This window comes from Maricaulis parjimensis, assembly GCF_016817355.1.
Taxonomy (GTDB): domain Bacteria; phylum Pseudomonadota; class Alphaproteobacteria; order Caulobacterales; family Maricaulaceae; genus Maricaulis; species Maricaulis parjimensis.
This window is the reverse complement of sequence record NZ_JADOTT010000009.1, coordinates 1-115,001: the sequence shown is the minus strand read 5'-3', so window position 1 is coordinate 115,001 and position 115,001 is coordinate 1. Positions and strand designations below refer to the sequence as shown.

At 63.3% G+C, this 115,001-nt stretch carries 94 protein-coding genes and 3 tRNA genes; 70 read left to right on the top strand and 27 right to left on the bottom strand.

Features of this window, described 5'->3' with window-relative positions:
* Window positions 1–91 precede the first annotated feature (91 nt).
* The 8 genes from I0K07_RS14045 to I0K07_RS14010 all read right to left on the bottom strand — a co-directional run bounded on the left by I0K07_RS14045 (window position 92) and on the right by I0K07_RS14010 (window position 13,649).
* Window positions 92–1,363, bottom strand: coding sequence for an amidohydrolase family protein (locus I0K07_RS14045; RefSeq protein ID WP_203294496.1), 1,272 nt, complete (start codon window positions 1,361–1,363; stop codon window positions 92–94).
* The gene (locus tag I0K07_RS14040) at window positions 1,363–2,796 is read right to left on the bottom strand and encodes an amidohydrolase (RefSeq protein ID WP_203294493.1); all 1,434 of its coding nucleotides are present in this window, start codon (window positions 2,794–2,796) and stop codon (window positions 1,363–1,365) included. Before I0K07_RS14040 ends, I0K07_RS14045 begins: the two co-directional genes overlap by 1 nt.
* 110 nt (window positions 2,797–2,906) lie before the next feature.
* Complete coding sequence (locus I0K07_RS14035) at window positions 2,907–5,507, bottom strand: M14 family zinc carboxypeptidase (protein WP_203294491.1); 2,601 nt, start codon at window positions 5,505–5,507, stop codon at window positions 2,907–2,909.
* A gap of 89 nt (window positions 5,508–5,596) precedes the next feature.
* A complete protein-coding gene (gene parE / locus I0K07_RS14030) occupies window positions 5,597–7,615 on the bottom strand; it encodes a DNA topoisomerase IV subunit B (RefSeq protein WP_203294489.1) in 2,019 nt (672 codons plus the stop codon).
* Between the two features lie 39 nt (window positions 7,616–7,654).
* On the bottom strand, window positions 7,655–8,257 hold the full coding sequence (locus I0K07_RS14025) for a transglycosylase SLT domain-containing protein (protein ID WP_203294487.1): 603 nt from the start codon (window positions 8,255–8,257) through the stop codon (window positions 7,655–7,657).
* 60 nt (window positions 8,258–8,317) lie between these two features.
* On the bottom strand, window positions 8,318–11,692 hold the full coding sequence (locus I0K07_RS14020; protein ID WP_203294485.1) for an autotransporter family protein: 3,375 nt from the start codon (window positions 11,690–11,692) through the stop codon (window positions 8,318–8,320).
* A gap of 180 nt (window positions 11,693–11,872) precedes the next feature.
* Entirely contained in the window at window positions 11,873–13,276 is a 1,404-nt protein-coding gene (glnA, locus tag I0K07_RS14015) for a type I glutamate--ammonia ligase (RefSeq protein ID WP_203294483.1), read from the bottom strand.
* A 34-nt stretch (window positions 13,277–13,310) separates the two neighbouring features.
* Window positions 13,311–13,649: a P-II family nitrogen regulator gene (locus I0K07_RS14010; protein WP_203294481.1), complete on the bottom strand. Its 339-nt coding sequence runs from the start codon at window positions 13,647–13,649 to the stop codon at window positions 13,311–13,313.
* 130 nt (window positions 13,650–13,779) lie between these two features.
* Here I0K07_RS14010 and I0K07_RS14005 point away from each other — a divergent pair, with 130 nt between their 5' ends.
* From I0K07_RS14005 to I0K07_RS13990, 4 genes are all read left to right on the top strand, one after another.
* On the top strand, window positions 13,780–15,294 hold the full coding sequence (locus I0K07_RS14005) for an NAD(P)H-hydrate dehydratase (RefSeq protein ID WP_203294479.1): 1,515 nt from the start codon (window positions 13,780–13,782) through the stop codon (window positions 15,292–15,294).
* Between the two features lie 68 nt (window positions 15,295–15,362).
* Window positions 15,363–17,642 carry an NADP-dependent malic enzyme gene (locus I0K07_RS14000; RefSeq protein WP_203294477.1) on the top strand — a complete coding sequence of 760 codons (2,280 nt, stop codon included), beginning with the start codon at window positions 15,363–15,365 and terminating at the stop codon, window positions 17,640–17,642.
* Window positions 17,643–17,703: 61 nt separating this feature from the next.
* Entirely contained in the window at window positions 17,704–18,195 is a 492-nt protein-coding gene (locus I0K07_RS13995; RefSeq protein WP_203294475.1) for a hypothetical protein, read from the top strand.
* A gap of 98 nt (window positions 18,196–18,293) precedes the next feature.
* The gene (locus I0K07_RS13990; protein ID WP_203294473.1) at window positions 18,294–19,727 is read left to right on the top strand and encodes an MATE family efflux transporter; all 1,434 of its coding nucleotides are present in this window, start codon (window positions 18,294–18,296) and stop codon (window positions 19,725–19,727) included.
* A 9-nt stretch (window positions 19,728–19,736) separates the two neighbouring features.
* Here the strand turns inward: I0K07_RS13990 and I0K07_RS13985 are convergent, their stop codons facing one another.
* Both I0K07_RS13985 and I0K07_RS13980 read right to left on the bottom strand, forming a co-directional pair.
* Window positions 19,737–20,363 carry a methyltransferase domain-containing protein gene (locus I0K07_RS13985; RefSeq protein WP_203294471.1) on the bottom strand — a complete coding sequence of 209 codons (627 nt, stop codon included), beginning with the start codon at window positions 20,361–20,363 and terminating at the stop codon, window positions 19,737–19,739.
* 31 nt (window positions 20,364–20,394) lie between these two features.
* Entirely contained in the window at window positions 20,395–21,615 is a 1,221-nt protein-coding gene (locus I0K07_RS13980; protein WP_203294469.1) for a hypothetical protein, read from the bottom strand.
* Window positions 21,616–21,767: 152 nt separating this feature from the next.
* Between I0K07_RS13980 and I0K07_RS13975 the strand changes: the two genes are divergently transcribed.
* The 10 genes from I0K07_RS13975 (at window position 21,768) to I0K07_RS16065 (ending at window position 33,381) form a co-directional block, all read left to right on the top strand.
* Window positions 21,768–21,852: transfer RNA gene (locus I0K07_RS13975), tRNA-Leu, on the top strand.
* A gap of 125 nt (window positions 21,853–21,977) precedes the next feature.
* Complete coding sequence (gene tig / locus I0K07_RS13970; protein WP_203294467.1) at window positions 21,978–23,531, top strand: trigger factor; 1,554 nt, start codon at window positions 21,978–21,980, stop codon at window positions 23,529–23,531.
* 206 nt (window positions 23,532–23,737) lie between these two features.
* Entirely contained in the window at window positions 23,738–24,367 is a 630-nt protein-coding gene (locus I0K07_RS13965) for an ATP-dependent Clp protease proteolytic subunit (protein ID WP_203294465.1), read from the top strand.
* Between the two features lie 169 nt (window positions 24,368–24,536).
* On the top strand, window positions 24,537–25,808 hold the full coding sequence (clpX, locus tag I0K07_RS13960) for an ATP-dependent Clp protease ATP-binding subunit ClpX (RefSeq protein ID WP_203294463.1): 1,272 nt from the start codon (window positions 24,537–24,539) through the stop codon (window positions 25,806–25,808).
* 156 nt (window positions 25,809–25,964) lie between these two features.
* Window positions 25,965–28,370, top strand: coding sequence for an endopeptidase La (gene lon, locus I0K07_RS13955; RefSeq protein WP_203294461.1), 2,406 nt, complete (start codon window positions 25,965–25,967; stop codon window positions 28,368–28,370).
* 300 nt (window positions 28,371–28,670) lie between these two features.
* A complete protein-coding gene (pheA, locus tag I0K07_RS13950) occupies window positions 28,671–29,825 on the top strand; it encodes a prephenate dehydratase (protein WP_203294459.1) in 1,155 nt (384 codons plus the stop codon).
* Window positions 29,826–29,946: 121 nt separating this feature from the next.
* Entirely contained in the window at window positions 29,947–30,543 is a 597-nt protein-coding gene (locus I0K07_RS13945) for a TetR/AcrR family transcriptional regulator (RefSeq protein WP_203294457.1), read from the top strand.
* A 69-nt stretch (window positions 30,544–30,612) separates the two neighbouring features.
* Window positions 30,613–30,688, top strand: a tRNA-Val gene (locus I0K07_RS13940).
* Between the two features lie 137 nt (window positions 30,689–30,825).
* Window positions 30,826–32,388 (top strand): L,D-transpeptidase scaffold domain-containing protein, encoded by a 1,563-nt coding sequence (locus I0K07_RS13935; protein ID WP_203294455.1) that lies wholly within the window; start codon window positions 30,826–30,828, stop codon window positions 32,386–32,388.
* Window positions 32,389–32,391: 3 nt separating this feature from the next.
* Window positions 32,392–33,381 (top strand): D-Ala-D-Ala carboxypeptidase family metallohydrolase, encoded by a 990-nt coding sequence (locus I0K07_RS16065; protein ID WP_203294453.1) that lies wholly within the window; start codon window positions 32,392–32,394, stop codon window positions 33,379–33,381.
* On the opposite strand, the gene bioD is transcribed toward I0K07_RS16065, so the two are convergent.
* The gene (bioD, locus tag I0K07_RS13925; RefSeq protein WP_203294451.1) at window positions 33,378–34,034 is read right to left on the bottom strand and encodes a dethiobiotin synthase; all 657 of its coding nucleotides are present in this window, start codon (window positions 34,032–34,034) and stop codon (window positions 33,378–33,380) included. The two genes, I0K07_RS16065 and bioD, sit on opposite strands and share 4 nt — an antisense overlap.
* Window positions 34,031–35,206 (bottom strand): 8-amino-7-oxononanoate synthase, encoded by a 1,176-nt coding sequence (gene bioF, locus I0K07_RS13920; protein ID WP_203294449.1) that lies wholly within the window; start codon window positions 35,204–35,206, stop codon window positions 34,031–34,033. Before bioF ends, bioD begins: the two co-directional genes overlap by 4 nt.
* Before the next feature lie 77 nt (window positions 35,207–35,283).
* On the opposite strand from bioF, the gene I0K07_RS13915 reads away from it, so the two are divergent.
* Both I0K07_RS13915 and I0K07_RS13910 read left to right on the top strand, forming a co-directional pair.
* Window positions 35,284–36,549 carry an adenosylmethionine--8-amino-7-oxononanoate transaminase gene (locus tag I0K07_RS13915; RefSeq protein ID WP_238934894.1) on the top strand — a complete coding sequence of 422 codons (1,266 nt, stop codon included), beginning with the start codon at window positions 35,284–35,286 and terminating at the stop codon, window positions 36,547–36,549.
* A 98-nt stretch (window positions 36,550–36,647) separates the two neighbouring features.
* A tRNA-Asp gene (locus tag I0K07_RS13910) sits at window positions 36,648–36,724 on the top strand.
* 96 nt (window positions 36,725–36,820) lie between these two features.
* On the opposite strand, the gene I0K07_RS13905 is transcribed toward I0K07_RS13910, so the two are convergent.
* Window positions 36,821–37,675: a metal-dependent hydrolase gene (locus I0K07_RS13905; protein ID WP_203294445.1), complete on the bottom strand. Its 855-nt coding sequence runs from the start codon at window positions 37,673–37,675 to the stop codon at window positions 36,821–36,823.
* Window positions 37,676–37,926: 251 nt separating this feature from the next.
* Between I0K07_RS13905 and I0K07_RS13900 the strand changes: the two genes are divergently transcribed.
* The 4 genes from I0K07_RS13900 to I0K07_RS13885 all read left to right on the top strand — a co-directional run bounded on the left by I0K07_RS13900 (window position 37,927) and on the right by I0K07_RS13885 (window position 45,567).
* Window positions 37,927–38,511 (top strand): hypothetical protein, encoded by a 585-nt coding sequence (locus tag I0K07_RS13900; RefSeq protein ID WP_203294443.1) that lies wholly within the window; start codon window positions 37,927–37,929, stop codon window positions 38,509–38,511.
* Window positions 38,493–42,755 (top strand): VWA domain-containing protein, encoded by a 4,263-nt coding sequence (locus tag I0K07_RS16060; protein ID WP_203294442.1) that lies wholly within the window; start codon window positions 38,493–38,495, stop codon window positions 42,753–42,755. Before I0K07_RS13900 ends, I0K07_RS16060 begins: the two co-directional genes overlap by 19 nt.
* Window positions 42,755–43,765, top strand: a complete 1,011-nt coding sequence (locus tag I0K07_RS13890; RefSeq protein ID WP_203294440.1) for a hypothetical protein — start codon at window positions 42,755–42,757, stop codon at window positions 43,763–43,765. Before I0K07_RS16060 ends, I0K07_RS13890 begins: the two co-directional genes overlap by 1 nt.
* 257 nt (window positions 43,766–44,022) lie before the next feature.
* On the top strand, window positions 44,023–45,567 hold the full coding sequence (locus tag I0K07_RS13885; RefSeq protein ID WP_203294438.1) for a DEAD/DEAH box helicase: 1,545 nt from the start codon (window positions 44,023–44,025) through the stop codon (window positions 45,565–45,567).
* Here the strand turns inward: I0K07_RS13885 and I0K07_RS13880 are convergent.
* The 3 genes from I0K07_RS13880 to I0K07_RS13870 all read right to left on the bottom strand — a co-directional run bounded on the left by I0K07_RS13880 (window position 45,564) and on the right by I0K07_RS13870 (window position 48,807).
* A complete protein-coding gene (locus tag I0K07_RS13880; RefSeq protein WP_203294436.1) occupies window positions 45,564–46,397 on the bottom strand; it encodes an EAL domain-containing protein in 834 nt (277 codons plus the stop codon). The two genes, I0K07_RS13885 and I0K07_RS13880, sit on opposite strands and share 4 nt — an antisense overlap.
* Before the next feature lie 58 nt (window positions 46,398–46,455).
* On the bottom strand, window positions 46,456–48,015 hold the full coding sequence (locus tag I0K07_RS13875) for an AbgT family transporter (RefSeq protein WP_203294433.1): 1,560 nt from the start codon (window positions 48,013–48,015) through the stop codon (window positions 46,456–46,458).
* Between the two features lie 63 nt (window positions 48,016–48,078).
* Window positions 48,079–48,807: a DUF599 domain-containing protein gene (locus tag I0K07_RS13870; protein WP_203294431.1), complete on the bottom strand. Its 729-nt coding sequence runs from the start codon at window positions 48,805–48,807 to the stop codon at window positions 48,079–48,081.
* Between the two features lie 167 nt (window positions 48,808–48,974).
* On the opposite strand from I0K07_RS13870, the gene I0K07_RS13865 reads away from it, so the two are divergent.
* The 22 genes from I0K07_RS13865 (at window position 48,975) to mce (ending at window position 69,331) form a co-directional block, all read left to right on the top strand.
* Window positions 48,975–49,421, top strand: coding sequence for a hypothetical protein (locus I0K07_RS13865; RefSeq protein ID WP_203294429.1), 447 nt, complete (start codon window positions 48,975–48,977; stop codon window positions 49,419–49,421).
* A 258-nt stretch (window positions 49,422–49,679) separates the two neighbouring features.
* Window positions 49,680–50,048, top strand: a complete 369-nt coding sequence (locus I0K07_RS13860) for an NADH-quinone oxidoreductase subunit A (RefSeq protein ID WP_238934893.1) — start codon at window positions 49,680–49,682, stop codon at window positions 50,046–50,048.
* A 6-nt stretch (window positions 50,049–50,054) separates the two neighbouring features.
* Window positions 50,055–50,618 carry a NuoB/complex I 20 kDa subunit family protein gene (locus I0K07_RS13855; RefSeq protein WP_138510067.1) on the top strand — a complete coding sequence of 188 codons (564 nt, stop codon included), beginning with the start codon at window positions 50,055–50,057 and terminating at the stop codon, window positions 50,616–50,618.
* 9 nt (window positions 50,619–50,627) lie between these two features.
* Entirely contained in the window at window positions 50,628–51,230 is a 603-nt protein-coding gene (locus tag I0K07_RS13850) for an NADH-quinone oxidoreductase subunit C (protein ID WP_203294427.1), read from the top strand.
* A gap of 3 nt (window positions 51,231–51,233) precedes the next feature.
* Complete coding sequence (locus I0K07_RS13845; protein ID WP_203294425.1) at window positions 51,234–52,439, top strand: NADH-quinone oxidoreductase subunit D; 1,206 nt, start codon at window positions 51,234–51,236, stop codon at window positions 52,437–52,439.
* Window positions 52,439–52,909: a hypothetical protein gene (locus tag I0K07_RS13840; protein ID WP_203294423.1), complete on the top strand. Its 471-nt coding sequence runs from the start codon at window positions 52,439–52,441 to the stop codon at window positions 52,907–52,909. Before I0K07_RS13845 ends, I0K07_RS13840 begins: the two co-directional genes overlap by 1 nt.
* The gene (nuoE, locus tag I0K07_RS13835; protein WP_203294421.1) at window positions 52,906–53,571 is read left to right on the top strand and encodes an NADH-quinone oxidoreductase subunit NuoE; all 666 of its coding nucleotides are present in this window, start codon (window positions 52,906–52,908) and stop codon (window positions 53,569–53,571) included. The genes I0K07_RS13840 and nuoE overlap by 4 nt, the downstream gene beginning before the upstream one ends.
* Before the next feature lie 3 nt (window positions 53,572–53,574).
* Window positions 53,575–54,888, top strand: a complete 1,314-nt coding sequence (nuoF, locus tag I0K07_RS13830; RefSeq protein WP_203294419.1) for an NADH-quinone oxidoreductase subunit NuoF — start codon at window positions 53,575–53,577, stop codon at window positions 54,886–54,888.
* Between the two features lie 8 nt (window positions 54,889–54,896).
* Window positions 54,897–55,397, top strand: a complete 501-nt coding sequence (locus tag I0K07_RS13825) for a hypothetical protein (RefSeq protein ID WP_203294417.1) — start codon at window positions 54,897–54,899, stop codon at window positions 55,395–55,397.
* Window positions 55,394–57,487: an NADH-quinone oxidoreductase subunit NuoG gene (gene nuoG / locus I0K07_RS13820; protein WP_203294415.1), complete on the top strand. Its 2,094-nt coding sequence runs from the start codon at window positions 55,394–55,396 to the stop codon at window positions 57,485–57,487. Before I0K07_RS13825 ends, nuoG begins: the two co-directional genes overlap by 4 nt.
* A gap of 3 nt (window positions 57,488–57,490) precedes the next feature.
* Window positions 57,491–58,564, top strand: a complete 1,074-nt coding sequence (gene nuoH, locus I0K07_RS13815) for an NADH-quinone oxidoreductase subunit NuoH (protein WP_203294413.1) — start codon at window positions 57,491–57,493, stop codon at window positions 58,562–58,564.
* A 5-nt stretch (window positions 58,565–58,569) separates the two neighbouring features.
* Window positions 58,570–59,058 carry an NADH-quinone oxidoreductase subunit NuoI gene (gene nuoI, locus I0K07_RS13810; protein WP_203294411.1) on the top strand — a complete coding sequence of 163 codons (489 nt, stop codon included), beginning with the start codon at window positions 58,570–58,572 and terminating at the stop codon, window positions 59,056–59,058.
* Between the two features lie 35 nt (window positions 59,059–59,093).
* Window positions 59,094–59,708 (top strand): NADH-quinone oxidoreductase subunit J, encoded by a 615-nt coding sequence (locus I0K07_RS13805; protein WP_420828491.1) that lies wholly within the window; start codon window positions 59,094–59,096, stop codon window positions 59,706–59,708.
* Entirely contained in the window at window positions 59,708–60,016 is a 309-nt protein-coding gene (gene nuoK, locus I0K07_RS13800; RefSeq protein WP_203294543.1) for an NADH-quinone oxidoreductase subunit NuoK, read from the top strand. Before I0K07_RS13805 ends, nuoK begins: the two co-directional genes overlap by 1 nt.
* A gap of 6 nt (window positions 60,017–60,022) precedes the next feature.
* A complete protein-coding gene (nuoL, locus tag I0K07_RS13795; protein WP_203294407.1) occupies window positions 60,023–62,224 on the top strand; it encodes an NADH-quinone oxidoreductase subunit L in 2,202 nt (733 codons plus the stop codon).
* A complete protein-coding gene (locus tag I0K07_RS13790) occupies window positions 62,225–63,739 on the top strand; it encodes an NADH-quinone oxidoreductase subunit M (protein WP_203294405.1) in 1,515 nt (504 codons plus the stop codon).
* Window positions 63,740–63,751: 12 nt separating this feature from the next.
* Window positions 63,752–65,194 (top strand): NADH-quinone oxidoreductase subunit NuoN, encoded by a 1,443-nt coding sequence (gene nuoN, locus I0K07_RS13785; protein WP_203294404.1) that lies wholly within the window; start codon window positions 63,752–63,754, stop codon window positions 65,192–65,194.
* 7 nt (window positions 65,195–65,201) lie between these two features.
* Complete coding sequence (locus tag I0K07_RS13780; RefSeq protein WP_203294402.1) at window positions 65,202–65,954, top strand: biotin--[acetyl-CoA-carboxylase] ligase; 753 nt, start codon at window positions 65,202–65,204, stop codon at window positions 65,952–65,954.
* Window positions 65,955–65,971: 17 nt separating this feature from the next.
* Complete coding sequence (locus I0K07_RS13775; protein ID WP_203294400.1) at window positions 65,972–66,754, top strand: type III pantothenate kinase; 783 nt, start codon at window positions 65,972–65,974, stop codon at window positions 66,752–66,754.
* Entirely contained in the window at window positions 66,751–68,433 is a 1,683-nt protein-coding gene (locus I0K07_RS13770) for a ribonuclease J (RefSeq protein ID WP_338041069.1), read from the top strand. The genes I0K07_RS13775 and I0K07_RS13770 overlap by 4 nt, the downstream gene beginning before the upstream one ends.
* An 8-nt stretch (window positions 68,434–68,441) precedes the next feature.
* A complete protein-coding gene (locus tag I0K07_RS13765; protein WP_203294398.1) occupies window positions 68,442–68,819 on the top strand; it encodes a hypothetical protein in 378 nt (125 codons plus the stop codon).
* A gap of 98 nt (window positions 68,820–68,917) precedes the next feature.
* Window positions 68,918–69,331 (top strand): methylmalonyl-CoA epimerase, encoded by a 414-nt coding sequence (gene mce, locus I0K07_RS13760; protein WP_203294397.1) that lies wholly within the window; start codon window positions 68,918–68,920, stop codon window positions 69,329–69,331.
* Here mce and I0K07_RS13755 read toward each other — a convergent pair.
* Window positions 69,328–69,945, bottom strand: coding sequence for a hypothetical protein (locus I0K07_RS13755; protein WP_203294395.1), 618 nt, complete (start codon window positions 69,943–69,945; stop codon window positions 69,328–69,330). The two genes, mce and I0K07_RS13755, sit on opposite strands and share 4 nt — an antisense overlap.
* A gap of 101 nt (window positions 69,946–70,046) precedes the next feature.
* On the opposite strand from I0K07_RS13755, the gene I0K07_RS13750 reads away from it, so the two are divergent.
* Complete coding sequence (locus I0K07_RS13750) at window positions 70,047–70,388, top strand: DUF1467 family protein (protein WP_203294393.1); 342 nt, start codon at window positions 70,047–70,049, stop codon at window positions 70,386–70,388.
* 44 nt (window positions 70,389–70,432) lie between these two features.
* Window positions 70,433–72,031 (top strand): AbgT family transporter, encoded by a 1,599-nt coding sequence (locus tag I0K07_RS13745; protein WP_203294391.1) that lies wholly within the window; start codon window positions 70,433–70,435, stop codon window positions 72,029–72,031.
* A 4-nt stretch (window positions 72,032–72,035) separates the two neighbouring features.
* On the opposite strand, the gene I0K07_RS13740 is transcribed toward I0K07_RS13745, so the two are convergent.
* Window positions 72,036–72,503: a DUF1203 domain-containing protein gene (locus I0K07_RS13740; RefSeq protein WP_203294389.1), complete on the bottom strand. Its 468-nt coding sequence runs from the start codon at window positions 72,501–72,503 to the stop codon at window positions 72,036–72,038.
* Window positions 72,504–72,698: 195 nt separating this feature from the next.
* Here I0K07_RS13740 and proS point away from each other — a divergent pair, with 195 nt between their 5' ends.
* Genes proS through I0K07_RS13725 form a run of 3 tightly spaced genes read left to right on the top strand, consistent with a single transcriptional unit; the run spans window position 72,699 to window position 76,045 of the window.
* Complete coding sequence (proS, locus tag I0K07_RS13735) at window positions 72,699–74,033, top strand: proline--tRNA ligase (protein ID WP_203294387.1); 1,335 nt, start codon at window positions 72,699–72,701, stop codon at window positions 74,031–74,033.
* A complete protein-coding gene (locus tag I0K07_RS13730) occupies window positions 74,026–75,363 on the top strand; it encodes a lipoprotein-releasing ABC transporter permease subunit (protein WP_203294386.1) in 1,338 nt (445 codons plus the stop codon). The genes proS and I0K07_RS13730 overlap by 8 nt, the downstream gene beginning before the upstream one ends.
* On the top strand, window positions 75,356–76,045 hold the full coding sequence (locus I0K07_RS13725; protein WP_203294385.1) for an ABC transporter ATP-binding protein: 690 nt from the start codon (window positions 75,356–75,358) through the stop codon (window positions 76,043–76,045). The genes I0K07_RS13730 and I0K07_RS13725 overlap by 8 nt, the downstream gene beginning before the upstream one ends.
* Window positions 76,046–76,253: 208 nt before the next feature.
* Here I0K07_RS13725 and I0K07_RS13720 read toward each other — a convergent pair whose 3' ends face one another.
* The gene (locus I0K07_RS13720; RefSeq protein ID WP_203294384.1) at window positions 76,254–77,648 is read right to left on the bottom strand and encodes a serine hydrolase domain-containing protein; all 1,395 of its coding nucleotides are present in this window, start codon (window positions 77,646–77,648) and stop codon (window positions 76,254–76,256) included.
* A 252-nt stretch (window positions 77,649–77,900) separates the two neighbouring features.
* Here I0K07_RS13720 and I0K07_RS13715 point away from each other — a divergent pair, with 252 nt between their 5' ends.
* From I0K07_RS13715 to lpxB, 17 genes are all read left to right on the top strand, one after another.
* On the top strand, window positions 77,901–78,308 hold the full coding sequence (locus I0K07_RS13715; RefSeq protein ID WP_203294383.1) for a hypothetical protein: 408 nt from the start codon (window positions 77,901–77,903) through the stop codon (window positions 78,306–78,308).
* A gap of 538 nt (window positions 78,309–78,846) precedes the next feature.
* A complete protein-coding gene (dnaE, locus tag I0K07_RS13710) occupies window positions 78,847–82,290 on the top strand; it encodes a DNA polymerase III subunit alpha (protein ID WP_203294381.1) in 3,444 nt (1,147 codons plus the stop codon).
* Window positions 82,291–83,021: 731 nt separating this feature from the next.
* Window positions 83,022–83,855: a 30S ribosomal protein S2 gene (rpsB, locus tag I0K07_RS13705; protein ID WP_203294379.1), complete on the top strand. Its 834-nt coding sequence runs from the start codon at window positions 83,022–83,024 to the stop codon at window positions 83,853–83,855.
* 36 nt (window positions 83,856–83,891) lie between these two features.
* Entirely contained in the window at window positions 83,892–84,827 is a 936-nt protein-coding gene (tsf, locus tag I0K07_RS13700; RefSeq protein ID WP_203294377.1) for a translation elongation factor Ts, read from the top strand.
* A gap of 57 nt (window positions 84,828–84,884) precedes the next feature.
* Window positions 84,885–85,667, top strand: a complete 783-nt coding sequence (pyrH, locus tag I0K07_RS13695) for a UMP kinase (RefSeq protein ID WP_203294375.1) — start codon at window positions 84,885–84,887, stop codon at window positions 85,665–85,667.
* Window positions 85,668–85,683: 16 nt separating this feature from the next.
* Complete coding sequence (frr, locus tag I0K07_RS13690) at window positions 85,684–86,250, top strand: ribosome recycling factor (RefSeq protein WP_203294373.1); 567 nt, start codon at window positions 85,684–85,686, stop codon at window positions 86,248–86,250.
* Between the two features lie 23 nt (window positions 86,251–86,273).
* Window positions 86,274–87,011, top strand: coding sequence for an isoprenyl transferase (locus I0K07_RS13685; RefSeq protein WP_203294371.1), 738 nt, complete (start codon window positions 86,274–86,276; stop codon window positions 87,009–87,011).
* Window positions 86,995–87,801, top strand: a complete 807-nt coding sequence (locus I0K07_RS13680) for a phosphatidate cytidylyltransferase (RefSeq protein WP_203294369.1) — start codon at window positions 86,995–86,997, stop codon at window positions 87,799–87,801. Before I0K07_RS13685 ends, I0K07_RS13680 begins: the two co-directional genes overlap by 17 nt.
* Window positions 87,798–89,009, top strand: coding sequence for a 1-deoxy-D-xylulose-5-phosphate reductoisomerase (gene dxr, locus I0K07_RS13675; RefSeq protein WP_203294367.1), 1,212 nt, complete (start codon window positions 87,798–87,800; stop codon window positions 89,007–89,009). The genes I0K07_RS13680 and dxr overlap by 4 nt, the downstream gene beginning before the upstream one ends.
* Window positions 89,006–90,184, top strand: coding sequence for a M50 family metallopeptidase (locus I0K07_RS13670; protein ID WP_203294365.1), 1,179 nt, complete (start codon window positions 89,006–89,008; stop codon window positions 90,182–90,184). Before dxr ends, I0K07_RS13670 begins: the two co-directional genes overlap by 4 nt.
* A gap of 26 nt (window positions 90,185–90,210) precedes the next feature.
* Window positions 90,211–92,589, top strand: coding sequence for an outer membrane protein assembly factor BamA (gene bamA / locus I0K07_RS13665; RefSeq protein WP_203294363.1), 2,379 nt, complete (start codon window positions 90,211–90,213; stop codon window positions 92,587–92,589).
* 4 nt (window positions 92,590–92,593) lie between these two features.
* Window positions 92,594–93,193 carry an OmpH/Skp family outer membrane protein gene (locus tag I0K07_RS13660; RefSeq protein ID WP_203294361.1) on the top strand — a complete coding sequence of 200 codons (600 nt, stop codon included), beginning with the start codon at window positions 92,594–92,596 and terminating at the stop codon, window positions 93,191–93,193.
* 9 nt (window positions 93,194–93,202) lie between these two features.
* Window positions 93,203–94,234 carry a UDP-3-O-(3-hydroxymyristoyl)glucosamine N-acyltransferase gene (gene lpxD / locus I0K07_RS13655; RefSeq protein ID WP_203294359.1) on the top strand — a complete coding sequence of 344 codons (1,032 nt, stop codon included), beginning with the start codon at window positions 93,203–93,205 and terminating at the stop codon, window positions 94,232–94,234.
* 5 nt (window positions 94,235–94,239) lie between these two features.
* The gene (gene fabZ / locus I0K07_RS13650; RefSeq protein ID WP_203294357.1) at window positions 94,240–94,686 is read left to right on the top strand and encodes a 3-hydroxyacyl-ACP dehydratase FabZ; all 447 of its coding nucleotides are present in this window, start codon (window positions 94,240–94,242) and stop codon (window positions 94,684–94,686) included.
* On the top strand, window positions 94,683–95,477 hold the full coding sequence (lpxA, locus tag I0K07_RS13645) for an acyl-ACP--UDP-N-acetylglucosamine O-acyltransferase (RefSeq protein ID WP_203294355.1): 795 nt from the start codon (window positions 94,683–94,685) through the stop codon (window positions 95,475–95,477). The genes fabZ and lpxA overlap by 4 nt, the downstream gene beginning before the upstream one ends.
* Window positions 95,470–96,333, top strand: coding sequence for an LpxI family protein (locus I0K07_RS13640; RefSeq protein ID WP_203294353.1), 864 nt, complete (start codon window positions 95,470–95,472; stop codon window positions 96,331–96,333). Before lpxA ends, I0K07_RS13640 begins: the two co-directional genes overlap by 8 nt.
* Window positions 96,326–97,471 (top strand): lipid-A-disaccharide synthase, encoded by a 1,146-nt coding sequence (gene lpxB / locus I0K07_RS13635; protein ID WP_203294351.1) that lies wholly within the window; start codon window positions 96,326–96,328, stop codon window positions 97,469–97,471. Before I0K07_RS13640 ends, lpxB begins: the two co-directional genes overlap by 8 nt.
* Before the next feature lie 69 nt (window positions 97,472–97,540).
* Here lpxB and gltA read toward each other — a convergent pair whose 3' ends face one another.
* Both gltA and gltX read right to left on the bottom strand, forming a co-directional pair.
* Complete coding sequence (gene gltA, locus I0K07_RS13630; RefSeq protein WP_203294349.1) at window positions 97,541–98,845, bottom strand: citrate synthase; 1,305 nt, start codon at window positions 98,843–98,845, stop codon at window positions 97,541–97,543.
* 30 nt (window positions 98,846–98,875) lie between these two features.
* Window positions 98,876–100,306, bottom strand: a complete 1,431-nt coding sequence (gltX, locus tag I0K07_RS13625) for a glutamate--tRNA ligase (RefSeq protein ID WP_203294347.1) — start codon at window positions 100,304–100,306, stop codon at window positions 98,876–98,878.
* 70 nt (window positions 100,307–100,376) lie between these two features.
* On the opposite strand from gltX, the gene I0K07_RS13620 reads away from it, so the two are divergent.
* The gene (locus I0K07_RS13620) at window positions 100,377–102,536 is read left to right on the top strand and encodes a ComEC/Rec2 family competence protein (RefSeq protein WP_203294345.1); all 2,160 of its coding nucleotides are present in this window, start codon (window positions 100,377–100,379) and stop codon (window positions 102,534–102,536) included.
* 70 nt (window positions 102,537–102,606) lie between these two features.
* Here the strand turns inward: I0K07_RS13620 and lexA are convergent, their stop codons facing one another.
* From lexA to I0K07_RS13600, 4 genes are all read right to left on the bottom strand, one after another.
* Window positions 102,607–103,302 carry a transcriptional repressor LexA gene (gene lexA / locus I0K07_RS13615; protein WP_203294343.1) on the bottom strand — a complete coding sequence of 232 codons (696 nt, stop codon included), beginning with the start codon at window positions 103,300–103,302 and terminating at the stop codon, window positions 102,607–102,609.
* A gap of 116 nt (window positions 103,303–103,418) precedes the next feature.
* A complete protein-coding gene (gene trpC, locus I0K07_RS13610; protein WP_203294341.1) occupies window positions 103,419–104,231 on the bottom strand; it encodes an indole-3-glycerol phosphate synthase TrpC in 813 nt (270 codons plus the stop codon).
* A gap of 4 nt (window positions 104,232–104,235) precedes the next feature.
* The gene (trpD, locus tag I0K07_RS13605; protein WP_203294339.1) at window positions 104,236–105,252 is read right to left on the bottom strand and encodes an anthranilate phosphoribosyltransferase; all 1,017 of its coding nucleotides are present in this window, start codon (window positions 105,250–105,252) and stop codon (window positions 104,236–104,238) included.
* 40 nt (window positions 105,253–105,292) lie between these two features.
* Complete coding sequence (locus I0K07_RS13600) at window positions 105,293–105,883, bottom strand: anthranilate synthase component II (RefSeq protein ID WP_203294337.1); 591 nt, start codon at window positions 105,881–105,883, stop codon at window positions 105,293–105,295.
* 198 nt (window positions 105,884–106,081) lie between these two features.
* Here I0K07_RS13600 and I0K07_RS13595 point away from each other — a divergent pair, with 198 nt between their 5' ends.
* A complete protein-coding gene (locus I0K07_RS13595; RefSeq protein WP_203294335.1) occupies window positions 106,082–107,005 on the top strand; it encodes a divergent polysaccharide deacetylase family protein in 924 nt (307 codons plus the stop codon).
* Between the two features lie 3 nt (window positions 107,006–107,008).
* Here the strand turns inward: I0K07_RS13595 and trpE are convergent, their stop codons facing one another.
* Window positions 107,009–108,508: an anthranilate synthase component I gene (gene trpE, locus I0K07_RS13590; protein ID WP_203294333.1), complete on the bottom strand. Its 1,500-nt coding sequence runs from the start codon at window positions 108,506–108,508 to the stop codon at window positions 107,009–107,011.
* Entirely contained in the window at window positions 108,505–110,445 is a 1,941-nt protein-coding gene (locus I0K07_RS13585) for a peptidylprolyl isomerase (RefSeq protein WP_203294331.1), read from the bottom strand. Before I0K07_RS13585 ends, trpE begins: the two co-directional genes overlap by 4 nt.
* A gap of 174 nt (window positions 110,446–110,619) precedes the next feature.
* Here I0K07_RS13585 and tpiA point away from each other — a divergent pair, with 174 nt between their 5' ends.
* The 4 genes from tpiA to I0K07_RS13565 all read left to right on the top strand — a co-directional run bounded on the left by tpiA (window position 110,620) and on the right by I0K07_RS13565 (window position 114,600).
* Window positions 110,620–111,351: a triose-phosphate isomerase gene (gene tpiA / locus I0K07_RS13580; protein ID WP_203294329.1), complete on the top strand. Its 732-nt coding sequence runs from the start codon at window positions 110,620–110,622 to the stop codon at window positions 111,349–111,351.
* An 89-nt stretch (window positions 111,352–111,440) separates the two neighbouring features.
* Window positions 111,441–112,496 (top strand): response regulator, encoded by a 1,056-nt coding sequence (locus I0K07_RS13575; protein ID WP_203294327.1) that lies wholly within the window; start codon window positions 111,441–111,443, stop codon window positions 112,494–112,496.
* 76 nt (window positions 112,497–112,572) lie between these two features.
* Window positions 112,573–112,896 carry a preprotein translocase subunit SecG gene (gene secG / locus I0K07_RS13570; RefSeq protein ID WP_203294325.1) on the top strand — a complete coding sequence of 108 codons (324 nt, stop codon included), beginning with the start codon at window positions 112,573–112,575 and terminating at the stop codon, window positions 112,894–112,896.
* A 75-nt stretch (window positions 112,897–112,971) separates the two neighbouring features.
* Window positions 112,972–114,600: a CTP synthase gene (locus I0K07_RS13565; RefSeq protein WP_203294323.1), complete on the top strand. Its 1,629-nt coding sequence runs from the start codon at window positions 112,972–112,974 to the stop codon at window positions 114,598–114,600.
* Window positions 114,601–115,001 lie beyond the last annotated feature (401 nt).

Genomic DNA, 115,001 nt, shown 5'->3' with positions numbered 1-115,001 from the left:
AGCCCGCTGCGAACACTTTGGAGAACGGCTCCTTGGCATTGCGCGAAAATACGGTCCCGGTGCGTTGTGTCAACGCAACAGGGCTGAAACGCTAGTCTCTATAGGCGAATGGCGTGTCATCCGTGATATTGATGTAACGGTCACGCAGCCGGGTCTGGCGCGATTCCATCGCAGTCGGCTCGCCGTCGATGAGCACCGCCGTCGGCGCGCTCATCACTTCCAGCGGGTCGCCATCCCACACCACGACATCACCGGCATAGCCCGGCGCCAGGGCACCGTAGCGGTCACCCACGCCATAGATTTCGGCCGGGGTAAGGGTGATGGCCCGGAAGGCTGCATCCCACGGAACGCCATTGGCCACGGCATTGCCGGCATTCTGCGGCAGCAGGCGCGGGTTGAAATACCCGTCCTGGGACAGGGTGGCATAGGCCACCGTGACACCCGCCGCGTCGAGATGCGCCGCATTTTGCAGGGAGGCGCCGATCGCATCGAAGTTGAAGGGCAGGTCCTGAAGCGGGTCGATGATCACCGGGATACCGGAGGCGGCCAGTTCATCCGCCACCATCCAGGCTTCAGCGGCACCGACCAGGATCAGGCGGACCGGTGCGTTGTCCTCCTGGAAGCGGATTGCCCGGCGGATATCGGCCGCACGATTGATAGACATCACCAGCGGCACCCGTCCGCGGGCCACGGGCAGCAGGGCTGCCGCGTCATACCGGTTCAGGGCATCGCCTTCATGGTCGCCGGCAAACCGTCCCGGATAGCCTCGGGCATCCGCCAGGGCTGCCGCCAGGAAGGCCCAGGCCGCCGGCCGTGAGCCACCGGCTTCATCCGCGCCGGACTGGGACAGGTCGGCGAAGACGAAACTACCGCTTTCAAACACGGAATCGGCCTCACCCGAGGTCGATGCCAGACCGCCCTGGCCACCAAAGATATTGTGGCCGGTGGACGGGAAGATCGCGGCCCGGGTCAGGCCCTCAATGCGCTGCGACGGGATGTGCGTGCCGTTCGGGTTGAACCCGTCCGTCACATCCAGCGCCACGGAGAAGGGCGATTCGCCGGCAGCTTGGTCATTCGTCGAGTCTTCCAGACCCACCTCGATCAGACCAAGCTGGGAATAGGGGGCGAAGACGCCGGGGGTGATCCAGCCGCCTTCGGCGTCAATCACCGTGGCTTCGCCCGGCACTTCGACACCGGCGCCCACCGCGACAATGTCGCCGTCGCGCACCAGAACGGTGCCGTTCTCGACAATCCCGCTGTCCGTATTGGTGACAATACGGCCATTGGTGATGGCATAGGTCTGCGCTAGGGCCGGAGCCGCCAGGGTCAGCGAGACCGCAAAAGCTGAAATGAGCTGTTTCATTACTGCTCTCCTTCGCCCGGTTGGCCGAGCATGAAGTCGCGGACCGGCTGCATGCCGGCATCGGAACGGTCATAGCTCAGCGCGCCATCGATCCAGACCTGGTCGGCGCGGGTATAGGTGGAATAGGGATTGCCGGACCACAGGACGACATCGGCGCGATAGCCTTCCTGCAGGGAACCGGTCTCGTCACCAATGCCCAGCGCATTCGCCGGGTTGGAGGAGAGCCAGGCCCAGGCTTCCGCCTCGGAAATGTCCAGACCAGCGCGGCGGCCATCGGCCAGCGCCTTGGCGACTTCCTGGTTGAGACGCTGGATGCCGTTATCATCATCGGAGTGGATCATGGCGCAGGCGCCATTGGCGTGCGTCATGGCCAGGTTCTCGCGGATGCTGTCATAAGCTTCCATCTTGAACCCGCCCCAGTCAGCCCAGACAGCGGCGCAGATGTCGTTTTCGGCGAGCAGATCCGGGATCTTGTAGGCCTCGACACCATGGTGGAAAGTCGTCACCTGATAGCCGAACTCGTGCGACATATCGATGATCTGGGCCATCTGGTCGGCGCGGTAGCAGTGCATCTGCACCAGGATTTCGCCTTCCAGAACACCCATCAGCGTGTCCAGTTCCAGGTCCTGGGTCGGCGGGGAGGCGTCTTCGCCAGCCTCGGCGGATTCCCAGTATTCATGCCAGTCATCGCGGTAGTTGGAGGCGCGGATCCAGGCTTCGCGATAGCCGGCCACATTGCCCATATCCGTTGCCGGGGAGCGGCCGCGGCCGCCATAGACGCGCGACGGGTTTTCACCGCAGGCCATTTTCAGCGTGTAGGGCGCATCGGGGAATTTCATGTCCTGGACCGTGCGGCCGGACACATTGCGCAGGGTCACACCGCGGCCGCCGAACAGGTTCGCCGAGCCGGGCAGGACGTGCAGCGTGGTGACGCCACCGGCCAGCGCATGTTCGAAACCGGGATCCTGCGGCCAGACGGAATGCTCCGCCCAGACTTCAGCCGTCACCGGCTGGGTGGCTTCATTGCCGTCGCTGTGGGCGCGAACGCCCGGCGAGGGATAGACGCCCAGATGGGAGTGGATGTCGATGACGCCCGGCGTGACATAGCGGCCCGCCGCATCGATCACCGTGGCCCCTTCCGGCGCCTCCAGACCGGTACCGATGGCAGCAATGCGGCCATTCTCGATCAGCACGTCACCATTCTCGATCTGGCCACCAATACCGTCCAGCACCGTGCCGCCACGGATCAGCGTGGTACCGCTGGGCTGGGGTTCATAGGTGGACGGATACGGGTCCAGATTGATGCGGACGATGTCACCATCGCCGCTATTCGCGCTGCCCGAACCGGACGGCGTCTCGCCGCCCGAGCAGGCAGCCAGCGCGAACGCGGCCGACAGCGCCACGGTCGCAGGCAGGCTTGCAGTCAATTTCATCGCATTTATCCCCATTTGGGCCTGCCCATTCTCCCGGCAGGCGAGGTGGCCCGATTGAACGCGCTTCGGGCACGAGCGTCAAATGAAGCCCGTGCCCTTTGAGCGTAAAATCAGTCCCGGTAGTCGCCGCGGGCGCGGTTGACGAGGTTTCCGAAGAAGATCGCATTCATGAACATCTTCTCCGTACCCCGGAAGGTGGCCCGGAAATTCGGATTGTCCGCAAACAATACGACCGTGCCGGAGCCCAGGCGTTGTGCGATCACGGCCGGGGTCCCGGCAATCTCGTCCTGGCGGCGCTGCGAGGCATAGCCGGACAGGAGCGGATCATCCGTATACTCGACCACCACCGCGAACGGATCGCTCTCCGGCCGCGCCAGGCGCAGCGTCGTGTTGCGGTGAAGCGTGATGGAACGATCGTTATAGCCAAAGGCGATCGGGTGGGACGGGTCCATATCCCCCTCGAACAGGGCGCCGCCGATCACATGTTCGGCTTCGGAGACCGGCATGTCGGAATAATTGCGGCGGGCGAGGGGCTCGTCGCTCTCCTCATCTTCCGGCAGTTCGGCGCCCAGGAAGGCCTGCTGGGCCATGGCGGCGGCCTGGCGCGTCGCGATGATCACGCCGCCATCCTCACGCACCCATTGGGCCACGCGGGCCTGGGCGCCTTCGGACAGGCCGGTATTGCCGCCTCCGACAATGATCATGTGGGTGTAGCGCGACCAGTCCAGGCCGAAGAGATCATCCTTGCGGCGCAGGGTGACCGGGATGTGCATGCGATGGTCCAGCTGGTGCCAGACCTCGCCGGCGTCATAGCGGGCCAGCCCGTCATCGAACAGGACCAGGACTTCCGGCCGGCGCACGGCGCGGAAACTGCCATCCCCGATATCCGGTGATCCGTCCGCCGTGGAGCCCGAGGTCACCGACCAGACCGCGACACCGTCCTCGGTGGCGGCCTGCGAGACGAGTTCATGGATGGTGGCCCGATCGGCATCCTGGCCGACCAGCGGCACGAAGACGGCACCGGGGCCGAACTCCACCATGCCGTCCGAGGTGGACATGCTCACCGGCTCGGTCGCGACGCGGACACGCAGGTCGGCATCCAGCAGGCGATAGAGCGCGCGCGGCGCATAATAGTCCGACCAGCGCAACACATAGCCATAGCCGGACACGTCCGGCGCGGGCAGGCCAATGGGTTGCGGTGTCACCACATCGCCCAGAAGGCCGCCGGTATAGCGATTGCCCAGGGCGGCATAGTCCAGGTCATAGGCCAGCGGCAGGGTCCAGCCGGACACATCGTAGAAGATGTTCTCCTCAAACTCGGTCACCCGGTCGAAGAGCGATCGGATCATCGTGTATTGCGGCTGGTTGAGTGCGACGACATAGGCCTCGCCCGGCCGGTAGGTCACGCCATCCACACTGATCTGGCGGGCCAGCGCATTCACCGTGATGTCGTGGCGGTCCAGCAAGTCGATGAAGAATTGCGTACGCACCGGGTCACCGGTCGCCGTGAAGACGAAGGCGCGGTCGGCATCGGCGCGGGCGGCCTGCAGGGAATCGGCAAAGAAGCCGCGCTGATAGGCCATGATCTCATCGCGCTGGGCGAGGGCGCCGGAAACGGTCGTCAGCGAGGTGCGGAAATGCGTCCGCACATTGTCGCCATGGCTGACCAGACCCCGTTCCGCCTCGATCAGGCCGCCGCGGGCGGCGCCGATCTCGAACAGGATGCCCAGTGAGCCATTGACCTGCGGATAGGTGGAACCCTTGCCGACATAGAAATTGTCGAAGCCTTCCTCGGACGTGTAGAGGCGTGCCTCGCTGTCCAGGAAGCCGATATGGTGCTGGGCAATGCCCAGGGTCAGCTCGCGGGCTTCTTCCGGGATGCGCGGATTGCGGCGCAGCGGTTCGCCCGGGTGGAAATAGAACGTGCTTTCCGTGCCCATTTCGTGGAAATCGGCTGAGACCATGGGCTTCCAGCGGTGCCATTGCGTCAGCCAGGCCTGGCTCTCCGGCTGCGTCTGCAGCAGCCATTGCCGGTTCAGGTCGAACCAGTAGTGATTGGTCCGCGCCTCGACCCAGAGATTATGCTGTTCATGGTCCGGATCCGTGGTCGGCACGGTCGAGGAGAAGGTCTCGACATGATTGATCCGGCGTGAGTGACCGTCCGGATTGAAGATCGCCGTGATCAGGATCACCGCTTCGCGCAGATCGGCCTCCACCTCCAGGCCCTCGGCGGCCGCATAATGGTAGAGGGTCGGGATGGCGGCATCCATGCCGGCCGATTCAGCGCCATGCACACCATAATTCAGCCAGATCACGGCCGGCCCGTCACTGGCCGGGGCGCCCGGCTGCAGCGAGGCGAGGTGTTCTTCGCGGATGTCTTCGATCCGCGCCTGGTTCTCCGGCGACGTCACGACGAAGAAAAGGATCGGGCGGCCCTCATGGGAATAGCCAATGGTTTCCACGCTGATCCGGTCGGAATTTTCCGCCAGCTCGCGCAGATAGGCGACCATCAGGTCATGGCGGACCGGGCGATCCCCGACCCCAAAACCGAAGAATTCCTCGGGCGTGGGGACGCTTTCATCATAGGGAACGGCATCGAGCTGGAAGAATTCAATCGGTTCGGCCAGCGCCGCCGGTGTCAGTGTTGCCGGCGTCAACGCCGTCACTGCCAGCGCGGCCGCGGCCCCCGCCTTCGCCAAGAATCGTACCATGACATCCCTCCCTCAATGCGTCGCAAGGGAAGCTAGCCCTCTGCGGCAAGAAGGCCAATGGCGATGACAGATGTTGTGCGGAAAGACCGTTAGAGATCCAGCTCGTCGGCGACAAAGCTGGCATTCTCCTGGATGAACTGGAAGCGCGCTTCCGGCTTCTTGCCCATCAGGGTTTCCACCAGTTTCTCCAGCGTCGGCAGCTCATTCTCGTCGATCACCACGCGAGCGAGGGTCCGCTTGTCCGGATCCATCGTGGTTTCCTTGAGCTGGCCCGGGGTCATTTCACCCAGGCCCTTGAACCGGCCGATCTCCACCTTCGCATTCGCCTTGAACTCGTCCGCCAGGATCTGGTCCCGATGGGCGTCGTCGCGGGCATAGAGCGTGCGCCCACCCTGGGTCAGGCGGTAGAGCGGCGGCTGGGCCAGGAAAAGCCGTCCCGAATGGATCAGCTCCGGCATGGACCGGTAGAAAAAGGTGATCAGCAGCGCGGCAATATGGGCGCCGTCGACATCGGCGTCGGTCATGATGACGATGCGCTCATAGCGCAGATCATCCAGCTTGAACCGTGTCCCCGTCTGACAACCCAGCGCCTGCAGGAGATCGGAGATCTCCTGGTTGGCCGCGATCTTGTCGGCCGTTGCGGAGGCGACGTTCAGGATTTTCCCGCGCAGCGGCAGGATGGCCTGGGTTTGGCGTGAGCGGGCCTGTTTGGCAGAACCACCGGCCGAGTCACCCTCCACGATGAAGAGTTCCGTTCCGTCGGCGTCCGAGCGCGAACAATCGGCCAGCTTGCCGGGCAGGCGCAGGCGGCGCGACGCCGTCTGGCGTTTGACATTCTTTTCTTTGCGCCGGCGCATCCGGTCATCGGCGCGCTCGATCGCAAATTCGACCAGCTTGGCGGCTTCCTTGGGGGAGCCGGCCAGCCAGTGGTCGAACCGGTCGCGCACGGCCGTCTCGACCAGTTTGGCCGCTTCCGGCGTCGCTAGGCGTTCCTTGGTCTGGCCCTGGAATTCCGGATCCCCGATGAAGACAGAAACCAGGCAACCGGCACCCCCCATCACATCATCCGGTGTGATATTGGCCGCCTTCTTGGCGTGGGTGTGCTCGGCATGGGCGCGCAGCCCCTTGGTCAGTGCGGCACGCAGGCCCTGTTCATGCGTCCCGCCCTGCGGCGTCGGCACGGTGTTACAGAAGGACTGGCAGAAGCCGTCGGCCTCGCTGCCAAACCCGTTGCCGGACCAGGTCACGGCCCATTCCACACCGCCCGCACCATCTTCGCGCTCGACGCGGCCGGCAAAGGTTTCCGCCGTGATCAGGGCGGACTTCTTGGTCAGCTCGGCCATGCGGTCGGCCAGGCCGCCCGGGAAGCAGAGGATGTCCTCATGCGGGATGTCCAGACCTTCCACCAGGCTTTCCGGGCAGCGCCACTGGATCTTCACGCCCGGGCGCAGATAGGCCTTGTCCTTGGCCATGGCGTAGATGCGCTGCGGTTTCACGCGCATCTTGTCGCCGAAGATTTCCGCATCCGGCTTGAAACGGATCCGCGTGCCGCGGCGATTGGGGGCCGGGCCCACCTTTTCCAGCTTGCCCAGCGGCAGGCCGCGCGAGAAAGACTGCTTCCACAGCGTCTTTTCCCGGGCCACTTCCACTTCCAGCAATTCGGACAGGGCGTTCACGACCGAGACGCCGACCCCGTGCAGGCCGCCGGACGTCTTGTAGGCGCTGTCGGAGAATTTGCCGCCGGCATGGAGCACGGTCAGCACGACTTCCAGCGCCGACTTGTCGGGATATTTCGGGTGCGGGTCGACCGGAATGCCGCGGCCATTATCCGTCACCGTGATGAAGCCGTCCTCGTCGACCGCGACCTCGATCCGGTCCGCCCAGCCGGCCACGGCCTCGTCCATCGAGTTGTCGAGAATCTCGGCAAACAAATGGTGGAAAGCACGCTCATCCGTACCGCCGATATACATGCCGGGGCGGCGGCGCACGGCCTCCAGGCCCTCAAGCACTTCGATATGCGCGGCCGAATAGCCCGGCGCCGGAGCTTTCTCCGGTGTCGGTGCGGGCGCGCCGCCAAACAGGTCGGTTTCGGAATTCTGCGAAGACATGCGCCTAACATGCACGAGTCGGGCGCGCGGGGGTATTTTTCAGAGCAGCCAGAAGCGCCGGTTCAGACGGCGTTCGCACCGGTCGATCTGGGCCTGGTAGCGGCTGGCATCTCTGGCCACGGTATCGGCCGCATTGATCAGCCAGGAACGGCCGCGATAGCTGCCGCGATTATAGCCGCCATGACCCTCGTGATAGGTCAGGTAAAGCTCGCGGGCCTGATGCGGCTGCACGCCGGACAATTGCCGGCTCTTGCTGGAATACCAGCCGACAAAATCCACGGCATCGCTGAAATCATCACGGTCGGCACCGCGGCGGCCCGTATCCTCGCGATACCAGTCCCAGGTCTGGTCGAGTGCCTGGGCATAGCCATAGGCGCTGGACGGGCGCGAAGTGGGGATGATGCCCAGCAGACGGTTGCGGGCCGGGCGGGCATGGGCGTTGAAGGAGGATTCCCGGCGCAGGATGGCCAATTGCACACCCGGCGGAATGCCCCAACGCTCTTCAGTGCGCTGCAGGGCGCGCCACCAGGAGCGATTGTCTTCCAGGATCAGACAGGCATCCGTGACCTGGTCCGGCGGCCGGTGGCCGCAGGCGGTCAGCCCGAGGAGGGCACAAAAGAGAACGAGGCCTGCACGTGTCATGCGTGCAAGCCTCGCTGATCAGGGTTAACCGGCGGTTGCCGGTCGCCGGATTTTCGCGTCCTAGAAGACCAGGCGCATCACCAGGCGGGCCGTGTGGCGGACGAGTTCGTCGCGGACATCGGCATCATAGTCGAAGGAGAAGGTCGAATAACCAGAACCCGCCGACAGGCCGAAGCCGAACAGGAAGCCGGAACCCGGCACCTGCTGCGAGCGCAGGGTGAAGACGTCATTATAGTCGACGAAGCTGACATCGGTTTCGACTTCATCGCCCGCGAACTCGCCGCGATAGCCGACGCGGACATGCGGCGACCACCAGGAGTCATTGCCTTCATAAACGGCACCGAAGGTCAGCAGGCCGGAACCGGTGAAGCTGGTCGATTCACGCTCGGAAACGGACAGGTCGATACCGATACCGCCACCGCTTTCGACATAGCTCTCCTCGAACAGGGCGAGATAGTCGACCGAAACGGCCGGGCGCACGTAATAGCGGCCGCCGAATTCGAAATCGCGGGACAGGCGGGCAGAACCGGAAACGTGATAGCCGGTCCATTCGGCCGTCGGCAGGGCATCGAATTCGCCGATCAGGACGCGGCGATTATGTTCGAAACTGTCGAAACCGCCGGCACCATACAGGTCTAGATTGAGGCCACCGATTTCCGTACCGGCATACACGCCCAGCTGGGCGGTGAGGGCGGACATCGGGTCGTCCACGCCTTCAACCTCTTCGACTTCGCTGGCTGCCGCAACAAAGTTCAGGCCGACGGCGGAGAACATGCCCAGCGGACGGTCAAAGCCGACGGCGACGCCGATACCCTGGCCGCGATAGCCCGGACCGAAGGCATTGCCGGCCCGGTCTGCGAAATAGGCGAATTCCTGCAGCCACAGGCCACCGGTCTCGTCCGGGCTGCGGCGGACCGCTTCCAGACGGTTGGCCAGGGCGCCGGTGGCGCTGTCATTGGCCGCAAGGGCAAACTGGATGGCACCGGCCGTATATTCCGGCAGCAGCTGGTCATAGGCCGCACGGAACGTGTCCTGACTGGTCAGGGAGGCGAGGGCGGCGCCCAGGGCCTCATTGTCCGACCAGGTGGCAAAGGCGGCGTCATAGGCGGCAGCCTGGTTCACATCGAAGCCCAGGGCTTCGGCGGATTTGCGTTGCAGGGTCAGCAGGATGACGTTCGGATCGTTCGGGTCGATTTCCAGCGCCGCTTCGTAAAGGAAGGGGGCGGGGCTGTCATTCAGCGTGGCGAGGTCTTCCTCGATCACCAGATTGCCGGCGCGGATGAGCTCGAACTCACCGCCATTGCCGATCAGGTTCGACAGGGAGACGGACAGGCGTGATCCGGTCTCGAAGACGAGATCGCCCGAGGCCACGATATTGCGCAGCGAATTCGCTTCGGCATCGACTTCCATCAGCAGCACGGCACCGTCGCCGAAACGTGCATCGGAAATGTTCAGCGCACCACTGCCGACAAGTTCCAGCGTCGCCAGGTCCACGGCAATCGACAGATTGCCATCGCTGTCCGTTACAGCGCTGACGACATAGGGCAGTTCGGCGTAGAGCGCGTCTTCGTCCAACTCGTCCAGTTCGCCGGCGGCGATCAGGCGCTGGATTTCATTATAAACCGTCGTCCCGTCGATCACGAGCGCGTCCTGGCCATCGCCGAAGGAGATGGCGCCATTGATCACGCCGGCTTCGACGAGGAAGGAATCATCGCCGCTGCCGAAGCGGACATCGCCGATCATGTAGATCTGCTGGTCGACAATGGTCAGTTCGACCGTGTCGTCATTGCCGTCATCCGGGATCGGTTCCCAGTACTGGCGGAAGGTGATGCCGGTCGAATTGGCGCTGCCATCAAAGGCGACGAGCTCGAAATCGGTCCGGTCATCCGGCGTGATGACATTATTGTCGGCGTCCAGATAGGAGCCCAGCGGCGAGCGGGTCACCTGGATGATGCCGGTATTGGTCACATTGGTCAGCGTGCCGGACTCGTCGATCACGCCATAGGCGTCGCCGCCGAAATTGGACTGGGCGACGATGGAACCATTATTGACCAGTTCCTCGAACACGGCGCCGTCTTCGATCAGCAGGGCGTAGGACGTCCCGGTGACGGCATTCTCGCGGCCGACACTGTTGTGCGTGGCGGTGATGTCACCGTCATTCACGAAGATCGGCAGGAAGGCGCCCTGGTCGAGATGGATCGCAATGGCCGGCGCGTCGAACTCGCGCGTATAGGCGATCGCGGAAATCCCGCCGGTCAGCAGCCAGCCATGGGTCAGGCTGGCCGTGTAGAAACCACCCATCCCGTCATCCGCACCGCCGATATAAAGGCCGGTGGAGGAGGCGTCATTGAGCGCGGAATTGGTCGAGATCGTGCCGCGCATGACGAAGGAATAGGACAGCGGGGTTTCCGGCAGGCTTTCATCGACATCCGTCGTGTCGGCATTGTCCTCGACAGCCGGCTGGATCGCTTCACCGATCGTGATGTCGCCGCTGGAGGCCAGGATCTGCATGGCCGGGGCCGAGCCGCGGAAGGCAATGCCCGAGGTCCGGGTCACCCGGTTATCATCGGTGGGCGCGTCGAACAGGATACCGTTCGCAATACTGCCCTCGACAGAAATGGCAGAATTGGCCTGCCACATGTCATCCTCATCCAGCGTGGCGAGAAACTCGTCATTGTTGGAATAGGAGGAGAAGCGATAGGCCGTGCCGGAAATCGTGCCGCCCAGATAGAAGCTGCCGCCGACATCGCCCTGGACGCGGACGCCATAACTGTCTTCGCCGCGGAAAGAGATGCCGGCGAGAAGGTCGAGATCACCGGAAAGGTCGCCTTGCAGGTCCAGCGCCGTCGACCGGTCACCGATGACCGATAGCGCGCCTTGCAGGCTGATATTGCCGTCAATCCCGGTGAGGACCTGGAGACCGGCGGAATCATTGCCGATGACGGAAATGGAGCCGCTCGAATCCATGATGACATCGCCGACGAAATTGCCGGCACCGTCGACCAGGACACCGATCCGGTTGCCGCCGATCGCCGTCGGCCCATCCGCATTCGGGAAGTCGGCATCGGCCTCGTCATCATCATCGACCGGGCGGCTCTCCGCCTCCACGGCGATGTTGCCACCGATATTCAGATCGCCCGTATTGCCGCCCACGACATGAATGCCGATCCCGCCATCATCATCGCTGATGATCTCGATCTCGCCATCCATCGTCACGGAATTGTCGCTGTCCAGCGTTACCGCCGTACCCGGGGTCGCCAGGACGACGCGGCCCGTCGAGGTGATCACGATATTGTCCGGACCACCGCTCGTACCGGCTGTCGAGGTCGCGACGGATGTGGTGATCTCGTCGGTGATTTCCCGGTCTGCAAAGGCGGACGGGGCCGCGACGGTCAGCGTGACAAGGGCGCTGGCGAACATGTAACGGCGACGCATACGAACTCCTGAAAGGACTTCCCGAAAACGGGATTGCCGGACGGTTGATGATTTGTAGCGAATGCTTTGCGCCGCGTCGACCGTAACGGCTGTCTCCGAGCAGCCGCTTTAATGATCCCGCCATGCAAAACGGCCGGGCGCAGGGCCCGGCCGTCTCGGATTGTCGCTGCAGGGCAGAGCCTAGCAGGAATAGTACATGTCGAACTCGACCGGGTGCGGATGCATTTCGAAGCGCAGCACCTCTTCCATCTTCAGCTCGATATAGGCGTCGATCTGGTCGTCATCCATCACGCCGCCCTTCTTGAGGAAGTCGCGGTCGGCGTCGAGCGATTCGAGGGCCTCACGCAGCGAACGGCAGACCGTCGGGATGCCCGTGAGCTCTTCCGGCGGCAGGTCGTAGAGGTCCTTGTCCATCGCTTCGCCCGGATCAATCTTGTTCTCGATGCCGTCGAGGCCCGCCATCAGCAGGGCGGTATAGGTCAGGTACGGGTTGCCGGCCGGATCCGGGAAGCGCGTTTCGATACGCTTGGCATTCGGCGAGGACACCCACGGAATACGGATCGATGCGGAACGGTTGCGGGCCGAATAGGCCAGCAGGACCGGCGCTTCAAAGCCCGGCACCAGGCGCTTGTAGGAGTTGGTCGACGCATTGGCGAAGGCGTTGATCGCGCGGGCGTGCTTGATGATGCCGCCGATATAGTGGAGGCAGGTTTCCGACAGGTCGGCATAGCGGTCGCCGGCGAATTGCGGCTTGCCGTCTTTCCAGATCGACTGGTGGACGTGCATGCCGGTACCATTGTCGTTCCACACCGGCTTCGGCATGAAGGTCGCGGTCTTGCCATAGGCGGCGGCGACGTTCTGGACCGTGTATTTGTAAAGCTGCATCCGGTCGGCCATCACCGTGAGCGTGGAGAATTTCATGCCCAGTTCGTGCTGCGACGGGGCCACTTCGTGGTGGTGTTTCTCCGGCTGGCAGCCCAGCTCCTCGAGGACTTCGAGCATCTCGGTCCGCATGTCCTGGGCGCTGTCGATCGGGTTGACCGGGAAATAGCCGCCCTTGGGACCCGGACGGTGACCCATATTGCCACCGGCGAATTCGGCACCGGTATTGTACGGGCCTTCTTCACTGTCGAAGCTGTAGCCGGTGTTTTCCTGCTTCGTGGACCATTTCACATCGTCGAACACGAAGAATTCGGCTTCCGGACCGAAATAGGCGGTGTCGCCGATGCCGGAGGATTTCAGGAAGGCTTCGGCCTTCTTCGCCGTGGTGCGCGGATCGCGGTTATAGGCTTCGCCCGTACCCGGCTCGAGAATGTCGCACAGCATGACCAGGGTCGGCTGCTGGTAGAACGGGTCAACCACGGCGAGGGCCGGGTCCGGCTTCAGCACCATGTCGGACTCGTTGATCGCCTTCCAGCCGGCGATGGACGAACCGTCGAACATGATACCGTCTTCGAAAAAGTCCTTGTTCACTTCCGACCGGTCGAAGGTGACGTGCTGCAGTTTGCCGCGCGGGTCGGTAAAGCGAAGATCGACATACTTGATGTCTTCGTCTTTGAGTTTCTTCAGAATTGCGTCTGACATGGCCGGGCTCCGGAGTTTCGATCAGCGAATTGGGTTAAAGCGCATCACGGCCGGTCTCGCCGGTCCGGATGCGAATGACGCTCTCGATCGGGCTGACGAAGATCTTGCCGTCGCCGATCCGGCCGGTCTGGGCCGCATTCTGGATTGCCTCGACCGCCGCGTCGACACGGTCGGCCGGCAGAACGAGTTCGATTTTGATTTTGGGAAGGAAATCGACGACGTATTCAGCGCCGCGATAGAGTTCCGTATGTCCCTTTTGCCGACCGAACCCCTTGGCTTCGATAACAGTCAGCCCTTGCACGCCGATCTCCTGCAAGGCTTCCTTCACGTCATCAAGTTTGAAGGGTTTGATGATGGCTTCGATTTTCTTCATCACGGACTCCATGATCTCGCCGCGACGCTAGAGCCGGGCCGATACGAGACAAGACGGAAACGGTACTCACAAACAGAGGTCACGCGAAATGCCTGATTTCGAGGCAAGCGTGCCACACAATAGGGCGACCATGCACGAAGCCGTACTCAAGACCAAGGACTGCGTGCGCTGCGATCTATACGCGGTTGAAAACGGTGTGTCTTCGCAAAGCCTTATGACGAAGGCCGGGACGGCCATTGCCGACGCGATTCGAGCGCGTTGGGCGCCGCGTGATATCCGGGTCCTGTGCGGGCCGGGCAATAATGGCGGAGACGGATTTTTCCTTGCCGAAAACCTGAGGAAAACCGGCTGGCCGGTCCGGGTCGCCCTGCTTGGCGAGCGCTCCCGTCTGCAGGGCGACGCAGCCTGGGCCGCGGGCCTGTGGTCCGGCAAGATCGAATCGGCGGAGCCCGGCTTCCTCGAGGGTGCGGACCTGATCGTCGATGCCCTGTTCGGGGCCGGCCTGTCGCGTCCGTTGGACGGCGCGGCGGCGGACCTGGTCCAGGCCATGGCGGCAGCAGCCTGTCCCAGGATCGCCGTGGATTTGCCGTCCGGCATGTCCGGCGATGCCATGGGCGAGGGCGGTTTCGCGCCTGCTGACCTGACCGTGACCTTCCACCAGTGGAAACCCGCGCACCTGCTCGAACCGTTTGCCACAGGCTGCGGCGAACCTGTTCTCGCCGATATCGGCATTCCCGCGGGCTGGGCGGACAGTGTCGTGCCCATGGCCCGTCTCAATCATCCCGATCTGTGGTGGTCCGCGCTTCCCGTAGCGGGACCCGGGGACCACAAACACGCCAAGGGCCGCCTGGTCGTGTTTTCCGGCGGGGCGAGTGCCACAGGCGCGTCGCGCCTTGCGGCCCGGACCGGCCTGCGGGCCGGCGCCGGGCTTGTCACCCTGGCCACGCCGCCCGCCGCCCTGCTTGTGCAGGCTGCCACGAATGACGCCGTCATGGTGAAGCGCTGGAATGAAGCCGGGGACGCGGGGGACTTGCTCGACGCCTTGCGGGCGAATGCCGCTGTCATCGGGCCCGCCCTCGGTCTGGACGGGCACGCTGTCGCCACCGTGCTCTCCAGCACCACAGCCGGGTGTGCCCGCGTGCTCGACGCCGATGCGCTGACCGATTTCCAGGATGCGCCGGACAGGCTGTTCAAGGCGCTCACCCCCGCCGATGTGCTGACCCCGCATGAAGGGGAGTTCCGCCGGCTCTTTCCGGATCTGGGTCCGGAAACCGGCAACAAGATCGAGCGCGTGGCGGCTGCGGCAGACAGGGCAGGGTGCACCATCCTGCTCAAGGGGGCCGACACGGTGATCGCCGCGCCCGGCCATTTGCCCGTGATCAACCGCCATGCCGACCCGGCGCTGGCCACGGCGGGCAGTGGTGATGTCCTGGCAGGCCTGATCGGTGGCCTGCTCGCCCAGGGCGTTGATCCCTTCCACGCTGCCTGTGCGGCAGCCTGGCTGCATGGCGATGCCGGCAAACGTCTCGGAACGGGTCTGATCGCGGAGGACCTGCCGGATGCCTTGCCGCGTGTCTTGCAAGCCCTGCAACGAGATCAGCGCCGCCGCGCGGCCCGCAGTCATCTCCTGGCGCATAGGAGCTAAGCGCTGCAGGGGCTTGGCTCTTTGTGCGGCTCAGTTCATCTTCGCCGGCTCATTTGACGGATATCCCGATGGCTTCTGAATCGACCCTTCCCCGTTCCCAGCAACTCGATGCCGATGCGCTGATCTTCCACATGAAACCCGTTCCCGGGAAGCTGGGTGTGGCGCCGACCAAGCCGATGGCGACACAGCGGGATCTGGCCCTGGCGTACTCGCCGGGCGTGGCCGCGCCGGTGCGGGCGATCGCCGAGGATCCGGAGACGGTCTACGACTACACCTCCAAGGGAAACATGGTCGCCGTCGTGTCCAACGGCACGGCCATTCTGGGCCTGGGAAATCTGGGCGCCGCAGCCTCCAAACCGGTGATGGAAGGCAAGGCGGTCCTGTTCAAGCGCTTCGCCGATATCGACGCGGTCGACATCGAGGTCGACTACACCGATCCGGACAAATTCATCGATTGCGTGCGTGGCTTCGGCAATACGTTCGGAGGCATCAATCTGGAAGACATCAAGGCACCGGAATGCTTCGAGATCGAACGCCGGCTGCGCGAAGAGCTCGATATCCCGGTCTTCCATGATGACCAGCACGGCACGGCGATCATCGCGGCGGCCGGACTGATCAATGCCTGCGACCTGACTGGCAAGCGCCTGCAGGATCTCAAAGTCGTGCTGTGTGGCGCTGGCGCCGCCGGTCTGTCCGTTCTGGAACTCATCGAATCCATGGGCGTGAAGTCTGAAAACACGACGGTCGTGGACATTGAGGGTGTCGTCTATACCGGCCGCCCGGGCGGGCATGAGCGCCTGATGAAACACGCCATCGACACCGACAAGCGCACCCTGGCCGAAGCGGCGGAAGGGGCGGACGTTCTGCTCGGCCTGTCCGCGGCCGGTGTCTTCACCAAGCAGATCGTCGCCTCCCTGGCGCCCAATCCGATCATTTTCGCCATGGCCAATCCGACCCCGGAAATCACGCCGGAAGAGGTCAAGGAAGTCCGCGATGATGTGATCATGGCGACGGGCCGGTCCGACTATCCCAACCAGGTCAATAACGTCCTCGGCTTCCCCTATATCTTCCGCGGCGCGCTGGATGTGCGAGCCCGCACCATCAATGAAGAGATGAAGATCGCTGCGGCCAAGGCGCTCGCCGCCCTGGCGCGCGAGGATGTGCCGGACGAGGTGGCCAAGGCCTACCAGGTCGAGCGTCTCCAGTTTGGCCGCGATTACATCATCCCCACCCCCTTCGATCCGCGCCTGATTTCCTGGGTCCCGCCCTTCGTGGCCCAGGCCGCAATCGATAGCGGCGTGGCCCGCCGTCCGATTCCGGAGAGCGAGAGCTATCGCCAGGTCCTGGCCCGCCGTCTCGACCCGACCGCCGCCCTGCAGCAGCGCATCGCCGGCTCCATCCGCGCCGCACAGAAGACGGTCGTCTTTGCCGAGGGCGAGGAACCGGCCGTGATCCGCGCCGCCTATGGCTTCCAGACCCAGGGTCTGGGCAAGGCCATCCTGGTGGCCCGCGAGGATGTCGTGGCGGCCAATATGAAAGAGCTCGGCATTCCGGCCGGTTCGCTCGAGGTCTGCAATGCCCGCCTGTCCGAGCACAACCAGCTCTATGCCGACCATCTCTATGAACGCCTCCAGCGCGACGGCTATCTGCGCCGGGACGTGCAGCGCCGCGTCAATAATGACCGGAATGTCTTCTCCGCCTGCATGCTGAAAATGGGTCATGCCGACGGCATGGTCACCGGCGTTACGCGTCACTCCAATGTCGTCCTGAAGGATGTGGAGCTTGTCCTCGATCCGCTGGAAAACAGCCGCACGGTCGGTGTCACGGCGGCGGTGACCCGCGGCCGCACCCTGGTGATCGGCGATGTGTCCGTGACCGAATTCCCGGACCCGCAGGCGCTGGCCGAGATCGCCATCGCGACGGCCCATTCCGCCCGCCGGCTCGGCCTGACGCCGCATGTCGCCTTCCTGTCCTATTCCTCCTTCGGCAACCCGCCGGGCGAGCGGACGGCCAAGATCCAGCACGCGGTCTCGATCCTCGACGAGCTGGGCGTGGACTTCGAATACGAGGGCGAGATGGCCGCCGATGTGGCGCTCGATCCGGAGCATCATCTGCTCTATCCCTTCTCCCGCCTGACCCAGCCGGCTAATGTCCTCATCATGCCCGCCGTCCACTCGGCCTCCATTGCCGTACGCCTTCTCAAGGCGGCCGGCGGGGCCACGGTGATCGGTCCGATGCTGGTGGGGCTGGAAAAACCGGTCCAGATTGCGCGTCTGGGGGCTTCGGTCAGCGATATTGTCAATCTGGCCGGTATTGCGTCCTATGATCTCAATAAGGGTCTGGCCTGAGGCTTTAATCTCAAATTGAGAGCTGTGTGGGATGCTTGCCCGCTCTGATGGAGGGGTAACCATGATCAAGCACGTCAAAAGCCTGGCCTGTTCCGCAATTGTGATGGCCGCAGGTCTGGTGGCCGCGCCGGCCCAGGCCCGGGAAGAAGGCGCGCCGCTGGCCGGCCAGGTCTGGGAGGTCAACATTCTCCCGGTCGGGCGTTTGCAGACCCAGGCCTATTCCTTTGCCTTCCAGGCGAATGGCTGCATTGAGATCAATGCCGAGCTCAACAGCGACTTCTCTTCGACGTGTGATTCCCAATTCGCCATCCTGACGGCCGAGGGCGCAGAAAACGGCGAAATGAGCTGGGAGATCGATTTCTCCTATGTCGATTTCCGCTACCTGTTCAGCTACGGCACCTACAATGGCACCTCGACGGGACATGCCAACAGCCAGGCGACCTGTTCCGGGTTCACGGTGACACCCGTGGGCGGATCGATCGAGCAGACCGACTGCGCTCTGCCGCATGACGGGCAGCAGTTTGAACTGATCAGCGTTGTCCGGACGCAATAGGGCGTCGCAAACAATTCACAGTCATTTGACGGCCATGGCGTGCAGACAGGTGGCCCGCTTCCTATCTATGCTCCTTCCAAGCGAGTGAGGGACAGCTTATGGCCGGACGGTCTGCACACGACATGACGGAAGGACCGATCTTCGGGCATATCGTCCGGATGATCATGCCGATGAGTTTCGGCATCCTCGCCATGATGCTGGTCGGGATCATCGATACCTATTGGGTCGGCACGCTGGGCACCGCCGAGCAGGCCGCCGTTCAGATGAGTTTCCCCGTCACCATGCTGGTGATGAGCGTCTCCATCGGTCTGGGCGCCGGGGCCGTCTCCGCGGTCTCGCGGGCGGCCGGCCGCAAGGATGGCTCGTCCATCTCCCGCATCTCCACCGATGCGATGATGCTGACCCTGTTGTCAGTCGGGGCCGTGTCCTGTCTGGGCATTCTCTTCGTCGAGCCGATCTTCCAGGCGCTGGGCGCCAGTGCGACCATGCTGCCGCATGTTGTCGACTACATGACGGTCTGGTTCGCCGGCATCGTCCTGATCGTCGGGCCGATGGTGGCGGGCAATATCCTGCGCGCCCTGGGCAATACAGTTGTGCCCTCCATCATGATGATGGCCGCCGCCGCCGTGAACCTGGTCCTCGACCCGATCTTCATTCTCGACGACGTCTTCGGGCTTTTCCCGGGACTGGGATGGGGCGTGTCCGGTGCCGCCCTGGCCACCGTGGCCGCCAATGCAGCGACCTTTGCCATGGTCCTCTGGTATCTCGTCTTCCACGAGAAACTGCTGGATTTCAAATGGGAGGATCTGGGCGAAGTCTGGCATCACTGGATCGATATTGCCCGCGTCGGCATTCCCGCCTGCATCTCCAACATCTTCAATCCGGTCGCCATGACGGTCGCCATGTCCGGCCTGGCCATGGCCCGCTTCGGCGATGCCGCGGTTGGCGGTCTCGGCGTGGCCGGCCGTGTCGAGGCCTTCGCCATCGTCCCGCTCTTTGCCCTGTCTGCCTGCATGGGGGCCATCACCGGCCAGAATGGCGGTGCGGAGCGCCTCGACCGGGTCCGTGAGACCTTCCGCAAGGGCTTCCTCTTCTGCATCGCCTGGGGGCTGGGCGTGGCCGCCATATTGTGGATCGGTGCCGACTGGATCGCCGCCGCCTTCCTGCCGGGCGAGGAGGGCCGGGCTGCGGCCGTGGAATACTGGCGCATCGCCTCGCTGACGATTGGCGGCTATGGCATCACGATTGCCGCCAGTGCCGGCTTCAACGGTCTGGGCCGGCCGGCTCATGGCATGGCGATCACCGCGGGCCGGGCGCTCGGCCTGATGATCCCGCTCGTCCTGGTCGGGTCCTACGTCTTCAACACGCCGCAGGGTGTGATCATGGGGATTGCTGCGGCCAATATTCTGGCCGGCTCGCTGACCGCGCTCTTCGTCTTCACCCGCGCCAAGATGACGGCCAAGCACGGCAAGGTGCGCCAGCGCAAAACGCCGGTCGTCGAGAACGCTCCGGTCGCAGAAGACCCGGCCTAGCTCTGAGAGTCAGCGTCGGGTGAGGGCGCCGGCCAGTTCCGGCTTCCCGTTGAGGCTGGGATGCGGCACGGGCACAAACTCCGCGTCCTCCGGCCAGATCCAGCGCTCTTGCGGGAAGAGCGCGTGCATCGCCTCCAGCGAGCAGCCATAGGGCGGACCGCCGCGCTCATCCTTCTGCATGAACAGGGCGAGCAGCTTGCCGCCCGGCTTGAGCCATTTGATCAGCGAAGCCTCATAAGCTTCACGCAAGCGTGGCGGGATGGCGCACAGGAAGGTCTGCTCATAGACCCGGTCAACCGGCTGGTCGGGAGACCAGGCGGCATGGCCCGGTTTCAGGATATCGCCCTGGATGGTGACGGCGGAGAGCTTGTCTTCCGCGATCCGCGCCTTTTGCCAGTCGATCGCGGTCTCCGACAGATCGGCAGCGGTGACGTTCAGCCCGGCACGCGCGAAGGCGGTGACTTCCGGACAGCGTCCGCATCCCGGGATGATCACGCTCATGCCCGGTGCCAGTTCTCCGGCCTCCAACCACATCCGGGCGGCCGGATGCACATCTCCGCGTTCCCAGGGCGTGTCATCGGCCCGGAAGCGTTCTTCCCATTCAAACGGGGGGCGTTCGTCTGTCTCGTCGCGCATTACATTAAATTACGCGCTCTTTGAGCGGGGTCTAGGCCGCCTTGTGCGTCCGGTAGATGTCGACCATGGAGAGCGGCTGGATCGGTGCCGGTACCTGGCGATCAGAAATCACGGCCTGGCCCGAAAAATAGCGGATGCCGGATTCCCGTGCGCTTTTCAGCACATAAAGATCCCGCACATCCTGCAGATAGGTGTCAGCCCCCAATTGGCCGGCTGCCTCGACGAAGCGGCGCAGGGCACTCATGTCATGATCCATCAAACCGGCCGAATTCTGGTTCGACGGCGGCTTGCAGCGCCAGCCGAACAGCCGGATTTCCAGATCTTCAAAATCTGACAAGTCGATATCGCCAAACGGGATTTCTGCCATCAGGCCAACGCCCGTCTCTGCCAGCTCGCTGAGTGCCTTGGCGCGGGCCGTACTGTCATCCATCCCGTCAAACCGCACCAGGAAAGCGCTCCGCACCGTATCCGGAAGGCTGTCAAACCGCGACAGGATCTGGGCGCGATCATCCCGGCTGGCCCATGTCTCGGCATGGATGGACAGGCATATCTGTGTGGGCTTCTTCGCTTTCACCGAGCGCATCAGGGCATCAAAGCCCGCATTCTGCGCCATGTGATCCAGCGCAGCCTGATCGACCGGCGCCATCCGGGTTTCCGCGACCCGCCGCCCGTCCAGCGCCCGGCCGCCAACCCAGACTTTCGGGCGGCAGGCATTGCCCATGATCTGCTGGTTCTTGCCGTCCCAGACCGGTCGGAACCAGGAAGACAACGCGCCATCGCCCCGATCTTCCGGCGCCACGGCAGAGGGGCGGGGGATTTGCCGGCCTTCGTCCTTGTCCTGTTTCGGTTTGGAAGCCGGCCTTGCCGCGGCCGCTTCAGACAGCGCGGTCAGGGCACCGGCCGCCAGTTTCACGGTCCCGGTCTCGACCTTCATGGCCTGTGTTTCCGGTGAGCCCAGGAAGAATTCGCGCAGGCGCTCCGCGATCGCGTCCAGACGATCGGTCACGATCAGTGCCGGATCCGACAGCACGACCAGAAATCCGTCGCCGGCCTGCAGCACTACGTCCTTGTTGGTGAGTTCGCGTTCGATGAGCTGTCCGGCGGCGGTGAAGACCCGCACTTTGATCCGGGCCCAGGCATCGCCGGCCTCTTCGCGGATTTCCTTCAGCCCGACCAGTTTGAACTGGCCGACATCAATGTCATCCCGCCCTGCGAGCGCCGCCTTCAGACGGGTTTTCAGATCAGTATTCAATGCGCTCGGCCCCAACCGGCAGCTTCAGGTTAACCCTGATAACCTGTTGCGTCTTAATGCCAGATTTAAATGCGTGTGCCGCGCTTCATCGCCGCCGCCGCGAGCCGTGCTTGCACACGCGCAAACCCCATGTCATGAGGCGATATGGACCTGCGGATGTGGCGGAACTGGTAGACGCGCTGGATTTAGGTTCCAGTGCCGCAAGGCGTGGAGGTTCGAGTCCTCTCATCCGCACCATTGCTGCAATCAGTGCGGCGCAACCGCTCCGCAGCGTTGCACGCCACGAATCCCCATGACATAACGCGCGCTCGTTTTTGCACGCGGATATCATCCGCACGAACTGTAACATCTAAGGCCAACCCATGAACGTCATCGAGAAATCCTCCGAAGGCTTGAGCCGTACCTACGAGATCACCTTTCCGAAAGATGATCTGAAAGCTCGCCTGGATGCGAAGATCGAAGAAATCCGCCCGGAAGTCCGCCTGAAAGGCTTCCGCCCGGGCAAGGTGCCCTCCAGCCACATCCGCAAGATGTTCGGCGAAAGCATCATGGGTGACCTGCTCAATGAGCTGGTTCCGGAAACCACCCAGAAGACGCTCGATGAGAAGAATATCCGCCCGGCCACCCAGCCGGACGTGAAAGTGGTCAGCGAAGCCAAGGACGTGATGGGCGGCAAGGCCGACTTCACCTTCGAGATCTCGCTGGAAATCATGCCCGACTTCGAGCCGGCCGATCCGGCCAAGCTGAAGATCGACCGTCCGGTCGCCGATGTCGAAGACGCTGAAATCAACGAAGCGCTCGAGCGCCTGGCCGGTGAGAACCGCGAATTCTCCGCCAAGAAGGGCGGCAAGAACGCCAAGGCGGAAGAGGGCGACGTCGTCGTCATCGATTTCGTCGGCAAGCTGGATGGCGAGCCGTTTGAAGGCGGTTCCGCCGAGGATGCCCGCGTCGCTATCGGCGATGGTGCCTTCATCCCGGGCTTCGAAGAACAGCTGATCGGCGCCAAGACCGGCGAAGAGCGTGAGCTGAACGTGACCTTCCCGGAGAACTACCAGGCTGCACACCTGGCCGGTAAGGCTGCCGTGTTCGACGTCACCGTGAAGGCCGTCGAGGCCCCGGGCGAAGCCAAGGTCGATGACGAGCTGGCCAAGCGTCTGGGTCTGGATGATCTGGACGCCCTGAAGGACGCGCTGAAGTCCAATTTCGAGCGTGAGCACGCCCAGCAATCCCGCATGAAGACCAAGCGTCACTTGCTGGATGCCCTGGATGCCGCCCACACCTTCGACCTGCCGCCGAAAATGGTGGAAGCCGAGTTCGACAATATCTGGCGCGAAATCCAGCACGCCATCGAGCACGATCACCTCGAAGACGAAGACAAGGGCAAGTCGGAAGACGAGCTGAAGGCCGAGTATTCGGGCATTGCCGAGCGCCGCGTGCGCCTGGGCCTGGTCCTCGCCGAGATCGGCCGTCGCAACAATGTCGACGTGACCCAGGAAGAACTCTCCCGCGCCATCAACCAGGAAGCCGTGCGCTATCCGGGCCAGGAGCGCCAGGTGGTCGAGTTCTACCAGAAGAACCCGCAGGCCGTCGCCCAGCTGCGCGCGCCGCTCTATGAGGAAAAGGTCGTCGACTACATCCTCGAACTGGCGGACGTGTCCGACGTGACCGTGTCCAAGGACGCGCTCTACGCGGACGAGGACGAGGCTCCGGCCAAGCCGGCCAAGAAGGCTCCGGCCAAAAAGAAGGCCCCGGCCAAGAAAGCCGCAGCCAAGGCGGAAGACGGCGAGAAGAAGCCGGCCGCCAAGAAAAAGGCTCCGGCCAAGAAGGCAGCTGCCAAGTCTGATGACAAGCCGGCCGCCAAGAAGGCTCCCGCCAAAAAGGCTCCGGCCAAGAAAGCGGCCAAGAAGGACGCCTGATCAGGCCCTTCCAGGACACACAGAAAACGCCGGTGCCACCCGCACCGGCGTTTTTCTTTGGGCGTTTGGTCGTGGATATTAACCGCGCTTGCGCAGGCCTTCCTGCAGGACGTGCCTTGCACACAGGCCCGGGCACCGCAATATTTGTAATACCCGTCTGAAGTGAATCGGCGCCATCCGGCTGCCGTAACCCCAAGGAGCGCGACATGTATGATCCCCAGGACGTGGCGATGAATCTGGTTCCGATCGTCGTCGAGCAGACCAGTCGGGGCGAACGCTCCTTCGACATTTATTCGCGCCTCCTCAAGGAGCGCATCATCTTCGTGACCGGTCCGATTGAAGATCACATGGCGAGCCTGATCATCGCCCAGCTGCTCTTCCTGGAATCGGAAAATCCGAAGAAGGAAATCTCCATGTACATCAACTCGCCGGGCGGTGTGGTCTCGGCGGGCCTGGGGATTTACGACACGATGCAGTACATCCGCAGCCCGGTCTCCACGATCTGCCTGGGCATGGCGGCCTCCATGGGTTCGCTCCTGCTGACGGCCGGTGAGAAGGACATGCGCTTCGCGACGCCGAATGCGCGCATCATGGTGCACCAGCCCTCCGGCGGTTTCCGCGGCCAGGCTTCGGACATTGAACGCCACGCGGCGGACATCATGAAGATCAAGCGCCGGCTGAACGAGATTTACGTGCACCACACCGGCCGCAAGTATGAAGAAATCGAAGCTGCCCTGGATCGCGACAACTTCATGTCGGCCCAGGAAGGCCTGGAATTCGGTCTGATTGACCAGGTCCACGAGACGCGTGGAACCGGTGAAAAGGATGGTGACTGATCCGCGGACGTGATCACACGATGAAGCTTTGGTGGTTGATCACCACTGCGTCCGTGTGATCGAATAAGCAGGGTTGGAAACCTTTCGCTAAAGTTCGGCCCTGATTTTGCAGGAAGCTGAACGCGAAAGCAGGCATAATCTTGTGTCTGCGGGTTGAATTGGAGCTGTCATGAGTAAGACGACGGGCACAGACGGCGAGTCGAAGAACACGCTCTACTGTTCTTTCTGCGGAAAGAGCCAGCACGAGGTTCGCAAACTCATTGCCGGGCCCACCGTATTCATCTGCGATGAATGCGTCGAACTCTGCATGGACATCATCCGTGAGGAGAACAAGTCCTCCCTGGTCAAATCCAAGGAAGGCGTTCCTTCCCCGCAAGAAATCTTCGGCGTTCTCAACGATTATGTGATCGGCCAGTCGCATGCCAAGCGCGTGCTCGCGGTCGCCGTGCACAACCACTACAAGCGCCTCAACCACGCGTCCCAGAATGCGGATGTGGAACTGGCCAAGTCGAACATCCTGCTGATCGGCCCGACGGGTTGCGGCAAGACGCTGCTGGCCCAGACGCTGGCGCGCATCCTGGATGTGCCCTTCACCATGGCCGACGCCACCACGCTGACCGAAGCCGGTTATGTCGGTGAGGATGTCGAGAACATCGTCCTGAAACTGCTTCAGTCCGCCGACTACAATGTCGAGCGGGCCCAGCGCGGCATCGTCTATATCGACGAGATCGACAAGATTTCCCGTAAGTCCGACAACCCGTCCATCACGCGTGACGTGTCGGGTGAGGGCGTGCAGCAGGCCCTGCTGAAAATCATGGAAGGCACGGTTGCCTCCGTGCCGCCGCAGGGTGGCCGCAAGCATCCCCAGCAGGAATTCCTGCAAGTGGACACGACCAATATCCTCTTCGTCGTCGGCGGCGCTTTCGCCGGTCTCGACAAGGTGATCTCCCAGCGTGGGCAGGGGTCCTCGATCGGCTTCGGTGCCGATGTGCGTGAACCGGATGCCCGCCGCACGGGCGAAATCCTGCGCGAAGTGGAGCCGGATGATCTGCTGCGCTTCGGCCTGATCCCGGAATTCGTCGGCCGTCTGCCGGTCATCGCCACCCTGGAAGACCTCGATGAGGACGCCCTGGTGCAGATCCTGACCGAGCCGAAGAACGCTCTGGTCAAGCAGTACCAGCGCCTGTTCGAGATGGAAGGCGTGGGCCTGACCTTCACCGAGGATGCCCTCAAGGCCATCGCCAATCGAGCGATTGCCCGCAAGACGGGTGCCCGCGGTCTGCGCTCCATCATGGAAGGCATCCTGCTCGAGACGATGTTCGAACTGCCCAGCCTGGAAGGCGTGGAAGAGATTGTGGTCAATGGCGAAGTCGTTGAAGGCAATGCGAAACCGCTCTTCATCTATGCGGAACGGCAGGACGACAAGCGCACCGGCGCTTGATTTCGGGTCACAGCGTATCCACCTTTTGAGTCAGAAAGGGTGGGGCGGTCACTCCTCGCGGAGCCGTACTGCATCCTGCCCGGTTTGAGTCACGAAATCCGGGGGTTCGCCCCCGGATCACGACGCGCCCGATGATAAGGGCGCGCAGGAGTTATAATGTCCGATACCAAGACACTTCCGCTTCTCCCGCTTCGGGACATTGTCGTATTTCCGCACATGATCGTGCCGCTCTTCGTCGGGCGCGAGAAATCGGTCAAGGCGCTGGAAGAGGTGATGAAGGCGGACAAGCAGATCCTTCTGGCCACCCAGAAGAGTGCTGCCGATGATGAACCCCAGCCCGATGCGATCCACAATACCGGTGTGATCGCCTCTGTCCTGCAATTGCTGAAACTGCCCGACGGGACGGTGAAAGTCCTGGTCGAGGGTGGTGTCCGCGTCGACATCACCGGCTACACGCCGCGTGAGGAGTATTACGAGGCCCTGTGCAGTGTGATCGATGAGGACACGGGCGAGGATGCGGAGCTGGAAGCGCTGATGCGCACGGTCGCCGCCAAGTTCGACGATTACGTCAAGCTCAACAAGAAAGTGCCGCCGGAAGCGCTGGCTTCCCTGTCCCAGATCACCGAGGCAGGCAAGCTGGCGGACAGCATTTCCGCTCACCTCGCCGTGAAGATCGAGGACAAGCAGGCGCTGTTGGAAGAGCCCGATGTCGTGCGTCGTCTGGAACGCATTCTTGGCCTGATGGAAGGCGAGATCGGCGTGCTGCAGGTGGAGAAGAAAATCCGCTCGCGCGTGAAGCGCCAGATGGAGAAGACCCAGCGCGAATATTATCTCAATGAGCAGATGAAGGCGATCCAGCGCGAGCTGGGTGAGGGCGATGACAGCCGCGAGGAACTCGCCGAGCTGGAAGAACGCCTGGCCGAAGCCAAACTGCCCAAGGAAGCCCGCGCCAAGGCCGATGCCGAGTTCAAGAAACTCCGTCAGATGAGCCCGATGTCCGCGGAAGCGACCGTCGTGCGCAATTATCTCGACTGGATCCTGGCGCTGCCCTGGAACAAGCGGAAGCGTCTGAAGAGTGATCTCAATCGCGCCGAGGGCATTCTTGAGTCCGATCATTACGGGCTGGAAAAGGTCAAGGAACGCATTCTGGAACACCTGGCGGTCCAGGCGCGCACCAAGAAGATGCGCGGCCCGATCCTGTGCCTGGTCGGCCCTCCGGGCGTCGGTAAGACCTCGCTCGGCCGCTCCATCGCCAAGGCGACGGGCCGCGAATTCGTGCGCATGTCGCTGGGCGGCGTGCGGGATGAGGCCGAGATCCGCGGTCACCGCCGCACCTATATCGGCTCCATGCCGGGCCGCATCATCCAGTCGATGAAGAAGGTGAAGGCGGCCAATCCGCTTTTCCTGCTCGACGAGATCGACAAGCTCGGCGCCGATTATCGCGGCGATCCCGCTTCGGCCCTGCTCGAAGTGCTCGATCCGGAACAGAATGCCACCTTCAACGACCATTATCTGGAAGTTGATTACGACCTGTCCGACATCATGTTCGTGACCACGGCCAACTCGCTCAACCTGCCGCAGCCGCTTCTCGACCGGATGGAGATCATCCGCATCGCCGGCTATACGGAAGACGAGAAGGTCGAGATCGCGAAACGCCACCTCATTCCCAAGACCCTGAAAAACCACGGTCTCAAAGAGGGTGAGTGGGCACTGGAAGAAGCCGGTCTGCGGGATCTGATCCGCTATTACACCCGCGAAGCCGGTGTGCGGAGCCTGGAGCGCGAGATTGCCAATCTGGCCCGTAAATCGGTCCGACAGATCGAAAGCGGGAAGGCGACCAGCGTCACCATCACGCCGGACAATCTCGGCGAATATGCCGGTGTCCGCAAATTCCGCTTCGGTGAAACCGACAAGGAAGACCAGGTCGGCATCGTCACGGGTCTGGCCTGGACGGAAGTCGGCGGCGATTTGCTCACCATCGAAGCCGTGCGCATGCCGGGCCGCGGAAACATGAAGGTCACGGGCAATCTGAAGGACGTCATGAAGGAGTCCATCTCCGCGGCGAATTCCTTCGTCCAGTCCCGCGCGCCCTCGCTCGGCATCAAGCCGACCGTGTTCCGCTCGTCCGACATCCACGTCCACGTGCCGGAAGGCGCCACGCCGAAAGATGGCCCGTCGGCCGGTATCGGCATGATGACGGCCATTGTCTCCGTGCTGACCGGCGTGCCGGTGCGCAAGGATATCGCCATGACCGGCGAGATCACCCTGCGCGGCCGGGTCCTGCCGATCGGCGGCCTCAAGGAGAAGCTTCTGGCCGCCCTGCGCGGGGGTGTGAAGACGGTCCTCATCCCGCAGGACAATGAAAAGGATCTCGCCGAGATCCCGGACAATGTGAAGGCGGGCCTGGAGATCATCCCGGTGGAAACCGTCGACCAGGTCCTGCGCCACGCCCTCACCGAAGCGGTCGAGCCGGTGGAATGGACCGAGGCCGATGAAGCGGCCCTGGCCGCCATCGCCTCCCAGCCCTCCGGCGAGACCGGCGGTCCGGCCGTCGCCCACTAGGCTGGCTGAAAACCGGAAAGAAGAAGGGGTGGCTCCGGCCACCCCTTTTTTTTGCCCCGTCACGCTGGACACATTTCTTGCGCATCCAGCTGCATGTTTCGGGAATTGCGCATTGACCTTGCACGAAACCGCCGCCAAGGTGCGCGCATGACTTTCGCGACGTTCTATTTTGCTGGCTATTTTACCAACGCAACCCGTGTGGGGGCGGTGGCCGGCTGACGCGCGCGAAAGCGACGAGTTTACCAGGGCCTCCCCCACCGGGGAGGCCCTTTTCTTTTGCCTGAATGAAGGACGAGCATCATGGCGAGTGGCAAGAGCCGGGACGAGATCCGCGAGGAAATCACGGCGATCGACCGGGAATTGATCGAGGCGATCGCACGGCGATCCGATCTGGTGGAGGAAATCCTCGAGGCCAAGGTGCGCAGCGGTCATCCCGTGCGTGACCGCGAGCGAGAGGCTGCCGTTCTGAAAGGGGCCCTGGAACTGGGCCGCGAGAAGGGCGTGCCGGACAAGGTCGTCGAGGACTTGTTCCACAATCTGTTCGAGATCTCGATCCGCCGCCAGCGCGAGCGTTTCGACAGCATGCGCAATGCCGAGCTCAATGAGGCCAGCGTCGCCTATCTCGGCGGTCCGGGCAGTTACAGCCATATCGCGGCCCAGAAAGTCTTCGAACGCCGTAATGCCACCGTCGTCCCGTCACCCAAGCGCGACTTCATCTCGATTTTCCGCTCGGTGGAGAATGCCGAAGTCGATTTCGGCGTCATCCCGATCGAGAACACGACGACCGGTTCGATCAATGAAGTCTATGACATCCTGATCAATTCCAAGACCCAGATCATCGGGGAGTTCTTCCTGCGCGTGGATCACTGCCTGGTGGGCAAGGCCAGCGGGCAGGGGCGTCTCAACCGCGTCTATGGTCACCCGCAGGCGCTCGCCCAGTGCCGCCGCTACATCTCCTCCCATCCGGAGCTGGAGACCCATATGGCCGCGTCCACCACGCGGGCGCTGGAGCGCCTTCTGGAAGATGATGACACGGCCTGCGCCGTCGCCGGTGAGGATGCCGCCCGCCTGTTCGGCATGGACATCCTGGAGCGCGGGATCGGAGACCACGAGCAGAACATCACCCGTTTCATCGTGATCGGCCGCAAATCCTCCTTCCCGACCCGGGAAGTGGAGAGCAAGACCTCGATGATGTTCACCACGCGCGACACGCCGGGCTGTCTCGTCGATGCCCTGCTGGGCTTCCGCGACAATGGCATCAACCTGGTGAAGCTGGAATCGCGTCCGATTGCCGGCAATCCCTGGGAAGAGATGTTCATCATGGATGTTGAGGGGCATGTCGAGGACAAGCCGATCAAGGAAGCCATGTCCGTGCTGGAAGAACATACGCGGGAGATCAAGCTGCTGGGTTGTTATGCGGCCGATGCGATCGACCGGGTCAGCGCGGCTGAGTAAGAACATACCCGACGTACGAATGAACATTGTTCGCCCTGCCAAACCGGCCTAGTTTGCAGGTATGGGAACGACGCCGAACACTGAAACCCGGCCGGCTTCGCGGCCGCGCGGCCGACCGGGTTTGACACCTGAGGTCCGTGAGCAAGCGCTTGCGGCCGCAGGGGAATTGCTGGCCGAGGAAGGCCTCAAGGGCATGCAGGCCCGCACGATTGCGCGCCGCGCCGGCCTGTCCGTGGGCTCAATCTACAAGCTCTTTGGCGATATTGATGACCTGATCCAGGAACTGAACCTTCAGACCTATCAGGACATCGCCGATCATCATGACGCGGCCCTGGCCGCTGCCAAACTGCCGGAAACGGCCGTCCATGATCGCCTCATGGTCCTGGCCCGGGCCTATATTGAATTCGTGGTCAGCCAGAATGCGCGCTGGAGCGCCTTGCTGACCTTCAATGCCCGGCATGGCGCGGCCCTGCCGAAGCCATATCATGATGTCGAGGATGAGCTTCTCAACATCATCGCCAATGAACTGGCCCGGGCGCCGGGCTTTGCTGATGTGGACCATCGCATGCGGGCATCACGGGCTGTCTGGGCTGCCGTGCACGGCATCATCACGGTCGGCCTGCCCAATGCGCGGGTCAGTGATCCTGTCTCCGAAGTCCTTGCCCAGATTGACCTCGTCGTGACGGGCATGTTGTGCAACGCTGCACAGCGTCTCTGACGGGGACTTGCCACGTCCCGGCCTGCCAGACTAGAAAGCGCGTCCCCACCCGGTTGGGGCCATTGGAACGGGCGGTTAGCTCAGTTGGGAGAGCATCTCGTTTACACCGAGAGGGTCGGGGGTTCGAGCCCCTCACCGCCCACCATTCCTTCCCCTTGTAACCCGCACGCTGGGACAGCACGCCGCATGGGCTTGGAGACCGTCTCCGGCCAATCTGGCCCTTGCTCCTTTCCCGCCGCCCGGCTAGTCCGGATGGGGTTTTTCAATCACGAGTGATCCGGCGTGTCCGTCTTCCTTGCCGCTCTTCTGGCCTCCGGCCTGTGCAGTGCCGAACCCTTCGAAGACCAGCCGGTTTCCGGGCTGGAAGCGGTCGAGTGCGCGTCCTGCCTCGAGCTTGATCGTTTTTATGCCCGGCGCGATCAGGCCCTGGCCTGGACGGGCGGTGCCGATACCAGCGCCTATACGCAATTGCTCGACGCGATCCGGGGTGCGGCGTCTCATGGCCTCAACCCGCAGGACTATGCGCTGACCGCGCTGGAAAGCGCCGACCCGGCCCGGGCGGATCGCGAGATCGATATCCTGGCCACGCGCGCCTGGATCGATTTGGCCCATGACCTCGCCCGCGGCCGCCTCGATCCCTACACCTATGAATCCGGCTGGAGCCTGCCTTACCGGCCGCTGGACCTCGCGGCCCGCCTGGAGCTGGCGCTGGAACTGGGCGCGGTCTCGGCCAGCCTGGAGCGTCTCGCACCGCAGAGCGAGGATTATCAGCGCCTGCGCGAGGGCTTGCAGAATTTCCGCGATGTCGCAGAGAAGGGGGCCTGGCCGGTCCTGGAAGCCGGTGAAGCCCTGCATCTGGATGATCGCGGCCCGCGCATCGCCCAATTGCGCGCCCGGCTGGAAGCGGAGGGTCATGTCACCCTCCAGGTCGCCCCGGAGGAACGCGACCTGTTCGATGCCGACATGCGGGCGGCCGTCCTGCGCATCCAGCGTGCGGCGCATCTGGATGATGACGGGATTGTCGGTGAGGAGATGCAGGCCTGGCTCGCCATCACACCGCAACAGCGCGTCGACCAGATTGCCGCCAATATGGAGCGCCGCCGCTGGCGTCCGGCTGCGGAACCGGGCCGCTCCCTGCGCGTCAATATTCCCGATTTCACCCTCGATATTCTCGAGGATGGCGAAATCGTCGATCAGCACAGGCTTATCGTCGGCCGGACCAGCCGGCCCACGCCGGTTTTTTCCGCCGAGCTTGCATATTTTATCATCAATCCCTGGTGGGAGACGCCATACTCGCTGGCCGTCCGGGACGAATTGCCGGCCTTCCGGCGCGACCCGGACATGGTGGAGCGTCTCGGTTTCCAGGTCCTCGATGCGGAAGACAATATCGTCGATACGTCGGAGCTGGACTGGAATGAAGTGCCGGCGCACCCGTTTCCCTACCGTCTGAGACAGGCGCCCGGTGAGCATAACGCATTGGGAGAAATAAAGTTTATCTTTCCCAATCCGCACAATACCTATCTTCACGACACGCCCGGACGTCATCTCTTCCAGGAGAGCCGGCGGGCCTATTCCTCCGGCTGCATGCGGGTCGACCAGCCCATTGATCTCGCCCATTGGGTGGCCGAGGGACAGACCGGCTGGAATGCCGAACGCATCGATGAAGTGGCCGCGGGCGACACGGAAACCCGGGTCGATTTGACGGCCCGAATACCGGTTCATGTTGTCTATTGGACGGTCATTCCGTCGCAGGCACCTTATATCCGCTTTGTCGCGGACCTATATGACAAGGATCAGAGCATTATCCACGGCCTATCGGGGGGTAGTCCGTCAGATCAGGAGTAGAATGTGTCTGCGTGGTTCCTGTTGGCGACAACCGCCCTTACCCCTGTTTCCGACGCGGCTGATGACGGTATCGTCGTCGGTGCGGCATCCCCGGTCATCGTGGAAGATTTCAATCCGCCCTATGATCCCGGTCGGACCGGTTTCACGGTCAGCACGGCCAGTGGGCTGGAGATTGGCCTTGAACGCTTCACCCTTTTTGTCCGGCCCGGCGAACAGCTGGACCTGACCGCCAATGAGCCGGTGCGCTGGCGTCATGAAGCCGAGGAACTGGCCGAGGGCGAGGCGCAGCTCGCCCTGGACTGGCACGCACCGGATGATCCGGGGCGTCACGAACTCATCGTGACCAGTGAAAGCGGCGAGGAGATGCATCTCAACCTCGTCGTCATGCGCCGCCGGGAAGCCGGCGACGAACAGATCAATGGCTACCGGATCGGCGAATATCCCGCCGAACCCTATCGCGGTCAGGAAAACTACCGGGCCCCGGAATATTTCGTGGAAGTCGGCGAGGGGATAGAGGATCTGCCGCTTTCCCCGCACTTCACCCTCGGCCAATTCCTGTGCAAGCAGGAAGTCGGCGAAGGCCCGGCCTATCTCGTCGTCTCCGAACGCCTGGTCCTGAAACTGGAAAACATCCTGGAAGCGGTGAATGAGCGCGGCTGGCGCACGGATGGTTTCACCGTCATGTCCGGCTATCGCACGCCCGCCTACAATGCCGGGCTCGGCAATGGCCGGAATTCCCGCCACATCTATGGCGGCGCGGCCGATATCTTCATCGATACCGACGGTAATGGCGTGATGGATGACCTCAATGGCGATGGCGTGCTCGATCGCCAGGATGCCGCCGTCCTCTACGATCTCGTCGAAGGCATGGCGGCCTCCGGCAATGAGGATTGGCAGGCTGGCGGGCTGGGCGAATACGGCCCGAACTCCCACCATGGCGCCTTCGTCCATGTCGACGAACGCGGCTGGCGGGCCCGTTGGGGTCGCAGCTAGCCGACCGGCGTTTCCGTCAGCAGGTCCAGCAGGCTGTCAGCGCTCCCGCTGAAAATGCGCACATCGGCCCGGGGCGCAAAGCGCTCCAGGGCCTGCGCGTTTTCCTCGGCGGGGACCGCGCCATCACCGCGATCATTGATGATCACCGTGCAGCGTCCGTCCAGCACGCGAATGGCGGTCAGCGTGTGCGAGATCATGCCCAGATAATTGCCTGTCACCAGAACGGGGCGGGCATCCAGCTCCCGGATCAGGTCCAGATTGAGACCATCTTCGGCGATCGGCGACATCACCCCGCCAGCGCCCTCGATCACGGTCGGCATGGCCCGGTCGATATGGTCCAGACACCAGCTCACCACCTTGTCCAACAGGAGGCTGCGGCGTTCCCGGCGGGCCGCCATGTCCGGTGACAGGGCCGGCTTGAACCGCCAGGGCGAGACTGCCTGGACATTCTGCCCGTTCAGGGCCTCGCCATTGGCGCGCATCAGCCGGATCGTATCGGTCTCGTTCAGCTGCGCCGGATCAAAGCCGGAGATCACCGGTTTGAGCACGCGCGCCTTGCCGCCAGCCGCGCGATGAGCGCTGAGCAGGGCGCACAGGACATGGGTCTTGCCGATATCGGTTCCGGTGCCGGTGAAGAAAAGCGGTCGCATCATTGCGCAGCTTCAACGCTCGCGGTCAGGCTGGCAAGGCTTGCGGCCAGCCGATCAATGTCGTTTTCGCGATGGGCGGCCGAAAACGTGATGCGCAGACGGGCCGTCCCGTCCGGAACCGTGGGCGGACGGATGGCTGTGACCAGGAAGCCTTGCGCTTCCAGCGCCTTGGAGACCGACAGTGCGCGCTCGGACGATCCCAGCACCACCGGAACGATCGGCGAGACCGGCTTGGCCAGGCCCAGCGCCGTGCAGAAGCGCTCCGCCAGCCGCAAGGGCCGGGCACACAAATCCGGATCAGCCGCGATCAGATCCAGCGCCTTCAGCGCCGCGGCCACGCTGGCCGGGGGCAGGGCGGTGGTGAAGACAAGGGGGCGGGCCCGGCTGCGCAACAGCTCGCAGACAGTATGCGAGGCGCACAAATAGCCGCCATAGCTTCCCAGGGCCTTGGACAGGGTTCCCATCTGAAGGGGCGCCTCGGCCGCAGGCTCGAAGGCATGCGCCGATCCGCGTCCACCGCCCAGCGTGCCGATCCCGTGCGCGTCATCGACCAGGGTCCAGGCATCATGCTGTTCGGCCAGGGCCAGCATGTGCGGCAGCGGCGCCAGATCCCCATCCATGGAGAAGACGCCATCGGTCAGCACCATGGCGTGACGGGCTGAGGCGCGATGCGTGGTCAGCAGGTCCGACAGATGCGCCATGTCATTGTGCCGGAACACTTCGACACGGGCCCCGGACAGACGCGCCCCGGCAAAAAGACAAGCATGGGCCAGCTGGTCGATCAGGACGAGATCACCCGCTCCCACCAGGGCCGGTGTGATGGCCAGATTGGCCAGATAGCCGGACCCGAAAACCAGACAGTCCTGCGTGCCCTTGAACGCTGCCAGCCGGGCTTCCAGTTCAAACAGGAGCGGGTGTCCGCCCGTGACCAGGCGCGAAGCCCCGGATCCGGTCCCCCAGCGCGCTGTTGCTTCCCGCGCCGCCTCGATCACTTCGGGATGATGCGCCAGCCCAAGATAGTCATTGGAACAGGCATTGATCAGCGAGCGGCCATCGCGCTCCACCGTCACGGCATCGCTGTGACGGGTCTCGCGTGGCTGGCGGCGCAGGGCCTTGCGGTCCAGCGTTTCCAGCTTGCCGGCAGCAAAGGCATCGAGGGACTGAAAAGAAGTCATGACCGGCCCTGTCGCACAGATTTGAGGCCTGCTAAAGCCCGGCCCTGATATCGGCTTCACACAATCGCGTAATGCCCATGACCGACTTCCCCCATCTCTGGCGTCCCTACACCCAGATGAAGACCACACCGGACGCGCTGCCGGTTGTCTCGGCGCAGGGTGTCCGTCTGCATCTGGCCGACGGGCGCAGCCTGATTGACGGCGTCTCCTCCTGGTGGACGACGGTGCATGGCTATTCCCATCCCCATATCGTCTCGGCCATCCAGGAACAGGTGGGACAGCTCTCCCACGTCATGCTGGGTGGGCTGACCCACGAACCCGCCGAACGCCTCGCCAGCCGCCTCGCAGCCCTGGCGCCGGGCGATCTGGATCATGTCTTCTTCTGCGAATCCGGCTCCGTCTCCGTCGAGATCGCGATGAAAATGGCGGTCCAGTCCTTCATCAATCGCGGCGAGCGCGGCCGCACCCGCTTTGTCTGTTTCCGCGGCGGCTATCATGGCGACACGATCGCCACCATGTCGGTCTGTGATCCGGAGGAGGGGATGCACACCCTGTTCGCCGGGGCGCTGCCACGGCAGATCATCGCCGATCTGCCCGTCGACGAAGACAGTACGGCCCGGTTCGAGGCGCTGTTGAGCGAACATGCCGGCCAGATCGCCGGTGTGATCACCGAACCCCTGGTTCAGGGCGCAGGCGGGATGCGATTCTTTTCCGCCGAAACCCTGCAGCGGATACGCGCCGCCTGCGACCGGCATGGCCTGCCCCTGATCCTGGATGAGATCATGACCGGGTTCGGGCGGCTGGGCACGATGTTCGCCTGCGAGAAGGCCGGGGTCGTGCCGGACATCTTGACCGTCTCCAAGGCGCTGACCGGTGGCACGTTGCCGCTGGCGGCGGCCATCGCCTCACGCCGCATCTTCCAGGATTTCTGGTCTGACGAGGCCTCCGCCGCCCTGATGCACGGCCCGACCTATATGGGCAATCCGGCCGGTTGTGCCGCAGCCAATGCCTCGCTCGACCTGTTCGAGCGTGAGCCGCGCCTGGAACAGGTCGCCGCCATCGAAACAGTTTATGCGGCCACCCTCCCGCAGGCCCGCGACATCCCGGGCGTGGTGGATGTGCGCTGGCAGGGCGCGATCGGTGTGATCGAGATGGAAAGCCTGCCCGATCTGGACGGGTTGAAGGCCGCCTTCGTCGAGTCGGGCATCTGGGTGCGCCCCTTCGGTTCCATCATCTATTTCATGCCGCCCTATGTGATCTCCAGGACGGATCTGGACACGCTTGTGCAGACCGGATTGGCCGTCATTCGCCAATGGGCACAGGCCCATTTCTCTGCGCGCTGACAATCGCGCTGCATTATCTGCAGATCGCGCGCATAACCCGCTTGACCGAAAATCGGTCTGCCCATAAACAACGCACCTCGCTTCGGCGAGCCGCTTAAGCGGGTGTAGCTCAGTTGGTTAGAGCGCCGGCCTGTCACGCCGGAGGTCGCGGGTTCGAGTCCCGTCACTCGCGCCATTTCCTTCTCCAGGATCTGGTCGCAGGCAGAACGAAAAACGGCCGCTCCTTCGGGGCGGCCGTTTTCGTTTCCGGTTGGGTTTCGGGCGTGCGGTGCTATTCCGCCGCGACCGCCTCATCCTGGAAGCCGTAGCGCGCCTGCGCCTCGCCGATCAGTTCGCGATCATCGACATCCCAGGGGTGGAAGCCCGGACGCAGGAAGGCCAGCCAGGGCAGAATGATCCGCCGGACAATGCCCGGCTTGCCCAGCAGGTAGCCCAGCAGTTTCCAGCGGGCCGACCAGCCGGTGATTCCATCCTGGGCGAGGAGGCGACGTGTCTCGATCCAGCGGCTCGTGATGAAATTGCGGGAGACGTTGAGGAAGACCAGGCAGCGAATGCTCCAGCGCTTGCGGGCCGGGGCGTCGCGCATGACATGGGCATAGGTGTCGAAGGCGACACTCTTGTGCTCAATCTCCTCGATGGCATGCCAGGCCCACATGCGTTGCGATTCCGCTTCCGTCTTTTCCATCAGGTCCGGATTTTTCAGCGCGGAATGGGCGAAGATCGCCGTGAAATGCTCCAGCGCCACCGTCATCGCCAGCTGGGCGACGGGATGCTGTTTGCGGGCCTCAGCCAGTCGCTCCTCGACCCGGGAGACTTCCGACGCGATCTCATAGCCATCGGCTTCCACGCGGGCATTGAATTCATTGTGCTCGCGCGTGTGGAAGGCTTCCTGTTTGGCGAAATCCTTGATCTGTTTGGCCAGCTCGTCCGGCACATCGCGCTGGAAGCGCCGCACGCTCTCGATGAAGAAGGTTTCGCCGGCCGGGAAGGTGATGGAGAGGGCATTGTGCCAGGCCGTCGCCACGGCATCCCCGTTCAGCCACCAGCGCTGGTGCGCCTCATCAGCTTCAAAGCGCAGATTGCGCGGATGGATCACCAGATCATCGGGAGCATGCGTGGTCGTCATGGCCTTGGAACCCTGTGTGTGAACACTGTTCATTTTCGGTCGAAATGGGTGTGTGTCAATCCGGGCGGCCTTTAGCGGCAGGAGATGTGAGCGTGCGCTGCGGCATCCAGGGTCGCGGGAAGGCCTGTCCATGTCCAGCCAATCCCGGGCTACAGCCCCGGTCGACAAGTCCTTTTCTCCTGCTACCATAAAGCGAGTTGTTCGCGTGAGTAGGTTCAGCCCCGGTATCTGGCGGGGCAGGGGAGAGAGCCGTGGCGGATCCGCGCGACGAAAACGACACTGAAACAACGCTTTCACAAGATGATGCTGCGCCGGATGAGGTGGAAGCCAAGGCGTCCCCCCGGCCCGTCTGGATCTGGGCCCTGGCCGCGATCCTCCTTCTGGGGCTTGCCGGGGCCGGCTTTGTTTTCGGCCCGCAATTCTTCGACCGTCCGCCCAGCGACCTTTGGGCCGAAGCCAGCTACACGCCGGACCCGGATTGCGAGGCTGGCAGCGCGGAATGTCCCGTCCTGATCGAACCCTTTCCTGTCGGCCATGGTGGTGATGCCAGCGAGACGGCATTGACCCTGCTCGCCGTGACCTATCCCGAACTCGACGACTCCATCGCCCAGTGGGGCCAGTGCATGGACACGGTCCTGTCCTGTCTGGCGCCCGCCTATGGCGAGAGCGATGCGACGCGCGCCGGCAGTCTGCGCAGCTGCGTGGCCCAGTCCAGCTGTCCGCAAGCCTGCCGGGACCGGTTCGAAAGCCGCGCGGGCAGTGATCTTGAGTCGAGCTACGCCGCCTTCCTTGAAACCTTCGTCGAGGAGGATGCCTGGTGCGCGCCCCAAGACTGAAATCTGCGACACGCTGGCTGAAAGGCCTCGTCCTGTCCGGCCTGCTGCTCTGTGTCCTGCCGGCCTATGACACCAAGGAATCGCCGCGGGCCGGGGCCATTCGCGGCCATGTCAGCGATCTCGACAAATGGCATGGCATCTATTTCTGCCATGGCAGCCTGCTGCAGAATTGCCGCGAGAATGAGCATGCCTGGCTGGCCCAGCACGCGCTGAACCGGGTTGCGCCCAATGCGCCCTGGGGCTTCCAGCAGGACGATCCGCTGATCGTCAATGATCTGTCGACCGGCTATTTCCGCTCCGACATTGGCGCGCGGCGCCAGCGGTCCAACTGGGACCCGGCCGATGTCATGGGACTGCCCCAGCGCACCGTGCCGGGCGCGACCAATTTCGCCGGCATCCCGGACTTCAGCTACACGATCTATGACTGGATCAACATGAATGAGCTGTGCCCGCCTCTGCCCAATGGCCAGATGCCGGCGGGCACGCCAGCGGGCTGCCACAATTATACCTATTGGCAGGGCGGCGGGTTCAACGCCTCCCATTTCGGCTCCCAGGCAACGCGCTCCTATCTGCGCCTGCACGCGGCGGCCCTCGACCTTGCCGCCCGCGCCCGGACCCTGCGGGAGCGGATCGCCGCCGACCCGGCCAATCTGGCAGCCTATCGCGACGTCATCCGCGAAGCGGAGATGGAGGCGCTGGCCTATGAGGGCTATGCCCAGCACTTCCTGCAGGACCGCTGGGCTCTGGGCCACATGTTCGAACGGTGGGGTTCGCCGGAATACGATGCCAGCGGCATTGCCCTGGATCCGACCCGTGCCCTCATGGCCGGGGCCTTTACCGGCATCATCCATGGCTACCAGTCGGTCGCCCACATCCCCGATGCCCTGTCTTCCCCGGAAGTCGGGGTCACCAATACGGTCGTCAATCTGGGCCGCCGCGCGATCAACTGGCTGGGCAAACAGGTCGGCCTGGTCGACGAGAATGCGACACCGCCGGCGGTCAGCCTGCAGATCGGTCATTGGCGCCGCCCCAATTCGGATGAGGAATATCCCGGCGTTGGCGATTATCGCGCCTATGACATGCAGCGTGGCCGCTATGCCGCGCGGGTCAGCCTGCCGGGCAATTTCCTGATGGAATACAATTCGGAAACGGCCCTGCCGGTGCAGCAGCAATATGCCGAGCTGATGAATTGCTCCAGCGCCGGTTTTGCCGAAGTGATCCGGGCCTTCGGGACGAATGGCAGCGGTTACGGGTTGGACGCGGTGGCGCTCACCGCCGATGCCGGCACGGTCGGGCCGGGCTGTTTCAACGCCTGGGCGACGAATGAAGCCATCGTCATGGGCATGGGGCCGGAATTCGGCGTGGCTGGGGCCGTGTCCACCATGGCCCAGGCCGGCTTCCGCATCGGCAATGTCATCAATGAAGTGACCGGCAATGCCACGCTGGAAGATTTGCCGCCGGAGATCCGCGGCTTTGTCTATTCGCGCAATGACACGCTCTCCGTGACCCGCATCTATGTCCGGGCCCGGATGGCCGCTTTTGTTGATCCGGACGGGCTGAACCTGGCCCAGGGCGGCATGGGGCGTTTGATGAATGTCCCCACGGGCGATGCCTATTCCATTGCCAGCTATCTGGAGCCCACATCCCTGACGACGCTGCCGGACCGGGACCCGCGGGGCCGCGATGCGGAGACGGTGTTTGGCTTCTTCAACCGCTCCCATGCCGATTATTTTTGCGGCCGGTCCGAGGAATTGCTGCAGCGCCTGCGCCGGTCCGCCGACCCGGCCGAGCGCGCCACCTGCCGCATCCTGGCCCAGCGCATCTATTCGCAAACCGATGACGGGACCGGCATCACCGAACACGCTTTCGTCGAACTTAATGGCAGCCGCCAGCAGACCGAACCCCTGTGCCGTCTCAGCCGCTCCAGCTGGTCCGCGCCCGGTTTCGGCGGCGATGATCTGGAGACCCTGCATCCGGGCTATGTCAGCTGGGATTTCTCCAATGACGCCGCCTCTGCCTTTGCCCTGACGCCTGAAGGCCTGTCCATGCAGTCCGTGGCCAATTGGTGCGATGCGACGCCCGTCGTCGATGCGCTGGGTGATGCCGATCTCGCCGAACAGCGCGTCGTGCTGGAGATCGAGGATACGCGCGACACGCTGGAAATCCGCGGCCGTCATTTCGGCGATCAGCCGGGCACGCTGCGCCTGGGCCAGCGCCCGGATGGCAGCGATACCGTAACGGTGACCGATATCGTCAGCTGGAGCGATACGCGCATCCAATTCCGCATCGAGGATGTCTTCTCCGACATTCCCTTCCGCGACAGTCCGGGCAGCCAGTCCGAACGGGTCAGCGAAGCCAGCCTCTTCGTGTCGCGGGCCGGTGCCGTGGAAACCGATCCCGGCCTCAACAGTGTCGGCAGTTTCGTGGTCCGCCGCCTGGTCGAGCCGCCGCGTGTGGCGCGGTTGACCGTGGAGGCGCGTGGCGAGGATATCCCGGTCTATGCCTATAGCCGCCCGCCGGATCCGCCCCTGGAAGACGTGTCCGCCACCAGCCTGTTCTCCACCCCGGATGCCGAGGAAGACGACCCGGTCGATCCGGCTTTCCGTCCTGTCGGCCCCGGCCTGTCCCTGACCATCGAGATCAGCTTCGATACCGATATCGAGCGCGATGCGGAGGGCCAGATCTTCACCCTGGGCGGTGAGCCGCTGGAGGGCCGCTGGCTGGATAATCGCCGCTGGCGTGGCCGCCAGGATGTGCCGGATGGCGGGGCCTATGACGCCCTGCGCGGGCCCATGCCGCTGGAAATCAGCGTCCGTTCGCGCCGCGGCGCCTGGACGGATGGCAATCCCGACACCACCGGGCCGGATCCGGACCGGGATCATCAGCTCCTCTTTGACCATATCCCCGTCGTGCTGGACCGCATTGCCGTGCGTGCCGGAGGCGGCACGGTCTATTCCGCTCAATGGACCGGCGGTCCCGATCTCGACGCCGAGCGTCAGCTGACCACGGCCGCGCTGGGCGGTCCGGTCCGCACACTCGATGTCGATGTCGCCCGCGCCGTGTCCGAGACCGGGGAGGGGCGTCTGCGCCTGCGTTTCTCCGATGATCTGGACACGCAGCCCAGTGTGACGGTCGGCGGTGCCACGGCGCAGATGCGCGGGGAGGGACGCGACTGGCAGGGCCGGTTCGATCTGGCCGAAGCGGCCAGCCTGCGTGACGAGAACGGTGACCTTCAGGTCAGCGTGTCCATCGAAGGCCGTCTTCTGGACGCCGATCCGGCCAGTGTCGCCCTCATCCGCCCGCCTGCTGACTGGCGCAGTGGTGCCTATTGGGATGGTCTGGAAGCGCAGCGCGGCGGCCAGACAACGGCCACTGGCGGCCCCGATCTCTGGCACCGGCTGGGCGAAGCACCAGCCTTGTCCTTCCTCATTATCCTGGACGGGTCCGGTTCCATGGGCGAGCAGGGCCGTATGGAATTTGCCCGCGACGGCATCACCCAGAGCTTTGCCAATCTGCCCGAGGATGAGGTGATCGAATATGCCGCCGTGGCGTTCAGCGGGTGCAGTGGTTTCACCACCCGCCAATTCACCCGCGATGCCGACTCGATCCGGGAATTCCTGGTGTCGGTCTCGCCCTATGATTCCACGCCGCTGGCCGCCGCCCATGATGTCGCCCGGGGCATGTTCACCCATGGCGCCGACCCGCGGGCGCAGGCCTGGCGCTATGCCAGTTTCACCGATGGCGCGGAGACCTGCGATGGCAATGTCACCTCGGCGATCCGCGATCTGGAGGCCGTGCTGGCCCGCCATGAAGCCCCGGATTCGGCACCCCTGCCGGAAACCGAAGTGGCTGACGCGCCGCGCCCGGCCGTGAATTGCCGCGCGGACAGCTGGTCCGGCTATGCCGTGGACGTTCGCGATGGGGGCCGCCATCTCGACCGGATCACCCTGGTCGAGCACAGTTTCTCCGAACGGGCCCTGCCGGATGGCCGTTGCCTGAACATCTATGAGGTCAAGGATTATGGCGTCTATTACGGCCGCACCCAGACCTCCGGCTGGCGATGGGGGATCAATAGCCGCCCCAGTGAAACCCGGACCGAAGTCGGCTCGGCCACCCAGGGCCAGGCCTCGCTGGACCGGGTGCGCAATCTGGCCGGTGCGGCCCGCAACGGTCTGACCGATCTTCCGACCGCCCGCCGCCGGGTGGGGGAAGCCGTCTCCAATGCTGATCCGGAGCAGGGCTGATGCGTGATCTTCTGCCCAGCCTCGCCGCGCTCCTCCTGATCCTGACCAGCCAGGGTCCGGCCATCGCCCAGACCCGGGTCCCGGTCAATGAAATCATCGAGCTGGAATTTGACGCCGAAACCCCGACCCGTGTCCGGGTCCAGCTCGACGCGGCGGCCCTGTTGCGGTTCGATGTGTTCGCTGGCGATGAAGCCATCACCGCCGTGCGGATCGCGCAACCCGGCGACACGGACGAAACCAAGCAGCTGACTGAGTTTCTCGTCCTGGGACCGGGGCGTCACGATCTGGAACTAGTCGCCAATGGCGGCTCCGATCCGGTCGCAGGGCGCATCCAGGGCCGGATCAGTGCCGGTCCGCCCAATGACGCGTTCGAGCCCAATGACCGGCCGGATGAGGCTGTTGAGATCGACCTGCCCTTCAACCGGATCGTCCGTCTCTCCCAGAATGACTGGGACTGGTTCCAGGTCGATCCGCCGCGCTCCGGTGTGTTGGGCATCCAGCTGCATGCCTGGCGCAGCGCCTATCCCGGTCCGCTGATCCGGGTGGAAAGCCTGGATGGCGAACTGCTCTATGCCAGTCCCAACAGCCCGGGCGGCTGGAACGGTATGCGCTATGTCAATGTCACCAGCGCGCCGGTCCGGATCGGCGTGAATGACACGAATAATTGGCCGGAAAACCAGTGGCATGGCTACAAGGCGTTGGAGATCGTCCTGATCGAGCCGCTCGGCGGCATGCGCGGTCAATTGATCACGCTGGGCCTGGAGGGCGGCGATGCGGGCTGGCTGCAGCTGGCGGAAATCGGCAATGCGCTGGGCACCGAGCTGCGTGAGGCCAATGAGGCCGAGGCCGTGTCCACGGAATTGCTGCGGGCGGTCGAAGGCCAGTCCGAGAGCGGGCCGGGCCTGCTCGTCTGGCTGCTGGGCGGGCTTGGGGTTCTGGTTCTGGGCGGCGGCGGTTTCTGGGCCTGGCGCCGTTTCCGGCCGGCGAACTCTTCCGACGACGCGGCCTGACCTGTCCGCGATATAAGTTGCGCTGCAGCATGAAACGTGACACACGGAGCTCACATCCAGCCGGTGTGTAGGCCCTTTCAGGGGCGACCGGCGCGATGTTGGCGAGACTTTCCGCTGATTCCAGCGCGTATCGATCCTGCCACCTCGGGCGCCAGGAAGGCGTCGACGAACCGGCGGCTGATCTACGCAAGCTTCCTTTGAATGACCCATAACTGCCACGGCTTGGCCGTGCGCGGTGTTTTGAAAGATTTGAATATTTGACCCAGTTTTCCGAACTCGGCCTGGCCGACCCGATTCTGCGTGCCCTCGATGATGCGGGCTATAACGAACCGACCCCGATCCAGGCTGAAACCATTCCCGCCCTGCTGGGCGGCCGCGATGTGCTCGGCATTGCCCAGACGGGCACCGGCAAGACGGCAGCCTTTGTCCTGCCCATCCTGCACAATCTCGCAAACCTGCCCAAACGCCCGGCACCGAAGACCTGCCGGGCCCTGATCCTCTCGCCGACGCGCGAACTCTCCGCGCAGATCCGCGAGAACCTGCAGAATTATTCCGCCCATATGCGCCTGTCCTCGGCCCTGGTGGTCGGGGGGCTCAAGATCGGCCCGCAGATCAAGGTCGTGGCGCGCGGCGTTGACGTCATCGTGGCGACGCCGGGCCGTCTCCTGGACCTGGTAAAGCAGCGGGCCCTGCGTCTGGACGAGGTCAAGACCCTCGTGCTCGACGAGGCCGACCAGATGCTTGATCTGGGCTTCTTCCCGGCCATCCGGGAAGTCGTGTCCATGATCCCGCAAGATCGCCAGACGGCGCTGCTCTCCGCCACCATGCCGCCGCAGATCAAGAAACTGGCCGAAGACCTGCTCACGGATCCCCAGCGGATTTCCGTGGCGCCGGTCTCCCGCCCGATCGAGCGCATCACCCAGTCCGCCATCCTGACGCCGAAGAATGCCAAGAAGGACCTGCTCCTCTCCGTGCTCGGTGCCAAGGACATGGAGCGCGCCATCGTCTTCACCCGCACCAAGCGCGGTGCTGACAAGGTCAACAAGATCCTCGTCCAGTACGGGCTGAAATCCGCGGCCATCCATGGCGACAAGACCCAGGGCCAGCGCGTCAAGGCGTTGCAGGGCTTCAAGGACGGCTCGATGAAAATCCTCGTGGCGACCGACATCGCCGCGCGCGGCATTGATGTCGATGATGTCTCCCATGTCGTGAATTACGAGCTGCCCAATATTCCGGAGAGCTATGTTCACCGGATCGGCCGCACCGCCCGCGCCGGCAAGAACGGGATCGCCGTCTCCTTCTGTGACCCGACCGAGTACGAATATCTGTGCGATATCGAACGCCTGACCGGGATCGAGCTCGACAAGGGCATTGTCGGCGAGGAAGAGGATTTCTACGCCGAGGCTAAGAATGCGGTTCCGGCGGCCTCCAAGGCCAAGAAGCCGCGCAATCGCCGTGGCCCGTCCAATGGCCAGGTTTCGGTCAAGGCGCGCGGGAACAGCAAGCCGCGCAACAAGGACAAGGGCAAGCCGAGCTGGTCAAAGGATAGCCAGCCTCGCGAGGAGCGTCAGCAGAGTGAAGCCCGCGGTCAGCGCGAAGATCGTCCCCAGGGCGAGCGCGGCGCCCGGCCGGGCAAGCCGGCGCACAAATCCGGCGGCAAGCCGGGGGGGCATAAGGGCGGACATCGCGGTGGCCAGAAATCGGGTGAGCGTCACGCTCATGGCCAGCCGGGCCAGGGTGCCGGTGGCCATCGCCCGCCGCGCCGCCAGGGCCGGACCCGTCCGGCCGCCAGCAACGCCTAGGCCGAGGCGCGGAAATCCGGAGCGGCCGAAGTGTCTGTGGATGCTTCGGCCGGGCCGGGCAGGAAGGCTTTCAGGATTTCGCTGTCCCGGAAGCATTCGCCCAGGCGCGGCGCGCTGAAAAGATAACCCTGGACCAGACTGATCCCGCAATCCCGCACGGCGGCCAGTTCCCCGTGAGTCTCGATGCCTTCCGCGACGGTACGAATGCCGAGCTCGGTACACATCTCCCGCACATGGCGCACAATGATCTGCCGGCGCTTGTCCGTATCCAGATTGCGGGTCAGGTCCATGTCCAGCTTGACGAAGTCGGGCTGCAGCTCGGCGAGGCGGTTGAGACCGGAATAGCCGGCCCCGAAATCATCGATCGCCGTGCGCAGGCCATGCCGGGCGTATTCCCGGACAATCTCGTTCAGCTTGTCCGACCCGGTCATGTCCTCATTCTCGGTGAATTCGAAAATGATCCGGTTGAGGTCGAAACCCGTCTTCTCGGCCGCGCGCAGCGTGGCCTGGATGCAATTGGCCGGCTCATAGACCGCATTGGGCATGAAATTGATGCTGAGGGCCGAGCTCATGCCGATTTCGCTGGCTGTTTCAATGGCCGTTGTCCGGCACAGCTGGTCGAAATTATAGCGATTGGCATCGCTGACACGGTCCAGAACGCTGGCCGCGCTTTGCCCTTCCGGTCCGCGCACGAGGGCTTCGTGGGCAAACACCTGGCCGGCATCCACGTCGATAATCGGGTGGAAGGCCATGCGGATGGGCAGTTCAAATCGTGTCTTGCCGCGGCTGCGGCACATATCGCAACCGGATGATTGGCGTTGCTCGGTCATGTCTGGCCTCTCCTCGGAGCGGCGCAGCATGACCGAGCACGCTTAAAATTCCGTATGTCTACGGTGCGTTGGCTGGCGCAAGCAGACTGGATGTCTCCACCGCAGCCGGTACCTCATACTGGAAAGCCGCGCCGTCCGGACCCAGGGGCAGGCCGAGGGCGAACCAGATCGCCAGCATGACCAGCGAGGACACCAGGATGGCCATGGAATAGGGCAGCATGGTCGCGATCAGACTGCCCAGTCCGAACTCCGGCACATAGCGCTGGGCGAAGATCAGGATCAGCGGCAGATAAGGCATCAGCGGCGTGATGATATTCGTCGCCTGGTCACCCATGCGGTAGGCGAGGGTGGAGCCTTCCGGCGAAATCCCCAGCAGCATCAGCATCGGCACGAAGATCGGCGCGATCAGCGCCCATTTCGCCGAGGCCGATCCCATGAACAGGTTCAGCACCGCCACCAGCAATACCATGCCGACGATCAGCAGCGGGGCCGGCAGGTTCAGTGCGCGCAGGCTTTCCGCACCGCCAATCGCGATCACCGTATCGATCTCGGAGGCGCCGAACAGCACGATGAAGTGCGCCATGACAAAGGCCAGGATGATGTATCCACCCATGTCCGCCATGGATTTCGTGCCCAGCTGGACCAGGTCCCGATCCGACTTCACTGAGCCCACGGCCATGCCGTACAGCGCGCCGGAGACCAGGAAGGCGATCATCAGGATGGCCACGATGGAGCGGAAGAAGGGGCCCAGCCCGCCATTGGCGTCCCGCAGGATTCCGTTTTCCGGCACGGTCATGAACAGGACCAGCACGGTCATCACCAGAAGGGAAATACCGGCCCAGGCCAGGCCCTTGCGTTCTGCGGCCGACAGCTCGCCACTGTTTTCCGGCTCGGCGAAATCGGCGGGACGTTCCCATGTGCCCAGGCGCGGTTCCACGATGTAATTGTTCACCAGCGTGCCGACCAGGACGAGGACCGGGGTCAGGGCCGCTGTGAAATAGAAATTGTCCAGATTGTTCAGCGTCCAGCCCGGCTCGATCGATTGCGCGGCGGTCTGGGTGATGCCGAACAGGAGCGGTTCCAGCGAGGTCACGACGAGATTGGCCGAGAAGCCCGCGGACACGCCCGCGAAGACCGCGGCGAGACCGGCGATCGGGTGACGGCCGACGGCGGCAAACACCACCGCGCCCAGTGGCACCATGACGATATAGCCGGAATCCACGGCCAGATTGCCCATCACACCGGCAAAGACCAGGGTCGGGGTGAGCAGCGCATTGGTCACGCCGGACACCATGGCGCGCAGGCCGGCTGCCAGCAGGCCGGTCTTCTCCGCGATGCCGGCACCGATCATCACGACCAGAACCATGCCCAGCGGCGCAAAGCCGGTGAGGACGGCTGGCATATTGACCAGCAGGGTCTGCAATTGCGCGCCGGTCAGCAGATTGACGACATTGATCGTCTCGCCGGTCACGGGATGCTCGACCGAGACCCCAAGGCTCGACATCACCAGCGAGGCCAGCATGACAATGCCGATCAGGATGACGAAGATCGTCACCGGATCGGGAAGCTTGTTACCGGCTTTTTCGACGGCATTGAGGATGGAATTACCCAGACTCATGTGGTTTCCCCCTTGAATGGAATTTGCGGGGGAGATTGGACGCGTTTGCCCTCCCGGTGCAACTCAATCCGGGGCCGGGTCTTCACTCCGGTCGATCTGCGGCGGCAGGGGCATGTCGCCGGAGCGGAGCGCGGCCAGGGCCGGGCTGGCGAACTGGCGGTAGCACAGGATGCCCGCAATCCCGAGCGTGACCAGGATTTGCGCCATCGGTCCGGCGATCCAGGCCAGATAGCCGATCGACATGAACAGCGCGCGCAGGCCGCGATTGAACTGCCGCCCGGCCACCACATTCATCGCACCGGCCCGATAGGCGCCGGCCAGGGCTTCCTCGCTGGCCTTGCCGCCATGCATCGTGTCCTGGGTCGCACCCAGCAGCATCGCGGAATAATTCACCAGCCGATAGGACCAGCCGAATTTGAAGAAGGCATAGGCATAGATGATCAGCAGGCCCAGGCTCATCACTTCCCATTGCGTGCGCGAGGCCGTGTCCAGGAAGGGCACGTCGGCCACCGCCGTCATGACCGGGTCCAGCGCCGTGATCAGGGTGAAGGCCGCACCAATGCCCAGAAGGGCGGTGGAGGCAAAGAAGGCGATGCCGTTCTGAAGTCCGCCGATGATCTGGCTGTCGACCATGCGCATGGACCGGCTGGCCATATTGATCATCCAATAGCGCCGATGTTCATCCATCGCCCGCGACAGCGTGTATTTGGACAGGGGGGAATGATCCACCAGGACCGAGAAGGCCCCCGCGATCAGGAAAAAACCGATGACGCCGTAATACTCTGCCAGCATGTCCGCCCCGTTTTCCGGTCTTTTGGAACACTAGTCGGATTCCGCGCGCCCGATAGGGGGCGGGCTATTGAATCTGGGGCCAAGACATAAGGGGCAGGGCGTAAGAGGGGGACGCCGTCACAGCCAGTCCCACTGTGCCCACGCGCCGGGCCGGGCATTCTGGCGTCATGACGGCCCTCATTCTGCGTACACAATCCTCATTCTGGTCCCTGCGAGCGATCTGGCCTCCGCTATTCCTGGCTCTGGCCTGCCTGGCCGTGCTGGCCCTGTCTCCGCCGCTGTGGCTCGGGATCGGCGCGCTGGCCGGCTTTTCCATTCTCATGCTCGATGCGGTGGCACGCCTGCGCCAATACCGGGATCTGCGCCGTGTGCTGCGTGCGGCACGCGGCCTGACGGGGCGGGGACTGGTCGAGTTCCGCCGCGCTCGAACCTCCTGGTGCACGCGCAGTGCTGCGCTTGCCGCAGCCCAGGCGGAGGGCTGGGGCCGCGAGGCCCGCGCCCTGGTTGCCAAATGGGGCTACAAGCCCTGGCATGTCTTCCCGGACAAGGCCTTCACACGGCATTCCCCCTTCCTGAAAAACGCCTTCTGGCGCTCGGTTCTGGGGTTGCGCTGAACCGGTTATCAACTTCGCCTCTGCGGGCTCTACTTGCAAACCAGTCGCAACTGGATGATTTTATACACGGTTCACGCTTCAATGAACTGATAGAAGGCCGCCTTTAGGCCTTGCAGCCTGCGCCGCTGCGCTCTAGCTTCCGCGCCAAATCGGGCAGGGGGCCCGTAGGCGCAGTCCGATTCGCTTCCCGGCGTTTCCTGCCTTACAAATTGGCCCCGTCCCGAGCGGAAAACCGACGCAAGAAGGCGAGGCTAGGCGATGGACGCGCTGCTTCTCGATTATCTGCCCATCCTGATCTTTTTCGGCATTGCTGCCGTTATTGGCCTCGGCTTCATGCTGGCGGCCTTCGTGATCGCGCCCTCGCGGCCCGATCCGGAAAAGGTCTCGACCTATGAATGCGGCTTCAACGCCTTTGACGACGCCCGCATGAAATTTGACGTGCGTTTCTACCTCGTCGCCATCCTCTTCATCATCTTCGACCTGGAAGTGGCTTTCCTCTTCCCCTGGGCCGTGACGCTCCGTGAGCATCTGGGCCCGTTCGAGTTCTGGTCGATGATGGTTTTCCTCACCGTTCTCACCATCGGCTTCATCTACGAGCTGAGAAAAGGCGCGCTGGACTGGGAGTAGACCACAATGGCATCTGACCTGACCCCCGCCGGCATGGCCGGCCGCGCAGCCGTCCCCGGCTACGATCCGAAGAAACACGATCCCTTTTTCGACGGCGTCTCTGATGCGCTGGCGGACAAGGGTTTCGTCGTCGCTGCGGCTGATGATCTCGTCACCTGGGCCCGTACCGGCTCGCTGATGTGGATGACCTTCGGCCTGGCCTGCTGCGCCGTTGAAATGATGCAGGCCTCGATGCCGCGTTATGACGTCGAGCGCTTCGGTTTTGCGCCGCGCGCCTCCCCGCGCCAGTCCGACGTGATGATCGTCGCCGGCACGCTCACCAACAAGATGGCGCCGGCCCTGCGCAAGGTCTACGACCAGATGCCCGAGCCGCGTTACGTGATCTCGATGGGCTCGTGCGCCAATGGCGGCGGCTATTACCACTATTCCTATTCGGTCGTGCGCGGCTGTGACCGCATCGTTCCGGTGGACGTGTATGTCCCGGGTTGCCCGCCCACAGCGGAAGCCCTGGTCTACGGCATTCTGCAATTGCAGAAGAAGATCCGCCGTGAAGGCTCGATCGAGCGCTAGGAGAGAATGATGAGTGAAGCGCTCAAAGTCCTGGGTGAACATGTCGCTGCCGGCCAGTCCGAAGCGGTCACCGGCTGGGAGATCACCCATGGTGAGCTCACGGTCACGATCTATCGCGACCGCATCGAGGATGTCCTGACCTGGCTGCGTGATGATCCGGCCTGCCGGTTCACCACGCTGATCGACATTTGCGGTGTCGACTACCCGCAGCGCGCCGAGCGTTTCGAGGTCGTCTACCACCTTCTCTCCATGCACCAGAACCACCGCATCCGCGTGAAACTCTCCACGGATGAGGAAACGCCGGTGCCGTCCGTGCATGGCGTCTACCCGGTCGCCGACTGGTTCGAGCGCGAAGCCTTCGACATGTACGGCATCATCTTCTCCGGCCACCCGGACCTGCGCCGTCTGCTGACGGATTACGGTTTCGAGGGCTATCCGCTCCGCAAGGACTTCCCGCTCACCGGCTATGTCGAAGTGCGCTGGGACGAGGAAGAGAAGCGCGTGGTCTACGAGCCGGTCGAGCTCGTCCAGGAATACCGTGACTTTGACTTCATGAGCCCGTGGGAAGGCGCCAAATACGTCATCCCGGGTGATGAGAAGGCGGAGGGCTAAAACATGGCTGACGATCAGATCACCGAAACCGCCCCGCGCAAATTCACGCTGAACTTCGGTCCCCAGCACCCGGCCGCCCACGGCGTGCTGCGCCTCGTGCTGGAGCTGGATGGCGAGGTCGTCGAGCGCGTCGACCCGCATATCGGCCTGCTTCACCGCGGCACCGAGAAGCTGCTGGAGCACAAGACCTATCTCCAGGGCATCGGCTATTTCGACCGTCTCGACTATGTCGCGCCGATGAACCAGGAACACGCCTTCTGCATGGCCGCCGAGCGTCTCGCCGGCATCACCGTGCCGAAGCGGGGCCAGTATGTCCGCGTCCTCTACTGCGAGATCGGCCGCATTCTGAACCACCTGCTCAACGTGACGACCCAGGCCATGGATGTCGGTGCCCTGACGCCGCCGCTCTGGGGCTTTGAAGAGCGCGAAAAGCTGATGGTCTTCTATGAGCGCGCCTCCGGTTCGCGCATGCACGCCCACTATTTCCGCCCGGGCGGTGTGCACCAGGACCTGCCGCCGCAGCTCGTCCAGGACATTCGCGACTGGTGTGACCAATTCCCGGCCAAGCTGGACGATATCGACAAGCTCCTGACCGAGAACCGCATCTTCAAACAGCGCAATGTCGATATCGGCGTTGTCACCAAGGAAGACGTGCTCGCCTGGGGCTTCTCGGGCGTCATGGTGCGCGGTTCCGGCCTCGCCTGGGATCTGCGCCGCTCGCAGCCCTATGAGGTCTATGACGAGCTGGACTTCAAGATTCCGGTCGGCAAGAACGGCGACTGCTATGACCGCTATCTCTGCCGCATGGAAGAGATGCGCGAGAGCGTGAAGATCATGATCCAGTGCTGCGACTGGCTCATGAAGGAAGAGAATGCGGGCGAGGTGCTGGCCACCGATTCCAAATTCTCACCGCCGCGCCGCGCCGAGATGAAGCGCTCCATGGAAGCGCTCATCCAGCACTTCAAACTCTATACCGAGGGTGTCCATGTCGATGCCGGCGAAGTCTACGCCGCTGTCGAGGCGCCCAAGGGCGAATTCGGCGTCTATCTGGTCGCCGACGGCTCCAACAAGCCGTACCGCCTGAAGATCCGCGCCCCGGGCTTCCCGCACCTGGCCGCCATGGACTTCATGAATCGCGGCCACATGCTGGCCGACGTGTCCGCCATCCTCGGCTCCCTCGACATCGTGTTCGGGGAGATCGACCGGTAATGAAGCATGGCCTTGCCATACTTCCGCTGATCGCGGTCGCAGCCTGTTCGGGCGGTTCGGGGGGCGGCATCGATGCCGAGACCCGCGCGTCCTATGACTGGGCTGTGCTGCAGGCAGCGCCGGACACGGTCCCGGTCTATACCGAGGTGGGCCTGATGGGCTGCCGCATGTCCGGGGGAGAGCCGCTGTGCGGCTCGTGCAATACCACGGTCTCCGCGGCCGATTACGACCATGTCGTGGGCGCGCTCCTGGAAGAGCACCGTCTCGGCCGGGTCGACACTGAAGGACGGATCCGCGTCAGCGTGACGTCCGAACTGGATCATGCGGATTTCCCGCATAATGGAAGCCGGGCAGGGATCGAGGCGGCCATCGCCGACGCCCACGCCTGGTGTGAAGCTTTTCATCCGGAACGGTTCGAGGTGATCAATGATCGCCGCGAGACCGACATCGCCACAGGGGATGAGGAATGAGCGTTCGCCGCTTGGCAAAAGAACAGCCGGACAGCTTTGCCTTCAACAAGAAGAGCGAAGACGAGATCAAATTCTGGCTGGCGAAATATCCCGAGGCCAAGAAAGCCTCGGCCGTCATCCCCATGCTCTGGATCACCCAGAAGCAGGAAGGCTGGGTTTGTGAGCCGGCGATCCGCGAAATCGCGACGCGCCTGAACATGCCCTATATCCGCGTCTACGAAGTCGCGACCTTCTACACCATGTTCAACCTGGCTCCGGTCGGCGAGAACCTGGTCCAGGTCTGCGGTACGACGCCCTGCATGCTGCGCGGCGCGGAAGACCTGATCTCGGTCTGCAAGAAGCGCATCGGCAAGCAGCACGAGATTTCCGAAGACGGCAAGTTCACCTGGGTCGAAGTTGAGTGCATGGGCGCCTGCGCCAATGCCCCGATGATCCAGCTCGCGAACAAGGATGGCGACCACTACATCGAGGATCTCGATGCAGAAAAGTTCGAAGCCCTGCTCGACGATCTTGCCGCCGGCAAAAAAGTGAAATTCGGCCCGCAATCGGAGCGCAACGCCTCCGAACCGCACGGCACCGAGGCGCTGACCGACCCGTCCCTCTATGACGGCTCGCGCGCCAAGCCGATCAAACTGCCGAACACCGACAAGGCGGAGGGCTAACCCATGGCGACGCAACTCCTCCAGGATAAAGACCGCATCTTCACGAACCTGTTCGGTCATCATGACCCGGGTCTCGAGGGCGCCAAGCAGCGCGGCTGCTGGAATGGCACCAATGAGATCCTGCAACAGGGCCGTGACTGGATCATCGACCAGATGAAAGCCTCCGGCCTGCGCGGCCGCGGTGGCGCCGGTTTCCCGACCGGTCTGAAATGGTCCTTCATGCCCAAGGAAGTGGGGGCTCGCCCGCACTATCTCGTCGTCAATGCCGACGAATCCGAGCCGGGCACGTGCAAGGACCGCGAGATCATGCGTCATGATCCGCACCTGCTGATCGAAGGCTGCCTGATCGCCTCCTTCGCGATGCAGGCCCATGCCTGCTACATCTATCTGCGCGGCGAATATGTCACCGAGCGCCTGGCGCTCGAGAAAGCGGTCAAGGAGGCCTATGAGGCCAAGCTGATCGGCGACAACAATGTCAATGGCTGGGACTTCCACGTCTATGTCCACCATGGCGCCGGCGCCTATATCTGCGGCGAGGAAACGGCCCTGCTGGAAAGCCTGGAAGGCAAGAAGGGCCAACCGCGCCTGAAACCGCCTTTCCCGGCCAATGCCGGCCTCTATGGCTGCCCGACCACGGTGAACAATGTGGAGTCCATTGCGGTCTCCGGCACCATCCTGCGCCGCGGCGCGCAATGGTTCTCCTCCTTCGGTCGCGAGCGCAATGTCGGCACCAAGATCTTCTCGATCTCCGGCCATGTGAACAAGCCGTGCAATATCGAAGAGACCATGTCGGTCCCGATGAAGACCCTCATCGAGACGCATGCCGGTGGCGTGCGCGGCGGCTGGGACAATCTGAAGGCCGTCATTCCGGGCGGCTCCTCGGTCTCCCTGCTTCCGAAAGACATTTGCGACGATGTGCTGATGGATTTTGATGCCCTGCAGGCACACAAATCCGGTCTCGGCACCGCAGCCGTCATCGTCATGGACAAGTCCACCGACGTGGTGAAGGCGATCGCCCGCATCTCCTACTTCTACCGCCATGAAAGCTGCGGCCAGTGCACGCCGTGTCGTGAAGGCACCGGCTGGATGTGGCGCGTGCTGACCCGCATGGCGGCCGGCGAAAGCACGATCGAGGAAATCGACATGCTGCTTGACGTCGCCGGTCAGGTGGAAGGCCACACGATCTGCGCCCTCGGCGACGCGGCCGCCTGGCCCGTCCAGGGCCTGATCCGCCACTTCCGTAGCGAGATCGAAGATCGCATCAACAATTACCGCGCCGGCAAACCCGTGTTTGTCAGCCAGGTTGCGGCGGAGTAGGGCGCACTGTGAGAACTCTCCTCACATACGTTCTGGCGGCTTTGTCGGCAGCGGCTTTCCCGGCTGTATGGGGGGCTTTTGAGGCTGCAGTCTATCTTCAGTTTGAAGGTGATGGCTCGGTGCTTTCGGGTGCAGCCGTTTACGCCGCTATTCAGCTGATCGTTTGGGCAGTCGCGTTGCTAGTCCTTGGCGTGCCGCTGTGGATCGGCGTTCAAAAGATATTCGCTGTCTTTGGAAGGTCGACTGCTGGAGCGGCTGGTGTTTTGTCCGCCGTATCGGCATTTGGCGTCCTGTTTCTCGCAATGTGGCTGGCGCTTTTTCAGACTGATTGGTTTGCGTTCCAACGGGCGGGTGAACAAAGCGTCGTGTGGGATCTCGCAGCCATGCTCGGTCTTCTGACCATGCCGGGAATTCTGGTCATTCTCGGTGGTGCCGTGATTGGCGCTGCCTGGGGCACAGTTTTTTGGATTCGGGCGCCTAAGCCCACAACAGCAGGGATCGCAGCATGAGCGACGACCTTCGCAAAATCGTAGTCGACGGTGAAGAAGTCGAAGTACCGAACTCCTTCACGCTGTTGCAGGCTGCCGAAGCCGCCGGCCGGGAAATCCCGCGTTTCTGCTATCACGAGCGCCTGTCGGTCGCCGGCAATTGCCGGATGTGCCTGGTCGAGCTTGTCGGGGCGCCGAAACCGGCCGCCTCCTGCGCCATGCAGGTGCGCGACATGCGCGGCGGGCCGAATGGCGAACCGCCGGCCATGAATACGCTCTCGCCGATGGTGAAGAAGGCGCGCGAAGGGGTGATGGAGTTCCTGCTCATCAACCACCCGCTCGACTGCCCGATCTGTGACCAGGGCGGCGAATGCGACCTGCAGGACCAGTCGATCACCTATGGCCGCACCGGCTCGCGCTTCCCGGAAAACAAGCGTGCCGTGGAAGACAAGGAAATGGGTCCGATCGTGAAGACGGAGATGACGCGCTGCATCCAGTGCACGCGTTGCGTCCGATTCATCACGGAAGTCGCGGGCGTCCCGGAGATCGGCATGATCGGCCGCGGCGAGGATGCCGAGATCACCACCTATCTGGAACAGGCCGTGACGTCGGAACTCTCCGGCAATGTCATCGATCTCTGCCCGGTCGGCGCGCTGACCTCCAAGCCCTACGCCTTCAACGCCCGTCCCTGGGAGCTGAAGAAGACCGAAACCATTGATGTGATGGACGCGGTCGGCTCGAACATCCGCGTCGACAATCGCGGCCCCGCCGTGCTGCGCATCCTGCCGCGCGTGCATGAGGGCGTGAATGAGGAGTGGATCTCCGACAAGACGCGCTACGCTTGGGAAGGCCTGTCCAAACAGCGCCTCGACAAGCCCTATATCCGCGAGAACGGCAAGCTGCGCGCCGCTTCCTGGGGTGAAGCCCTGGGTGTGGCCGCCGAAAAGCTTTCCGGTGACGCCTCCAAGATCGGCATGATTGCCGGCGATCTCTGCTCCGCCGAGGAGATGAAGGCCGCCAAGGATCTCGCCGACGCGCTCGGCGTGGCCTCCATCGATTGCCGCCAGGATGGCGCCAAGATCGGTGGCGGTGCCCGTCAGGAATACCTGTTCAACGGCACGATCGCCGGGATCGAGGAGGCCGATGCCATCCTCGTCGTGGGCGCCAATCCGCGCACCGAAGCTGCGATCATCAATGCCCGTATCCGCAAGACCTGGCTGCACAATGACACCGCCGTCGGCGTCATCGGCGAGCCGGTCGACCTGACCTATGACTACGAGCATGTCGGCACATCCGCCAAGGATCTGGCCGGCCTCAAGAAGAAGCGCTCCGGCTTCATCAAGACCCTGAAAGACGCCAAGCGTCCGATGATCATTCTCGGCGCCGGGGCCCTGACGGGTGAGGATGGTGGTGCCATCCTGCGCGCGGCCGGCGATCTGGCCGCCTCGGTCGGTGCCGTGTCCGAAGACTGGAATGGTTTCTCCGTCCTGCACACGGCGGCCAGCCGTGTCGCCGGCCTCGATCTCGGCTTCCTGCCGGGTGAGGGCGGTCAGGACACGACCGGCATGCTGTCGGGCGGTATGGAAACCGTGGTTCTGCTCGGTGCCGACGAGATCGACATGGCCAAGCTGGATGGCGCCTTTGTCATCTATGTGGGCTCGCACGGCGATGCCGGTGCCCACCGCGCCGACCTGATCCTGCCGGGCGCCGCCTGGACCGAACAGGACGGCATCTACGCCAATACCGAGGGCCGCGTTCAGCTCGCCTTCCGCTCCGTCTTCCCGAAAGGCGAAGCGAAAGAGAACTGGGCCATTTTCCGCGCCCTGTCGGACCGCCTCAACAAGACGCTGCCCTACAACAATCTCGTCGAGCTGCGTCAGAAACTCTTCGCCGACACGCCGGTTCTGGGCGGGATCGACCACGCGCCGGGCGCTGAAGGCGCTGCGGAGTTCGATGCCAAGTCCATCGGCACGGATGGCGAGGTCGGTGACACGCCGCTCGGCTCGGCCGTGTCGAATTTCTACTTCACCAACCCGATCGCCCGGGCTTCTGAGACGCTGGCCGCTTGCGCCGCGCTCAAGGATGCCCCGGCAGCCGTAGCCGCGGAGTAAGTGATGAGCGACCTGGTTTCACAATTCGGACCGCTCTGGGGCACGTTGGCCGTTCTCGGCCAGATCCTCGGCTTCGTGATCGTCCTGCTGATCTCCCTGGCCTTTCTCCTCCTGATGGACCGGAAAGTCTGGGCGGCTGTGCAGATGCGCAAGGGCCCGAACGTCGTCGGTGCCTTCGGCCTGCTGCAATCCTTCGCGGACTTCTTCAAGTTCGTGTTCAAGGAAATCGTGGTTCCGGCCGGCGCAGACCGTTCGCTCTACCTGCTGGCGCCGCTGATCACGCTGATCCTGGCCTTCGTGACCTGGGCCGTTGTGCCGGTCGCCCCGGGCTGGGTGATTGCGGACATCAATGTCGGTATTCTCTACCTCTTCGCCATGTCCTCGCTGGGTGTCTACGGCATCATCATCGGCGGCTGGGCCTCCAACTCGAAATACCCCTTCCTCGGCGCGCTGCGCTCGGCGGCCCAGATGGTGTCCTATGAAGTCTCGATCGGCTTCATCATCGTCACCGTCCTGCTGTTCGCCGGCTCGATGAGCCTGTCGGACATCGTGGCCCTGCAGGATGGCGGGTTCTGGAACTGGAACGTCCTGTCCTTCCACGCCTGGCCGGTGCCGATGTTCCTGGTGATGATCCCGATGGCGGTGATCTTCTTCATCTCGGCCCTGGCCGAGACCAACCGTCCGCCGTTTGACCTGCCGGAAGCCGAGTCCGAACTCGTCGCCGGTTACCAGGTCGAGTATTCCTCCACGCCCTACCTCCTCTTCATGGTGGGTGAGTATCTCAACATCGTGCTGATGTGCGCGATGACGACGATCCTCTTCTTCGGTGGCTGGAATTCGCCGATCCCGGACGCCTTCGTCGACGGCTGGCCCTATCTGGCCGCCCAGGCCTGGCACTTCTTCTGGTTCGCCGCAAAGGTCGTCTTCTTCTTCTTCATGTTCGCCATGGTGAAGGCGCTGGTGCCCCGCTACCGCTATGACCAGCTGATGCGTCTGGGCTGGAAGATCTTCCTGCCGACCTCCCTGGTGGCTGTCGCCCTGGTGGGCGCCGCCGTTGTCTACGGCCCGCAAGGATAAGTTCGATGAGCAGACTGACACAGGCCATTCGCGGCGCGCTCCTGATGGACTTCTGGTCCGCCTTCGGGATGGGCATGCGCTATTTCTTCGCCAAGAAGGCGACGCTGAACTACCCGTTCGAAAAGGGTCCGCTCAGCCCGCGCTTCCGCGGCCAGCACGCCCTGCGCCGTTATGCCAACGGCGAAGAGCGCTGCATCGCGTGCAAACTCTGCGAAGCGATCTGCCCGGCCCAGGCGATCACGATCGAGGCCGAGCCGCGCTCGGACGGTTCGCGCCGGACCACGCGCTATGACATCGACATGACCAAATGCATCTATTGCGGTTACTGCCAGGAGGCATGCCCGGTGGATGCAATCGTGGAAGGCCCGAACTTCGAGTTCGCCGCCGAAACCCGCGAAGAACTTTTCTACGACAAGGCAAAACTCCTCGAGAACGGCGATCGCTGGGAACGGGAAATTGCCAAGAATTTGGAACTCGATGCGCCGTACCGCTAGGGCGCGCATTGGCTGAACAATAAACGGAAGAGGGCATCATGCTCGCATCACTGGCCTTCTGGGCCTTTTCCGGAGTGGCAATCGCCTCGGCCTTCATGGTCGTCATTGCCCGTAACCCGGTCAGGTCCGTGCTGTTCCTGATCCTGGCCTTTTTCTCGGCCGCGGGTCTCTTCGTCCTGCTCGGCGCCGAGTTCCTGGCGATGCTGCTGATCGTTGTCTATGTCGGCGCGGTCGCGGTGCTCTTCCTCTTCGTCGTGATGATGCTGGACATCGATTTCGCCGAGCTGAAACAGGGCTTCCTCAGCTATCTGCCGCTGGGCGGGGCCTTCGCCCTCGTTCTGGCCGCGCTGCTGGCCATGACCGTCGCCACCTGGCAGGCCTCCGACCAGGCCGAGAGCCTGCGCGCCGCCGCCATGCCGGACGGGATGAGCAATATCGAGGCGCTCGGCACGGTCATCTACGACCAGTATGTCTACTTCTTCCAGGCCGCCGGCCTGGTGCTTCTGGTCGCCATGATCGGCGCCATCGTGCTGACCCTGCGTCACAAGGAAGGCGTCAAGCGCCAGTCCGTGACCGCCCAGGTCGGCCGCGACCGCAATGAGGCGATCGAAATGCTGGATATCAAGCCGGGACAGGGGATTGGAGAATGATGGAGATCGGGCTGGGGCATTACCTCGCCGTCGCCGCGGTGCTCTTCACCATCGGTGTGTTCGGCATTTTCGTGAACCGGAAGAACGTCATCATCCTGCTGATGTCGATCGAGCTCATTCTCCTCTCGGTGAATGTGAACCTCGTCGCCTTCTCCGCCTTTCTCGGCGATCTGGCCGGCCAGGTGTTCGCGCTTTTCGTTCTGACCGTCGCTGCAGCGGAAGCCGCTGTGGGTCTGGCCATTCTCGTCGTCTACTTCCGCAACCGGGGCGATATCTCGGTTGAGGGCGTCAACCTGATGAAGGGCTAGGGGATCATGGCACCTATTATCGTCTTCGGGCCGCTCCTCGCTTCGGCTTTTGCCGGCCTGTTCGGCAATTATATCGGCCACCGGGCTGCCCAGATCGTCACCACGGCGACCGTCGTCCTGTCGGCCATCCTGTCCTGGATCGTCTTCTTCGACGTCACCATGGGCGGCAATACCTACACGATCCACGTGCTCAACTGGATGAGCGTCGGTGATTTCGACGTCTCCTGGGCCATCAAGATCGACAATCTGTCGGCCGTGATGCTGGTCGTGGTGAATTCGGTCTCCTCGCTCGTGCACATCTATTCCTGGGGCTATATGTCCCACGATCCGCACCGGGCGCGCTTCTTCTCCTACCTGTCGCTCTTCACCTTCGCCATGCTGGCCCTGGTGACCGCCGACAACTTCCTCCAGCTCTTCTTCGGCTGGGAAGGCGTGGGTCTGGCCTCCTATCTGCTGATCGGCTTCTGGTACAAGAAGAAGTCGGCCAATGACGCCGCCATCAAGGCCTTCGTGACCAACCGCGTCGGCGATTTCGGCTTCGCGCTGGGCATCATGGCGATCTTCGCCGTGTTCGGCAGCGTCAATTTCGAGACCGTCTTCAACGCCATCACGCACAATGAACTCGTGACCATTGCGGGCTCCGAACTGGCGGTTCCCGCCCAGGAAGCCGCGCTCTCCTTCTTCGGGATGAGCTTCAATGCGATCGAGCTGATCGCCTTCCTCCTCTTCATCGGGGCGATGGGCAAGTCGGCGCAATTCTTCCTGCACGTCTGGCTGCCGGACGCGATGGAAGGCCCGACGCCGGTTTCCGCCCTGATCCACGCCGCCACCATGGTGACCGCCGGTGTCTTCCTGGTGTGCCGCAGTTTCGAGATCTACCAGCTGGCGCCGATGGCCTCGGCCATTGTCACCGTGATCGGTGCCGTGACGGCGCTGTTCGCAGCCACGGTCGGCCTGGCCCAGAACGACATCAAGCGGGTCGTCGCCTATTCGACCTGTTCCCAGCTGGGCTACATGTTCTTCGCCGCAGGCCTGGGCCTGTATTCGGCGGCCATGTTCCACCTGTTCACGCACGCCTTCTTCAAGGCGCTCTTGTTCCTTGGCTGTGGTGCCGTCATTCACGGCCTGCATGACGAGCAGGACATGCGCAAGATGGGCGGGCTCTACAAGATGATGCCCATGACCTGGGTGCTGATGATCGTCGGCACGCTGGCCCTCACGGGTGTGGGCTTGCCGCCCTTCACCCTGTTCGGCCTGGAGCTTGGCGGGTTCGGCTTTGCCGGCTTCTACTCCAAGGACATGATCATCGAGGAAGCCTTCATGATGGGGCAGGAGGGCCTGTTCTTCGGTCTCCCGGCCTTCTGGATCGGTGTGGTCGCAGCCCTGCTGACCAGCTTCTACTCCTGGCGCCTGATCTTCATGACCTTCCACGGCTCCTTCCGGGGCAAACAGAAGGATTACGAGCACGCGCATGACAGCAGCTGGGTGATGACCGGCCCGCTGGTCCTGCTGGCCATTGGTGCCGTGTTCGCCGGTGCCTTCTTCAAGGACAGCTTTGTCGGCAAGGACGCCTTCAACTTCTGGGGCGACGCACTTCCGGCCGGTCCCTATGCGGAAGGCAATTATCCGGAATATGCCGAGGGCTATCCGGGTAGCAGCGAGTATGCCGATACCGCGCATGTCACGGATGATCATGCCGCCCCTGCGGCCGATGACCATGCCGCCGACACGCATGCTGCCGCTGACGCGCATGCCGAGCCGGCCCATGCTGATACCGGTCATGCCGATGAGGAACATCATGGCGGACACCATCCGCCGACCTGGGTCCTCTGGGCGCCCTTCATCGTGACCTGGCTCGGCTTCTTCGGTGCCGTCTGGTTCTACATCGTCAAGGAAGGCATTGGTGCCCGCATCGCCGCGCGTGGCGGCCCGCTGCACAGCTTCCTGTCCAACAAGTGGTATTTCGACGAGATCTATCACTTCATCTTCGTGCGCGGCGCGAAGGGGCTGGGTGATCTTCTCTGGAAGGTCGGCGACATGCGCATCATTGATGGCTGGGGCCCCAATGGTGTCGCCGGAACCACGCTGGCGGCTGCCAAGCGCATCGCCAAGGCCCAGTCGGGTTATCTCTATCACTATGCATTCGTCATGCTGATCGGTGTGCTGGGGCTTCTGCTCTGGGCCCAGGTCAGCGCAGGAGGCCACTAGATGTTTGGCGAGTTCGAAGCCTTTCTTTCGATCCTGACCTTCGTCCCGGCCCTGGGTGCGCTGGTTATTGCGATCTTCCGCTTTACCGCGCGCGCTGAAGACCAGGCGCAGATCGACAAGAATTCCCGCCTGGTGGCCTGGGTGGCGACCATGGTGACGCTGGCCCTGTCGCTGATCCTTCTGTTCAGCTTCGACCGGGACACCGCCGGGTTCCAATTCGTCCACGAGATCGAATGGCTCTCCCAGATCGGCCTGGGCTACCGCCTTGGCGTCGACGGAATTTCCGTGCTCTTCGTCGTGCTGACCGCCTTCCTGATGCCGCTCTGCATCATGGCGTCCGGGGCGATCCAGAAGCGCGTGGCCGATTACATGATCGCCTTCCTGCTGCTGGAAACCCTGGTGATCGGCGTGTTCTGCGCCCTCGACCTGGTGGTCTTCTACATCTTCTTCGAAGGTGGCCTGATCCCGATGTTCATCATCATCGGTGTCTGGGGCGGCCAGAACCGCGTCTATGCCGCGTTCAAATTCTTCCTCTACACCCTGCTGGGCTCCGTGCTCATGCTGGTGGCGATGATCTACATGTTCCTGCAGGCCGGCACGACCAACATCACCGTGCTGCTGGAGCATGATTTCGCCCGAGAGGCGCAGATGTGGATGTGGCTGGCCTTCTTCGCCTCCTTTGCGGTGAAGATGCCGATGTGGCCGGTCCATACCTGGCTGCCGGACGCGCACGTGCAGGCCCCGACGGCGGGCTCGGTCATCCTGGCCGGCATCCTGCTGAAAATGGGCGGCTATGGCTTCCTGCGCTTCTCGCTGCCCATGTTCCCGGAAGCCTCGGACTATTTCGCGCCGCTGGTCTTCGCCCTGTCGATCATTGCCATCATCTACACCTCGCTGGTGGCCTTCCGGCAGACCGATATCAAGAAGCTGATCGCCTATTCCTCAGTCGCCCATATGGGTTTCGTGACGATGGGCCTGTTCGCGATGAACGAGACCGGGGTGCAGGGCGCCATCTTCCAGATGATCTCCCACGGCTTCATCTCCGGCGCGCTCTTCCTCTGCGTCGGCGTGATCTATGACCGCATGCACACCCGCGAAATCGCCTTCTATGGTGGTCTCGTGCACAAAATGCCGGTCTATGCCGTCATCTTCGGTCTGTTCACCATGGCCAATGTCGGCCTGCCGGGCACGTCGGGCTTTGTCGGTGAGATCATGACCATGGTCGGCGCCTTCCAGGTGTCCTGGTGGATCGCCACCGGTGCTGCCGTCGGCGTCATCCTGTCGGCCATGTACATGCTGACCGTCTATCGCAATGTCGTCTTCGGCGAGATCACCAATCCGAAGCTGGAAAACATCTCCGACCTCAACCGCATGGAATGGGCGATCTTCGTGCCGCTCATCATCATGACGCTGTGGCTGGGCATTTCCTCGACGGCTGTTACCGACATCACCGCGGCTTCGGTCGACAATCTGATCACCCAATACCAGGCGGCTCTGCCCGCCGCGGCCCAGTAGGAGAGGCGAGCCATGACGGCGGACATGCTTTCTCAGGACCTGTCCCTGCTCATTCCCGAACTGCTTCTGGCAGGCGGCGCCATGGCGCTGCTCATGCTGGGCGTGTTCCTGAAGGGCGAGGGGACCAATAAGCTGGTCCAGTGGCTCACCGTGGCCCTGCTGGCCGGTGCGGGCCTTGCGGCACTCTTCCTGGTCTCCGGTGAAGGCCAGGCCTTCTCGGGCGGGTTCATCTTTGACGGCCTGGCACGCTTCTCCAAGCTCGCCATCGGCCTCGTCGCAGCCATCGCGCTCTTGCTGGCCATGCCTTATCTGCAGGCGGAAAAGCTGGGCAAGATCGAATATCCGGTCCTGATGACGCTCGCCGTCACCGGCATGTTCATGATGGTGTCCGCGAACGACCTCATCTCCATGTATATGGGGATCGAGTTGCAATCGCTGGCGCTCTACGTGCTCGCCGCCTTCAACCGCGACAGCCTGCGGGCGTCCGAGGCCGGTCTGAAATATTTCGTGCTCGGCGCGCTGTCCTCCGGCCTGCTGCTCTACGGCTCTTCGCTGGTCTATGGCTTCACCGGTGCCACCGGCTTCAACGAGATCGCCATCGCGGTCCAGTCCGGCCCCTCGGTCGGCCTGGTCTTCGGTCTGGTCTTTGTGATCTGCGGTCTGGCCTTCAAGGTTTCCGCCGCGCCCTTCCACATGTGGACGCCGGACGTTTACGAAGGCGCCCCGACCCCGGTCACGGCCTTCTTCGCCACGGCCCCGAAAATGGCGGCCATCGTGCTGATGGCCCGCGTCCTGATCGAGCCCTTTGGCGGCATGGTCGAACAATGGCGCGACGTGATCTGGGTGATCGCGGTCCTGTCCATGGGGCTGGGGGCGTTCGGTGCCCTGACGCAGACCAATATCAAGCGTCTGATGGCCTATTCCTCGATCTCCAACATGGGCTATGCCCTGGTGGCGATCGCCTCGGCCAGCCAGACCGGTCTGTGGGCGCTTCTGGTCTACATGATCCTGTACATGATCGGCGTGGTCGGCTCCTTCGGTGCCATCCTGTCCATGCGCACGCGTGAAGGCATGGTGGAGCAGATCTCCGATCTCGCCGGCATTGCCCAGCGCAATCCGGGCCTGGGCTGGTCGATTACCGCGCTGATGTTCTCCATTGGCGGTCTGCCCTTCATGGTCGGCTTCTTCGGCAAATTCTTTGTCGTCTTCGCGGCCGTGCAGGCCGATCTCATGGTCCTGGCGGTTCTCGCCGTGCTCTTCTCGGTGGTGGGTGCTGCCTATTATCTGCGCGTCGTGAAGACGGTCTGGTTCGACGAGGGCGAGGTGGAATTCGTTCCGGCTGCGGTCAGCGTCTACTGGATCACCCGCCTGGCCGGCCTGGCCACGGTCCTGCTCCTGCCGGTCATCGGCTGGCTGGTCTTCCGCGCCTATTCGGTCGGTCTGGCCACGCTCTGATCAAGGCGTGACCCCGGCTCCAACGCCTCGTACCGACTGGCTCGACACCTGCGCTTCGACGAATGCCGAAGCGCGGGAGCGGGCCCTGTCGGGCGAGCGCGGGCCGCTCTGGATCGCCACGCGCACCCAGACCGCCGGACGCGGCCGCCGCGGCCGTGCCTGGACCGGGCTCGAGGGCAATCTCTTCACCACGGGTCTCTACACCCTGGCCGGGCCGCCAGCCCTGGCCGGTGAACTGTCCTTTCTCGCCGCCCTGGCGGCCGCCGATGTCTGCGATATCGCGCTGAAGGACACATCTCGCACAAAAGTGAAATGGCCGAATGATCTCCTGGTCGACGGCCGCAAGGCTTGCGGCATCCTGCTGGAGAGCGGACCTGCGCCGGGTGGCGGGCTCTGGGTCGCGATCGGGATCGGCCTCAATCTCGTCCATCATCCGCAGGATGTGGAACGCCCCGCGACCTCGCTGAAGGCCGCAGGCGCCAGTCTGGACAGGGAAAATGCGCTCGATCACTTGGTCCGCAGTTTCGAGACCTGGCGCCAGCGCTGGGTAACGGACGGGTTCGGTCCCGTCCGCGATGGCTGGCTGGTGCGCGCCCATGGCCTGGGTGAAACCTGCGAAGTCCGCCTGGCCAATGAGACGCTCACAGGCACATTCGCCGATCTGGGACCGGATGGCGCACTGCGGCTGGACTTGGATGGCGGCGGCCGACGGTATATCTCCGCAGGAGATGTTTTCTTCCCCTCCGGAAGCGCGACCTGATCAAGAGGACGACCGGCATGCTGCTTGCCATCGACTGCGGCAATACCAATACGCTTTTTGCCATTCATGACGGCCAGGACTGGGTCGCCCAATGGCGCTCGGGGACGGATTCGACGCGCACCGCCGACGAGCATGCCGTTTGGCTGTCCCAGCTTATGGCGCTGCAGGGCCGCACCCTGACCGATATCACCGATTGCGTGATCTCCACCGTGGTGCCGCAGGCCCTGTTCAATCTGCGCAATCTCTCGCGCCGCTATTTCAATGCCGAGCCGGTCATCGTCGGCGAGCCGGGCGTCGAGATGGATATCGAAGTGCGTCTGGAACGCCCCCAGGACGCGGGCGCTGACCGTCTGGTCAATGCGCTGGGCGCGCGGGCAGCCTATGATGGCGCCATGATCATCATCGACAGCGGCACTGCCACGACCTTCGACGTGATTGCCGCCGACGGTGCCTTTGAAGGCGGAATCATCGCCCCGGGCATCAACCTCTCCATGCAAGCCCTGCACGGCGCGGCCGCCAAACTGCCGCGCGTCGCCATCGCCAAACCCCAGCGCGTGATGGGCAAGGACACGGTTTCGGCCATGCAGTCCGGCGTGTTCTGGGGCTATATCGACCTGATCGACGGCCTCGTCTCCCGCCTCAAGACGGAGATGGACCAGGCCTGTACCGTGATCGCCACCGGCGGGGTTGTCTCCCTGTTCGAGGGCGCATCCAAAACCATCGACCATTACGACCCCGACCTGACCATTCGTGGCCTGTTGGAAGTCTGGAAACTCAACGGCGGACGCCTCTCATCGTGACCTCTACCAACCCCGACAGCCTGTGCTTCCTGCCGCTTGGCGGCTCTGACGAGATCGGCATGAATCTCAATCTCTACGGCTATGGGCCGGAGAGTGACCGCAAATGGATCATCGTCGATTGCGGCGTGACCTTCGGTGATCTGTCGACGCCCGGCGTCGATCTCATCATGCCCGATCCGCGTTTCATCGAGGAACGCGCCGATGATCTGATCGGCATGGTGCTCACCCACGCTCATGAAGACCATATGGGCGCCGTGGCGCATCTCTGGCGCCGCCTGCGCTGCCCGATCTGGGCGACGCCCTTCACCGCCTGGCTGGTCCGCGACCGCCTGCATGAATACGGGCTGGAGGATGAGGTCGAGCTGCACGAGATCGCGCTGGACAGCCGTTTCGATCTCGGCCCGTTCGACATCCAGCTGGTCACACTGACCCACTCCATCCCGGAGCCGAATGGCCTGGCCATCCGCACCCCGGCCGGTCTCGTCCTGCACACGGGCGACTGGAAGATCGATCCGGATCCGCTGATCGGCGAAAGCACCGATATCTCCGCCCTGACCGCCATGGGCGAGGAGGGCGTGCTCGCCATGGTGTGTGACAGCACCAATGTCTTTTCCAAGGGGGAAAGCGGGTCGGAAGCCGGGGTCAAGGAAGAGCTGGTCAAGGTGGTCGGCGAGAACAAGACCGGCAAGGTCGCCATTGCCGCCTTCGCCTCCAATGTTGCCCGCCTCCAGTCCGCCATCGAGGCCGCCGAGGCCAATGGCCGCCGCGTCTGCCTGGTCGGCCGCTCCATGCACCGCATGACCGCTGCCGCCAAATCCGTCGGCCTCTTGCAGCACGTCCAGGATTTCGTCTCCGAGGAAGAGGCCGGCTTCTTCCCGCCGGAGAAAATCCTCTATCTGTGCACCGGCTCCCAGGGCGAGCCCCGCGCCGCGCTCTCGCGCATCGCCGAGGGCAATCACCGCAATGTCAATCTGGGCCGGGGCGATACCGTCATCTTCTCCAGCCGCGTCATTCCGGGCAATGATCTGGGCATTTTCCAGCTCCAGAACCGGCTCGCCGAACGCGGGGTGGAGATCATCACCGAGAAGGACCGTCCGGTTCACGTCTCCGGCCATCCCTGCCGTGACGAGCTCGCCCAGATGTATCAATGGGCCCAGCCTTCCGTGGCCATCCCGGTCCATGGCGAGCGCCGCCATCTGATTGAGCACGCCGCCTTCGCCCGCGAACTCCAGGTCCCGCATTCCGTGACCGTACGCAATGGCGACATGGTGGAGATCCGCGCTGACGGCACCGCCTCCATCATCGATGAAGCCCCCGCCGGACGCCTCCATGTCGACGGAAACTTCCTGACCGATGCTGATGCCGACAGCATGCGCGAGCGCCGCAAGCTCGCCTATGCCGGCGAGATCACCGTCGCCATGGCCGTCTCGGGCAAGGGCGAACTGCTTTCCGGTCCGGACCTGCGCTGCATGGGCATTCCGGAAGACGCCAATCTGTCCAATGAGGAATTCATGGATGCGCTCGCGGATGAAGCCGAGCGCGCCTATGACCGGCTCAGCCCGCGCAATCGCCGCGATCTGGAACACGCCGAAGAGGAAATCCGCCGCGCCGTGCGCCGCGAAGCCAACCGCATCTGGGGCAAGAAGCCCTGGATCGATGTCATGCTGCTGGAGATCTGAGCAGGAACATGACGCGGACTACGGCCAATCGTTCAAGCTGGGAGGTGAAACCTTTCGAAGCGGATGTCGATATTCCGTATTCAAAATCCTTCTCTGCTGAGGATTTTGACAGCATTCGTCAGGGCTTTCTGCCTGGGCAAATGGAGGATAAGTGGTTCATCTTCTTCGAGAACAATGTCCTGCATTTTTACCGGAGTTGGACCGGGGTCGGCGTTTTTAAGGTTGAATTCCAATCTGATGCGGATGGTGCGCATGTTGTCTCTGCCAAGGCAGTTGGAGAGAGCATCCCGAGTGGTCCGGTGTATGCCGCAGAGTTACTCGGATTTCTGATCGACCGTAAATTGCTTGGCCGTGAAGTTCCGTTTCCAGAAATGCCGGCAGGATGAAAAGCATGGGCCTATCGTTTTCGACCGGGTTTCCGGTGAGCGATTCAGACTAAGAATGGTGCGTCATCACGCGGTGGCAGCCCCGAGGGAGTGGAAAGATGAAAATCGGACGTTTGAACCATGTTGGCGTGGCCGTGCCCGATATCGAGGCCGCCAAGAAGACCTATGCCGATCTCTATGGCGCTACAGACGCCACCGAGACCAAGGATTTCCCGCATCTGGGCGTGAAAGTCGCCTTCGTCCATCTCGACAATTCAGAGATCGAGCTGCTGGAACCCTCCGGTGCCGACAGCCCGGTCCACAAATTCCTGGAACGCAATCCCAAGGGCGGGCAGCACCATCTGTGCTTTGAAGTGCCTGACATTGTCGCCGCCCGCGATGCGATGGTTGCCAAAGGCGCCACCGTGCTGGGTACGGGCGAGCCCTATATCGGCGCCCATGGCGTGCCGGTCATCTTCATCCACCCCAAGGACAGCAACGGCCAGCTCATCGAGCTGATGCAGGAGCCTTAGTCCTCCGACCCGGATTGTCTGGGTAGGCAGATCTCGAATGCCTCGGCGAGTCCTGACGTGTAAGCCGTTTGTTCGACAGGCGTGAAACGCGGCAATTCATTCTGCTCGAAGCGTTCCAGTAGTGGCGTTCGCGAATTGTGGCCGGATGTACGGCTGAGAGCTGCCAAGACCGGGGTCGGGAGGTTCGAGGCCAATTCGGCCGCCATGCATTCGCATTGGGGATAGTTCAGGTCGATCAGGTTTGCTTTGCAGGCGCGCTCGAACTGATCGCTCATCCGGTCAATTGGTGATGTGAAGAGGGTGTAGCCCGTCAGCGTCAGCGCAAGCACCACGGACAGGATCGGAAAGCTTTCAATCGGGAAACCGTAAAGCGTGTGTTCGACAGACTCCGAATTCACGCGGCGTCCCCAGATCCAGATGTGGACAGACCCGGCGACCGCGAAACCAACTGGGAGGGCGACCAGACCGGCATGGTTCACGAAGGCGAGGGTGACGCTATCGGGGTTGTCGGGATAAACGAGGTTCGCCGCTAGAACGAAACACGCGATCCCGACGACGCACCAGATCAGCAGGACGACAAATGCGCCGAGCCCATCACCAGACCAGATAATCATGTGAATTCAATCCGATTCCAACGGTTCCACCTTTGTGCAAACGTTGGCACCTTTGTTGTTCCTGGTCTAGAAGACCGTCAAATACTGCCGGAGAATACCGTTTGATCCGCTATCTCACCTATCTGCCAGTCGTCATTGCCGGCCTGCTCTGGCTGTCCCGCTTCATCATCCGGGATGACGGGGTCGGCGTGGTCAACGGCCTCGTCGTTTTCCTGATCGTGTGGTGGCTCGTCTTCTTCATGATGCTGCCCGTCGGCGTTCGCTCCCAGGAGGAGGAGGGCGAGATTGTCGAAGGGTCCGAACCGGGCGCTCCGGTCACGGCCAATCTGATGAAGAAGGGCTGGTGGACGACCATTGTCACATCGGGCATCTGGATCATCTACTACATCATCAATGAGAGCGGCGTCGTCGCGCAATTCATGCCGACAGGCGGCCACTGGTAAGACAAAAAGGGGAGCGGTAGCCGGACCGGCTGCCGGGGGAGATCATGAGCCAAGACCGGACGAGCGCGGACACGCCGCGCCGCAGTGCCTTCACACGTTTTCTCGACGGGGTGGAATGGCTGGGCAATCTCCTGCCGCATCCCGTGACCCTGTTCGCCCTGTTGGCGCTGGGTATCGTGCTCCTTTCCGGCGTGTTCGGCTGGCTGGGGATTGCGGTCGAGGATCCGCGTCCTGCTGGTGCCCGCGGTGTTGCCGAGGACGGCATGATCCGCGCGGTCAGCCTGCTCAATGGTGATGGCATCCGCCGCATTTGGACCAGCCTGGTCACCAATTTCACCGGTTTTGCCCCGCTCGGCGTGGTGCTGGTGGCCATGCTCGGCGTTGGCGTGGCCGAGAAATCCGGCCTGCTGTCTGCCGCCGTGCGCGCCATGGTCCTGTCCGCGCCGCGCCATGTCGTCACCGTCGCCATCGTCTTTGCCGGCATTGTCTCCAATACGGCGTCGGAAGTGGGCTATGTCGTCCTCATTCCGCTGGCCGGCGCCATTTTCTACGCGCTGGGCCGCCATCCGCTGGCCGGCATGGCCGCCGCCTTTGCCGGTGTCTCCGGTGGCTATAGCGCCAATCTCCTGATCGGCACGATCGACCCGCTGCTCGCCGGCATCACGCAGGAAGCCGCCCGCCTGATCGATCCCGATTATGAAGTCGTGGCCACGGCGAACTGGTATTTCATGTTCGCCTCCACCTTTGTGATCACGGCGATCGGCTCGCTCGTGACGATCTTCATCGTGGAGCCCAAGCTGGGCCAATACGACGCCTCGCGCGCCGATGAGACCGTGCTGGACAAGCACATGATGCAGCCGCTTGAGACGATCGAGCGCAAGGGCCTGTTTTGGGCCGGCATCGCCATTCTCGGCGTTTTTGCCCTGATGGCGCTGACCCTGGTGCCGGAATGGGGCGTGCTGCGCAATCCGGACACCGGCGACCGCATCGCCTCACCCTTCTTCCGCGGCTTCGTCGTCTGGATCCTGATCTTCTTCATCGCTGCGGGCTATGCCTATGGCCGCGCCACCGGCGTGATGAAGACCGACCGCGATGTCATCAATGCCATGGCCGGCGCGATCAGCGCGCTGGGTCTCTACATCGTCCTGGTCTTCTTCGCCGCCCAGTTTGTTGCCTTCTTCGGCTGGACCAATCTGGGGGCGATCACCGCCGTCACCGGCGCGCAATTCCTGCAGGATACCGGCATGACCGGTCCGCTGGTCTTCTTCCTCTTCATCCTGATGTGTGCGGTGATCAATCTCTCGCTCGGCTCGGCCTCGGCGCAGTGGGCGGTGACCGCCCCGATCTTCGTGCCCATGCTGATGCTGATCGGCTATGCCCCGGAAGTGATCCAGGCCGCCTACCGGATCGGCGACAGCTCGACCAATATCATCACCCCGATGATGAGCTATTTCGGTCTCATCCTCGCCTGGGCGACGCGCTATGACAAAAACCTGGGCGTCGGCACGCTCATCGCGATGATGCTGCCCTATACGATCTTCTTCCTCCTGTTCTGGTCCAGCTTCTTCTTCCTGTGGACCTTCGGCCTCGACCTCCCGGTCGGCCCGGGCTCGCCGACCTATTATCCGGTCGAGGCCAGCTAGGGGATCAGCTCCGGCGCACGCGCGCGGCGAAACAGCCGTGCGCGGCATTGTGCACATCGATATAGGCCACATCCGAGCGGGCGAGGGCGCGTTCCAGTCCAGGCTTGACCGCGCCGTCCAGCACAAGCTCCGCCCCGACCAGCATGCCGTCCGTATCGAACAGGCGCAGGGCCAAGGGTCGACCGCTCATCACGGGTGGGATCTCGTCCACATAGTCCGCCGCCTGCATGGCGCCTTCGCGGACATAGATCGCATAGGCCGACCGGTAGGGCGTCGCGACATCATGGCTGGCATGATTGAGCAGAAGCACTGTCTCGCCGGGCTCTGCATCTTCCAGCGTGATCCGGCAGGGGAAACCCGGCTTGCCGGTCACAACCGTGCGGACAATGCCCTGAGCCGCGAGGACATCGTCGGACTGGCCGAAATAGGGGGCAAAGTTTTCGGCTGAAAGGCCGGTGATGCGAAACGTCATGGGCAATTCTCCTGTGATGCGGGGCTTGCTTTCGCGCATCAGGTCGCTGTCGCCCACCCGATCCTTGCGGCAGGAAACGGGTGCCGCATCCCGTCCCTCTGCGTCCAGGCTGAGAATTACCCCCATCCATCCTTGTATTACCGGCTCTGACCGGTCTAATGGGCGGCAAACCTCAATCCACCGGAATCGCCCATCATGCGCCTCTCCCGCTATTTCCTGCCCGTGCTGAAGGAAACCCCTTCGGACGCCCAGATCGTTTCCCACCAGCTTATGCTGCGCGCCGGCATGATCCGCCAGCAGGCGGCCGGCATCTATTCCTGGCTGCCGCTGGGCCACAAAGTGCTCAAAAAGATCGAGCAGATCGTGCGTGAGGAGCAGGACCGGGCCGGTGCTGTAGAAATGCTCATGCCGACCATCCAGGCCGCCGATCTGTGGCGTGAGAGCGGGCGCTATGATGATTATGGCGACGAGATGCTGCGCATCACCGACCGTCATGGCCGGGACATGCTCTACGGGCCCACGAATGAGGAAATGATCACCGAGATCTTCCGGGCCTATTGCAAGTCCTACAAGGACACGCCCAAGCTTCTCTACCATATCCAGTGGAAATTCCGGGATGAGCGCCGCCCGCGTTTCGGCGTCATGCGCGGCCGCGAATTCCTGATGAAGGATGCCTATTCCTTCGACATTGATGCCGACAGTGCGCGGGCCTCCTATAACCGCATGTTCATCGCCTATCTCAACACCTTCTCGCGTCTCGGCCTGAAAGCCGTGCCGATGAAGGCGGACACCGGTCCGATCGGCGGCGATCTTTCCCATGAATTCATCGTTCTGGCCGAGACCGGCGAGAGCGAGGTCTTCTGCCATGCCGATCTCGTCGAGATGGGCGCGCCGGGGCTGGACGTGGATTTCGAGGGCGATCTCCAGCCGCTCGTCGACCAGCGCACCGCGCTCTATGCCGCCACCGAGGAAATGCATGACGCGGCCGAGTTCGCGAAAGTGCCCGCCGACCGCCAACTCTCCGCTCGCGGCATCGAGGTCGGACACATCTTCAATTTCGGCACCAAATATTCCGAGCCCATGAAAGCCCTGGTCCAGGACCGCGACGGCAAGCCCGTCCCGGTCCAGATGGGCTCCTATGGTGTTGGCGTGTCGCGTCTTCTCGGCGCGATCATCGAGGCGCATCATGACGAGAAGGGCTGTATCTGGCCGGAAAGCGTCGCGCCCTTTGGTGTCGGCATCCTCAATCTGCGTGTCGGCGATGAAGCCGCTGATGCCGCCTGCGAGGACGCCTATGCGAAACTCTCCGCCGCCGGTCTCGACCCGCTCTATGACGACACCTCCGAGCGTCCGGGCGGCAAGTTCGCCACCGCCGACCTGATAGGCCTGCCTTACCAGATCGTCATTGGTCCGCGCGGGCTGAAAGAGGGCAAGGTGGAGCTGAAAATCCGCCGCACCGGTGAAACCCTGGAACTTTCGCCGGAGGATGCGGTCAATCGTCTGATCGAGGGTGGTCTGGCGAATGGCTGATACGGCACAGGCTGACACCGTTTCCCAAACCGGGGGGCAGGGCGGCGCACACCCGTTCAGCCCCTATGAGTTCATGCTCGCCTTCCGCTATCTGCGGGCCAAGCGCAAGCATGGCGGTGTCGCCCTGATTGCCTCGATCAGTTTTGCCGGCATTACCCTGGCCGTGCTCGGCCTGATCGCCGTCATGTCGATCATGAATGGTTTCCGCTCGGAACTGTTCAACCAGCTTCTCGGCTTTCAGCCGCATGTCTATGTGGATACGCGCTTAATTCCGGCTGATGATGTCGACGGACTGGTGCGTGAGATCGAGGCGCTGCCCGGTGTCCACTCGGCCGATCCGGTCGTCCAGGGCCAGGTCATGGCCACGTCGGACCGCTATGAGACCTTCCTCCAGGTGCTGGGCACGCGGCCGGAAGACCTCGCCCGCATGGACGTCATCCTCAATCAGACGCCGACCAGCGCGACCGGTCTCACCCATGGTGATCTGTCCGAATTCGGCGCCGGCAATCATGGCGGCGACACGATCGTGCTGGGTTCCGGCGTCGCCCGCCGTCTCGGCGTGAATGTCGGGGATGCCGTTACCTTCACCTCCGCCCGCGCTGCGCCGACCGTGTTCGGGGCCCGCCCGCAACAGAAACGCTATTATGTCGGCGCCATCCTGGCCGCCGGTGTTTCCACGATTGATGACAGCGTCGCTTTCATGCCGCTGGAACAGGGCCGGCTCTTCTTCGTGCGCGAGGGCGGCACGGATCTCATCCATGTCCGCCTGGACGATCCGGACCTCGCGGTCGACTTCCTCGACCCGATCCGTCAGCTCGCCGGCTATAATGCCACCGTCTACGACTACACCCAGCTCAATCCGGCCTTCTTCAATGCGCTCCAGTTCGAGCGCACGGCCATGCGCCTCATACTGACGATTGTCGTCGCCATTGCCGCGATGAATATCATTTCCGGCCTGGTCATGCTGGTGAAGAACAAGAGCCGCGACATCGCCATCCTGCGTACGATGGGGGCCAGCCAGGCCGCCGTGCTGCGCGTTTTCCTGATTGTCGGCGCGGCCATCGGCCTGTCCGGCACAGCGGCAGGCATCATTCTGGGCATTCTGTTCGTGGTGAATATCGGCCCGATCCAGGACTTCATCACCTGGGCGACCGGGGCCCAGGTCTGGGATCCCAGCGTCTATTATCTCTATCGCATTCCGGCGAAGCTGGACTGGGGCGAGGTGGGGTTCATCTCGGTCTTCGGCCTGATCGTCTCGCTACTCGTCACCCTGCCGCCAGCCCTGCGGGCCTCCGGCCTCGATCCGGTGGAGGCGCTTCGCTATGAGTAAGCCCGTCCTCGAACTCGTTTCGATCGAGCGCACCTATGTCACCGAGGCCGCCACGCTGAACGTGCTGCGCGGCGCCGATCTCGTGCTTCAGCCCGGCGAGATTGTCGGCCTGGTCGGCCCGTCCGGTTCCGGCAAGTCCTCGCTCCTGCATGCCGCCGGCCTTTTGGAACGTCCCGATGCCGGAGAGGTGATCGTGGCCGGTCAGGCGACCTCCGGCCTCAATGACCGGGACCGCACCGCCATCCGCCGCCGCGATATCGGCTTCGTCTATCAATTCCACCATCTCCTGCCGGAATTCGATGCGCGCGAGAATATCGTCCTGCCCCAGCTCATCGCCGGGGTGAAACGGGCCGCCGCCATTGCGCGTGCCGACGAACTCCTTGCCATGCTCGGCCTCACCGACCGCGCCACCCACCAGCCCTCCCAATTGTCCGGCGGCGAACAGCAACGCGTCGCCATCGGCCGCGCCCTGGCCAATGACCCCCGCGTCCTCCTGGCCGACGAACCCACTGGCAATCTCGACCCGGACACCTCCGCCACCGTCTTCGACGCCTTCCGCGAAACCGTCCGCAAGGCCGGCGCCGCCGCCCTCGTCGCCACGCACAATCACGACCTGGCCGCAAGAATGGACCGCGTCGTCACCTTCGCCGACGGCGTCCTCACACCCTACGAAGCGGAGTAGGCTTACCTCCCCATTTCATGGGGAGGTGCGCCTTGGAATTTTCAAAGTTTCACCCGTCATCCCACGGTGCCCGCAGGGCATCCGGGGGACCTGAGCTAACCTGTCGGCGGGCTGGGTGAGGTCCCCCGGACAAGCCGGGGGAAGACGGTGAGGTGTTGGATGCAAGGAGAGACACATTTTTCCCGGAAGCGCGTAGCGCTGTCCGGGATCAGTGACGCCCCGGCGCAAAATAAACCCCCAGCCGGAACAGCGCCCAGGCAAGGCCCGTCACCGCCGTCGCCCACAGGGCGATCACCCAGTCCGGCTGGTAGAGCGCCAGGGTCGACAGGGAAATCCCGAACAGGGCCGGGATGAGGAAGAGGCTCACCCAGGCCAGAGCCAGGCTCACCGGCAGCGGGAACCAAAGGCTGAACATGCCCGAAACGCCGGTTTTGGCCCGCAAGCCCGCCCGTTTCAGCCAGGCAATGGCGATGCCCGCCAGGAAGAGCGGCGGCAGGATCCAGAACATCAGGGTGAGGAGTTTGCGGCCCCAGACGCCCCCATCCGGCGCGAGCGTCTCGCCGAAGGCGGCCAGCGCGACGGCATATCTCAATCGTCCGGTCTCCCCAAAGCCGAGACCGGAACTGGCATTGACCAGCACCACCACGGCCCGGCCTTCATCCGGGCGCATCAGGGCCAAGGTTTCCCCGCCGGGCGTGGTCCCCGTGTGCGAGACCGAGCCATTGCGCGTGTCGACATACCAGCCCAGCCCGTAGAAGGGGGCGGCATCGCTGGCCGGGCGCATCATCAGCGCCTTGTGCTCGGCAGTGATCAGATCATCCTGCCCGTTCATCATCATGCCGAGATAGAGCGCGACATCCTGTGCACTGGCGATCACGCCGCCGGCCGGAGCGCTGGCCGGGTCCGGAAGCTGGCCGGGCAGGGCGCGGCGCGACCCGAACCAGGGCACATGCGGCGTGGCCATGGCCGGGTCTGCCCTGCCGTCCGCCACGCGGCTGTGCTGCATGCCGAGCGGGGTCAGGATCTCCGCCTCGATATAATCAGCATAATCGCGCCCGCTGACCGTCTCGATGACCGCGCCCAGAACGACATAGTTCGCGTTGGAGTATTCCCAATGCTCGCCGGGCGCATGGCTCGTTTGCCAGGTCGCGATCTGCGCCACCCGGTCCTGCAGTATTGCAGCCCCGTCCGGGTTCACATTGCCCTGAGATGTGGAATAGCCGCTGGTATGACTGAGCAGCTGGCGCAGTGTGATCGAGCGGCCCGGTGCGGCCTCGAAGGCGGGCAGATAGGCGCTGACCGCGCCATCCAGCTCAACCTGTCCGGCCTCCTCGAGTTGCAGGATCGCCAGTGCGGTGAAACTCTTGCTGATCGAACCCAGAGCAAAGGGTGTGTCCGCCGTTACCCCGGTATCCTGCCCCGCCCGCACGACGCCCTGTGCCCCGGACTGGATGCGACCGTCCTCAAAAACTGCATAGGCCAGACCGGGCACGCCGGAGATCTCCCATTCCGACCGGGCGATCGCGTCCAGCGCACGCTCGCTTTCATCGGCGAAAGCAGGGCCGGCCATCGCCAGACAAAGCGTCATCCATATCCAGCGCATGCATCCAGCCTCTGCCGTGAATCATCAGGGGATGAGTATAGGGCGTTCATCCTTGGCACGGTCCATAGCCGATCAGCCGCGCTCCCGGCCACGCCATCACCCCGCCAGTCTTGCGCCAGTGGCATGACAGGATGCGGACCTTCTGCAGCCGGTCCCGATCGCCCGGATTGCCGGCTTCGAGCTCTACATTGACGCAGGCAGTGCTTCGTAAAATGCTGTGAGGGTAGTTTATCGGGATCTGGGGAGGTGCCGTTGACGATTGTCTCGCAGGGTCTGCTACTGCGCGTGCTCTTGGGCATCCAGGTGATGTTCACGCTGTTGCTCAGCTATAATTTCGTCCTCGACCTGATCGATCCGACGCGCGAGTTTTTCGGCATCCCGACAGCCGAGGCCCTGCACAGCGAACCGGCTTATGTGAAACTGGTGGAACCGGTTCGAGAACTCGCCGTCTATTCCGCGGCTTGTCTGGTCTTCCTGACCCGGCGTGTGATGACGGCGATCATCATTTTCTCCCTCAGTGAGGTCCTGCGCCTGATCCTGTGGATCGAGTTCACCGGAAACCTCTCCTTCACCGAGTGGGACTTCAACTATCTCTACCTCGTTTTATCCGGCGCCACGCTCTACCTCATGATCCGGGAACATTCCGCAGCAGCCGAATAGCGGCCCTTCGCGCAAAGGGCGCCATCTTTGACGGTCTTTGTTCTTCCCTTGTCATCCCGGACGAAAGCCCGGCCTTGAGCCGGGCGCAGATCCGGGACCCATCTTGATCCCAACCTGATGCGGCTTCGATCTCCGCGCAATCTCCCTGCGACCCCGTCCTGATCCCTGTTTCATTGAATTAAGCGGTGTTTGCGGGCGGAACAAATATGGAACTTTCTGCTTGACGGGTGATTCTTCGGCGCATAGAACAAAAACAGAACGGACATGTGTCCGACGGATTTTCGCGCTTCGGGGAGGAAGTTATGCGTCGTGTTTTGCAAGATGTCTCAGCCGCCACCGCCATTCTCGGTTTTGCCTGGATGATCACTCTGTGGGGATCGGTTCTCGGCGCCGCCTGATCCGGTTACTCTGACCATTCGCGACTCACGTTCCGGCAGCGTCCGGACAGGGCCGGGTCGCGACACCAGCTCGGCCGGGCAGGGAGTTATCCCCGTTTCCGGCCGGCTCAGGGGAAGGGATAAGCGGGCAGGAGCCGGGCATGGCGCAGACACATCCTTTTGTACATCTTCGTGTCCGCTCGCCCTATTCGCTCCTGGAAGGCGCGATCCGCATGCCCCAAATGGTCTCGGCCTGCCAGACCCATGGCATGCCGGCCATTGCCCTCACGGACACCAATAATCTCTTCGGCGCCCTCGAATTCTCCGAGGTCATGGCCGGGGCCGGGATCCAGCCGATTGTCGGCTGCACGCTTTCGGTCCGGACCGTTGATCCGCATCCCGGCGAACGCGCCGAGCCGGAGGGCACGATCGTCCTCCTGGTGCAGGACCGCACCGGCTATGAAAACCTCATGGCGCTCACCAGTGAGGCCTTTCTGGAGGTGGACGGCTCTGAAGAGGCGCACATCCCGCTGTCCAGCGTGCTGGGCCATGCCGAGGGTCTGATCTGTCTCACCGGCGGTCCCGATGGTGTGCTCAACCGGATGATCGAGACCGGGCGCCTGCCCGAGGCCGACAAACTCCTCTCGCGTCTGCAGGAGCGCTTCGGGGACCGGCTCTATGTCGAGCTTCAGCGTCACGGCCTGGACAATGAGCTGATGGCGGAGAACTGGCTGGTCGATCAGGCCTATGCCCGGGACCTGCCGCTCGTGGCCACGAATGAGGCCTATTTCCCGGACCCGTCCATGCACAAGGCGCATGACGCACTCCTCTGCATATCCCAATCCTCCTTCGTTTCCGTGTCGGACCGGCGCAAGGTGACGGCGGATCATTATCTCACCACGCCGCAGGAGATGAGCGAACGCTTCGCCGACCTGCCCGAGGCGCTGGAGAACACGCTCGAGATTGCCCGGCGCTGTGCCTATCGCGTGCGCACCCACAAACCCATCCTGCCCAGCTTCCCCACCAAGGACGGACGCGACGAGGCCGAGGAATTGATCGCCCGGGCCCATGAGGGTCTGACCGAGCGTCTGGCCTCCGGGGCCAATGCCGCGCCCGAGGCGGAATATCGCGAACGCCTCGATTTCGAGCTCGGCATCATCAAAGAGATGGGCTTTCCCGGTTACTTCCTGATCGTGTCGGACTTTATCCAATGGGCGAAGAACCATGACATTCCGGTCGGACCGGGCCGGGGTTCCGGTGCCGGCTCGCTGGTGGCTTACTCGCTGACCATCACGGATCTGGATCCGCTGCGCTTCGGTCTTCTGTTCGAACGCTTCTTGAACCCGGAACGTGTGTCCATGCCGGACTTCGACGTCGACTTCTGCCAGGAGCGGCGCGGCGAGGTGATCCGCTATGTGCAGGAGCGCTACGGGCATGACCGGGTGGCGCAGATCATCACCTTCGGTACGCTGCAGGCGCGCGCCGTGGTGCGCGATACCGGCCGCGTCCTGCAATTGCCCTTCGGCCTGGTGGACAAGCTGGCCAAGCTGGTTCCGTCCAATCCCGCCAATCCGGTCACCCTGGCCCAGGCGCTCGACCTGGAACCGCGGCTCAAGGAAATGCGGGCCGAGGATGAAGCCGTCGACAGCCTTCTGACCATCGCGCTCAAGCTGGAAGGCTTCTTCCGCAACGCCTCCACACACGCCGCCGGTGTCGTGATCGGGGACCGCAAGCTCTCCGAATTGGTGCCGCTCTATCGCGATCCGCGTTCCGATATTCCCGCCACCCAGTTCAACATGAAATGGGTGGAGCCCGCCGGCCTGGTAAAATTCGACTTCCTGGGCCTCAAAACCCTCACCGTGATCGCCCGCGCCCTCGGCTATATCGCCTCTGCTGGCAAGGAAGTCCCTGATATTGAAGGGATTGATTTCGACGACAAGGCGACTTTCGAACTGCTCCAATCGGGCCATGCCATCGGCGTGTTCCAGTTGGAAAGCTCGGGCATGCGCGACACGCTCAAGAAGATGAAGCCCGATGCGATCGAGGATTTGATCGCCCTAATCTCCCTTTATCGCCCGGGCCCGATGAAGAATATCGACGTCTATGTCGACCGGAAATTCGGTCGCGCCGAGGTGGATTGCCTCCACCCCGATCTTGAGGGCGTGCTGTCGGAAACCTATGGCGTCATCATCTACCAGGAACAGGTGATGCAGATCGCCCAGATCCTGTCCGGCTACTCCCTCGGGGAAGCCGACCTTCTGCGCCGCGCCATGGGCAAGAAGAAGAAAGAGGAGATGGACAAGCAGAAAGTCCGTTTCCTGGAAGGCGCCGAGAAGAAGGATGTCAGCCGCGAGAAGGCTTCCTACATCTTCGAACTCGTCGCCGAGTTCGCCGGTTATGGCTTCAACAAGTCCCACGCCGCCGCCTATGCCGCGATCGCCTATCGCACCGCCTATCTGAAAGCGAACTATCCGGTTGAGCTGATGGCCGCGCTGATGTCACTGGACGCGGCGAACACGGATAAGCTGGCGGCCTTTCATCAGGAAATCCGGCGCATGGGCATTGAGGTGCGTCCGCCGGATGTCAACGCTTCCCAGGCCGATTTCTCGGTGGAGGAGGGGACGGTCCGCTTCGCCCTGGGCGCGATCCGCAATGTCGGCTTCTCCGCCATGGAACACATCGTCGCTGAACGCGAATCCAATGGTCCCTACAAGGACTTGTATGATTTCGCCGAACGCGTGGACCCGCGTCATATCAACAAGCGCACGTTTGAAAACCTGGCCCGCGCCGGCGCCTTCGACACGCTCGATCCCGACCGCGCCCGTGTCCTGGCCTCGGCGGAAACCCTGATATCCATGGCCCAGCACGCCGCCCAGCAGCGGGATAGTGCCCAGGCCAGCCTGTTCGGCGGCGGGGGCGAAGAGATCGCCCTGGAACGGCCGCGCCTGCCGGAGCCGGATCCCTGGACGGCCACGGAAAGGCTGGACAATGAATTGTCCGCCATCGGCTTTTATCTCTCCGGTCACCCGCTCGACGACATGACCGAACACCTCGCCGGCCGCGGCGTCGTCTTCCACGCCGAAGCCCCCGCCCGTGTCGCCGATGGTGCCACGGCCCTGCGCTTGTCCGGCATGGTCCGGCGCCGTCAGGAACGGGTCTCCAACAAGAATGGCGAGCGCTTTGCCTGGGTCACCCTGTCCGATCCCACCGGCGAGTTCGAGGTCTTCGTGGCCTCCGAACTCCTTCGTACATCACGCGATTTGCTGGAAAGCGGGCAGGCTGTCCTGGTCAATTGCCGCGTCGATGAGCGCGACGAGCAAATCTCCTTCTTCGCCGACCGGCTGGAGCCGCTCGACATGAAGATATCCGCCGATCGCCTGCGGGTTCGTCTGGATGATGCCGCCGCCCTGGAACGCGTCCATCTGCGCATGGAACGCGCCAACAAGCGCGCCGATGCCACACTCAATGCGATTGTCGATCTTCTACTTCCGCTCTCCGATGGCGGAGAGGTCGAGTTGCGCCTGCCAGGCCGCCACAGTGCCGACACAGCCCTGCAGGCCGCCCTGAAAGGCGTGGATGGCGTCGCGTCCGTCGAGACTGTCTGATCCGAGGCCGGTACGGGTCTTATCCCCACCCCCAAAACCTGTGAGAGACTCCTCCTCGACTTTCGGGAAGAGAGGCGCGAGCTCAGTCCCTTGTGCCCGGAGGTTTGCGGAGCCTGTCCGCGCAAGGGGGTGACATCCTGAGCTCCGGCAGGGCCATCGCCCGGGACACACGGCACAAGGTCACGACCGTGCTGGCACCCAGGCGGTTTCGGTGCGTCGCCCGCAAGGGAAGACGAACAAATCTCCGCGTGCGGGAGACCTGTCAGGTCACTCACACTCATTACGAAATCCGACCCGTCAGGTCTCCCGCACACCTCTCATACCGCCAGCGTGGTCGCGCGTGGCGCTGAAAGTCGTGAAACACAAATGCATTTTCCCCGGACGTGTTCCGGGGCCAACCGAAGGCGCCTCACCCTCATCCTATGAAAATACGGACCACCCTGTCGGCCCCGGGACTGCGCCCGGAAAAAAGCGAGATGCAGGTCGATCAGGGACGCGCATGGACGGGTCGCAGACGTGTCACCCAATCCCCTGCATCCGCCTGTCATGAAATACCACCGCGCCACTGCAGCCATTTGCCCAGCCCCGCTTGCCAAACCCGTCTGCGTGCGCCATAAGCCGCGCCATCACGCACACGGGGCTACGTCCGGTCCAAAAACCAGACGCTCCGGTGCCGTCTGAACCCTCAGGCGGCTCCGCTCCGTGGAGGCCAACCGGAAAAGGAAAAATCGATGGCTCTCCCTGATTTCAGCATGCGCCAGCTGCTCGAAGCTGGTTGTCACTTTGGTCACCAGACCCACCGTTGGAACCCGAAGATGAAGGACTTCATCTTTGGTGAGCGTTCCAATATCCACATTATCGACCTGTCCCAGTCGGTTCCGCTTCTGCACCAGGCCCTGGTGAAGGTTCGCGAAACCGCTGCCAAGGGCGGCCGTGTCCTGTTCGTCGGCACCAAGCGCCAGGCTCAAGAGCCGCTGGCCAATGCCGCGTCGCGCTGCGCCCAGTACTACATGAACCAGCGCTGGCTCGGCGGTACGCTGACCAACTGGCGTACGATCTCCAACTCGATCGCCCGTCTGCGCGAGCTGGAAGCCATGTTCGAAGGTGAGAGCGGCCTGTCCGGTCTGACCAAGAAAGAACAGCTGATGCTGACGCGCGAGCGCGAAAAGCTCGACCGCTCGCTCGGTGGTATCAAGGACATGGGCGGCACGCCGGACCTGATGTTCGTGATCGACACGAACAAGGAAGGCATCGCCATCCAGGAAGCCAAGAAGCTCGGCATCCCGGTTGTCGCTGTTGTCGACACCAATTGCGACCCGGACCCGATCGACTTCCCGATCCCGGGCAATGATGACGCCTCCCGCGCCATCGCCCTGTATTGCGACCTGATCGCCGACGCCGTCCTGGACGGCATGGCCGACAGCCAGGTGGCCATGGGCGTTGATCTGGGCGAGAGCGAAGCCCCGGTCGAGACGCTGGTTGAGGAAACGGCTGCCGAAGAAACCGAGGCGGCTGCAGAGCCTGCCACGGAAACGTCGTCCGAATCTGACAAGACCGAAGCGTAAGCTTCGATTTCGAACCGAGAATCCCAGGAGATACCGATGGCTGCGATTACGGCTGCTCTCGTGAAGGAACTGCGCGAAAAGACCGGCGTAGGCATGATGGACTGCAAGAAGGCCCTGGCCGAAGTGGATGGCGATTTTGAAGCCGCCGTCGACTGGCTGCGCAAGAAGGGTCTGTCCAAGGCTGCCAAAAAGGCTGACCGCGTTGCGGCTGAAGGCCTGGTGGCCGTGTCCACCAAGGGCGGCCAGGGTGCCGTCGTTGAAGTGAACTCGGAAACCGACTTTGTGGCCCGCAATGAGAAGTTCCAGGCTGCAGTGACGGAAATCGCTGCCCTGGCCGTGGGCTCCGATGGTGACGTGGCCGGCCTGAAGGCTGCCAAGCTCGCCTCCGGTGAAAGCGTCGAAGACAAGCTGACCAACCTGATCGCCACGATCGGCGAGAACATGGCCCTGCGCCGCGCCGCCGTTGTCGTGGCCGAGCCGGGCGTGGTCGCCAGCTATGTCCACAATCCGGCCGCTGACAATATGGGTGCCATCGGCGTCCTGGTCGGCCTGAAGTCGGAAGCCGACGCTGACAAGCTGGCCGAGCTGGGCCGCAAGATCGCCATGCACGTTGCTGCCGGTTCCCCGGCCGTGGCCGTGTCGGTCGATGTGGACGGTGTCGACAGCGCGATCGCCGACAAGGAACGCGAAGTCTTTGCCGAACAGGCCCGCCAGTCCGGCAAGCCGGAACAGATCATCGAGAAGATGGTCGAAGGCCGCATGCGCAAATTCTTCGAGGAAGTCGTGCTGCTGAAGCAGGCTTTCGTCATGGACCCGGATCGCACGATCGAGCAGGTCCTGGCCGATGCCTCGAAGGAATTCGGTGCGTCCGTCGAGATCTCCGGTTTCGTCCGCATGGCGCTGGGCGAAGGCGTGGAGAAGAAGGAAGAGGATTTTGCTGCTGAAGTCGCTGCGGCGACCGGCCAGTCCTGATCCCAAACATTGCGGCGGCGCTTTAATGCGCCGCCGCTTTGTATATGCTGCGACCCCGTGACTGATTCATCGACATCCGGGCCACAAAACGGCCAATCGAACCCGCCGCAATTCCGGCGGGTTCTGCTCAAGGTCTCCGGCGAGGCCCTGATGGGCGGCCAGAGTTATGGCATTGATCTGGAGACGGCCGACCGGATTGCCGGTGAGGTCGCCCAGGCAGTTCGCGCCGGCACTGAAATGTGCCTGGTCATCGGGGGCGGGAATATCTTCCGTGGCCTGTCCGGTGCCGCAAAGGGCATGGATCGCGCCGCTGCCGACTACATGGGCATGCTGGCCACCGTCATGAATGCGCTGGCCATGCAGACCGCGCTGGAACGCATCGGCGTCCAGACGCGGGTCCAGTCCGCCATTCCCATGACCACGGTGTGCGAACCCTATATCCGCCGCCGCGCAACCCGCCACATGGAAAAGGGCCGGGTGGTGATCTTCGCCGCCGGGACGGGAAATCCCTTCTTCACAACGGATACTGCCGCCGCCCTGCGCGCTGCGGAAATGGGCTGTGACGCGCTGCTGAAAGGCACGCAGGTTGATGGTGTGTATTCGGATGATCCGCGCACGCATCCCGATGCCGAGCGCTATGACAGTCTGGACTATCTGGACGTCCTGACGCGCGATCTGCGGGTCATGGACGCATCGGCGGTTACGCTGATGCGCGAAAATGCCATTCCCATCGTGGTGTTCAACATCCACGACCAGGGGGGTCTGGCCCGTGTGCTCGCCGGGGAGGGTGTGTGCACGATGATCGGAAAGCCGAAAGACCTCTCGTCCACTGGCGAATAACAGGAAAGAGCAAGCCATGAGCGACGATCTCGATTACGATGAAGCCGACCTCAAGCGCCGCATGGATGGTGCCATCGAAGCGCTGCGCAAGGAATTTGGCGGTCTGCGGACCGGCCGGGCCTCTGCCAGCCTGCTCGACCCGATCAAGATCGATGCCTATGGCTCGCTGACGCCGATCAACCAGGTCGGCACGGTCTCGGTGCCCGAGCCGCGCATGATCTCGGTGCAGATCTGGGACAAGACGATGGTGCCGGCCGCCGACAAGGCGATCCGCAATTCCGGCCTGGGCCTCAACCCGGTCGTGGAAGGCCAGCTCCTGCGTATCCCGATCCCGCCCCTCAATGAGGAGCGCCGCGCGGAGATTGCCAAACTGGCCGGCAGCTATGCCGAACACGCCCGCGTGGCCGTGCGCAATGTCCGCCGCGACGGTATGGATGTCCTGAAAAAGATGGAAAAGGCCGGCGATCTGTCTGAAGACGAGCAGAAAGCCTTTTCCGAAGACGTCCAGAAGCTGACGGATGACGCGATCAAGCGTATTGATGAGAGCCTGAAGGCCAAGCAAGACGAGATCATGCAGGTCTGATTTCTCGCAGGCGGAGCGAAAGCATGAGTGAAGACGCCTCCGCAGACCGGCCGGTTCCGGCCCATATTGCCATAATCATGGACGGCAATGGCCGCTGGGCGCGCCGCCGTGGCCAGCCGCGGGCCTTTGGCCATCGCAAGGGCGTGGAAACGGTCCGCCGGATTGTCGAAGGCACGGGTGATCTCGGGGTCAAGCATCTGACCCTGTTCTCCTTCTCCACCGAGAATTGGCGCCGCCCGGCCGACGAGATCGGCGCGCTCTTCGAGCTCATGAAGCATTATATTGCGGCCGATCTGGAAGGCTTGGCCAAGCGGGGCGTGCGCATCCGCATTCTGGGCAGCCGCAAGGGGCTGCGCGAGGATGTGGCCGAGATGATCGAGCGCTCCGAGGCCCGCACGCGCGACAATTCCGACTTCCATCTCAATATCGCCTTCAATTATGGCGGCCGCGACGAGATCGTCCGGGCCACGCGTGCGATCGCTGAAGCGGCCCGTGCGGGAGAGCTCGATCCGGCGTCTCTGGACGAAGAAAGCTTTGCCTCCTGGCTGGATACGTCGGACTCGCCGGATGTCGATCTGATGATCCGGACCAGTGGCGAGCAACGCATCTCCAACTTCCTGCTCTGGCAGGCGGCCTATGCCGAGCTTCTCTTTGTGGACACGCTCTGGCCGGATTTCACCATCGCGCAACTGGCCGACGCCATCGAGGCTTACAAGACCCGCAGCCGCCGCTATGGGGGGCTTGATGCCGGCGCGGCGTGATCCGGTCTTTCGCCGGCGGCTGATCTCGGCGCTCATCCTGGGGCCCTTGGCCGTCCTTCTGCTCTGGCTGGGGGGTATCTTCTTCACAGGCTGGGTGGCGGCCTTCGCGGCGGCCATGGCCTGGGAATGGATCCGCATGTCCGATCCGGAGGCCCCGCCTGTTGCCTATGCCATTGCCTGCGCTACGGCGTCCGGGGCCGTGCTTCTGGCCGGGCAGGCCGGTTTGCAGGATGCCGTGATCTGGGGTGCGCTGGGCACGCTGGCCATCGGCATTGAGCGGATCCGCCGGGGCTGGTCCATCGAGGTGATCGGCGTGCTCTATATCGCCCTGTCCTCCGGCCTTCTGGCGGCGATGCGTGCCCATCCTGATCATGGCCTTGCCGGTGTCGTTCTCCTGTTCGCCATCGTCTGGTCGGCGGACAGTCTGGCTTATCTGGTTGGTACCTGGCTGGGCGGACCGAAACTCATTCCCCAGGCCAGTCCCAACAAGACCTGGTCCGGTTTTCTGGCCGGTCTGATCGCCGGAACGGGCGCGGGTGTTGCTGTCGGCCTCGTTTTCTCGCTCGACTGGCGGGCGGTTGCCGTGTTTGCCGCCATTGTCGCCATCGCCTCCGTCCTGGGTGACCTGGCCATGTCCCTGTTCAAGCGCAGTTTCAACGTCAAGGACAGCGGCACGCTGATCCCGGGTCATGGCGGTGTGCTGGACCGGGTCGATGCGCTCATGCTGGCCGTGATTGCCGCGGCGCTGATCCAGAATATCCTGCCCCTGGGCTGGGGAGAGGCGGTATGACCGCACGACGGGTTTCCATTCTGGGCGCGACGGGGTCGGTGGGCTTGGCCACGCTGGACCTGATCGGCCGCGCAGAGCCCGGCACGTATGAGGTCGTGGCGCTGACGGCCCGGCAGAATGCCGATGAATTGGCCCGCCAGGCGATCCGGCACAAGGCGTCCCATGTCGCCATTGCCGATCCGCAGGCCGGCATCGCCCTCAAACAGGCGCTCAGCGACCATCCGGACATCTCCATCGGCATTGGCGAACCCGCGGTCGTCGAAGCGGCGTCCATGCCGGCTGACTGGACCATGGCTGCCATTGTCGGCGCGGCGGGCCTGCGTCCGACTCTGGCGGCGCTCAAACAGGGCAGGGCGCTGGCCTTTGCCAACAAGGAATGCCTGGTCTGTGCCGGCAGTCTCTTCATGGCCGAGGCGGAACGGTGCGGGGCGACCCTCCTGCCGGTCGACAGCGAGCACAATGCCGTTTTCCAGGTCTTCGACAGCGCCCAGCGTTCTGCCATCCGCTCGATCACGCTGACAGCGTCCGGCGGCCCCTTCCGCACCTGGACGCGCGAAAAGATGATGCAGGCCAGCCGCGCCGATGCGCTGGCCCACCCGACCTGGGAAATGGGAGCCAAGATCACCATCGACAGCGCCTCCATGATGAATAAGGGGCTGGAGATCATCGAGGCTTGCTGGCTGTTCGACCTGCCGCCGGATCAGGTGGATGTGGTCGTGCATCCCCAATCCATCATTCACGGCATGGTGGAATATGCCGATGGCAGCCTGCTGGCCCAGCTGGGCTCGCCGGACATGCGCACGCCCATCGCCAGCGCGCTGGCCTGGCCGGAACGCATGGCCGCTCCGGTGCAGCGTCTGAATCTGGCTGAAATTTCACGTTTGGACTTCGAGGCCCCGGATCTGGACAAATTCCCGGCCATCCGGCTGGCCCGGGAAGCCATTGTCGCAGGCGGAATCGCGCCGGCGGTGCTCAATGCAGCCAATGAAATCGCGGTCGAAAGCTTCCTTGCAGATCGCATCCGTTTCCTTGACATCGCCGCATGCGTTGAAGAGGTTCTTGGCCTCAGTGTCGGGGATGCAGACATGCCCCGTTCATTGTCGGCCTTTGATGATGTGTATGCGATCGATGCGCGGACCCGTCAGCTGGCACGCGACTTGATAGCGGATCGCATGAGCGACCCACAATCACGGACCACTTTCTCATGAGCCTTCTTGGCACCGGTTTTCTGACGATCTTCTCTTTCGTGTTCCTGATCTCGATTGTCGTGGTCATCCACGAGCTGGGACACTATTGGGCGGGCCGGGTGTGCGGCGTGCATGCAGAAGCCTTCTCCATGGGCTTCGGGCCGACGATTGCCTCATGGCGGGACAAGCGCGGCACAGTCTGGCGTATCGCGGCCTTCCCGCTGGGCGGTTATGTGAAATTCCTCGGCGATGCCGGGGCGGCCAGTGAGCCGGACTCCGAAAAGCTCGAGGAAATCCGCCGCCGCATGGGGCCGGATGCCGAGCGCTGCTATCATTTCAAACCGATCTGGCAGCGCGCCTTCATCACCGCGGCCGGCCCGCTGGCGAACTTCATTCTCGCCATTTCGATTTTCGCGGCTCTGGCCTTGGCCTTTGGCGGCCAACCCTATCAGCCGCCTGTCATCGGAACCGTCGCCGAGGGCAGCCCGGCCGCCGAAGCGGGCTTCCAGGAAGGCGATCGCATACTCGCCATCAACAATAACCGGATCGATGCTTTCCAGGATATCGTCACGGAAGTGATCTGGCGCCCGGGCGAGATGCTCGATTTCTCCGTCCAGCGGGGTGAGAGCGAAATCCTGCTGCGCGCAGCTCCGGAGCCGACAGTGGTCGAAGACCAGTTCGGGGGATCGCGCACGCTGGGCCGCATGGGGTTCGGCTCCCTGTCCACGCCGCCGCTGCGGGACAGTTACAATCCGATCACGGCCATCGGGCACGGCATTGACCGGACCTGGACGGCGATCTCCATGACCTCGCGCTATGTGATCCGGGTCGTGACCGGCCGGGTGTCACCAGAACTTCTCAATGGCCCTGTTGGAATCGCGACTGCGGCGGGCCAAACCGCTGTTTCCAGTGTGGAAGCTGGAAATAATGCCGGTGAAAGCACGGTTCTGCTCCTCATCAATCTGATCAATCTCGCCGGTTTTCTCTCTGTCGGACTGGGATTGGTGAATCTTCTACCGATACCCATCCTCGACGGCGGGCATCTGGTGTATTACGCCTATGAAGCGGTTGCCCGGCGTCCGCTGAGCATGAAGGCACAGGCACTCGGTTTCCGGGTGGGGCTTGTTTTCGTGCTCGGTATGATGCTTGTAGCGACCTGGAATGACCTGAATTATTTGCTCGGGCAGATTTTCTGACCGGGCCCAGCAAGCGGCGATCTTCCATGGCAAGTGTTCTGCGTGTGCTCTTCGCAGCCCTGATGACTGTGAGTCTGTCGACCATCGCGTCGGCCCAGCAAACGGGTGCTCCGGAAGCAGCCGCCCAGGCCCAGCCTGAAGCCCGGCAGGCCATCCGCCAGATCCTGGTGGAAGGCAATCAGCGGGTCGAGGCCGATACCGTCCTGTCCTATCTGCTGATCCAGCCGGGTCAGGTTTACGATACGCGCCTGGTCAATCTGTCGATCCAGACCCTGTTCGCCACCGGCCTGTTCTCGGACGTTCAGATCGAGGATCGCGGCCAGATCGTCGTCGTGCGTGTCCAGGAAAACCCGATCATCAACCGCGTGATTCTCGAGGGCAATCGCGCCATTGATGACGACAAGATCACGGACGAGATCGAGGCCCAGCCGCGTGCCATCTTCACGCGCGCCCGCGTTCAGTCCGATGTCCAGCGCATTATCGAAGTCTATCGCCGTTCGGGCCGTTTCGCCGCGACCGTGACGCCGAAGATTGTCGAACAGCCGCAAAACCGCGTCGATCTGATTTTCGAGATTTCCGAAGGTCCGGTGACGGGCGTCCGCCGCATCAACTTCATCGGCAATGACAGCTTCTCCGATCGCCGTCTGCGCCGCGAGCTCGTGACGCGGGAATCGCGCTGGTGGCGTTTCTTCTCGTCCAACGACAATTACGATCCCGACCGTCTGGAATATGACCAGGAATTGCTGCGCCAGTTCTACATGAACCAGGGCTATGCCAATTTCCGCGTTCTCTCCGCGGTCGCCGAACTGACGCCGGACCAGGAAAGCTTCTACATCACCATCACGGTGGATGAGGGCGAGGTCTTCAATTTCGGCGAAGTCACGGTCTCCACGGAAATTCCGGACCTGAACGAGGACTATCTGGCGCGCATCCTGCCGATGCAGCCGGGCAATCTCTATCAGGGCCAGATGATCGAGGATGGTATCGATACGCTGACCTTCGCGGCCGGTGCGTCGGGCTATGCCTTCGTGAACATTTCGCCGCGTACCTCGCGCAATCGCGAAGACCGTACGGTCGACGTGGAATTCGTCATCGATGAAGGCCCGCGCGTCTATATCGAGCGGATTGATATTGCCGGGAACACGCGCACGCTCGACCGCGTCATCCGGCGCGAGCTGGACATTGTGGAAGGCGACGCCTTCAACCAGGTCCTGATCGACCGTTCGCGGAACAATGTGCGCCGTCTGGGCTTCTTCGAGGAAGTCGAGATCAATGAAACGCCGGGTTCCGCGCCGGACCGGGCCCGCGTGCAGGTGGCCGTGAGCGAGCAGCCGACGGGTGAACTGGCCTTCGGTGCCGGTTTCTCCTCCACGGATGCCTTCCTGGTCGACCTGTCCATCTCCGAGCGCAATCTGCGCGGCCGAGGCCAATTCCTGCGCTTCCGCATCTCGGCCAGTTCGAACCGGGAATCGATCGATATCCGCTTCACCGAGCCGCGCTTCCTGGATCGCAACCTGGCCGCCGGTTTCGACCTTTTCCGAGTGAATTCGGACTTCCTGTCGGAAGCCTCCTTCCAGACGGAATCGACGGGTGCCTCGCTGCGTCTGGGCTTCCCGGTCACGGCATCGACCAATCTCCAGCTGGGCTACACCTACCGGACCGATAACGTCCTGGTGTATTCCTCGGCGTCGTCGGCCCTGCTGAACCAGGCCGGCAACCGCAATACCTCGGTCATCACCTATACGCTCAACTGGTCGCGTCTGAATGACCCGATCGAGCCGAGCAATGGCTATCGCCTGCAATTCACGCAGGGCTTTGCCGGTATCGGGGGTGATGTCCGCTATGTCCGCTCTGAGATCCAGGGCAGCATTTACCGGCCCGTCCTGCCGAGCATTTTCGGCAATGATGTCGTGGCCAGCTTCACCATGAATGGTGGTTTCTCGATGCCGTGGGGTGGCGACACCATCCGCATCAACGACCGCTTCTTCAAGGGTGGCAACTCATTCCGTGGCTTTGAGGTGGCTGGTATCGGCCCCCGCATTGTCAGTCGGGACGCAACTACGGGTGAACTGATCCGGGGCGATGCCCTGGGTGGCCGCCTGTATGCGATTGGGGCGTTTGAAGTGTCCTTCCCGCTCGGCCTGCCGGAGCAATACGGCGTGCGGGGCAGTCTGTTCACCGAGTTCGGCACCCTCGGGATGCTCGACTCGTCTGACCAGATCGCGGAAGGGGCAGCCGGAACGGCGTTCACGGTCGATGAAGCAGCGCTGCGTGCGTCTGCCGGCCTGAGCATCTTCTGGGATTCACCGTTCGGACCGGTGCGGTTCGACTTCGCACAAGCTTTCATCCGCGAAGATTACGACCGCGCCGAGTTCTTCCGGTTCAGTACAAGAACAGGGTTCTAAGGTTATGAAATTTCTCAAGTCTCTCCTTCTCCTTCCGGTGATGATTGCCGGGCTTGCTGCGCCGGCTCTGGCCCAGCAGCCGGATATCGCCGTCTTCAACGAAGAACGCGTTCTGCGTGAGAGCGCCGTGGGTCAGCATATCGCGACCCGCATCCAGGAAATCGCGACGGAAATCGACGCCGAGCTCAACGCACTGGGCCAGCCGATCCAGCAGGAAACCGAGCGTCTGAACGCCGAAACGGCTTCCATGACGCCGCAGGCCATCCAGGCCCGCCCGGACCTGATGCAGCGTATCGAAGCGCTCAATCAGAACGCCCAGCAGTTCGAACTGGCCCGCCGTGCGCGCCAGCAGGAACTGGTCCAGACCGAGCGCCAGTCCATGGCTCCGGTTTACCAGGCCCTGCAGCCGATCCTGCAGGCTGTGGTCGAGGAACGCGGCATCGACATCCTGATCGATCGCGGCAATCTCGTCTTCGCTTCGGCCGATGTCGACATCACCCCGCTCGTCATCGAGCGTCTGAATGCGGCTCTGCCGACCACGAATGTGACGCGCGTTCGCGTCTCCCAGGAAGCTGCCGCGGCCGCCGCCGGCCAGCAGCAGTAAGGGCAGACCGTGGCCGATCCGCGTTTCTACGACCGGCTGGGCCCGCTGACATGTGAAGAGATCGCCGCGCTTTCGGGTGCGGCGATTTCTGATTCAGGCCAGCCTGCGCCCCGTATCGAGACCGTCTCCCCGCTGGGCGAGGCCGAGGCCGGCGCGCTGGCCTATGCTGAAAATTCCCGGGCCCTGAATGATGATGGCGGTCGACGTCTCGAGGGTGTCGTCGTGCTGGCGCCGGAGGCGCTCTCCGAGATTTTGTCCGAGCGCGGCGCCTTTCATCTCGTTCATCCCCATGCCCGTTCCGCCTTTGCGGCGGTGGCGGGATCCATGTTCAAGCCGCGGGCCTTGCCGGTGGAGCATGTCATCGATCCCACCGCCACTGTCGCCGCCACCGCGCGGGTTTCACCCGGCGCCGTTGTCGGGGCCGGGGCCGAGGTTGGTGAGAACGTGCTTCTGGGGCCGGGCGCTGTGATCGGGCCGGGTTGCCGTATCGGGGCGGGCAGCCGGATCGGTCCTCATGCGGTGATCCAGTGCGCGGATATCGGCAAGGATTGCAACATTCTGGCGGGAGCCGTGATTGGCGAGGCCGGTTTCGGTGTCGCAGTATCGCCGGAAGGATTGATCGATATTCCGCATCTGGGCTCTGTGGCCATTGATGATGCGGTAACGATCGGGGCGAATTCCTGTGTGGACCGGGGTCTGTTCGGTGCGACACGGGTCGGCGAGGGCAGCAAGATCGATAACCTCTGTCACATCGGGCACAATTGCCAGATCGGGCGCAATGTCGTCATGGCCGCCTATGCCGGCATTTCCGGCAGTTGCATCATCGAGGATGGTGTCATGTTCGGTGGCCGTGTCGGCACGCATGATCACATCACCATTCATGCCGGTGCCCGGGTCGGCGGCAATTCGGCTGTCGGGCGCAATATTCCCGCTGGCGAGACCTGGTTGGGCTCTCCGGCCCAGCCGATTGAAGCCGAAATGCGCCAGGTCGCGGCCCTGCGCCGCCTGACGCGCGCATCCCGCAAGAAAGCCAAGGACTGATCCCCGTGTCCGACCGGATTGAACACCAGGAAATCCTCACCCTCCTGCCGCACCGCTATCCTTTCCTGCTGATCGATGCTGCTGAGGATTACAAGCCCGGCGAATCCATTGTCGGGATCAAGGCGGTGACCGCCAATGAACCCTTCTTCCCGGGTCATTTTCCGGGCAATCCGGTCATGCCGGGCGTTTTGATGATCGAAGCCATGGCCCAGGCTGGCGCTGTGCTGATGTACAAGACGCTCGATGTTCGGCCCGATGCGGCCACGGTCTTCTTCATGGGCACGGACAAGGTCCGTTTCCGCTCGCCCGTCCGCCCGGGCATGATGCTGCGCATGCCGGTCAGCGTGACCGCCGCACGTCATGGCGTCTTCAAGTTCAAGGGCGAGGTCTATGCCGACGGTGTCCGCGCCGTGCAGGCCGAGTTTTCCGCAAAGGCAGTCGAGAATCTATGAGCCAGGCCGAGATCCATCCGACAGCAATCATTGAAGACGGGGCCCAGCTGGGCGAAGGCGTCGAGATCGGCCCCTTCTGCATTGTCGGCCCCAATGTGAAGCTGGGCGATCGGGTTCGTCTGATCTCTCACGCCACAGTAGCGGGCCATACGACGCTGGGTGAGGACTGCGTGCTTTATCCGGGCGTCCATCTGGGCCACCCGCCGCAGGATTTCAAATACCAGGGCGAAGACACCAAGCTGATCATCGGCCAGCGCAATATCATGCGCGAGAACGTTACGATGCATCCGGGCACGACCTTTGCCCGTGGCCAGACCGTGGTGGGCGATGACGGGTATTTCATGGTCGGCTCCCACGTCGCCCATGATTGTGTTGTCGGGGATCGGGTCGTGTTCGCCAACTGCGCCGCAATCGGGGGTGAGACCATCATCGCCGACCACGCCATTCTTGGCGGCTATGCCGGCGTCCACCAGAAAAGCCGTATCGGCCGTCATGCCTTCGTCGGTGCCATGGCCATGGTCACCGCAGACGTGATTCCCTACGGCTCGGTAATCGGCAATCACGCCCATCTCGCCGGCCTCAATGTGGTCGGGCTGAAGCGCCGGGGCATGCCGCGCGAGACGCTGCGCGATCTGCGGGCCGCCTATCGTCTCCTGTTCGCCGAGGAGGGCACGTTCGATGAGCGTGTGGATGATGTGGCGCATCTCTACAAGGACAATGCGCCGGTGATGGAGATCATCGCCTTCATCCGGGAAGACGCCAAGCGATCGGTCTGCATGCCCCATGACTGAGCCAGTGGGTCAGACGGGTGAATGGACCCGCCTGGGCATTCTGGCTGGCGGCGGAGATCTTCCGCTCGAACTCGCCGAGGCCCGGCGATCGGAAAATCCCTTCATTGTCGAACTCAGCGGTTTTGCCGACCGTGATTATTCCGCTTTCGAAACGACGCGCCAGGCCGTCGGCCAGATCGGTGGCGTGATCAAGGCGCTCAAAGCGGCGGGCTGCGATGCCATCTGCTTTGCCGGCTATGTCACCCGTCCCGATTTCAGCGCCCTCAAAATGGACACACGGGGTCTGGCCCTTCTGCCCAAGGTATTGGCTGCTGCGCGCAAGGGGGATGATGCCCTGATCCGCGCTGTCGTTTCCGCTTTCGAGCAGGAAGGCTTCCGCATCGTCGGGGCCGATACCGTCAAGGGCGAGCTCATCCCGTCCGGTCCCCAGGACGCCATGGGTGTGGATCCGGCCGGGCATGAAGACGATACCGCCAAGGCCTGTGAGATTGCGCGCCAGATGGGGGCGCTGGACATCGGGCAGGGCGCCGTGGTCGCGGACGGCTTGGTGCTCGCCGTTGAGGCTCAGGAAGGCACCATGGGCATGCTGGAGCGCGTTGCCGGGCTTCCGGCAGAATTGCGGGGCTCAGCTGACCAGCGCCGCGGTGTGTTGGCCAAAATGCCCAAACCCATCCAGGAGCGCCGTGTCGACTTGCCCACGATCGGGCTGGACACCGTGGAGGCCTGCCATCGCGCAGGCCTGGCCGGTATCGCTCTGGAAGCCGGCGGGGCCATTATCCTGGAACGCGAACAGGTGCGCGCTGCGCTGCAGGCACATGGCCTGTTCGTGGTGATCGTGGATCCGCCCCATGGCTGATCCCAAATCCGTCTTCATCGTTGCGGCCGAACGCTCCGGTGACCATCTCGGAGCCGGTCTGATCCGCGCTCTGCGGGACGCGGCAGGAGACGGGGTCCGGCTGGCTGGCGTCGGGGGCGACGCCATGGCCGGCGAGGGGATTGAAAGCGCGGTCGACACATCCGGTCTGTCCATTCTGGGCCTGTTTGACGGGCTGAAAGCCTATGGCCGCGTGAAAGCGAAAGTGGCGGAAACGGTCGCCGAGATCCTCCGGGTGAAGCCGGACGCCGTTGTGCTGATCGACAGCTGGGGTTTCATGCTGCGCGTCGCCCAAGGCGTCCGGGCTGCGGATCCCTCCATCCGCCTGATCAAATATGTCGGCCCCCAGGTCTTCGCGACACGCCCCGGCCGGGCGAAAACCCTCGCCAACACGGTCGATCATCTGATGACGATCCTGTCCTTTGACGCGCCCTATTATGAGCCGCATGGTCTGCCGGTGACCTTTGTGGGCAATCCGACACTGGACCGTCTGCCCACCGGCGATGGTGCTGCCTTCCGGGAGCGTCATGGCCTCGCACAGGATCAGGAGATCATGCTGGTCCTCCTGGGCAGCCGAACCTCCGAAATCCGCCGTCTGTGGAAAAGCTTCGAAGGCGCCGTGAAATCCCTCACCGGGGCGCGTCCGAACTTGCAGCCGGTTTTCATCATGGCCGCCCCGGTGGAAGACCTTGTCCGGCCCCGCCTGGAAGCGGGCGGCTGGATGATCGTGCGCGAGGATGAAAAGGCCGACGCTTTCGCCGCGGCCGATGTCGCCCTGGCCTGTTCGGGCACGGTGGTGACCGAACTTGCGACCGCCGGTGTTCCGACCGTGACCGGTTACCGGCTGGGCTGGATGACCTGGGCGGTGCTGCGCCTCCTGCGCGTGATGAAGGCGCCCTTTATCTCGCTGGTGAATATCGCTGCCGGGCGCATGCTGGTCCCTGAATTCGTCCAGACCCAGTGCCAGCCGCGGCAATTGTCGCAATCGGTGTCCGGCCTTCTGGATGATCCGGAACGCCGCAAGGCCCTCAGCGAGGAACTGGTGGCCGCGACACGGCAATTGCGCGGCGAGGGTGATGCCAGCCGCCGGGCCGCCGAGACCGTGATCTCACTTCTCTAGCTGCGTGTTTCAGGCAAAGGAAAAGGGCCGCCCAACGGGCGGCCCTTCCTGTGTCCGGGGTCTGCCAGCCTAGCGCTTGGACAGGTCCACATAATCGCGCGGCGTGGCGCCGGTGAAGAGCTGGCGCGGACGGCCGATTTTCTGGGACGGATCCTCGACCATTTCGGTCCACTGGGCGATCCAGCCGACCGTACGGGCCAGCGCGAACAGCACGGTGAACATCTCGGTCGGGAAGCCCATCGCCTTGAGCGTGATGCCCGAATAGAAATCGATGTTCGGATACAGCTTCTTCTCGACGAAATAATCGTCTTCCAGGGCGATCTTTTCCAGTTCCATGGCGACCTGCAGGAGCGGGTCATTGCGCACGCCCAGCTCGTCCAGGACCTGGTGGCAGGTCTCGCGCATGACTTTCGCGCGCGGATCGTAATTCTTGTAGACCCGGTGACCGAAGCCCATCAGGCGGAACGGATCGTCCTTGTCCTTGGCCTTGCGGACATATTCCGGGATCTTGTCCACGGAACCGATCTCGTAAAGCATGTTCAGTGCGGCTTCATTGGCGCCGCCATGGGCCGGACCCCACAGCGAGGCAATGCCCGACGCGATACAGGCGAACGGGTTGGCACCGGACGAGCCGGCCAGGCGGACGGTCGAGGTGGACGCGTTCTGCTCGTGGTCGGCGTGCAGGATGAAGATCTTGTCCATCGCCTTGGCGAGCACGTCGGAACCCTTGTAGTCCTCGGCCGGAACGGCAAAGCACTGACGCAGGAAGTTGGACGCATAGTCCATCTCATTGCGCGGGCTGATGAAGGGCTGGCCGATGGAATACTTGTAGGCCCGGGCCGCAATGGTCGGCATTTTGGCGATCATGCGGTGCGACGCGATCGTGCGCGCTTCCGGGTCGTTGATGTCCGTGCTGTCATGGTAGAAGGCGGCCAGGGCGCCGACCGTGCCGACCATGATGGCCATCGGGTGGGCATCGCGGCGGAAACCGCGGAAGAACTGGTCGAACTGGTCGTGCAGCATGGAGTGACGACGGATCGTCCAGTCGAAATCCTCGAATTCCTTGGAGCTCGGCAGTTCCCCGTGCAGCAGCAGGTAGCAGACTTCCATGAAGTTGGACTGGTCAGCCAGCTGGTCGATCGGATAGCCGCGATACAGCAGCGTGCCTTCGCCGCCATCGATATAGGTGATCTGGCTTTCACAGCTCGCCGTCGAGGTGAAGCCCGGGTCAAAGGTGAACATACCCGTCTGCGCGTACAGTTTGCGGATATCGATCACGTCCGGACCGATCTCACCGCTCATCACCGGCAGATCATAGCTCTGGCCGTTCACGGTGAGGGTGGCGGTACCGTTCGGTTTCGCTTTGTTTTCCATCACGTCATCCCCTTGGGTTCCCGGCTGCGCCTAAGCGTCTGCCGACATCTGGTCCTTGATACGGTCCAGCGCTTCCTCACGACCCAGGAAGGTCATGACTTGCGCCAGATCGGGAGCCGGTGCTCCACCGGTCAGCGCCGCACGCAGCGGTTGGCCAACCTTGCCGAAACCGACCTCTTCGGTTTCCGCGAATTGCTTGAGCTCTTCTGCGAGAGACTCCTCCGCCCATCCGCTCAAATCGGACAAACGGGTGAAAAGCCGGTAAAGACGCTGCCGCGCTTCGTCGTTGAGCGGTTTAGCGGCTTTGCCCTCCAGGTGGAAGGGGCGGATTTTGAGCAGAAAATAGCTTTGCCGCGCCAGCTCTTCCAGAGTGGCCGCCCGGGTTTTCAGAACCGGCATTGCGGTAAGTAGTCGCTGCCGGGTGATATCCGCGTCCGTGATCCGGTCTTCCAGCGTGTCCAGGAAGGGCAAAACCAGCTCGGTCAGGCGGTCATCATCGGCGTGAGCCAGGTGATGGCCATTGATATGGTTCAGCTTGTCCAGATCCATCCGGGCCGGGGCCTTGTTCAGGCCGGCCAGGTCAAAGGCGGCAATCGCTTCTTCATCCGTGAAGATTTCCTGGTCGCCATGGGACCAGCCGAGGCGCAGCAGGTAATTGCGCAGGCCTTCGGGCAGATAGCCCATATCGCGATAGGCTTCCGCACCCAGATCGCCATGTCGCTTGGACAGTTTCTTGCCGTCCTGGCCATGGATCAGGGGCACATGGGCGAAAACCGGACGCTCCCAGCCCAGTGCATCATAGATCTGGCTTTGGCGGCCGCCATTCACCAGGTGATCATCGCCGCGCACGATATGGGTGATGCCCATGTCATGATCGTCGACGACCACGGCCAGGTTATAGGTCGGCGTGCCGTCCGAGCGCAGCAGAATCAGGTCATCGAATTCCTTGGCAGCCCAACGCACCGAGCCCTGGACGGCGTCCTCCAGGACCATGTCGCTGTCGGGTGCGCGGAAACGCACCGTGTAGGGCGTGTCAGCGGGGGCCTCGGAGGCATCGCGGTCGCGCCAGGGCGAGCGCAGGGCGCGGCCCTCGGCGAAGGCCTGGTCGCGCAATTCTTGGACCTCGTCCGGCGTGCAATAGCACTTGAAGGCCTGGCCCTTGGCGAGGAGTTCGTGCGCGATCTCGGCGTGACGGCCGGCCCGTTCGAACTGGGAGATGACATCGCCATCCCAGTCCAGACCCAGCCAGGTCAGGCCGTCGAGAATCGCATCGATCGCGTCCTGCGTGGAGCGGGCGCGGTCGGTATCCTCGATACGCAGGAAGAACTGTCCGCCATGGCGTTTTGCCAGCAGCCAGTTGAACAGGGCGGTACGCGCACCTCCGATATGGAGAAAGCCGGTCGGGGACGGCGCGAAGCGCGTTCGAATGGGGTTGTTTGTGTTTTGCACGTGCGAATTCATGCTGCGCTGCAAGAAGGGAAAGGTGTGTTAGCATGAATACCAGCTTTTGCGATAGACCGAAGGCTGCTTCATGTTTCAACCTGCCAGGGGCCTGCCGCAAAGCCTTGCGCCGGGCCTGACAAAACCGCTGCTGAAATTCCGGGCGGCTGAGGCTGAAAGCCCGGCCGTCATGCTCGCTCTGGCTGTAATGGCGGGGTGTGCACTCTATTTTTCACGGTCATTCCAGCCGGATGCAGGGCTGTGGATCGGGGCGGTCATTGTGCTGGCAGGCACGGTCTGTCTGGTCCTTCTGATGACCCGGTTCGGCCAGGCCGGGAGGCCGAACAACCTCCTCCTGGCACTGGTTGTTCTCGCCGGAATCGGACTGGGCTTGTGGCGCAGCGACATGCGCAGCCAGGCATTCGAGGAGGCTCCGGTGATTGCATCGGGTCAGCGGGCCATAGGGTTCCAGGGCTGGCTGGAATCCGTGGACCGGAACGCGCAGGGCCGGTCCCGATTGCTGATCGCGATACCGGCCAGTGACGGGCATCCCGCTTACCGGGTGCGTGTGCTGGGAAATGCGGGCGATCAGGGTCCGGGCGATTGGATTTCCGTCCGGGCCGTTGTCGAGCCACCGCGGCAAGCCGTCATGCCGGGGGGCTATGACGGCGCGTTCCAGGCCTATTTCCAGCGCCTCGCCGCGACGGGCTATGCGGTGGAAACCGCAAGAGCCGGTCCGGTCCTTGTCAGCGATGATCCACTCCTGGCCGCACGACAGGGGCTGGCGCGCTTCCGGGCAAGTCTCGCTGACCATATTCGCCACCGCTTGCCCGGGCGCAGTGGCGGCGTGGCGGCGGCCTTGCTCAGTGGCGACCGGTCCGGCATCGACCGAGCGGATGTCGAGGCCCTGCGCGCCGCGGGACTGGGGCATCTCCTCGCCATTTCCGGTCTGCACATGGCGCTCCTAGCCGGCGGGCTCTTCTTTGCAATACGCGCGGGTCTGGCGGGCTTTACGCGCTGGTCCCGCGCACATGACCCGGCGCGACCGGCTGCGCTCCTCGCACTGATCGCGGCGCTGGCCTATCTCCTGCTGTCTGGCGCGGCGATCCCGACCCAGCGGGCCTTCATCATGACGGCGGCCATGCTGGGGGCGGTGATCCTGCGGCGGCGCGCGCTCTCCTTTCACACCCTGGCCATGGCCGTATTGCTCGTTTTGATGCTGCGCCCGGAGGCGATCCTCTCGCCGGGCTTCCAGATGTCCTTTGCGGCTGTCACGGCGCTGATGGCCACAGCCCAGGCCTGGCAGGCCCGACGCCAGCCGCGCACCCGTTTTTCAGACCGGGGTGTCGTGCGGGACTTTCTGGGGGGATTGGCAACAACCAGCCTGGTGGCCGGGCTCGCGACAGGCGGATTTGCGGCCTTCCACTTCCACCGCATGGCCAGTTTCGGCCTCGCCGGCAATCTGATGGTCATGCCCGTTTTCTCGCTCCTGGTCATGCCGGCGGGCATTCTGGGGCTCTGCCTCATGCCCTTCGGTCTGGATGCCGTGCCCCTGTGGATCATGGGGTGGGGCATTGATCGTGTCCTCGACGTGTCCCACTGGGTCGCTAGCTGGCCCGGAGCCCTCCAACCGCTCGCCGGTGCGCCGGGCTGGGTCTTGGCCGTGTACACGGCGGGCTTTCTTGTCCTCCTGCTCACAACGCGCCGGAACCGGCTGGTGGGATTGTGTCTCATGGGGATGGCCGGACTGGCCTGGGCGCAGCACGCACCCGCGGATATCTTCATCACCGGTCAGGGCGTTGTCGTGACGCGGGATACGCCATCAGGGGACTGGCAGGTCAGCGATGCGCGTCGGGACCGTTTTGCCGTCCGGGTATTTCTCGAAAGCGTCGCTGAAACCGAAAGACCCGGCCGGGCCGTGCAAGCCTGCGATCAACAAGGGTGCCGTCTCGATGCCGGTGATGGGGCACTGCGGATTGTTCATCTGGATAGGCCGGAGCAATGGCGTGAGGATTGCCGGCGGGCGGATCTCCTGATCCTGCATGTCTCCTTGCCGGACCATGTCCAGCGCCAGTGCGGGGCAATGATTGCCGATCTCACACGGCCGGATGCGTGGAGCCCGGCCCTGATATGGTTGGGAGAGGCTGGCATCCAGCGCCTGCGCCAGGTTCAGACGGCCGGAAGTCTTCGCCCCTGGCAGGACCGTCCACGTTTGCGCTTGCCCCGTATCCGCCCGGCCCAAACGGAATGAGCCCCGCGAAGGGGCTCATCTCACACGCTCAAATCTCACAGACTTTCAGACCAGGCTGACGCGTGATCTGTCAGTGATAGCGTCGCAGCAGGCCCACCAGGCAGCCTTGCACTTTCACGCGGTCGGGACCGAAAATGCGGGTCTCATACTCCGGATTGGCGGCTTCCAGAGCGATGGAGCCACCTTTCTTGCGCAGGCGTTTCAGCGTGGCTTCCTCGTCATCGACCAGAGCCACGACGATATCGCCGGAATTGGCGGACTCGCAGCGCCGGATCAGCACGGTGTCGCCGTCCAGAATGCCCGCCTCGATCATGGAATCGCCCTTGACCTCCAGCGCGAAGTGCTCGCCCTGTCCGATCATGTCCGCCGGAATGGGCAGGCGTTCCGTCTCGTGCTGGATCGCAGAGATCGGCACACCGGCCGCGATGCGGCCCAGAACCGGAATTTCGATGGATCCAGGGGTGTCATCGGCCTCCGGCTTGGCAAAATTGCCGCGCACGACATTGGGACCCAGATCCCCGCGGGCGGCATTGAGATCACCACTCGCTGCCGATTCCGGCAGTTTCAGCACTTCCAGTGCGCGGGCCCGGTGGGCGAGGCGACGGATGAAGCCGCGCTCCTCCAGCGCCGTGATCAGGCGGTGCACGCCGGATTTGGAAGCGAGTTGCAGCGCCTCCTTCATCTCGTCAAAGGAGGGCGAAACGCCGGTTTCCTTGATCCGTTTATGGATGAAGAGCAGAAGTTCGTTCTGTTTGCGTGTCAGCACGGCAACCCCCTGGGAACACCCCTGAATCGCAAACAGGCGGACAGGGAACAAATCAGGAATTCTCCGATTTGTTCTATATGTGTTCCTGTGAGGGGTCAAGCCGCGCGGGGTCGGCCTCAATCGCGACCGAGAAGAGTCCGGGTGGCTTTTGTCACATCGTCCTGCCGCATCAGGCTTTCCCCGACCAGCAGAGCTCCGGCGCCGGCGTTTTGCAGACGGGTGGCATCATCATGCGTGAAGATACCGCTTTCCGCGACGAGAAAGGTCTCGTCCGGCACCATCGGGGCCAGCGATTCGAAGGTCTCCAGCGAGGTCTCGAATGTGCGGAGATTGCGGTTATTGATGCCGATCATCGGGACGCCGAGGGCCAGAGCGCGCTCCATTTCCGGGGCGTCATGGACTTCGACCAGGCTGTCCATGCCCCACTCGCCGGCGGCGTCGATGAGGCGGCGCGCCGTGTCATCCTCGACGGCGGCCATGATGACCAGGATGGCATCGGCACCCAGCATGCGCGCTTCGGCGACCTGGTAGGTGTCGTACATGAAGTCCTTGCGCAGGGCGGGCAGGGCGGTGGCTTCACGGGCTGCCGTCAGGAACGCATCGGCGCCCTGGAAGCTGGGCGTGTCGGTGAGAACCGACAGGCAGGACGCGCCGCCATCCTCATAGGCCTTGGCCAGCAGCGGCGGATTGAAGTCGGCCCGGATCAGGCCTTTGGACGGGCTGGCTTTCTTGACCTCGGCGATCAGGCCCAGCCCGTGCGCCGCGGCATCGCGTTGCAGCGCGGCCTGGAAACCGCGAACCGGGGAGGCCTCGCGAGCACGGGCCTCGATCTCTGCCAGCGGGGCCTTGGCCTTGCAGGCCGCAATATGCTCCAGCTTGTAGGCGCCAATGCGGGCCAGTGTGTCCGGCGTGTCGGTGGTCTGGGTCATGGCTCTACTCGCCCCTGGAAATCGCGATCATCCGGTCCAGCGTTGCGCGGGCCCGGCCGTCATCAATCGCGCCGGCCGCCAGCTCGGCGCCTCCGGCAATCGTTTCAGCCTTTCCGGCCACGACCAGGGCAGCCCCGGCATTGAGCAGGACGATATCGCGGAAGGCACCGGTTGCACCCGCCAGAAGGCGGTTGATTGCTTCGGCATTGTGGGCCGCATCACCGCCCTTGAGATCCGCCTCGCTGACACGCGGGATCCCGGCCTCGGCCGGGTCGAATGTGTAGCAGCGGATGTCGCCATCCTTGAGTTCGGCAATATCCGTCAGCGTCGTGGTGGTGATTTCGTCCATGCCGTCCTGGCCGCAGATCACCAGGGCCCGGACACAGCCCAGATCGCGCAGGGCTTCGGCCATCGGCACCAGCCAGCGCTTGTCATACACGCCCAGCAATTGCCGCTTCACCCCGGCCGGATTGGAGATCGGGCCCAGCAGGTTGAAAATCGTCCGCACGCCCAAGGCCTGGCGCGCCGGGCCAACATGGCGGACCGCAGAATGGTGGGCCGGGGCATAGAGGAAACCGGCACCCGCCTCGGTCAGTGACCGCTCCACACGCTCTGCCGGACAGTCCAGTTCCAGCCCGAGTGCGCCCAGCACATCCGACGAACCGGACTTGGACGATGCCGCGCGATTGCCATGCTTGGCGACGATCGCACCGGCACCTGCCGCCACGATCGCTGCGGCGGTCGAGATATTGTAGGCACCCTTGCCATCTCCGCCCGTACCGCACGTGTCGATGGCACCTTCCGGTGCCGTGATCCGTGTCATGCGCGCCCGCATCACGCGGGCACCCGCCGCGATATCGGTCGGCGTTTCGCCCAGTGCGGCCAAGCCCATCAGGAAGCCGGCAATGGCCTCGCTGGAGGCTTCGCCATCCATCAATTCCTCGAACGCGCCGGACAGATCATCCGGCTGCGGGCGTTCGCTGCGGCTCAGGGCCTGCAGGCAGCGGGCGAGACACGTCATGGCGATCTACTCGTCGGTTGGTCGTTGCGGGGCGTGCGGGTCAGGCGGCCTTGGCGCGGGGTGTTCCCGTCAAGGCCAGGAAATTGGCCAGCAAGTCATGGCCGTGTTCGGAGGCGATGGATTCCGGGTGGAATTGGACGCCGTGAACCGGGCGGTCACGATGGGCCAGGCCCATGATCTCGCCATCGGGCGTCGTTGCGGTCACTTTCAGGCAGGCTGGCAGGCTTTCGGGCTCTACCGCCAGCGAGTGATAACGCGTCGCTGTGAAGGGCGAGGGCAGGCCGGCGAAAAGGCCGGTTCCGTCATGGCTCACTTCGCTCGTCTTGCCATGCATGATCTGCTTGGCTGAGATCACCTTGCCGCCGAAAATCTGACCGATCGACTGGTGACCCAGGCAGACCCCCAGAATGGGCAGATCGGCTGCGGCCTTCTCGATCACCTCCAGACACATGCCGGCCCGGTCCGGATCACACGGCCCCGGCGACAGCACAATCCCGTCAGGATTGAGCGCCAGCGCTTCCTCCGCGCTCATCACATCATTGCGGATGACGCGGGTTTCCGCTCCCAATTCCTGGAAGTAATGGACCAGGTTGAAGGTGAAGCTGTCATAATTGTCGATGATCAGAAGCATGCCGTTTCTCCTGCCCGCAAACCTAGGGGTAATAAGGTATCCCGCCAATCCCGCGACTGCTTAACTTGCGCTTAACGGCTCAAGCTGCGTGGTTAATGCATGACACGCAGAAGTGCACCCTCGATTCGGACCCCACATTCCGCCATCCCGGCTTTCGCCGGGGCGATTGTGGCATGTGCCTATCTTGTTGGTGCTGTTGTGTTTTCTGCAGCCAGCCAGGCCGAGCGTACGGATCGTTCCGCTGTCAGCGCCAGCCTTCCGCCTGCGACTCGCCAAGCCGTCCGGGCGCGCAATCTTCATGATTATTCGGGTCTGGCCGCCACAGACGCCTTGCCCGAACCCCTCGAGGTCAGCGAAACGGATGTGATTCCGCTCACCGCCGACACGGCCATGGCGCCGGACCTGCCGCTCGTCTCAGCGCCCCGGATCGCGATCGTGATCGATGATGTCGGGCTGGATGTCGCTGCGGCCCAGCGCGCCCTCGATCTCGATACCCCGCTGAGCCTGGCCATCCTGCCCTATGCCGAGGCCGCTCCGTCCTTGTCCGCACAAACCGTGGCGCGCGGCCGAGATGTCCTGCTTCACATGCCGATGGAACCGGTCGGTCTGGCGGATCCGGGACCCAATGCGCTGCGTCTCGGGCTGAGCGATGAGGATCTTGCCGCCCGCATGCGCTGGGCCTATGCCCGCGTACCGGGTGCCGTCGGCATCAATAATCACATGGGCAGCCGTTTCACGGCCGATCCGCGTGCCATGCGCGTCGCACTGGCCTCGGTCGCCGAACAGAACCCGCTTTTCCTCGACTCACTGACCACGGGCGAAAGCCGGGGCCGGGCGGTCGCGGACGGGTTGGGACTGCGGGCTCTCCAGCGCGACATCTTCCTGGACCATGTCATCGACGCTTCTCAGATCGAGGCCCGTCTGGCCGAGGCCGAGGAATTGGCCCGCGAGCGCGGCTGGGCCGTGGTGATCGGTCATCCGCATGCCGAGACGCTCGACGTGCTGGAGAACTGGCTGTCACCGGCCCGCGAACGGGGCGTGGAATTCGTCACGCTGACGCAATTGTCCGCTCAGCTGGACACGCGTCTGCGTCCGACCGCCGAGAATACCTCCCAGCGTTGAGGCTCAGTTCTGACCGAGTGAATCCCCAGCGGCCCGGAACAGGGCTTCCGCCTTGTTCACCGTCTCCACGCGTTCCGACTCCGGATCACTGTCCAGCACGACGCCGGCACCGGCCTGCACGTACAGGCGTCCATCCTTGAACACGGCTGTGCGCAGGGCGATGGCCGTATCCATGCCGCCATTGGCGCTGAAATAGCCCACCGCGCCGGCATAGATGCCGCGGCGATGCGGTTCCAGCTCGTCGATGATTTCCATCGCCCGCACCTTGGGGGCGCCGGAGACCGTCCCGGCCGGGAAGCCGGCAAACAGGGCCGACACCACATCCTCGCCTTCGGCCAGATCGCCTTCTACATTGGAGACGATGTGCATGACATGGCTGTAGCGCTCGACGATCTCGCGCGCGGTGATACGGACGGTTCCGGCCTTGGCGATCCGGCCCACATCATTGCGGCCCAGATCCAGCAGCATCAGATGTTCGGCCCGTTCCTTGGGGTCGGCCAGGAGATCGGCTTCCAGCGCGTCATCCTCGGCCGGTGTCTTGCCGCGCGGACGGGTGCCGGCGATCGGGCGGATGGTGACGACATCATCGCGCAAGCGCACCAGGATTTCCGGACTGGAGCCGATGATCTCGAACCCGTCAAAGCGGAAGAAGAACAGGAAGGGTGACGGGTTGAGGCGGCGCAGGGAACGGTAGATCCAGAATGGATCGCCCGGATAGTCCGCCGAGAAGCGCTGGCTGGGCACGACCTGGAAGGCATCGCCGGCACGGATATAGGCCCGCGCCGCATCCACGGCAGCCCGGTAGGCCTCGGGAGTTTGGTTGGAGCTGCGTTCGCCCAGTTCGCCTTGTGGGCGTTCAAGCTCCGGCGTCGGCGAGGCGAGGGCCCGCAGGGTCATCTCCATGCGTTCCACGGCCGCGTCATAGGCTTCGCGTGCGGAGTACTCGCCCGGACGCACCGGGCAATAGACCTGGATCTCCTGCTTCAGCGCATCGAAGACGACCATGATCTGCGGGCGGATCAGGCAGCTTTCCGGCACGCCCAGCGGGTCCGGCGCAGCCTGTTCCGGCAGGCGTTCCAGATAGCGCACCATGTCATAGCCGACATAGCCGAACAGGCCCGAGGCCAGCGGCGGGGCGTCGTCGGGCAGGGGGCAGTGTGCGTCCTCGATCACCTGGCGCAGGGCCGCCATGGGTTCGGCGTCCAAATCCTGGAAAGAGCGCGCGGCGACATCCATGCCGCGGGCTTCGGACACTTGGCCATTGCGGCATTGCCAGATCAGGTCGGGGTCAAGGCCGATCGCGGAATAGCGGCCGCGCCAGGCTCCGCCCTCGACGGATTCGAGCAGGAAAGCGTCCTTGCGGTCGCGGGCCAGGCGCAGATAGGCCGCCACAGGCGTCAGCAGGTCATCCACCTGCCGGGCTGCCAGCACGGTCGTTTCCCCACGCTCATACGCCGCAGCGACCGTCTTGAAATCGGGAGTGACGGCCGGTTTTTGCATCATGGTCCTGTAGCGGCGTTGGCGCCCAGGGCCTGGTCCACCAGATTGCGGTCGATACCGCCATCATTCAGGGCGTATTCGGTTTCCAGAGCCAGTTGCAGCGACTGGAAGAAGTCGTTCGTGGCTTCCTGATTGATCGCGGTTTCCAGCTCGGACAGTTCCGTTCCGGCAAGGGCGGACGTATCCGGCGTGATCACTTCATCGACCGAGAGGATGACATAGCGACCCTGGGCCGCTTGCACGGTTTCCCAATTGCCCGGGGTCATGGAGAAAGCGCGGGCAATCACGGCACGCGGGAAGTTCTCCGCCGTGTCGCTGCGACGGGCCGTGGTGCTTTCCGCGCGTCCACCCGTGGTCAGGGCCACAATGTCGATGCTTTCGCCGGCTTGCAGCTGGGCCAGCGCCTCTTCGGCGCGTTCGGCCAGTTGCGTGTCCAGCTGGGATTCCCGCCAACGGGCTTCGGCAAGGTCACGGACCTCGGCCAGCTCGCGCAGGTGCGAGGGCACGATTTCGTCGACGCGAGCGATGTAGAAATCCGTCTCATTGAACTGGGTCAGGTCGGTGGCATAGCCTTCCGGCGCCGCAAACACGGCCGGCAGGATTTCCTGGCCAAGCGTGGCATAGCGTTCAAAATCGATCTCGAGGCTGGCATCCCGGCCGTATTGGTCCAGCGGCTGGAAGATTTCCAGCGGCGAACCGGAGGCCGCGGCCGCCTGTTCCAGCGTGGCACCGCTGGCGCGGGATTCCTCGAAGGACGCAATCTGGTCATAGAGCGCATTCAGCGCGTCAGCGCGGGCCAGCTCGGTGAGGATTTCCTCGCGCTGTTCCTCATAGGTCGGCGTGGTGGCCGCGACGGCGGCCCGGACGGCGACGGCATTCCAACCGAAACGGCCCTGAATGGCGGAGGCTTCCCCTTCGGCCATGGCGAACACGGCGTCAGCAACATCCGTGTCCGGCACTTCATAGGCCTGGACCTCTTCCAGCTCGACCGGCTCGCCCAGTCCCAGTTCGGCCGCGATGGCCGCAGCGTCCTCGCCGGCGGCCAGCCGGTCCGCAATCGCCTGTGCCGAGGCTTCGTCGGTCGCGGTCAGCTGGACGAAGCTGCGCAGGGGCGGGGTGCCGATCTGGCCGGCTTCGACCTGGTAGTCATAGGTCTCGCGCAGTGTTTCTTCATCGATATCGACATCGCGGATGAAATCTTCCAGCTGGAAGCGCACCAGGGTGAAGGCGCGCATGTCCGGCACGGTGAAGATTGGCAGGCCGGTGCGCGGATCGGGCAGGGTGGCATTGGCTTCGACGAAGGTCTGCAGGTCCTCATCGGTCGGATCTGCGATGGCATCGGCGGCCGTTGCATCGAGAACGAGCCCGGTCATCCGGCGCTGTTCCTGGGCCAGGTCAAAACGGTTGCGGGCCATGCTGTCGGGCAGGGCAAAGCCACCGGCCAGGCTGAGCAGCAATTGCTGGCGGCGCAGATCGCCTTCCATCGTGTCGCGGTACTGGGCTTCGCTCATGCCGGCGCGTGCCAGGGCCGAAATCATGGTGTCATAGTCATAGCGATCCGTGACCGGATTGCGGAAGGCCGGCTCGCGGGCCGCTTCCGAAGCCAGCGTGTCGCCGGAAATCACGATCCCCAGATCATCGGCCTTGGCTTCCAGTGCCGCTTCCACGGCGAGCCGCTGCAGCACTTGTTCGCCCAGACCTTCATCGCGCGCGTCCTGGGCCGTATAGCCCGGCTGCTCCGCCTGGCGGCGTTGCAATTCGCGGTCGAACGCCATGCTGAGTTCGCGCACGGAAACCTTTTGCTGGCCGGCCACAACCACGGCCGTTCCGCTGCCGGTGAAAATACTATTCCCCCCGGTCAGGATCAGGCCGAGGCAGAGCAGCAGAAGAAGGGCAATCGCCAGCGGCGATTTGGCGAAGGACCGGAAGAGGGAAAGCATGAGTCACGGAGCCTTGTGGAAAATGACGGGCGGAAGGTAGCGGCGTGGATTCATGCTCGCAAGCATTGGGCGCGGTCGGAATGCGGTGACGCAGCCGGATTCTTGCCCCCGGAGCCGGTCGCGACTAATCCTTCCAAGCTCACAGGGGATGATTTGGGGCATCAAGGAGGGGATATGCCACGCACCGCGCTGATTGCCGGAAACTGGAAGATGAACGGCCTGGCGGCCGATCTGGACTTCTTTGACGCGATCGCCGGTCCGGCAGCGTCCTCACCGGCGGATGTCCTGATCTGCCCGCCGGCGACCTTGCTGGCTGCTGCTGCAGCGCGCTGCGCCGATACCGGCATTTCAGTCGGTGGTCAGGATTGTCATGCCCATGAGGCCGGGGCCCATACGGGCGATATTTCCGCGGCCATGCTGAAAGACGCCGGTGCACGCTATGTCATCTTGGGGCATTCCGAGCGCCGCGCCGATCACGGCGAAAGCGACGCCATGATCCGGGCCAAGGCTGACGCCGTACTGGCGGCCGGCCTGATCCCGATCATCTGTGTCGGCGAGACGAAGGCTGAACGGGAAGCCGGAAAGGCGCAGGCTGTCGTCACCGCCCAACTGGCCGGTTCGCTCCCGGACAATCCGCAAAACATGGAATTGGTCATAGCTTATGAGCCGGTCTGGGCAATCGGTACCGGATTGACCGCTTCCGTGTCGGATGTGGAGGAGATGCACGCCGCCATCCGCGCCGCCCTCCCGGAACCGCTAACTACCCGAATTCTTTATGGTGGTTCGGTCAAACCGGCCAATGCCGAGAGCCTCCTGGCACTGCCGGATGTCGATGGTGCCCTGGTGGGTGGGGCCTCTCTGAAAGCCAGTGATTTCACAAGCATAATCAACGCGGCTGGTCGTTAAACCGAACCTCTTCGGTAAGCGGATTGAAACTTATTTCGGGCAGGTTGGAAGACTGACTGTCCAGGCAAGTTTCAAAGAGCGACCCTCGTATGGCCGAAACCGATTATTCCCGCGCATCCGTTGTCCTGTTCGACCCGGTGCACGCCAACCAACGCACGACCCGGTATGCGTTGCACGAGATCGGTTTCCGTCAGATCGAGTGCGTGGCGTCTCTGACCGAGCTCAAGTCCATGGTTGCCGATACCGGCCCGACCCTGATCGTCGCCGAATCCAGTGCAACCGATGCCGATGTGTTCAAACTCGTCCGGGCCGTGCGCAAGGGCGAGGTCGGGGCCAATCCGTTTGCGGTTATCCTTCTGACCACCTGGAGCCGGGATACGACCCATATCCGCCGCGCTATCGAATGTGGCGCCGATGATGTGATCGTGCGGCCTTTCTCGACCAATTTCGCCGAGGAGCGCGTGAAGACGCTGATCCATGGCCGCAAGCAATTCATCGTCACCAGTGACTATATCGGCCCGGACCGCCGCAAGGATGCGGATCGAAATTCCGACGCCCAGCCGGTGACCGTGCCGAACATTCTCAAGGCGACGGTGGAAAACGATTATCAAGCCCTCAGCGATGCCGCCAACTGGATCCAGGAAGCCAAGGAGACCGTGCGCGCCGAACGTCTGCGCCGTCTGGCCATGCGGATTGTGGTCTCTACCGAGCTTCATGCGTCCAAGACCGGTGACGGTCCCAGCCTGCCGGTCAAGCTGGATACCGGTGACCTGATGCGAACCGGGCATGAAATGAAAGCCCAGCTGATCAAGGCCGGCCGTGCGGAAGCCGCGGAAATCTGCGAAGCCATGCTGGATCAGGTCAAGACGTTGGGTGAGGGCAACCAGGCTTCGCTGTCCACGCTGAAACTGATCAAGGAATTGGCGATGGGCGCCTATGCCGCCTTTGCCAATGGTGACACGCTGGAACGCTCGAAAGACGAGATCGGCCGCACCGTCACCAATCTGCGCAAACGCCTCAAGGCGAAGGCTGAAATGGCTGCTCAACGCCGGGCTGCGGAAGCTGCGCAGGCCGCTGAACAAGACGCTACCGCAGACGATGCTGGCCAAGGCGAAGAGCCTGGTATAAAACGCGCCGCCATGTAGCCGGGGCTTGGCAACGCCGCAGGGCGTTCCCACCTTGTCTGCAAAGACCCAGAAGTCGCAAACCACGGCGGTACCGATGAAAGAAGTCCTCCTGATCGTCCAGCTCCTCATCGCGCTTGGACTTGTCGCTGTCATTCTCATGCAGCGTTCCGAAGGCGGTGCTCTGGGTATCGGCGGCGGTGGCGGCGGCGGTATGATGTCGAGCCGGGGCGCAGCCAATGTGCTGACCCGCACGACCATGATCCTGGGTGCACTCTTCATCATCAACTGCATCGCTCTGGCCGTGTTCGCCGGTGTGGATTCGCAGGGCCGTAGCGTGTTTGACCGCCAGGTCGAGAACCCTGCAATCGGCATTCTGGACGAGGAAGAGCAGGGCGCTCCGGTGCCGACTGACGGCTAACCGTCCAAGCTTTTCACATCAAATCTTGCAATCGCGTCTTTTGGCGCGCTCGAATCTGGGATAATCAGACGGCCCATGCCGCGATATATCTTCATTACGGGCGGCGTGGTCTCCTCTCTTGGAAAAGGCCTCGCTTCAGCCGCTATTGGTGCTCTGCTGCAGGCCCGGGGCTATAAAGTCCGCCTGCGCAAGCTTGATCCCTATCTCAATGTCGACCCGGGCACGATGTCGCCCTATCAGCATGGCGAGTGCTATGTGACTGATGATGGGGCGGAAACTGACCTCGATCTGGGTCACTATGAGCGCTTTACGGGCGTTCCCGCCAGCCAGGCCGACAATATCACCACGGGCCGGATCTATTCCCGCATCATCGAGCGCGAACGCCGGGGTGACTATCTGGGCGCGACCGTTCAGGTGATTCCCCACGTCACGGACCAGATCAAGCAATTCGTCCTGTCTGACGCGGGTGATGTCGATTTCGTCCTCTGCGAGATCGGTGGCACGGTCGGCGATATCGAGGGCCTGCCCTTCTTCGAGGCGATCCGCCAGCTCGGCCAGGAATTGGGTGAGGAAAACGCCGTCTTCCTGCACGTCACCCTGCTGCCTTTCATCAAGGTGGCCGGCGAGATGAAGACCAAGCCGACCCAGCACTCGGTGAAAGAGCTGCGCTCGATCGGTATCCAGCCGGATATCCTTCTGTGCCGTTGCGAAATCCCGATCCCGGCCGGTGACAAGCGCAAGATCGCCCTGTTCTGTAATGTCCGCGAAAGCGCCGTCATCGAGGGCCGTGACGCGGCCTCGCTCTATGATGTGCCGTTGGAATACCACCGTCAGGGCCTGGATACGGAAATCCTGCGCTGTTTCGGAATTGCCGATGCGCCGGCACCGGACCTGACCCGCTGGGAAGGCATTTCCCACACGATTGCCAATCCGGACGGCGAAGTGACGATCGGTGTCGTCGGCAAATATGTCGGCCTGCTGGACGCCTATAAATCCCTGATTGAAGCCCTCAACCATGGCGGTCTGGCCAATGGGGTGAAGGTGAAGCTCAAATGGCTCGACAGTGAGCAGTTCGAGAAGGATGACCCGTTCGAACCGCTGGAAGACGTGCACGGCGTGCTCGTTCCGGGCGGTTTTGGCGAGCGTGGTGTGGAAGGCAAGATCGCCGCGGCGAAATTCGCCCGTGAGCGCAAGGTTCCCTTCTTTGGCATCTGCTACGGCATGCAGATGGCGGTGCTGGAAGCGGCCCGCAATCTGGCCGGCATCCCCAATGCCGTTTCGTCGGAATTCTCTGAAGAGGGCGAGCTGGTCATCGGTCTTCTGACCGAGTGGACACGGGGCAATGCCGTGGAGACCCGATCGGCCGATGGCGATATGGGCGGCACGATGCGCCTGGGTGCCTATCCCGCTGTTCTCAAAGAGGGAACCAAGGTCCGCGAAATCTATGGTGAAGCCCATATCGAGGAGCGTCACCGTCACCGTTATGAGGTGAATGTGGGCTATAAGGACAAGCTGGAAGCCTGTGGGCTGACCTTCTCCGGACTGTCACCCGATGGCGTTCTGCCGGAGATTGTCGAGATTGCGGACCATCCCTGGTTCGTCGGCGTGCAATTCCACCCGGAACTCAAATCCCGTCCCTTCGAACCGCACCCGCTCTTCGCCAGCTTCATCGCGGCGGCCCTGCATCAAAGCCGGATGGTCTAGGCGCGCCACACGCGGGCGTGGTCAGAACAAGCTCGACATCCCCCTTCTCCCCGGGGAGAAGGTGCCGCGTAGCGGCGGATGAGGGGGGCGGCGAGGTATTCGCGATTATCGGCCAGCACCGGGATTTCCCCCTCTCCCGGCGCATGCGCGCCACCCTCTCCCAAGGGAGAGGGAGTGCTGATCGCGCCCCATTTATCCCCACCCTTCAAACCTGTGCCAGACTCCTCCTCGACGTCCGGGAAGAGAGGCATGAGCTCAGTCCCTTGGGCCCGGAGGTTTGCGGAGCCTGTCCGCGCGAAGGGGTGACATCCTGAGCACCGGCAGGGCGTCCGGCCCGGTCTGACGGCACTAAACGCCCGACCTGAGTACCGGCCGGATTGGAAACGGGGGCGAGAGCGTTC

Bases quoted from the DNA above. Each gene is read 5' to 3' on its own strand.
- I0K07_RS14045 (WP_203294496.1), bottom strand. From the start codon at position 1,363: ATGAAACAGCTCATTTCAGCTTTTGCGGTCTCGCTGACCCTGGCGGCT.
- I0K07_RS14040 (WP_203294493.1), bottom strand. From the start codon at position 2,796: ATGAAATTGACTGCAAGCCTGCCTGCGACCGTGGCGCTGTCGGCCGCG.
- I0K07_RS14035 (WP_203294491.1), bottom strand. From the start codon at position 5,507: ATGGTACGATTCTTGGCGAAGGCGGGGGCCGCGGCCGCGCTGGCAGTG.
- parE (WP_203294489.1), bottom strand. From the start codon at position 7,615: ATGTCTTCGCAGAATTCCGAAACCGACCTGTTTGGCGGCGCGCCCGCA.
- I0K07_RS14025 (WP_203294487.1), bottom strand. From the start codon at position 8,257: ATGACACGTGCAGGCCTCGTTCTCTTTTGTGCCCTCCTCGGGCTGACC.
- I0K07_RS14020 (WP_203294485.1), bottom strand. From the start codon at position 11,692: ATGCGTCGCCGTTACATGTTCGCCAGCGCCCTTGTCACGCTGACCGTC.
- glnA (WP_203294483.1), bottom strand. From the start codon at position 13,276: ATGTCAGACGCAATTCTGAAGAAACTCAAAGACGAAGACATCAAGTAT.
- I0K07_RS14010 (WP_203294481.1), bottom strand. From the start codon at position 13,649: ATGAAGAAAATCGAAGCCATCATCAAACCCTTCAAACTTGATGACGTG.
- I0K07_RS14005 (WP_203294479.1), top strand. From the start codon at position 13,780: ATGCACGAAGCCGTACTCAAGACCAAGGACTGCGTGCGCTGCGATCTA.
- I0K07_RS14000 (WP_203294477.1), top strand. From the start codon at position 15,363: ATGGCTTCTGAATCGACCCTTCCCCGTTCCCAGCAACTCGATGCCGAT.
- I0K07_RS13995 (WP_203294475.1), top strand. From the start codon at position 17,704: ATGATCAAGCACGTCAAAAGCCTGGCCTGTTCCGCAATTGTGATGGCC.
- I0K07_RS13990 (WP_203294473.1), top strand. From the start codon at position 18,294: ATGGCCGGACGGTCTGCACACGACATGACGGAAGGACCGATCTTCGGG.
- I0K07_RS13985 (WP_203294471.1), bottom strand. From the start codon at position 20,363: ATGCGCGACGAGACAGACGAACGCCCCCCGTTTGAATGGGAAGAACGC.
- tig (WP_203294467.1), top strand. From the start codon at position 21,978: ATGAACGTCATCGAGAAATCCTCCGAAGGCTTGAGCCGTACCTACGAG.
- I0K07_RS13965 (WP_203294465.1), top strand. From the start codon at position 23,738: ATGTATGATCCCCAGGACGTGGCGATGAATCTGGTTCCGATCGTCGTC.
- clpX (WP_203294463.1), top strand. From the start codon at position 24,537: ATGAGTAAGACGACGGGCACAGACGGCGAGTCGAAGAACACGCTCTAC.
- lon (WP_203294461.1), top strand. From the start codon at position 25,965: ATGTCCGATACCAAGACACTTCCGCTTCTCCCGCTTCGGGACATTGTC.
- pheA (WP_203294459.1), top strand. From the start codon at position 28,671: ATGGCGAGTGGCAAGAGCCGGGACGAGATCCGCGAGGAAATCACGGCG.
- bioD (WP_203294451.1), bottom strand. From the start codon at position 34,034: ATGATGCGACCGCTTTTCTTCACCGGCACCGGAACCGATATCGGCAAG.
- bioF (WP_203294449.1), bottom strand. From the start codon at position 35,206: ATGACTTCTTTTCAGTCCCTCGATGCCTTTGCTGCCGGCAAGCTGGAA.
- I0K07_RS13915 (WP_238934894.1), top strand. From the start codon at position 35,284: ATGACCGACTTCCCCCATCTCTGGCGTCCCTACACCCAGATGAAGACC.
- I0K07_RS13905 (WP_203294445.1), bottom strand. From the start codon at position 37,675: ATGACGACCACGCATGCTCCCGATGATCTGGTGATCCATCCGCGCAAT.
- I0K07_RS13890 (WP_203294440.1), top strand. From the start codon at position 42,755: ATGCGTGATCTTCTGCCCAGCCTCGCCGCGCTCCTCCTGATCCTGACC.
- I0K07_RS13880 (WP_203294436.1), bottom strand. From the start codon at position 46,397: ATGACCGAGCAACGCCAATCATCCGGTTGCGATATGTGCCGCAGCCGC.
- I0K07_RS13875 (WP_203294433.1), bottom strand. From the start codon at position 48,015: ATGAGTCTGGGTAATTCCATCCTCAATGCCGTCGAAAAAGCCGGTAAC.
- I0K07_RS13870 (WP_203294431.1), bottom strand. From the start codon at position 48,807: ATGCTGGCAGAGTATTACGGCGTCATCGGTTTTTTCCTGATCGCGGGG.
- I0K07_RS13865 (WP_203294429.1), top strand. From the start codon at position 48,975: ATGACGGCCCTCATTCTGCGTACACAATCCTCATTCTGGTCCCTGCGA.
- I0K07_RS13860 (WP_238934893.1), top strand. From the start codon at position 49,680: ATGGACGCGCTGCTTCTCGATTATCTGCCCATCCTGATCTTTTTCGGC.
- I0K07_RS13855 (WP_138510067.1), top strand. From the start codon at position 50,055: ATGGCATCTGACCTGACCCCCGCCGGCATGGCCGGCCGCGCAGCCGTC.
- I0K07_RS13850 (WP_203294427.1), top strand. From the start codon at position 50,628: ATGAGTGAAGCGCTCAAAGTCCTGGGTGAACATGTCGCTGCCGGCCAG.
- I0K07_RS13845 (WP_203294425.1), top strand. From the start codon at position 51,234: ATGGCTGACGATCAGATCACCGAAACCGCCCCGCGCAAATTCACGCTG.
- I0K07_RS13840 (WP_203294423.1), top strand. From the start codon at position 52,439: ATGAAGCATGGCCTTGCCATACTTCCGCTGATCGCGGTCGCAGCCTGT.
- nuoE (WP_203294421.1), top strand. From the start codon at position 52,906: ATGAGCGTTCGCCGCTTGGCAAAAGAACAGCCGGACAGCTTTGCCTTC.
- nuoF (WP_203294419.1), top strand. From the start codon at position 53,575: ATGGCGACGCAACTCCTCCAGGATAAAGACCGCATCTTCACGAACCTG.
- nuoG (WP_203294415.1), top strand. From the start codon at position 55,394: ATGAGCGACGACCTTCGCAAAATCGTAGTCGACGGTGAAGAAGTCGAA.
- nuoH (WP_203294413.1), top strand. From the start codon at position 57,491: ATGAGCGACCTGGTTTCACAATTCGGACCGCTCTGGGGCACGTTGGCC.
- nuoI (WP_203294411.1), top strand. From the start codon at position 58,570: ATGAGCAGACTGACACAGGCCATTCGCGGCGCGCTCCTGATGGACTTC.
- nuoK (WP_203294543.1), top strand. From the start codon at position 59,708: ATGGAGATCGGGCTGGGGCATTACCTCGCCGTCGCCGCGGTGCTCTTC.
- nuoL (WP_203294407.1), top strand. From the start codon at position 60,023: ATGGCACCTATTATCGTCTTCGGGCCGCTCCTCGCTTCGGCTTTTGCC.
- I0K07_RS13790 (WP_203294405.1), top strand. From the start codon at position 62,225: ATGTTTGGCGAGTTCGAAGCCTTTCTTTCGATCCTGACCTTCGTCCCG.
- nuoN (WP_203294404.1), top strand. From the start codon at position 63,752: ATGACGGCGGACATGCTTTCTCAGGACCTGTCCCTGCTCATTCCCGAA.
- I0K07_RS13775 (WP_203294400.1), top strand. From the start codon at position 65,972: ATGCTGCTTGCCATCGACTGCGGCAATACCAATACGCTTTTTGCCATT.
- I0K07_RS13765 (WP_203294398.1), top strand. From the start codon at position 68,442: ATGACGCGGACTACGGCCAATCGTTCAAGCTGGGAGGTGAAACCTTTC.
- mce (WP_203294397.1), top strand. From the start codon at position 68,918: ATGAAAATCGGACGTTTGAACCATGTTGGCGTGGCCGTGCCCGATATC.
- I0K07_RS13755 (WP_203294395.1), bottom strand. From the start codon at position 69,945: ATGATTATCTGGTCTGGTGATGGGCTCGGCGCATTTGTCGTCCTGCTG.
- I0K07_RS13745 (WP_203294391.1), top strand. From the start codon at position 70,433: ATGAGCCAAGACCGGACGAGCGCGGACACGCCGCGCCGCAGTGCCTTC.
- I0K07_RS13740 (WP_203294389.1), bottom strand. From the start codon at position 72,503: ATGACGTTTCGCATCACCGGCCTTTCAGCCGAAAACTTTGCCCCCTAT.
- proS (WP_203294387.1), top strand. From the start codon at position 72,699: ATGCGCCTCTCCCGCTATTTCCTGCCCGTGCTGAAGGAAACCCCTTCG.
- I0K07_RS13730 (WP_203294386.1), top strand. From the start codon at position 74,026: ATGGCTGATACGGCACAGGCTGACACCGTTTCCCAAACCGGGGGGCAG.
- I0K07_RS13725 (WP_203294385.1), top strand. From the start codon at position 75,356: ATGAGTAAGCCCGTCCTCGAACTCGTTTCGATCGAGCGCACCTATGTC.
- I0K07_RS13720 (WP_203294384.1), bottom strand. From the start codon at position 77,648: ATGCGCTGGATATGGATGACGCTTTGTCTGGCGATGGCCGGCCCTGCT.
- dnaE (WP_203294381.1), top strand. From the start codon at position 78,847: ATGGCGCAGACACATCCTTTTGTACATCTTCGTGTCCGCTCGCCCTAT.
- rpsB (WP_203294379.1), top strand. From the start codon at position 83,022: ATGGCTCTCCCTGATTTCAGCATGCGCCAGCTGCTCGAAGCTGGTTGT.
- tsf (WP_203294377.1), top strand. From the start codon at position 83,892: ATGGCTGCGATTACGGCTGCTCTCGTGAAGGAACTGCGCGAAAAGACC.
- frr (WP_203294373.1), top strand. From the start codon at position 85,684: ATGAGCGACGATCTCGATTACGATGAAGCCGACCTCAAGCGCCGCATG.
- I0K07_RS13685 (WP_203294371.1), top strand. From the start codon at position 86,274: ATGAGTGAAGACGCCTCCGCAGACCGGCCGGTTCCGGCCCATATTGCC.
- I0K07_RS13680 (WP_203294369.1), top strand. From the start codon at position 86,995: ATGCCGGCGCGGCGTGATCCGGTCTTTCGCCGGCGGCTGATCTCGGCG.
- dxr (WP_203294367.1), top strand. From the start codon at position 87,798: ATGACCGCACGACGGGTTTCCATTCTGGGCGCGACGGGGTCGGTGGGC.
- I0K07_RS13670 (WP_203294365.1), top strand. From the start codon at position 89,006: ATGAGCCTTCTTGGCACCGGTTTTCTGACGATCTTCTCTTTCGTGTTC.
- bamA (WP_203294363.1), top strand. From the start codon at position 90,211: ATGGCAAGTGTTCTGCGTGTGCTCTTCGCAGCCCTGATGACTGTGAGT.
- I0K07_RS13660 (WP_203294361.1), top strand. From the start codon at position 92,594: ATGAAATTTCTCAAGTCTCTCCTTCTCCTTCCGGTGATGATTGCCGGG.
- lpxA (WP_203294355.1), top strand. From the start codon at position 94,683: ATGAGCCAGGCCGAGATCCATCCGACAGCAATCATTGAAGACGGGGCC.
- I0K07_RS13640 (WP_203294353.1), top strand. From the start codon at position 95,470: ATGACTGAGCCAGTGGGTCAGACGGGTGAATGGACCCGCCTGGGCATT.
- lpxB (WP_203294351.1), top strand. From the start codon at position 96,326: ATGGCTGATCCCAAATCCGTCTTCATCGTTGCGGCCGAACGCTCCGGT.
- gltA (WP_203294349.1), bottom strand. From the start codon at position 98,845: ATGGAAAACAAAGCGAAACCGAACGGTACCGCCACCCTCACCGTGAAC.
- gltX (WP_203294347.1), bottom strand. From the start codon at position 100,306: ATGAATTCGCACGTGCAAAACACAAACAACCCCATTCGAACGCGCTTC.
- I0K07_RS13620 (WP_203294345.1), top strand. From the start codon at position 100,377: ATGTTTCAACCTGCCAGGGGCCTGCCGCAAAGCCTTGCGCCGGGCCTG.
- trpC (WP_203294341.1), bottom strand. From the start codon at position 104,231: ATGACCCAGACCACCGACACGCCGGACACACTGGCCCGCATTGGCGCC.
- trpD (WP_203294339.1), bottom strand. From the start codon at position 105,252: ATGACGTGTCTCGCCCGCTGCCTGCAGGCCCTGAGCCGCAGCGAACGC.
- I0K07_RS13600 (WP_203294337.1), bottom strand. From the start codon at position 105,883: ATGCTTCTGATCATCGACAATTATGACAGCTTCACCTTCAACCTGGTC.
- trpE (WP_203294333.1), bottom strand. From the start codon at position 108,508: ATGATGCAAAAACCGGCCGTCACTCCCGATTTCAAGACGGTCGCTGCG.
- I0K07_RS13585 (WP_203294331.1), bottom strand. From the start codon at position 110,445: ATGCTTTCCCTCTTCCGGTCCTTCGCCAAATCGCCGCTGGCGATTGCC.
- tpiA (WP_203294329.1), top strand. From the start codon at position 110,620: ATGCCACGCACCGCGCTGATTGCCGGAAACTGGAAGATGAACGGCCTG.
- I0K07_RS13575 (WP_203294327.1), top strand. From the start codon at position 111,441: ATGGCCGAAACCGATTATTCCCGCGCATCCGTTGTCCTGTTCGACCCG.
- secG (WP_203294325.1), top strand. From the start codon at position 112,573: ATGAAAGAAGTCCTCCTGATCGTCCAGCTCCTCATCGCGCTTGGACTT.
- I0K07_RS13565 (WP_203294323.1), top strand. From the start codon at position 112,972: ATGCCGCGATATATCTTCATTACGGGCGGCGTGGTCTCCTCTCTTGGA.